Source organism: Streptomyces umbrinus, from assembly GCF_030817415.1.
Taxonomy (GTDB): domain Bacteria; phylum Actinomycetota; class Actinomycetes; order Streptomycetales; family Streptomycetaceae; genus Streptomyces; species Streptomyces umbrinus_A.
In genome coordinates this window covers 11,822,106-11,935,543 of sequence record NZ_JAUSZI010000002.1, presented here as the reverse complement: position 1 = coordinate 11,935,543, position 113,438 = coordinate 11,822,106, and the positions used below count along the sequence as shown (strand labels likewise).

The 113,438-nt window shown below is 68.6% G+C and carries 104 protein-coding genes and 15 pseudogenes (2 of these 119 cut by a window edge); 49 read left to right on the top strand and 70 right to left on the bottom strand.

Annotation, left to right across the window (positions count from 1 at the left end):
* From QF035_RS53280 to QF035_RS53235, 10 genes are all read left to right on the top strand, one after another.
* Nucleotides 1-600: the 3' portion of a helix-turn-helix domain-containing protein gene (locus QF035_RS53280; RefSeq protein ID WP_307530264.1), read on the top strand. 414 nt of this gene lie to the left of the window's left edge; the window shows 600 of its 1,014 coding nt (coding positions 415-1,014); the start codon falls outside the window, past its left edge; the stop codon is at nt 598-600.
* Between the two features lie 44 nt (nt 601-644).
* Complete coding sequence (locus tag QF035_RS53275; RefSeq protein WP_373466899.1) at nt 645-1,514, top strand: helix-turn-helix domain-containing protein; 870 nt, start codon at nt 645-647, stop codon at nt 1,512-1,514.
* Between the two features lie 163 nt (nt 1,515-1,677).
* Nucleotides 1,678-2,655, top strand: a complete 978-nt coding sequence (locus QF035_RS53270; RefSeq protein ID WP_307530261.1) for an alpha/beta hydrolase — start codon at nt 1,678-1,680, stop codon at nt 2,653-2,655.
* Complete coding sequence (locus QF035_RS53265) at nt 2,649-3,056, top strand: SsgA family sporulation/cell division regulator (RefSeq protein ID WP_307530259.1); 408 nt, start codon at nt 2,649-2,651, stop codon at nt 3,054-3,056. The genes QF035_RS53270 and QF035_RS53265 overlap by 7 nt, the downstream gene beginning before the upstream one ends.
* 526 nt (nt 3,057-3,582) lie before the next feature.
* Nucleotides 3,583-4,554 carry an alpha/beta hydrolase gene (locus QF035_RS53260; RefSeq protein WP_307530256.1) on the top strand — a complete coding sequence of 324 codons (972 nt, stop codon included), beginning with the start codon at nt 3,583-3,585 and terminating at the stop codon, nt 4,552-4,554.
* Nucleotides 4,555-4,646: 92 nt separating this feature from the next.
* Complete coding sequence (locus tag QF035_RS53255) at nt 4,647-5,114, top strand: cupin domain-containing protein (protein WP_307530254.1); 468 nt, start codon at nt 4,647-4,649, stop codon at nt 5,112-5,114.
* A gap of 125 nt (nt 5,115-5,239) precedes the next feature.
* Nucleotides 5,240-6,118, top strand: a complete 879-nt coding sequence (locus tag QF035_RS53250) for an LLM class flavin-dependent oxidoreductase (protein ID WP_307530251.1) — start codon at nt 5,240-5,242, stop codon at nt 6,116-6,118.
* Nucleotides 6,119-6,511: 393 nt separating this feature from the next.
* Nucleotides 6,512-6,991 (top strand): MarR family winged helix-turn-helix transcriptional regulator, encoded by a 480-nt coding sequence (locus tag QF035_RS53245; RefSeq protein ID WP_307530249.1) that lies wholly within the window; start codon nt 6,512-6,514, stop codon nt 6,989-6,991.
* A gap of 69 nt (nt 6,992-7,060) precedes the next feature.
* A complete protein-coding gene (locus QF035_RS53240) occupies nt 7,061-7,639 on the top strand; it encodes a hypothetical protein (protein ID WP_307530247.1) in 579 nt (192 codons plus the stop codon).
* An 81-nt stretch (nt 7,640-7,720) separates the two neighbouring features.
* The gene (locus tag QF035_RS53235) at nt 7,721-8,446 is read left to right on the top strand and encodes a DUF4145 domain-containing protein (protein ID WP_307530245.1); all 726 of its coding nucleotides are present in this window, start codon (nt 7,721-7,723) and stop codon (nt 8,444-8,446) included.
* A 304-nt stretch (nt 8,447-8,750) separates the two neighbouring features.
* On the opposite strand, the gene QF035_RS53230 is transcribed toward QF035_RS53235, so the two are convergent.
* From QF035_RS53230 to QF035_RS53220, 3 genes are all read right to left on the bottom strand, one after another.
* Nucleotides 8,751-9,467, bottom strand: coding sequence for a hypothetical protein (locus tag QF035_RS53230; protein WP_307530244.1), 717 nt, complete (start codon nt 9,465-9,467; stop codon nt 8,751-8,753).
* A 475-nt stretch (nt 9,468-9,942) separates the two neighbouring features.
* Nucleotides 9,943-10,425, bottom strand: a complete 483-nt coding sequence (locus tag QF035_RS53225; protein WP_307530242.1) for a hypothetical protein — start codon at nt 10,423-10,425, stop codon at nt 9,943-9,945.
* Between the two features lie 101 nt (nt 10,426-10,526).
* Nucleotides 10,527-11,156, bottom strand: a complete 630-nt coding sequence (locus QF035_RS53220; protein ID WP_307530240.1) for a NucA/NucB deoxyribonuclease domain-containing protein — start codon at nt 11,154-11,156, stop codon at nt 10,527-10,529.
* Between the two features lie 23 nt (nt 11,157-11,179).
* Here QF035_RS53220 and QF035_RS53215 point away from each other — a divergent pair, with 23 nt between their 5' ends.
* The 3 genes from QF035_RS53215 to QF035_RS53205 all read left to right on the top strand — a co-directional run bounded on the left by QF035_RS53215 (nt 11,180) and on the right by QF035_RS53205 (nt 12,380).
* The gene (locus tag QF035_RS53215) at nt 11,180-11,467 is read left to right on the top strand and encodes a transposase (protein ID WP_123471932.1); all 288 of its coding nucleotides are present in this window, start codon (nt 11,180-11,182) and stop codon (nt 11,465-11,467) included.
* A gap of 95 nt (nt 11,468-11,562) precedes the next feature.
* On the top strand, nt 11,563-11,733 hold the full coding sequence (locus QF035_RS53210) for a hypothetical protein (protein ID WP_307530238.1): 171 nt from the start codon (nt 11,563-11,565) through the stop codon (nt 11,731-11,733).
* Nucleotides 11,730-12,380, top strand: a complete 651-nt coding sequence (locus QF035_RS53205) for an IS3 family transposase (protein WP_307530236.1) — start codon at nt 11,730-11,732, stop codon at nt 12,378-12,380. Before QF035_RS53210 ends, QF035_RS53205 begins: the two co-directional genes overlap by 4 nt.
* On the opposite strand, the gene QF035_RS53200 is transcribed toward QF035_RS53205, so the two are convergent.
* Nucleotides 12,352-13,650: an AAA family ATPase gene (locus tag QF035_RS53200; protein ID WP_307530234.1), complete on the bottom strand. Its 1,299-nt coding sequence runs from the start codon at nt 13,648-13,650 to the stop codon at nt 12,352-12,354. The genes QF035_RS53205 and QF035_RS53200 overlap by 29 nt on opposite strands.
* Nucleotides 13,650-14,747, bottom strand: coding sequence for an exonuclease SbcCD subunit D (locus QF035_RS53195; RefSeq protein WP_307532009.1), 1,098 nt, complete (start codon nt 14,745-14,747; stop codon nt 13,650-13,652). The genes QF035_RS53200 and QF035_RS53195 overlap by 1 nt, the downstream gene beginning before the upstream one ends.
* A 211-nt stretch (nt 14,748-14,958) precedes the next feature.
* Between QF035_RS53195 and QF035_RS53190 the strand changes: the two genes are divergently transcribed.
* Nucleotides 14,959-15,120, top strand: a complete 162-nt coding sequence (locus QF035_RS53190; protein WP_307530233.1) for a hypothetical protein — start codon at nt 14,959-14,961, stop codon at nt 15,118-15,120.
* A 232-nt stretch (nt 15,121-15,352) separates the two neighbouring features.
* Here QF035_RS53190 and QF035_RS53185 read toward each other — a convergent pair whose 3' ends face one another.
* From QF035_RS53185 to QF035_RS53140, 10 genes are all read right to left on the bottom strand, one after another.
* Complete coding sequence (locus tag QF035_RS53185) at nt 15,353-16,456, bottom strand: hypothetical protein (protein WP_307530231.1); 1,104 nt, start codon at nt 16,454-16,456, stop codon at nt 15,353-15,355.
* Entirely contained in the window at nt 16,453-17,037 is a 585-nt protein-coding gene (locus QF035_RS53180; protein ID WP_307530229.1) for an RNA polymerase sigma factor, read from the bottom strand. Before QF035_RS53180 ends, QF035_RS53185 begins: the two co-directional genes overlap by 4 nt.
* On the bottom strand, nt 17,034-17,285 hold the full coding sequence (locus QF035_RS53175; RefSeq protein WP_307530227.1) for a hypothetical protein: 252 nt from the start codon (nt 17,283-17,285) through the stop codon (nt 17,034-17,036). Before QF035_RS53175 ends, QF035_RS53180 begins: the two co-directional genes overlap by 4 nt.
* A 69-nt stretch (nt 17,286-17,354) precedes the next feature.
* Nucleotides 17,355-18,026, bottom strand: coding sequence for an AAA family ATPase (locus QF035_RS53170; protein WP_373466898.1), 672 nt, complete (start codon nt 18,024-18,026; stop codon nt 17,355-17,357).
* Nucleotides 18,027-18,051: 25 nt separating this feature from the next.
* Nucleotides 18,052-18,687, bottom strand: coding sequence for a DUF6461 domain-containing protein (locus QF035_RS53165; protein WP_307530225.1), 636 nt, complete (start codon nt 18,685-18,687; stop codon nt 18,052-18,054).
* Between the two features lie 81 nt (nt 18,688-18,768).
* Nucleotides 18,769-19,584: a hypothetical protein gene (locus tag QF035_RS53160; RefSeq protein WP_307530224.1), complete on the bottom strand. Its 816-nt coding sequence runs from the start codon at nt 19,582-19,584 to the stop codon at nt 18,769-18,771.
* An 827-nt stretch (nt 19,585-20,411) separates the two neighbouring features.
* Nucleotides 20,412-21,947 (bottom strand): UvrD-helicase domain-containing protein, encoded by a 1,536-nt coding sequence (locus QF035_RS53155; RefSeq protein ID WP_307530222.1) that lies wholly within the window; start codon nt 21,945-21,947, stop codon nt 20,412-20,414.
* A complete protein-coding gene (locus tag QF035_RS53150) occupies nt 21,944-22,426 on the bottom strand; it encodes a hypothetical protein (protein WP_307530221.1) in 483 nt (160 codons plus the stop codon). The genes QF035_RS53155 and QF035_RS53150 overlap by 4 nt, the downstream gene beginning before the upstream one ends.
* Nucleotides 22,423-23,280, bottom strand: a complete 858-nt coding sequence (locus QF035_RS53145; protein ID WP_307530220.1) for a DUF6083 domain-containing protein — start codon at nt 23,278-23,280, stop codon at nt 22,423-22,425. Before QF035_RS53145 ends, QF035_RS53150 begins: the two co-directional genes overlap by 4 nt.
* Nucleotides 23,281-23,448: 168 nt before the next feature.
* The gene (locus tag QF035_RS53140) at nt 23,449-23,712 is read right to left on the bottom strand and encodes a helix-turn-helix transcriptional regulator (RefSeq protein ID WP_307530219.1); all 264 of its coding nucleotides are present in this window, start codon (nt 23,710-23,712) and stop codon (nt 23,449-23,451) included.
* Between the two features lie 178 nt (nt 23,713-23,890).
* On the opposite strand from QF035_RS53140, the gene QF035_RS53135 reads away from it, so the two are divergent.
* Nucleotides 23,891-24,919 carry a hypothetical protein gene (locus QF035_RS53135; protein WP_307530217.1) on the top strand — a complete coding sequence of 343 codons (1,029 nt, stop codon included), beginning with the start codon at nt 23,891-23,893 and terminating at the stop codon, nt 24,917-24,919.
* Nucleotides 24,920-25,141: 222 nt separating this feature from the next.
* On the top strand, nt 25,142-25,795 hold the full coding sequence (locus QF035_RS53130; protein ID WP_307530215.1) for a hypothetical protein: 654 nt from the start codon (nt 25,142-25,144) through the stop codon (nt 25,793-25,795).
* Nucleotides 25,796-26,300: 505 nt separating this feature from the next.
* Here the strand turns inward: QF035_RS53130 and QF035_RS53125 are convergent.
* Nucleotides 26,301-26,474: a tetratricopeptide repeat protein gene (locus QF035_RS53125; RefSeq protein ID WP_307530212.1), complete on the bottom strand. Its 174-nt coding sequence runs from the start codon at nt 26,472-26,474 to the stop codon at nt 26,301-26,303.
* Between the two features lie 227 nt (nt 26,475-26,701).
* On the opposite strand from QF035_RS53125, the gene QF035_RS53120 reads away from it, so the two are divergent.
* The 3 genes from QF035_RS53120 (at nt 26,702) to QF035_RS53110 (ending at nt 29,645) form a co-directional block, all read left to right on the top strand.
* On the top strand, nt 26,702-27,577 hold the full coding sequence (locus QF035_RS53120) for a hypothetical protein (RefSeq protein ID WP_307530210.1): 876 nt from the start codon (nt 26,702-26,704) through the stop codon (nt 27,575-27,577).
* A 346-nt stretch (nt 27,578-27,923) separates the two neighbouring features.
* A complete protein-coding gene (locus QF035_RS53115; protein WP_307530208.1) occupies nt 27,924-28,685 on the top strand; it encodes an SDR family NAD(P)-dependent oxidoreductase in 762 nt (253 codons plus the stop codon).
* Between the two features lie 129 nt (nt 28,686-28,814).
* Entirely contained in the window at nt 28,815-29,645 is an 831-nt protein-coding gene (locus QF035_RS53110; protein WP_307530206.1) for a helix-turn-helix transcriptional regulator, read from the top strand.
* 173 nt (nt 29,646-29,818) lie between these two features.
* On the opposite strand, the gene QF035_RS53105 is transcribed toward QF035_RS53110, so the two are convergent.
* Entirely contained in the window at nt 29,819-30,445 is a 627-nt protein-coding gene (locus QF035_RS53105) for a TetR/AcrR family transcriptional regulator (protein WP_307530204.1), read from the bottom strand.
* A gap of 184 nt (nt 30,446-30,629) precedes the next feature.
* Between QF035_RS53105 and QF035_RS53100 the strand changes: the two genes are divergently transcribed.
* From QF035_RS53100 to QF035_RS53085, 4 genes and pseudogenes are all read left to right on the top strand, one after another.
* On the top strand, nt 30,630-31,394 hold the full coding sequence (locus tag QF035_RS53100) for an SDR family NAD(P)-dependent oxidoreductase (protein ID WP_307530202.1): 765 nt from the start codon (nt 30,630-30,632) through the stop codon (nt 31,392-31,394).
* An 18-nt stretch (nt 31,395-31,412) separates the two neighbouring features.
* Nucleotides 31,413-32,522 (top strand): NAD(P)-dependent alcohol dehydrogenase, encoded by a 1,110-nt coding sequence (locus QF035_RS53095; protein ID WP_307530200.1) that lies wholly within the window; start codon nt 31,413-31,415, stop codon nt 32,520-32,522.
* Between the two features lie 84 nt (nt 32,523-32,606).
* Nucleotides 32,607-33,176, top strand: a complete 570-nt coding sequence (locus QF035_RS53090) for an alcohol dehydrogenase catalytic domain-containing protein (protein WP_307530198.1) — start codon at nt 32,607-32,609, stop codon at nt 33,174-33,176.
* A 31-nt stretch (nt 33,177-33,207) separates the two neighbouring features.
* Nucleotides 33,208-34,186, top strand: a pseudogene (locus QF035_RS53085) (transposase family protein).
* Between the two features lie 88 nt (nt 34,187-34,274).
* On the opposite strand, the pseudogene QF035_RS53080 reads toward QF035_RS53085, so the two are convergent.
* A pseudogene (locus QF035_RS53080) lies at nt 34,275-34,980 on the bottom strand (AAA family ATPase); the annotation flags it as partial.
* Between the two features lie 181 nt (nt 34,981-35,161).
* On the opposite strand from QF035_RS53080, the gene QF035_RS53075 reads away from it, so the two are divergent.
* Nucleotides 35,162-36,610 (top strand): sensor histidine kinase, encoded by a 1,449-nt coding sequence (locus tag QF035_RS53075; RefSeq protein WP_307532008.1) that lies wholly within the window; start codon nt 35,162-35,164, stop codon nt 36,608-36,610.
* A gap of 7 nt (nt 36,611-36,617) precedes the next feature.
* Nucleotides 36,618-37,295: a response regulator gene (locus QF035_RS53070; RefSeq protein ID WP_307530196.1), complete on the top strand. Its 678-nt coding sequence runs from the start codon at nt 36,618-36,620 to the stop codon at nt 37,293-37,295.
* Here QF035_RS53070 and QF035_RS56340 read toward each other — a convergent pair.
* From QF035_RS56340 to QF035_RS53055, 3 genes and pseudogenes are all read right to left on the bottom strand, one after another.
* A pseudogene (locus QF035_RS56340) lies at nt 37,221-37,976 on the bottom strand (phosphatase PAP2 family protein); the annotation flags it as partial. The gene QF035_RS53070 and the pseudogene QF035_RS56340 overlap by 75 nt on opposite strands.
* A 247-nt stretch (nt 37,977-38,223) precedes the next feature.
* Nucleotides 38,224-38,349 (bottom strand): annotated as a pseudogene (locus QF035_RS53060) (ATP-binding protein); the annotation flags it as partial.
* A 742-nt stretch (nt 38,350-39,091) separates the two neighbouring features.
* A complete protein-coding gene (locus tag QF035_RS53055; RefSeq protein ID WP_307530194.1) occupies nt 39,092-39,442 on the bottom strand; it encodes a Pycsar system effector family protein in 351 nt (116 codons plus the stop codon).
* A 237-nt stretch (nt 39,443-39,679) separates the two neighbouring features.
* Here QF035_RS53055 and QF035_RS53050 point away from each other — a divergent pair.
* The 3 genes and pseudogenes from QF035_RS53050 to QF035_RS53040 all read left to right on the top strand — a co-directional run.
* Nucleotides 39,680-40,236: pseudogene (locus QF035_RS53050) on the top strand (GNAT family N-acetyltransferase).
* 38 nt (nt 40,237-40,274) lie between these two features.
* Complete coding sequence (locus QF035_RS53045) at nt 40,275-41,414, top strand: IS110 family transposase (protein WP_307530191.1); 1,140 nt, start codon at nt 40,275-40,277, stop codon at nt 41,412-41,414.
* Nucleotides 41,415-41,796: 382 nt separating this feature from the next.
* Nucleotides 41,797-42,464: pseudogene (locus tag QF035_RS53040) on the top strand (helix-turn-helix domain-containing protein); the annotation flags it as partial.
* An 18-nt stretch (nt 42,465-42,482) separates the two neighbouring features.
* On the opposite strand, the gene QF035_RS53035 reads toward QF035_RS53040, so the two are convergent.
* The 5 genes and pseudogenes from QF035_RS53035 to QF035_RS53020 all read right to left on the bottom strand — a co-directional run bounded on the left by QF035_RS53035 (nt 42,483) and on the right by QF035_RS53020 (nt 46,003).
* Nucleotides 42,483-42,659 carry a hypothetical protein gene (locus tag QF035_RS53035; protein ID WP_307519953.1) on the bottom strand — a complete coding sequence of 59 codons (177 nt, stop codon included), beginning with the start codon at nt 42,657-42,659 and terminating at the stop codon, nt 42,483-42,485.
* Between the two features lie 9 nt (nt 42,660-42,668).
* Nucleotides 42,669-42,926 (bottom strand): annotated as a pseudogene (locus tag QF035_RS56125) (transposase); the annotation flags it as partial.
* A gap of 12 nt (nt 42,927-42,938) precedes the next feature.
* Entirely contained in the window at nt 42,939-44,471 is a 1,533-nt protein-coding gene (locus tag QF035_RS53030; RefSeq protein WP_307517527.1) for an ISKra4 family transposase, read from the bottom strand.
* Nucleotides 44,472-44,516: 45 nt separating this feature from the next.
* Nucleotides 44,517-45,071 (bottom strand): hypothetical protein, encoded by a 555-nt coding sequence (locus tag QF035_RS53025; protein WP_307517526.1) that lies wholly within the window; start codon nt 45,069-45,071, stop codon nt 44,517-44,519.
* Between the two features lie 56 nt (nt 45,072-45,127).
* Nucleotides 45,128-46,003: an IS110 family transposase gene (locus QF035_RS53020; protein ID WP_307530189.1), complete on the bottom strand. Its 876-nt coding sequence runs from the start codon at nt 46,001-46,003 to the stop codon at nt 45,128-45,130.
* Between the two features lie 507 nt (nt 46,004-46,510).
* Here QF035_RS53020 and QF035_RS53015 point away from each other — a divergent pair.
* A pseudogene (locus QF035_RS53015) lies at nt 46,511-46,963 on the top strand (transposase); the annotation flags it as partial.
* 189 nt (nt 46,964-47,152) lie between these two features.
* Nucleotides 47,153-48,382 (top strand): GNAT family N-acetyltransferase, encoded by a 1,230-nt coding sequence (locus tag QF035_RS53010; protein ID WP_307530188.1) that lies wholly within the window; start codon nt 47,153-47,155, stop codon nt 48,380-48,382.
* A gap of 170 nt (nt 48,383-48,552) precedes the next feature.
* On the opposite strand, the gene QF035_RS53005 is transcribed toward QF035_RS53010, so the two are convergent.
* Nucleotides 48,553-49,773, bottom strand: coding sequence for an IS110 family transposase (locus QF035_RS53005; protein WP_307532006.1), 1,221 nt, complete (start codon nt 49,771-49,773; stop codon nt 48,553-48,555).
* Here QF035_RS53005 and QF035_RS56120 point away from each other — a divergent pair.
* The 7 genes and pseudogenes from QF035_RS56120 to QF035_RS52975 form a co-directional block, all read left to right on the top strand.
* Nucleotides 49,714-50,526 (top strand): annotated as a pseudogene (locus tag QF035_RS56120) (FAD-dependent monooxygenase); the annotation flags it as partial. The gene QF035_RS53005 and the pseudogene QF035_RS56120 sit on opposite strands and share 60 nt — an antisense overlap.
* A gap of 214 nt (nt 50,527-50,740) precedes the next feature.
* The gene (locus QF035_RS53000; RefSeq protein WP_307530186.1) at nt 50,741-50,935 is read left to right on the top strand and encodes an FAD-dependent monooxygenase; all 195 of its coding nucleotides are present in this window, start codon (nt 50,741-50,743) and stop codon (nt 50,933-50,935) included.
* 96 nt (nt 50,936-51,031) lie between these two features.
* Nucleotides 51,032-51,481, top strand: a complete 450-nt coding sequence (locus QF035_RS52995) for an aromatic-ring hydroxylase C-terminal domain-containing protein (RefSeq protein ID WP_307530184.1) — start codon at nt 51,032-51,034, stop codon at nt 51,479-51,481.
* An 86-nt stretch (nt 51,482-51,567) separates the two neighbouring features.
* The gene (locus tag QF035_RS52990) at nt 51,568-52,794 is read left to right on the top strand and encodes a monooxygenase (RefSeq protein ID WP_307530182.1); all 1,227 of its coding nucleotides are present in this window, start codon (nt 51,568-51,570) and stop codon (nt 52,792-52,794) included.
* Between the two features lie 219 nt (nt 52,795-53,013).
* A complete protein-coding gene (locus tag QF035_RS52985; protein WP_307530181.1) occupies nt 53,014-53,298 on the top strand; it encodes a Rieske (2Fe-2S) protein in 285 nt (94 codons plus the stop codon).
* Between the two features lie 46 nt (nt 53,299-53,344).
* Nucleotides 53,345-53,815: pseudogene (locus QF035_RS52980) on the top strand (hypothetical protein); the annotation flags it as partial.
* Between the two features lie 403 nt (nt 53,816-54,218).
* Nucleotides 54,219-54,473, top strand: coding sequence for an integrase core domain-containing protein (locus QF035_RS52975; RefSeq protein ID WP_307530179.1), 255 nt, complete (start codon nt 54,219-54,221; stop codon nt 54,471-54,473).
* 6 nt (nt 54,474-54,479) lie between these two features.
* Here the strand turns inward: QF035_RS52975 and QF035_RS52970 are convergent, their stop codons facing one another.
* The 4 genes from QF035_RS52970 to QF035_RS52955 all read right to left on the bottom strand — a co-directional run bounded on the left by QF035_RS52970 (nt 54,480) and on the right by QF035_RS52955 (nt 58,381).
* Nucleotides 54,480-54,758 (bottom strand): integrase, encoded by a 279-nt coding sequence (locus QF035_RS52970; protein WP_307530177.1) that lies wholly within the window; start codon nt 54,756-54,758, stop codon nt 54,480-54,482.
* Nucleotides 54,759-54,829: 71 nt separating this feature from the next.
* The gene (locus QF035_RS52965; RefSeq protein ID WP_307530175.1) at nt 54,830-55,150 is read right to left on the bottom strand and encodes a hypothetical protein; all 321 of its coding nucleotides are present in this window, start codon (nt 55,148-55,150) and stop codon (nt 54,830-54,832) included.
* A 633-nt stretch (nt 55,151-55,783) separates the two neighbouring features.
* A complete protein-coding gene (locus QF035_RS52960; protein WP_307530173.1) occupies nt 55,784-56,881 on the bottom strand; it encodes an integrase core domain-containing protein in 1,098 nt (365 codons plus the stop codon).
* 183 nt (nt 56,882-57,064) lie between these two features.
* Nucleotides 57,065-58,381, bottom strand: a complete 1,317-nt coding sequence (locus QF035_RS52955) for a ferredoxin reductase family protein (RefSeq protein WP_307532004.1) — start codon at nt 58,379-58,381, stop codon at nt 57,065-57,067.
* A gap of 313 nt (nt 58,382-58,694) precedes the next feature.
* Here QF035_RS52955 and QF035_RS56115 point away from each other — a divergent pair, with 313 nt between their 5' ends.
* Complete coding sequence (locus tag QF035_RS56115) at nt 58,695-58,985, top strand: LacI family DNA-binding transcriptional regulator (protein WP_373466897.1); 291 nt, start codon at nt 58,695-58,697, stop codon at nt 58,983-58,985.
* On the opposite strand, the gene tnpB is transcribed toward QF035_RS56115, so the two are convergent.
* Both tnpB and QF035_RS52940 read right to left on the bottom strand, forming a co-directional pair.
* A complete protein-coding gene (tnpB, locus tag QF035_RS52945) occupies nt 58,958-60,412 on the bottom strand; it encodes an IS607 family element RNA-guided endonuclease TnpB (protein WP_307530171.1) in 1,455 nt (484 codons plus the stop codon). The genes QF035_RS56115 and tnpB overlap by 28 nt on opposite strands.
* Nucleotides 60,409-60,984 carry an IS607 family transposase gene (locus QF035_RS52940; RefSeq protein ID WP_307530169.1) on the bottom strand — a complete coding sequence of 192 codons (576 nt, stop codon included), beginning with the start codon at nt 60,982-60,984 and terminating at the stop codon, nt 60,409-60,411. Before QF035_RS52940 ends, tnpB begins: the two co-directional genes overlap by 4 nt.
* 130 nt (nt 60,985-61,114) lie before the next feature.
* On the opposite strand from QF035_RS52940, the gene QF035_RS52935 reads away from it, so the two are divergent.
* Entirely contained in the window at nt 61,115-61,948 is an 834-nt protein-coding gene (locus QF035_RS52935) for a LacI family DNA-binding transcriptional regulator (RefSeq protein ID WP_307530167.1), read from the top strand.
* A 36-nt stretch (nt 61,949-61,984) separates the two neighbouring features.
* Here the strand turns inward: QF035_RS52935 and QF035_RS52930 are convergent, their stop codons facing one another.
* The 15 genes from QF035_RS52930 to QF035_RS52860 form a co-directional block, all read right to left on the bottom strand.
* On the bottom strand, nt 61,985-63,418 hold the full coding sequence (locus QF035_RS52930) for a glycoside hydrolase family 43 protein (protein ID WP_307530165.1): 1,434 nt from the start codon (nt 63,416-63,418) through the stop codon (nt 61,985-61,987).
* 443 nt (nt 63,419-63,861) lie between these two features.
* Nucleotides 63,862-64,758 (bottom strand): nuclear transport factor 2 family protein, encoded by an 897-nt coding sequence (locus QF035_RS52925; protein WP_307530163.1) that lies wholly within the window; start codon nt 64,756-64,758, stop codon nt 63,862-63,864.
* Nucleotides 64,759-64,788: 30 nt separating this feature from the next.
* A complete protein-coding gene (locus QF035_RS52920) occupies nt 64,789-65,757 on the bottom strand; it encodes a protein-arginine deiminase family protein (RefSeq protein ID WP_307532002.1) in 969 nt (322 codons plus the stop codon).
* 98 nt (nt 65,758-65,855) lie between these two features.
* The gene (locus QF035_RS52915) at nt 65,856-66,542 is read right to left on the bottom strand and encodes an IS3 family transposase (protein ID WP_307532000.1); all 687 of its coding nucleotides are present in this window, start codon (nt 66,540-66,542) and stop codon (nt 65,856-65,858) included.
* A gap of 229 nt (nt 66,543-66,771) precedes the next feature.
* A complete protein-coding gene (locus QF035_RS52910; protein ID WP_373467038.1) occupies nt 66,772-67,026 on the bottom strand; it encodes a transposase in 255 nt (84 codons plus the stop codon).
* Between the two features lie 163 nt (nt 67,027-67,189).
* Complete coding sequence (locus QF035_RS52905; RefSeq protein WP_307530159.1) at nt 67,190-69,226, bottom strand: PQQ-dependent sugar dehydrogenase; 2,037 nt, start codon at nt 69,224-69,226, stop codon at nt 67,190-67,192.
* A 14-nt stretch (nt 69,227-69,240) separates the two neighbouring features.
* Nucleotides 69,241-70,251 carry a chitinase gene (locus tag QF035_RS52900; RefSeq protein WP_307530158.1) on the bottom strand — a complete coding sequence of 337 codons (1,011 nt, stop codon included), beginning with the start codon at nt 70,249-70,251 and terminating at the stop codon, nt 69,241-69,243.
* A gap of 109 nt (nt 70,252-70,360) precedes the next feature.
* A complete protein-coding gene (locus QF035_RS52895; RefSeq protein WP_307530156.1) occupies nt 70,361-71,710 on the bottom strand; it encodes a glycoside hydrolase family 27 protein in 1,350 nt (449 codons plus the stop codon).
* Nucleotides 71,707-74,955, bottom strand: coding sequence for a glycosyl hydrolase family 28 protein (locus QF035_RS52890; RefSeq protein WP_307530154.1), 3,249 nt, complete (start codon nt 74,953-74,955; stop codon nt 71,707-71,709). Before QF035_RS52890 ends, QF035_RS52895 begins: the two co-directional genes overlap by 4 nt.
* Before the next feature lie 11 nt (nt 74,956-74,966).
* On the bottom strand, nt 74,967-75,758 hold the full coding sequence (locus QF035_RS52885; RefSeq protein ID WP_307530151.1) for a heparin lyase I family protein: 792 nt from the start codon (nt 75,756-75,758) through the stop codon (nt 74,967-74,969).
* Nucleotides 75,755-76,975 (bottom strand): glycoside hydrolase family 88/105 protein, encoded by a 1,221-nt coding sequence (locus QF035_RS52880; protein ID WP_307530149.1) that lies wholly within the window; start codon nt 76,973-76,975, stop codon nt 75,755-75,757. Before QF035_RS52880 ends, QF035_RS52885 begins: the two co-directional genes overlap by 4 nt.
* A 109-nt stretch (nt 76,976-77,084) precedes the next feature.
* Nucleotides 77,085-78,101: a pyrroloquinoline quinone biosynthesis protein PqqE gene (gene pqqE / locus QF035_RS52875; protein ID WP_307530148.1), complete on the bottom strand. Its 1,017-nt coding sequence runs from the start codon at nt 78,099-78,101 to the stop codon at nt 77,085-77,087.
* On the bottom strand, nt 78,098-78,352 hold the full coding sequence (gene pqqD, locus QF035_RS52870) for a pyrroloquinoline quinone biosynthesis peptide chaperone PqqD (RefSeq protein ID WP_307530146.1): 255 nt from the start codon (nt 78,350-78,352) through the stop codon (nt 78,098-78,100). Before pqqD ends, pqqE begins: the two co-directional genes overlap by 4 nt.
* Nucleotides 78,349-78,729, bottom strand: coding sequence for a hypothetical protein (locus QF035_RS52865; protein WP_373466896.1), 381 nt, complete (start codon nt 78,727-78,729; stop codon nt 78,349-78,351). The genes pqqD and QF035_RS52865 overlap by 4 nt, the downstream gene beginning before the upstream one ends.
* Nucleotides 78,730-78,734: 5 nt before the next feature.
* Nucleotides 78,735-78,953 carry a hypothetical protein gene (locus QF035_RS52860; RefSeq protein ID WP_307532073.1) on the bottom strand — a complete coding sequence of 73 codons (219 nt, stop codon included), beginning with the start codon at nt 78,951-78,953 and terminating at the stop codon, nt 78,735-78,737.
* 310 nt (nt 78,954-79,263) lie between these two features.
* On the opposite strand from QF035_RS52860, the pseudogene QF035_RS52855 reads away from it, so the two are divergent.
* Both QF035_RS52855 and QF035_RS56110 read left to right on the top strand, forming a co-directional pair.
* Nucleotides 79,264-79,350: pseudogene (locus QF035_RS52855) on the top strand (aldo/keto reductase); the annotation flags it as partial.
* A gap of 692 nt (nt 79,351-80,042) precedes the next feature.
* Nucleotides 80,043-80,351: a cold-shock protein gene (locus QF035_RS56110; RefSeq protein WP_373466895.1), complete on the top strand. Its 309-nt coding sequence runs from the start codon at nt 80,043-80,045 to the stop codon at nt 80,349-80,351.
* Nucleotides 80,352-80,720: 369 nt separating this feature from the next.
* On the opposite strand, the gene QF035_RS52845 is transcribed toward QF035_RS56110, so the two are convergent.
* Nucleotides 80,721-81,041, bottom strand: a complete 321-nt coding sequence (locus QF035_RS52845) for a hypothetical protein (protein WP_307530144.1) — start codon at nt 81,039-81,041, stop codon at nt 80,721-80,723.
* 139 nt (nt 81,042-81,180) lie between these two features.
* Between QF035_RS52845 and QF035_RS52840 the strand changes: the two genes are divergently transcribed.
* On the top strand, nt 81,181-81,387 hold the full coding sequence (locus QF035_RS52840) for a helicase associated domain-containing protein (RefSeq protein WP_307530142.1): 207 nt from the start codon (nt 81,181-81,183) through the stop codon (nt 81,385-81,387).
* Nucleotides 81,388-81,451: 64 nt separating this feature from the next.
* Here the strand turns inward: QF035_RS52840 and QF035_RS52835 are convergent, their stop codons facing one another.
* From QF035_RS52835 to QF035_RS52800, 8 genes and pseudogenes are all read right to left on the bottom strand, one after another.
* Nucleotides 81,452-82,423: a pentapeptide repeat-containing protein gene (locus QF035_RS52835; RefSeq protein ID WP_307530140.1), complete on the bottom strand. Its 972-nt coding sequence runs from the start codon at nt 82,421-82,423 to the stop codon at nt 81,452-81,454.
* A 597-nt stretch (nt 82,424-83,020) separates the two neighbouring features.
* On the bottom strand, nt 83,021-84,394 hold the full coding sequence (locus QF035_RS52830) for a DUF2399 domain-containing protein (protein ID WP_307530138.1): 1,374 nt from the start codon (nt 84,392-84,394) through the stop codon (nt 83,021-83,023).
* Entirely contained in the window at nt 84,384-88,490 is a 4,107-nt protein-coding gene (locus QF035_RS52825) for a TIGR02680 family protein (protein ID WP_307530136.1), read from the bottom strand. The genes QF035_RS52830 and QF035_RS52825 overlap by 11 nt, the downstream gene beginning before the upstream one ends.
* Complete coding sequence (locus QF035_RS52820; RefSeq protein ID WP_307530134.1) at nt 88,487-89,914, bottom strand: TIGR02678 family protein; 1,428 nt, start codon at nt 89,912-89,914, stop codon at nt 88,487-88,489. Before QF035_RS52820 ends, QF035_RS52825 begins: the two co-directional genes overlap by 4 nt.
* A 22-nt stretch (nt 89,915-89,936) precedes the next feature.
* Entirely contained in the window at nt 89,937-91,475 is a 1,539-nt protein-coding gene (locus QF035_RS52815; protein ID WP_307530132.1) for a TIGR02677 family protein, read from the bottom strand.
* Between the two features lie 1,015 nt (nt 91,476-92,490).
* Complete coding sequence (locus QF035_RS52810; protein ID WP_373466894.1) at nt 92,491-93,921, bottom strand: DUF1996 domain-containing protein; 1,431 nt, start codon at nt 93,919-93,921, stop codon at nt 92,491-92,493.
* 61 nt (nt 93,922-93,982) lie between these two features.
* A pseudogene (locus tag QF035_RS52805) lies at nt 93,983-94,948 on the bottom strand (IS5 family transposase).
* Between the two features lie 110 nt (nt 94,949-95,058).
* Nucleotides 95,059-95,907, bottom strand: a complete 849-nt coding sequence (locus QF035_RS52800) for a helix-turn-helix transcriptional regulator (RefSeq protein ID WP_307530129.1) — start codon at nt 95,905-95,907, stop codon at nt 95,059-95,061.
* Between the two features lie 139 nt (nt 95,908-96,046).
* Here QF035_RS52800 and QF035_RS52795 point away from each other — a divergent pair.
* A pseudogene (locus QF035_RS52795) lies at nt 96,047-96,827 on the top strand (NAD(P)H-dependent oxidoreductase).
* A gap of 110 nt (nt 96,828-96,937) precedes the next feature.
* Here the strand turns inward: QF035_RS52795 and QF035_RS52790 are convergent.
* Nucleotides 96,938-97,267, bottom strand: a complete 330-nt coding sequence (locus QF035_RS52790; protein ID WP_307530127.1) for a LysR substrate-binding domain-containing protein — start codon at nt 97,265-97,267, stop codon at nt 96,938-96,940.
* Between the two features lie 98 nt (nt 97,268-97,365).
* Between QF035_RS52790 and QF035_RS52785 the strand changes: the two genes are divergently transcribed.
* Nucleotides 97,366-97,704 carry a hypothetical protein gene (locus tag QF035_RS52785; RefSeq protein WP_307530125.1) on the top strand — a complete coding sequence of 113 codons (339 nt, stop codon included), beginning with the start codon at nt 97,366-97,368 and terminating at the stop codon, nt 97,702-97,704.
* Nucleotides 97,705-97,770: 66 nt separating this feature from the next.
* Here QF035_RS52785 and QF035_RS52780 read toward each other — a convergent pair whose 3' ends face one another.
* From QF035_RS52780 to QF035_RS52745, 8 genes are all read right to left on the bottom strand, one after another.
* Nucleotides 97,771-98,394, bottom strand: coding sequence for a DedA family protein (locus QF035_RS52780; RefSeq protein WP_307530123.1), 624 nt, complete (start codon nt 98,392-98,394; stop codon nt 97,771-97,773).
* A gap of 107 nt (nt 98,395-98,501) precedes the next feature.
* Nucleotides 98,502-99,410 (bottom strand): PDR/VanB family oxidoreductase, encoded by a 909-nt coding sequence (locus QF035_RS52775; RefSeq protein WP_307531998.1) that lies wholly within the window; start codon nt 99,408-99,410, stop codon nt 98,502-98,504.
* 13 nt (nt 99,411-99,423) lie between these two features.
* The gene (locus QF035_RS52770) at nt 99,424-100,065 is read right to left on the bottom strand and encodes an MSMEG_1061 family FMN-dependent PPOX-type flavoprotein (protein ID WP_307530121.1); all 642 of its coding nucleotides are present in this window, start codon (nt 100,063-100,065) and stop codon (nt 99,424-99,426) included.
* Between the two features lie 114 nt (nt 100,066-100,179).
* The gene (locus QF035_RS52765; protein ID WP_307530119.1) at nt 100,180-101,097 is read right to left on the bottom strand and encodes an acetamidase/formamidase family protein; all 918 of its coding nucleotides are present in this window, start codon (nt 101,095-101,097) and stop codon (nt 100,180-100,182) included.
* A gap of 117 nt (nt 101,098-101,214) precedes the next feature.
* Nucleotides 101,215-101,529: a hypothetical protein gene (locus QF035_RS52760; protein ID WP_307530117.1), complete on the bottom strand. Its 315-nt coding sequence runs from the start codon at nt 101,527-101,529 to the stop codon at nt 101,215-101,217.
* A 61-nt stretch (nt 101,530-101,590) separates the two neighbouring features.
* Entirely contained in the window at nt 101,591-102,076 is a 486-nt protein-coding gene (locus tag QF035_RS52755) for a nuclear transport factor 2 family protein (protein WP_307530115.1), read from the bottom strand.
* Nucleotides 102,073-103,857 carry a CocE/NonD family hydrolase gene (locus tag QF035_RS52750; RefSeq protein WP_307530114.1) on the bottom strand — a complete coding sequence of 595 codons (1,785 nt, stop codon included), beginning with the start codon at nt 103,855-103,857 and terminating at the stop codon, nt 102,073-102,075. Before QF035_RS52750 ends, QF035_RS52755 begins: the two co-directional genes overlap by 4 nt.
* Nucleotides 103,854-104,978, bottom strand: a complete 1,125-nt coding sequence (locus tag QF035_RS52745) for an FAD-dependent oxidoreductase (RefSeq protein ID WP_307530112.1) — start codon at nt 104,976-104,978, stop codon at nt 103,854-103,856. The genes QF035_RS52750 and QF035_RS52745 overlap by 4 nt, the downstream gene beginning before the upstream one ends.
* A gap of 197 nt (nt 104,979-105,175) precedes the next feature.
* Here QF035_RS52745 and QF035_RS52740 point away from each other — a divergent pair, with 197 nt between their 5' ends.
* Nucleotides 105,176-106,096 (top strand): LysR family transcriptional regulator, encoded by a 921-nt coding sequence (locus QF035_RS52740; protein WP_307530110.1) that lies wholly within the window; start codon nt 105,176-105,178, stop codon nt 106,094-106,096.
* Nucleotides 106,097-106,689: 593 nt separating this feature from the next.
* Here QF035_RS52740 and QF035_RS56105 read toward each other — a convergent pair.
* Nucleotides 106,690-107,478: a S1 family peptidase gene (locus QF035_RS56105; RefSeq protein ID WP_373466893.1), complete on the bottom strand. Its 789-nt coding sequence runs from the start codon at nt 107,476-107,478 to the stop codon at nt 106,690-106,692.
* Between the two features lie 196 nt (nt 107,479-107,674).
* On the opposite strand from QF035_RS56105, the gene QF035_RS52735 reads away from it, so the two are divergent.
* On the top strand, nt 107,675-109,288 hold the full coding sequence (locus tag QF035_RS52735; RefSeq protein ID WP_307530107.1) for an IS1380 family transposase: 1,614 nt from the start codon (nt 107,675-107,677) through the stop codon (nt 109,286-109,288).
* A 363-nt stretch (nt 109,289-109,651) separates the two neighbouring features.
* Here QF035_RS52735 and QF035_RS52730 read toward each other — a convergent pair.
* Nucleotides 109,652-110,401: pseudogene (locus QF035_RS52730) on the bottom strand (IS110 family transposase); the annotation flags it as partial.
* Between the two features lie 642 nt (nt 110,402-111,043).
* On the opposite strand from QF035_RS52730, the gene QF035_RS52725 reads away from it, so the two are divergent.
* Together QF035_RS52725 and QF035_RS52720 are read left to right on the top strand one after the other, a co-directional pair.
* A complete protein-coding gene (locus tag QF035_RS52725) occupies nt 111,044-111,583 on the top strand; it encodes a SigE family RNA polymerase sigma factor (RefSeq protein WP_307530105.1) in 540 nt (179 codons plus the stop codon).
* Entirely contained in the window at nt 111,583-112,407 is an 825-nt protein-coding gene (locus QF035_RS52720; protein ID WP_307530103.1) for a hypothetical protein, read from the top strand. The genes QF035_RS52725 and QF035_RS52720 overlap by 1 nt, the downstream gene beginning before the upstream one ends.
* A 32-nt stretch (nt 112,408-112,439) precedes the next feature.
* Here QF035_RS52720 and QF035_RS52715 read toward each other — a convergent pair.
* Nucleotides 112,440-112,586, bottom strand: a pseudogene (locus QF035_RS52715) (LuxR C-terminal-related transcriptional regulator); the annotation flags it as partial.
* A gap of 73 nt (nt 112,587-112,659) precedes the next feature.
* On the opposite strand from QF035_RS52715, the gene QF035_RS52710 reads away from it, so the two are divergent.
* Nucleotides 112,660-112,923: an integrase core domain-containing protein gene (locus QF035_RS52710; protein WP_307530101.1), complete on the top strand. Its 264-nt coding sequence runs from the start codon at nt 112,660-112,662 to the stop codon at nt 112,921-112,923.
* A gap of 49 nt (nt 112,924-112,972) precedes the next feature.
* Here QF035_RS52710 and QF035_RS52705 read toward each other — a convergent pair whose 3' ends face one another.
* A protein-coding gene (locus QF035_RS52705; protein ID WP_307530098.1) for a hypothetical protein crosses the window boundary here: on the bottom strand, nt 112,973-113,438 show its 3' portion. 53 nt of this gene lie beyond the right edge of the window; only the last 466 of its 519 coding nucleotides appear in the window; its start codon lies off the right edge, out of view; the stop codon is at nt 112,973-112,975.

Sequence of the window (113,438 nt, the reverse complement as noted above, 5' to 3'; positions counted from 1 at the left end):
GTGCCGGATTCCGATCTGCACGGCCTCACCGGAAGGGTCATCCGCGGTGACGAAGGACTAGCACGGCTCCTGTCTCCGTTCCTGTCACGCCTCGCCGACACCGCCGCATCGCACACCCAAGAGGTCGGCGAACAACTCGCGCGCAACGTGACAGACCTGCTCGCCACGCTGTGTGCGGAACAACTCGGTCACGACAGGCTCGACGCCGAGACGGCACAGCGCACCCTGCTTTTGCGGATCCGGTTCTTCATCAACCGCAACCTGGCCCACCCCGGCCTGTCGCCCGAGTCGATTGCCCGGGCGCACGGCATCTCCACGCGCTATCTGCACAAGCTCTTCGAAGACGAAGGCATGACCGTGAGCCGGTGGATCCTGCGGCGCAGGCTCGAGGAGTGCCGCCGCGAGCTGGACCGCCGCGGCCCCCGCACCCCCACGGTGAGCTCGGTCGCACGGGGCTGGGGCTTCACCCGCCTGCCCCACTTCAGCCGGGTGTTCCGCGCGGCCTACGGGATGTCGCCGCGCGAGTGGCAGGCACGCAGCGGTCTTCCTGTCCCGGGACGGCCGCTACCTGACATGCCGGAGCGAGGCACCGCGACGTAGAGGGCGGCACACGTGCCGTCGGTGATCCAGCACAGGAACGAACTATGGATGTCTTGACCAGTGTCCCCGGCAGCGGCGCGACCACCGGCCACCTCGCTTATGTGGAAGTCTTCACGGTGGACAACGCGGCGGATCAGGCGGTCGGAGGGCCGAGATCGACGGCGGGTGGCGCGGAGGAACGCCTGGCCATCGCCCTTCAGTGCGGCGGGCAGGGAACGCTCACCCAGGACCGAAGGGAAGCGGTCCTCCAGGCGGGAGACTTCACGATCTTCGAGGCCGCCCGTCCGTACGAGCTGCGGTCCGAAGGACGAACCATGTGCTTTGTCGTCCCGCGCCATGCCGTGGGGCTGAGCAGCGCCGAACTGAGACGGATCACCTCTAGGACCGTCCGCGGAGATCAGGGGCTGGGCGCACTGGTCTCCTGCTTCCTTTCCGGGCTCGCCACTCAAGCGGCGGACTGCGGACCCGAGGTGGGCGAGCGGCTCGCGGGCCACGCCATGAACCTCCTCGCGAGTCTGTTCGCCGAGCAACTCGGCCATGACGGGGACGGGAGTGCCGAACCCGATGCTTCCCATGCGCTGCTCCTGCGGATCAAAACGTTCATCGACGAGCACCTCGCCGACCCCGACCTGACACCGGGGGCGATCGCGAGCGCCCACCACGTCTCCGTGCGCTACCTGCACAAACTGTTCCAAGGCGAAGCCACGACCGTGAGCCGCTGGATCAAGCAGTGTCGCCTGGAGAAATGCTGCGAGGAACTCCATCGCGGCGGGCGATCCGCTCCCAGTGTGTCGGCGATCGCACAGCGTTGGGGATTCCCCCATCCCGCCCATTTCACCCGGGCGTTCCGGGCCGCCTACGGCATGTCCCCGAGCCAGTGGCAGGCGGCGCACACCACCGCCCCTGCTCGCTGATCAGCGACACGTGCCATTCGCTGAAAAACAAGCAGCGGTGCGCTCGCCGTCAATCACCGCCCAGGCAGTGGTCTTAGCGTGACGATCAACACTCACCGGGGCCCGGCGCATGATCCGTGTCATGTCGCCTGAAGGGCCGGTGTACCAACCCCAGGAGATTGACATGTCCGATGCCGTCAAGCCGGTTCAGCCGGTCCTGGAGCCTGCTGCGGCTGCCTTCGCGGAGGCGACCGCCAATCCGCCGTACCTCTTCGACCTGCCGCCAGCCGAGGGCCGCAAGGCGGTCGACGAGGTGCAGTCCGGCGAGATCGCAAAGCCCGCGATCGACGAGGAGTGGATCACTGTCCCGGGCGGTCCGACGGGCAGTGTCCAGGCCCGCGTCGTCAGGCCCGTCGGCGTCAAGGGCACGCTGCCGGTGATCCTCTACATCCACGGTGCGGGCTGGGTGTTCGGCAACGCCCACACGCACGACCGCCTGGTGCGCGAACTCGCCGTCGGCGCGAACGCCGCGGTCGTCTTTCCCGAGTACGACCTCTCCCCCGAGGCCCGTTACCCGGTCGCCATCGAGCAGAACTACGCGGTCGCGCGGTGGGTCGTGCAGCAGGGCGCGTCCAAGAACCTGGACGGTTCCCGCCTGGCCGTGGCCGGAGACTCCGTCGGCGGCAACATGGCCGCCGCGCTGACCCTGATGGCCAAGGAGCGCGGCGACGTCCCACTGACCCAGCAGGTGCTGTTCTACCCGGTCACCGACGCCGCCTTCGACACCGGCTCCTACCACCGGTTCGCCACCGGCTACTTCCTGCGCCGCGACGGCATGCAGTGGTTCTGGGACCAGTACACGACGGATGAGGCCGAGCGCGCCCAGATCACCGCGTCCCCGCTGCGCGCCACCACCGAGCAGCTCACCGGTCTGCCGCCGGCCCTGGTCATCACCGGCGAGGCCGACGTGCTGCGCGACGAGGGCGAGGCATACGCCAACAAGCTGCGCGAGGCCGGTGTCCAGGTCACCGCCGTCCGCTTCCAGGGCATCATCCACGACTTCGTCATGCTCAACGCCCTTCACGAGACCCACGCCGCCGAGGCGGCCATCACGATGGCCGCCGGTGCCCTGCACGCCGCGCTCCACAGCCAAACATGGTAGCCCCCCTGTCACTGCGGATCTTCCAGATCGTTTGGGACTCCTACAGGATTCCGCTCCGGGTGGAGTTCCGTTTCGACCGCGATGATCCCCTCGTCGTCTCGGTCACCTTCCAACCGGAAGGTGGGCCTCCCGTCACCTGGTGGATCGGCCGTGACCTTCTCCATGACGGCCTGCTGGCGCCGACGGGGATCGGTGACGTGCGGGTCTGGTCGACGATCAGCAAAGATCGGCCAGTGCTGCGCCTGCGCCTGGAGCGCTGCGGCAGGCGGGTGCTGTTCGAACTGGACCTGCACCGGGTGGAGGACTGGCTTTTCGAGACATACGACCTGGTCCCGCCCGGCGAGGAACTCACGGGTCTCGACTGGGACGAACTGGTGGCCAACCCGCTCGAGGACCACTGACCACACGTCGACGGCTCTTCGCGCTCTCCTCGCCGAGACGATAGGACGAAAAGAGCCGGCCGGAGCCGGCCACAGGAGACGTTCTGGTGCACACGCACCCCCGAGCCGGGAGTGTCGGGGGTGTGGTCGATCAAGCTGAGCCGGTGCAGGGCGCGCAGGGCCTGGCGTCCGGACGGCAGGCGGGTCAGACCTGACCGCCGGCGCACTCGGTCGCTCGCTCGGGAGGACGGTGGCCGGAGAGCGCAGACGCGCTGTTTTCCTCGTGTCCTGTGTCGTCCGAGTGCGCTCCGCCGAAGCCGGCTCCGGCTGGAGAGCAGGCGGAGCCTGTCGGAAGTCTTCGCGCACGCGGCTGCTCCCCCGGGCCTGCGGCTGTACGGATCGTCCTCTTCCACCTGCGTCGCGTACGTGTGAGAGGCCCTCCGTGGACGGCTGCATCGAGATTATGTTGCCAGCCACGCTTTTCTGCGCTACATTTATGTGGTCGGCCACAGAAGTGGTCGACGGAACCGCGAACACGGAGAGCGCCATGAGTGCTTCGACAGACACCCGGACCCAGGCCCGTCCGCCGTACGACCCCGAGCTGGGGGCCCTGCTGGATGCCAGCCCGCTGCCGACGACGATCACCGCTGAGATGATCGACACCCTGCGAGCCGTACCGTTCACAGCCCCCATCGAGGAGATCCTGGCCACCCGGGCCCTGGACCACCAGGTCCGTACCGTCCCGGTGGAGGGCGGAGAGGTGACCGCATCGGTGTTCACCCCGCGCCACGGTGCCGCGACCAAGGCTGGGATCTACTTCCTGCATGGCGGCGGAATGATCATCGGCGACCGGTACACCGGAATCGTCAACATCCTGGACTGGGCCCTGGAACACGACGCCGTCGTGGTGTCCCTGGACTACCGCCTGGCCCCCGAGCACCCCGACCCGACGCCGGTGGAGGACGCGTACGCCGGCTTCGTCTGGACCGCCGACCGCGCCGCCGAACTGGGCATCGATCCAGAGAGGATCCTCCTGGCCGGGACCTCCGCTGGCGGCGGACTGGCGGCGGGCGTATCCCTGCTGGCCCGTGACCGTCAGGGGCCTGTCGCGATGGCGCAGCTGCTGATGAGCCCGATGCTCGACGACCGCGACCGGAGCGTGTCCAGCAGCCAGTACTCCGGTACCGGTTCCTGGAGCCGGGAGAGCAACGTCACCGGCTGGACCGCCCTCCTGGGCGAGCGCCGCACCACCGATGCGGTCAGCGCCTACGCGGCTCCCGCCCGCGCCACGGATCTGTCGGGCCTCCCGCCGGCATTCATCGACGTCGGCTCCGCAGAGGTCTTCCGGGACGAGGACGTCGCTTACGCGTCCCGCCTGTGGGCCGCAGGCGTGCAGGCTGAACTGCATGTATGGGCCGGCGGCTTCCACATATTCGATGGCGCGGCTCCCGCGGCGGCCCTGTCTACCGCCGCACTTGCCGCCCGCAGCGCCTGGGTCCGCCGCACCCTTGGGGCCTGACCGCTGGGAGACCGGGACCGTTCCAGGTTCTTGTCGCGGCTGCGGAAGGCACCAGGTGCACCGGCAGGACAGAGCAGAAAGGAAGAGGACGTATGTCCATGGCTTACCTCGCCCAACCCGAACAGCAGCAGAAACTTGAGTGGATCGACGGGGGCACCTTCTCCGTCCTGCTTGACCAGGAGGCCACCGAAGGGAAGCTGACGGTGGGCCGGTTCGCCGTGGCCAAGGGGGAGGCGCCTCCCTTCCACCTCCACACCCGGGAAGACGAGGTCTTCATGCTGATCAAGGGCACCGTCCTGGTGTGGTCGGGGGAGGAGGAGCACGAGCTGCGTGAAGGGGGAATCGTCTACCTGCCCCGCAACGTCCCCCACTCCTACCGCATCACTTCCGACCGCGCGGACCTCCTGATGATCACCACCCCCGGCGGCATCGAGGGCATGTTCCGCCACGCCGGACGCGACCTCGCCGCACCGAGACCCGACGGCTTCGAGATTCCCAGGTCCCTGCTGGCCGAAGCCTCGGCACTGTACGGCGGGGTCATCCTCGGACCACCCCGCTGAGCACGATGCCCCCGGGCCGCACCGGCCGGGCCCCTGCACCATCGAAGGACGATCCATGCCTGCGTCGGACGCGAGTGCAGCCCGCACCTCGGCTCCCTCAGGCTCCTGGCCATCGAGAGGCTGTCATGCCCCTTCCCGTTCTGTTCGGCGCGAACGTTGACCCGCTCGTTTCGCCCGTCGGGCGTTCCGGCGACCACGCACTGCTCATCGACGAGCTCGGCCTGGACCTTCTGACTATCCAGGACCACCCCTACCAGGAATCGTTCGACGACACCTGGACGCTGCTCAGTTTCCTGGCCGCCCGGACCCGCAACGTCACCCTGGTTCCGACGGTCGCCTCACTCCCCCTGCGGCCCCCGGCCGTGCTGGCCAAGTCCGCCGCGACACTGGACAGACTGTCCGGGGGCCGGGTGCGGCTCGGCCTGGGGGCCGGAGCCTTCTGGGAGGCGATCGAAGCCATGGGAGGGGCGCGAAGGGAACCGCGGGAGGCCGTCGACGCCCTGGACGAGGCGATCGATGTCATCCGCGCGATGTGGAGTGGGCAGCGCAGCGTCCGGGTCCGTGGCGAGCACTACTCGCTCGCCGGCGTCCGTCCCGGCCCGGCCCCTGGTCCCGGCATGGGTCTGTGGCTCGGCTCTTACGGTCCGCGCATGCTCGCGTTGACCGGCGCCCGTGCCGACGGCTGGTTGCCGTCCCACGCCTACCTCGGACTCGATGCCCTGCCGGTGGCCGTAGGGCGCATCGACGACGCCGCGACCGCTGCGGGCCGTGACCCGTCGGCGATCCGCAAGGTCTACAACATCTCCGGAACCATCCAGTCCGCCGCAGACGGCCCGTTCAGGGGGCCGGTTGCCCAGTGGAGCGAGACCATCGCCGAACTGGTGACGACGGTCGGCATGAACGGCTTCGTCATCTGGCCCGAGCATGATCACGCGGAGCAGATCCGTGCCTTCTCCGCCGAAGTCGTCCCCGCCGTCCGCGAGACCCTGGGGCAGCTGGACTGATTCCGCCTGTGGGAGGCTACGGAACCCCCGCCGAGACTACCGGCCTCGTCGGGTACCCGCCCGGCCCTGAGGCCGCAGTCGTCACCGGAGCCCCTCTCACCGCAGAACGAGGGTGGAACGTCCACCGATACGCGCCCGAAGCGCGCAGATCACCCCGCCGTGCGAGCCGCGCGGCCTGCCGCGCGCGTCTCTGGTTGGTCAGAGGCCGGCGACCCGCCCGTACTGGGCTGGCGCGTGCCGGCCGAGTCGACGGCCTCCGCGGCGACCCCGGCCGAAGTCCTCTCCGAATGCTCCGGCGTGCGCTCCTGGCGGGTCCCTGGACGCTGACTCGGGGGCGGCGAAGCGTGCTGAGACAATTGCCGCTCCCCTGATCGGCGTGCGAGGAGAACAGAGATGACCGAGTCCACAGACGATTTTCCCAGTACGGTGCGGGAGGGCCGCTTGAGCTACGCGGTGTTCCAGTTGGCTCGAGCCCACCGAGGCTACGCGGCCGCCATGCTGCGCGAAATGAATCTACACCCGGGGCAGGAACTGTTGCTGATGCAGTTGTACGAAAGGGACGGGCAGACCCAGTCCGAGCTCCTCACGAGCGTCGGCCTTGACCACTCGACCGTTTCCAAGTCCCTGCGCCGGATGCAGGAAGCCGGGTTGCTGACTCGCGAGCCGGCCGCACACGACCGGCGCGTGATGGTCGTCCGGCTCACGGACAAGGGCCACGCCATGAGGAAGCCGATCGCTGCAATGTGGACCGTCCTGGAGGAGACCTCTGTTCGAGACCTGGCTCCGGGGGAGGCCGAATCCTTCATCGCCATCGCCGGCACCATCGAACGGGCGATCAACGATCGCCACCGCGTGGCTCCCCCGGCGGAGTGAGTTCCGGCAGTCGTCGTCGTTGCCCGGAGACCGGCGACGGCGTCGCTTAAGAACGAGCAGTATTGCCTGGTGTACGACCAGCCGCTGGAAGACCGCGGGCTGAGCTGGCAGAACTTGGTCACCTGGTGGGTTCGCCAGCATCCCGAGCACTCAGGCGACCCGACACAGGCGCGGATCTCTCTGCGGGAGCGGTTGCGGCGCTCCCTGGGCGACAACGGTGCCGAACTGCTGGTGTTCGACACCTACCTCAAGCTCGGCTTCAACCTGCCTGCGCTCATTCCACAGGTCTGCCTCCACTACGACCCTTACACCATCAGCGAGTTGGGCGGGGCCAGCCGCCTTGCCCGACAGAGGATGGACTTCCTGCTGCTGATGAACCATCGGGCCCGCGCAGTCATCGAGGTCGACGGCATCCAGCACTACGCCCGCCCTGCCGGCCGCGCTGCGGTGCAGGAGCCCGGAGTCGGCTGGCTTCCTGATCCTGCGCGCTACGCCTCGCTGGTGGCGGAGGACCGCGAGCTCACGCTCCAGGGCTATGAGGTCTACCGCATCGGTGGCCGCGAGCTGTGCGATGACGCGGCTGCCGAGATGCTCACCGGCTTCTTCGTACGTCTCCTACGCCGCCACGGCCATGCCGACTCGAGCTGACTACCGCTGACGTATCCCGGCCTCTCCGCTTGCACAACAAAGCCGGTGTATCTGAAATGCCCATTTCACTACAGTGTTGTGATGACTGAGCAGGAAAAGCTGGTTTCCCTTCAGCAGCGTAGAGCCGTATGCCCCTACCCGGACTGCGCCACTGGCACCGTGATGGACATGGTCGATCAGCGCATGATCGCTCCGGAGAGCCGCGAGTACGCGTTTGGCGGCTTCGGCGACGAGGGGTCCTTGCCTGTCCACCCCCACTCCTCGTGGACCCAGCAGGAATGCTGGGTGTGTCAGCTGTGCGGTCGCTCGGTCCTGGAAGTCATCGAGTGCAAGCAGACAGGCTGGGGCAAAGACGCCCGCATCGAAGAGCTAACGCGGCTGGTGCTGTGGCCCTCTCCCCCACCCCGCGTGCTGCCCCCGGACGTACCGGAGCGGATCCGCAGCGCGTACGAGGAAGCCTCACGGGCAGAAAACGCCGGCGCGGCCCGGCTCGCCGGCGTGGGATACCGGTCGGCGGTGGAAGAGCTGTGCAAGGACCAGGGCGCCACGCATCACACCCTGCACGGAAAGATCCAGGAGCTCGCGGCCAAAGGCCTGCCTGCCGACGTCATCACGGCGCTAGACGAGACGCGAGTCGTCGGGAACGACAGTGTGCATCACGGCGTCGCGTACTCCGCCGAAGAACTCGCTGACATCGCCGAGTTGGTCGCCGAAGCCGCGGTTCTCCTCTACGTCCAGCCCGCGCAGCGACGACGCATGGCGGAATCGCGCAGAAGGCGTCACGAAGCAGCTCAGCAGAACCCGTGATGCACGCTTGTTGAGTCGACTCAGCGTCTTGGGCTCAGACGGCGGTTGACGCCTACATGGTCTGCCTATGCCTCTGAGTCGTCTTCGGCATCCTCGGCCATGGAGATCGCTGTGCTCATGTCGAGTCCCAGACGCTGTGTGGGGAGGGACACGCCTGAAGATCGCCACCTGGATCACCGGGTTCTACAACTCCCGACGCAGGCACAGCGCGGCCGACGGGCTACCGCCGGAAGAGTTCGAACGGTTCATCATCGAAGCACGCGAGCGGCACAGTCAGGAAAATCGGGCCGCATAACCAAAGCCTCTACGTTTCCAGGGGATTGACACCCTGCTTCCTCGGGCGTGCGGTGTCGAGCTGCTTCATCAGGTCTTCGCGCAGAGAATCCAGGATGTGGTTGCGCCTGTCCGCCAGGGGAGGCAGCAGGGCGACGGTGCCGGTCACCGGGGCGACGCCGACGTTCACACGCTTGGCTGCCCGGCGTGCCCGCTCTGTGAGGACGTCGATCTCAGCTGCGCGGGCAGGCATGGTCTTGCCGGCATACCGGTGGAAGACCGTGCCTGGGTAGAAGTTCTGGTGCTCCTTGCGCAGGGAGTGGATGGGATCACCCCAGCGTGGAGGGAAGACATCGACGAGCATGACGTGCCGCGTTCCCTCGCCGTTGTCGAAAGGGACGTAGGTGAACTGGTAGCGGTCGAAGTCGCCGATGTAGCGCCCCAGCCAGGCGTCGACCTTCTCGATGTCATGTGTGGCGACCCCATGCAGCGCCTCTTCCTCAACCCCGACCAGGAGGTAGGCGTGACCTCCGGCCCACTGCGCGGCTACGTCGGGCATCCGGTTGGCGAACCCGAGGATCGCCTTCGAGACGGTGAAGGCTCCTTCGGCCTTCGAGACGTCCAGACGGGACTTCCACTCCAGCCAGCGCGTTTCGTCCGCGCTGCCCGCGTCGAGGACGGCTTCGATCAGCGCTCGCTGTCTCTTCAGCCCGACTACCGGTTGGTCTGCGTCGAAGTTCAGAGTCATGGTCGTCCCGCGGTCCTTCGTCTCAGTGGGACCTCCAGCATGCTCGTCGCCAGTGAGGAACGGCACAGCAGCAGCAAGGAGTTCGGCCTCCACACTGGCCAGATCCGGAGGTCCGGCGGGGATGGCACCCACCACCGACGCAGCGGAGGCGGAGGGGCCGGGGGCGGGGGGGCGGTGGGGCGGTGGGGGGGTAGGGGTGACGCGGCGGGCCGCGGTGAACGCCGCCAGAGCCGTACCGAGGCGCTCACCCCCGGGTGTGGGCGGCAGCGGCGGGCGGCGGGCGGCCAGGTCGGCCACCGCCTGGCGCAGCCCGGCAAACCCGGTGAAGCAACATGAGGTGAGCCAACAGCGGGGATCGCAGGGAGCGACCGGGTGATTCCCGAGCGATGTCGTTCCGTTTTGTTGACCCTTCGGGTACCGATCTGCTGCCACTGCATGTTCGACCAGGAGGGTTCCATGAACAGTCGCATACGTCTCACTCCGGACAATCCACTTCATCGAGTGGCCACAGCTGCAGCAACCACTCTTCAACACCCTCGTAGTACAGCTCGTCACCGATGAGGGCTTCAGCCTCGGCACGGCCCCGGCAGTGAGCCTTCAGTCGGTAGGAGCCGGAGTGCTCGACCGGCAGCGGGTCGCCAACAAGGCCGCCGTCCCATTCACGCAGAAGTAGGCTTCCACTGTCAGACCGAAGATCAACCTCTTCCACGACCTCCCACAGCGAGGGGTCTTGAGGGTCCGGTTGCGCCGACCAGACTTCAACCCTCACCAGCGGGTAGAAGTCGTTCCCGCCTGTTCGAAGGATGGCGCCATGCCCCGCAGCCACCACCATCTGGGGCGATCGCGCCCATCCGTCCGGGGCTTCCACACGGGCCCCGTCGTCAACTAGCTGGAAATGCCGGTACTCGATGCGTGGCATCGCATCCTCCACGACAGCGAGCAGTTGACGATCAGTCATGAGCGGTCCTTCCCGGGCGAACGTCCCTTCGGCCTGGCATGGCTGGTCTGGCCGAAGGGACGGTTATGGCTGAGGCGCGGTCACCCTACCGGGGGAATGCGCTACTGGATCACGATGACGTAGAAGGGGTCAGCGTCGAGCACGCGCTGCCGGTCGTAGAACTGCCCCAGGCTCCGTCCAGCGGCTTGATTGTCAGAGGAGATCAGCGCACGTGCCGAGTACCGGTTGTCCTGGGCGGCTGCGCCCTGCGTAGTGGACTGGAAAGGGTATTCGTCGCAGTCCAGGCCGCGTGAGGCGTAGTCGGCGCCGAAGAACTCCTTGCACGTGCGCACGGCCTGTGCATGATTGTTGTCGCGCAATCTGGTGTCGTGGAAGACGCGGTTCAGTGGCTGGCCGCTGGTGACCGATCCCGGCACAGTTTTGCCCGACCACGTGGGGAACGTGGTCTCGGGTTGCTCCTGGGCGTCGACGATGTGCTGGGCCGTCTCGTTCACATCAGGATTGGCGACCGACAAGTCGTACCAGAGTTCCTGTGTCAGGTCGAAGACACAGCCCTGCTTCTGAGCGGGATAGCTGGCGGAGTCGCAGCGAAACCCGTTTTGCCCCGTGGTGACGGGGGTTTGCCCGGAGATTGAAGCCGTGCCGTTGAAGTCGTACCAGCTCAGCTGAGGTTCCCCCTGCCGGTCGGACAGCTTGATACTGGGACGGATGGTCCCGGAGGAAGCAGTCACAGGTAGTGAGCCAGAAGAGCAACATGAGTAAGCGGTACACGGCCGAGTTCAAGCGGGACGCGGTCGCCTTGGCGTTGTCCTCGGAGAAGACGGTCACCGAGGTGGCGAGGGATCTGGGCGTGAGTCCGGAAGGGCTGCGCGGGTGGGTGAAGCAGGCGAAGATCGACCGCGGTGAGGGGCCCGCCGGGGCTTTGACCACTGCGGAGCGTGAGGAGCTGGTCCGGCTGCGGCGGAAGGTCCGCGAGCAGGAGGCCACGATCGAGGTTCTGGGAAAAGCGACCGCCTTCTTCGCTCAGGACAAGATGAGGTAGGCACCGCGGCACGGTGTCACCTCATCGATGCGGAGAAGGCATCGGAGGGGAATCTCGCAGGTCACAGCGTTGCGTTTCTGTGCCGTGTGCTGGGGGTGTCCCGTTCCACCTACTACGCGCACAGGGCGGCAGGGCCGGCCCGGGCGGTGCGGGAGCGGGCCGAGGAGGTGCTGGTGGGCGAGATCCGGGTGCTTCACGCCGGATCTCGCGGTGCCTACGGGCCCCGCGGATCCACGCCGCCCTGCGGCGGGCCGGGCGGGCGGTGAACTCCAAGAAGGTCGAGCGGCTGATGCGCAAACACCGGATCGCCGGGATCACCCGCCGCCGGCGTCGGGGCCTGACCCGGCAGGCGAAGCGGGCGGTGTTCGCGCTCGACCTGATCGGCCGGGACTTCACCGCACCCCGGCCCGGGATGCGCTTGGTCGGAGACATGACCGAACTTGTCACGCTGGAAGGCAAGTTGTATCTGGCGACCTGCATCGATCTCGCGACGCGGGAGGTGGTCGGCTGGGCGATGGCCGACCACCACCGCGCCGAGCTGCCGGTCGCTGCCCTGCGGATGGCGGCCGGGCGTGGCGGCCTGGAGTACCGCTGCATCATGCACACGGATCGCGGCAGTGAATACACGAGTGACGAATTCCGCACCGAAATAGGCAAGTTGCGCATGAGGCAGTCGATGGGACGCGTCGGCTCTTGTTACGATAACGCCGCCGCGGAAAGCTGGTTCGCCATCCTGAAAGCGGAGATCGGGACGACCGTGTGGGAGACCCGCGAGGCGGCCCGGGCCGACGTTTTCCGCTACATCGAGGTCGAGTACAACCGCAGCCGACTCCGTCGGCACCCCGACTACGGGTACGTCACCCCGCTCGAAACGAGATCCCTGCTCAGGCAGAACCTCGCCCCGGCAGCGTAAACACCCGCTGTCCAGTTCGCGGGGGGAACTTCAGTTCTTCCTTCTCGTTCAACTCGCACAGCTGGACACCGAGTTGCGTGTGGCGTTCTTCGTCGGGCAGCAGGCCTTGGAGGCGGCCCCGCTCGGCGTGATGCTGTTCGAGGGCCAGCTGCAGCTGGGGGATCTCGGCGCGGGTGTGGGCGGCCGGCAGCAGCGTGCGGGCGGTTTCCTCCGCGGTTTGGGCCGTGCGGAGTACGAGAGCGCTGCGCTCAAGGCCGTCCAACAGGGGGCGCAGGGGTTCGGCGCGTTGGCCCGTCTCCAGTTGCTCGCGCAGGTGCGGGTGGCCGGCGGCCCTCTGGTCCAGGGCGGCGCGCTGCGCGAGGGCTTGGCTGTGCCGGCGTTGGTGGGTGTCGAGGGCGACGGCGCGCTGACGGTCCTGTTTGGCCCTTTCGTGGGCTTGGTCGCTGAGTTCCTCGGCTGCCAGAGCGGCGGTTTGTGCAGCGTGGGCGCGGGCGAGCAGGTCCTGGGCCCAAGTGAGGGCGGCGGCGGGGTGCTCGGGGCCGGGGCGGACGGGCTGGTCCGAGGTGGTGTCGGCCTCCTGGAGGGAGGGGCCGGCTTCCTGGTCGATGCGTTCGCTGAGCTGCTGTACTGCGGTCGCGACTTCCTCGAGGTCGCTTTTGGTGGTCTTGCTGCGCGTGGTGAGCCAGTTCTGCAGTTCTTGGAAGCGTCCGGTGTCGAAGAGCCTGCGCAGCAGCGAGGCGCGGTCTTTGGCGTCGGCCCGCAGGAATTTCGCGAAGTCTCCCTGCGGCAGGAGAACGACCTGGCAGAACTGTTCCTTGGACAGTCCCAGCGCCGCCTCGATCTCCCGGGAGGCGTCTTCGTGTCTGGCGCTGACCGGCTCCCAGGCGGTGGAGTCGTCCGCGGTGGCGGTCCGTTCGTGGAGCTGGACGGTGGCTTCGGCGGTAGCGGTGCCGCTTTTGGCGCGCGAGCTGGGATAGGTCTGCTTGGGCATCCGGGTGATCCGCAGGCGGCGGCCGGCCGCGGTGAACTCGAGGACGACCCTGGTGCGGGTGTCGTTCGGGGCGTGGTCGCTGCGCAGGCGGTGGGTGGGGCGGATGCCGGGCACGGTGCCGTAGAGCGCGAAGCAGACCGCGTCCAGGATGCTGGTCTTCCCTGCACCGGTATCGCCGCGCAGGAGGAACAGGCCTGCGCTGGTCAGGGCATCGAAGTCGACGTCTTCGGTGCGGGCGAACGGGCCGAATGCCTGGACGGTCAAATGGTGGAGATACATCAGCTGGCCTCTCGCGCGGCGGCTTGGGTGCGGACGCTTTCCAGTCCCTCGTGCAGCAGGTCCTGCTCCGCGCGGGTGGCCGGGATGCCGGTGACGTGGTGGAGGAAGCCCAGGCCGATCCCGTGGTCGGTGCGGCCCTGGACGCGGGACCGGTAGGACTCGCTCCCGTTGTGGCGCTCATGAGAGAAGCTCAGCTTCAAGGCGTGGGGGAAGCGTTGCTGCAGGCGTTCCATGGCCATGTGCGGCCGGTCCGGGTCGGTGAGAGTGATGTGCAGCCAGCATGGCTCGTACTCGGTGTACTCGGGGCTGGTCAGCAGGTCCTGCAGGGTGCCGGACATCTGGCGCAGGCGGCGCGGGACGGGGCACAGGAGCTTGCGTGCCGTGATGGCGGTGTCGGCTGCCAGGTCGACCAGCCACATGGCCTTGGGGTGATCGGCTTCGGAGAAGGAGTAGGCCAGCGGGGATCCGCTGTAGCGGATGCGTTCGCTGATCTTCTGGCAGCGGTGCAGGTGCCCCAGCGCCACGTAGTCCGCCCCGGTGAAACCTGAGGCGGGCACGGAGGGAACGCCGCCTGCGGTGATGTCGCGCTCGCTGTCACTGGTGTCCGCGCCCGTGACGAACGCGTGGGCGAGGACCACCGAACGGATACCGGAAGGCCTGGCTGCCAGGTCTGCCCGGACCTGGTCCATGGCCGCACTGAGTACCGCATGATGACTGGCACGTTCCGCGCCGAAGTGGGCGTGAACGAGGCCGGGTTCGAGGTAGGGAAGGCCGTAAAAGGCCACCGGTCCGTGCTGGTCCTGCAAGATGACCGGACGGGCACAGTCCTCCACGCCGGTCCGCAGATGGATCCCTGCGCGCTCGATCAGACGGGCGTTGACCCCCAGTCGGCGCGGTGAGTCATGGTTTCCGCTGATCATGACAAGCGGGACCTGAAGGGCGGCGAGTTCTTCGAGGACCCACTTGAACAGGTCTACCGCGTCCAGCGGCGGGATGGCGCGGTCGAAGACGTCGCCAGCGACGGCGACGTCCTCAACCTCTTCTCGCTGCACCGTCTCCAACAGGTGCTCCAGGAAGGCGCGCTGCTCGGCCAGCAGGGGATGTCGGTGTAGCTGGCGGCCGAGGTGTCAGTCCGAGGTGTGCAGGATCCTCATGAGCACAGAACGTAACCACAGCGACAGCCGTTGCAGGAGGTTTTCCCGATAAACAGACCCCTTTAAGGGGATACAGCAATAGAAAAGTCATCCTGGTTCACCGTCCGCGTCAACGCGAGTGATGGATCCTCAGAACCCGCTCGCAGTCCTCGGTATGCGGCTCTTGATCATCGGAACCGCCGGTCCCCAAGCTGGCGACCCTGCGCCCGGCAGCCGCTCTGCCGATGTCCTCACCCGCGTCCAGCCCACCCGGGCCCAGGCCTACGTCTGCAAGTTCCTTCACCGCGCCCGCACCCAACTCGTCATCGTCGCCTGACCAGTTTCGAGAAAGAACTTGCCGCGGGCAACCTGCCTGACTTCCAACGTCTGCGGCTCATGTGACGACGGCAACTGCGGCACCACTCGGTGCACCGATGACCACCCTGTGTGGAATCGCCGACCGACTCGACATCTTCAGCACCCGCTGGGGCCCTGCCATCGCCGCCGCACTGACGACGGCACGGGCGCGTACACGGTCGCATCGATGACGGCGAAGTTCCAGGATCAGCCTATGCATCGACGGATTCGCGGATCGTGGCTGTCCCGGAGCGAACGGTGAAGATCCCACTTCCCGGAGGGATTTCCTCTGAACGGGCCTTGAGATCTTCAACGTCCATGGCTTCCGGCCATCGGGTCGTGGCCGTCGACCAGCGCACGCCGGCCAGGTCGATGTCAGCCAGGACAGCGGTGCGGAGGTCTGCTGCGGTGAAGTCGTCCAGGAACGTCCTCACCTCCGCGAACTCAAGTGTCGGGAAGTTCTGAAGTCCGGACCTCCGGGTGAGGACCTTGCGCATGTGTTCGGGGCCTTCGGCGGAGAGATGCCGTACAGCCCAGTCTCCGCGCTGTACGAGATCACCCAAGTCGTCCACTAGACGGCGTGCGCGGTTTACGGCTTCGCTGAGATGCTCTGCAGCTTCACGGGCGGCCCGACGCGCCTGAGCCCGCCGGATCCCGGAGCCGCCGTCGGCCCCACGCCGCGAGGCGAGTTCACCGGCTAGGGCGCTTGCATCAGCAAGCTTCCGAGAGATGTGCCGGATCTCCAGAAGAACCTCGTCCAGCGACTCGACAAAACCGTGGCGTAGAAAACCCTTCACCTCCTCCAGCACATGGCAAAGCCGTGCTGCGGCGCGATCGAGCTTGCCTGAGAAGTGCCGTGCGGCCTCGTAGTCGGCCTCTCGACCGGACAACGCGTCATCGAGCAGGCGTACGTACGGCTGGATATCCCGCCAGCCGGGGGCCGCCGTCTCAAGTGTTTCAAGGGCCTCGCACCCCGCCACCACGTCCGGGTGCACCCGCAGGGCGATTCGGACCCGAGGGCTCACCCTCGACAGGAGTTGCTCCATCGTGGGCGCCTGGGGCAAGGAAACGGCCGGCTCAGGCCCCTCTTCGGTGGGACCTGTTCCCGGCAGGACCGCGGCGAGTCCAGCTTCGACATCAAGCACTGCGTCCAGGCGATTCACCATGGTGTCGTGGCTGGACTGAAGCAGAACCTCGCGCAGGCCGGCCTCGACATCCAGGACGTCCCCGAGTTCGTCTAGAAGAAGACTCTGCTGCCCGTCGAGCCAGGGGCCCAGAACACCATCGTTGCCGTACACAGCGTCGTGATCGGTCACTGTCCCACCTCCCGCCTGCGGAATTGCTCCGTGGCTGTCCGGCGGGCTTTCTTCAGGCTCGCCCGCACCGCTTCCGGGGATATCTGGAGCTGCTCGGCGATCTCGGACGGCGTGAAACCGCTGAACGTCCAGGCCAGCACCTGCCGCTGCCGGGCTGGAAGCCCCTCCAGCACCCGCAGAGCCTCCTGCCGGCACTCCCACTCACCCACTTCATCCGGCCGGGGTAGCAAAGATGTTAGTTCGGGGACCTCTTCGACCAGGTCCTCTCGTACGTCGGAGATCTTCCGGACCAGAGCGCGGGACGCGACCGTATAGACCCACGGCCGTGGGTGCTGAATCTCATCCCACCGCTGGTAGGCCTTGACCATCGTGGCCTGGGCGATGTCGGCGGCATCGGCCACGTTGGCCCCGTGGTTCACCAGAAAGGCCACCAACATGCGCACCGTGCTGCGGTAGAAGGCCGAGAATTCCTGGTCGACTGTCCACTGCCTGCGGCCCTGTTGATAAAGAGCTCCCCATCGAGCGGTGGACGGCGACGCGGCCGGTAAATCCCCGCCACCCGTCACTTCATCCTCACTCATATGCCGCCCCGCCCCTCAGCGGCCGGTGCGGGCAGAAGCCGCATCCGAAGCCGGTGCCCGTCAGCGCCTGAGGTCTCGAACTCCAGCCGCCCACCGGCTGCAGCCGCCCCAAGCGCACCCGCCAGGCACCGCTGCCGGGCCAGTTCCTGCTGCGCCCGCCACCGCAGGCGCAGCCACAACGCCAGCAGTCCACACCCCTTCGCGGTGCCGATCGACACGATGGTGACAACAACCATTGCCGAGTCCACGCAGGTCTCCCTCCCTGTCGGGACGGACCCACAGCAGGCCCGTCATGAGCTAAGAGCCCACGGGCACCTTCAGCGTGAACTCCCCGAGAAACAAAAGAAATTGAGGCAGGTCACATCGCCCAGGACGACACGGCCCGGTCGGACAGCTTGTCTGTCCGGCGTTGACGTCGCCCATGACGCCTGCGGCTGGTGGCGCCACCCCGTGGGCCTGCACCGTGCCCGCCCCGATCTCTCCCCTGCCGACGTTCCCCGCCCGACGTCGCCGCCGCGCTGACGGCGGCCGGGCGCGGCGGTCCCGCCGACCCGCAACTGCTCCTCGCGCCATGGCCGTTCGGCCACTGCGGGGCTCGATAATCCGGGCAACGCCATTGGGACCGTCGGGCGTACGGACCGCGTGGACGCGGCCGTGCTCGGCGAGCATCGACAGCGCGGTACGGCGGCCGCCGTCCAGCCACGCCTCCAGCGCGGCCCGTTCCGCGTGTCCTTCTGGCGCCGGTTCTCGCTCAGCTCCAGGCCGTCGACGATCTCGTGGGCCCGCTTGAAGCCGCCGTCGACGCCGATCGCCTTCAGCTGTGCCCAGTCGCCGATCTCGACGACCTTCACGCCGTACTCGGCGGCCGTCGTGAGCAGGTCTGCGACGTCGCGGTCATCCACCATCGCGGCCTCTTCGGAGGACCAGGGCCTATCCGCGCGAGCAGTCGATCTTCGTCGGCCGCCGCGCTCCGCGCCGGGACCGCCCACTGATCACAGTCGCCACGTCGGGCCGTCAATACCCTCCGGCAATACGGACAGCAAGTAGGCGCCCGGCATCCGCTTCTTGGGGAACGGCGCACTGTAGTTCCTGTTGAATCTTCCGAACTGCGTTTTCGTACGCTTCTGAGCGGTCCCCGCTGTCGATGGCCTCTCGGAATCCGGTGAGTTCCTCGAGGGTTGCGGGGCGCTTTCCGTAGTCGTGCTGGGGGAAGAGCGGGTCGAAGGAGGAGAGGATCTCGCTGTTCTCCGCGTACGAGATCCATGTGGATCCTGTCTCGCTCAGTCTTGCAGACAGGGCGACCGTGTCACGGGAAGCGGCGGCGAGGATTTCGTCACTCGCAAGGTAGGGTCCTTCGGACTCGATAACGAAGGACCAGTTGTTGTGGGTTCCGGCACGCAGCAGCGGACCACTGTTGTCGAGCATGCCGCTGCTGTGCAACTCATCCACGTTCAGCTCGGGGACGTCGTCTTCGTCAATGTCTTCCCCGAGCGCTTTGACGGCATCTGCTTCGAGGCGGGTCACGAGGACCGGCTGAATCTCTCCTCCTGACACCCTGGTCAGAAGCTCGGTGGGGGAAACCCCTCTCACGAAGAGGGCGCAGTACCCGGTTCGGTAGAGTTGCGAGTTCGGAAAGATGCTGGTGCTCACGGTGCTACCTCGTTTTATTAACCAACCACTGCGCGGCCCGGACCGCTGAACAGCGTCCGGACCGCGTATTCCGCGCGGGTATTAATTTACCGGCTGGCCGGCGTCCACCCAGTAGGCGTCGCCCTCAAGGAGACGCCACTCCACTGTCCTCCTGCCGAGGTCGCCGCCCACGCCCTCATTCTGGTTCTTCGGCATGCTGGCGCGGGCGCACTTTGCGTCTGCGGCAGGCATCTTGCCCTGGTTGAGTCCGGGCCAGGTGAGGGACAGGTACTGCTTGCCCTCGATGGTCTGGGAGGTGACCATGTACTGCTGGCAGGACGCTCCAGAGGTGACCCCCAGCTGTCTGCCGCTCTCCTTCGTCCTGGCGAACGGGAACTCGTCGCACTGAACTGGCGGCGGGGTACTCGTGTGGGGCTTGAACGTGCTGTCGCAGACGACGGCGCGGTTCTTGCTCACGACGCTCTCGTCCGACTCGCGGTGCAGAGGCTGCCCGCGGCCCTCCCAGCCCGGGTGAGTGGCCATGCTCGCCTGGACCATGCCGATGAACTGACGGGCCTGGCTGTACTTCTGGTCCACCACGAAGGTGGGGGTGAACGCCGGCACGATGCAGCCCTTGGTGGAACCGTTGATCTCCTTGTCGCAGCGCACCATGTACTGGCCGGCGCTCGGCTCCCCGGCGTCTCCCCACCTGGCCGTACCGTACGTCCCTCCGATGTTGACGGTCAGCGCATAGCTGATGAGGAAGGACTTGTTCCCCGCGTTCTCGGTCCACAGGCGGGTGATGCCGCCGTCGATGGACCCACCGACCGTGATCGGTCGAGGAGCGTTCCACGGGTCTGCGTTCTGCTTACAGCTGGCGTTGAGCGAGCAGACCGCGTCCACCTTCACTGTCATCACACTCGACGTGATGTCAGCCGATGTGAGGTCGAACTTCATGTACTCGAAGAACTCGGGGTTCGAGTTCTGGGTGTCGATCTCCTACTCAAGGGTGCCGTAGGCCTTGCCGAAGATCATGCCTGTGACCGTGTCCATCAGGACAATGACAACGCCACGCCGCGAGCAAATGGAATCACGTGTCACATAGACCTGATTCTCTGCCTTCTCTCCACACCACACCACGCTCGCCGCAGACGAGGCTGACGAACCCTGTGTCTTTGCAAGCTCCTGCGGGGTCTGCCATTCGAAGCAAACGGCCCGCTTCTGGCCGGACTCCCTGAGAGCCTTCAAGTTGCGCTTTGTCTCAGCACAGTTGGACTTCGGTGAAGCCTGCCCTGTTGCAGGGAGAGCTTGGAAATCCGATGGCTGATCGCCTACCTTCTGAGCGGCCAATCCGGTGCCGGTCCGTCCGTCATCCGCCGTTGCGGATACCGGTCGAGCCGAAGACGTTGTATCGGCACTGGCCGTGATGGGCACAAGTAACGCGAGGACTGACGCTGCGACCACTGCCAGAGATCTTCTCGTTCTGGTGCGCAAAATTTCCCCCAGGTCGTCGTACGGACGCGCCTGCGTCCGTCTCGACGGATCAGGCAATCACGGCATGATCACTCCGTCAACGATCACTTTTGGACAGCAAACGACAGCGACAACAGCAACGAATACCGGCCATCGGCGTCACCATGAGCATCTCCAATTCTGGAGCGCCGGGTCAGCAGCCACACTCTTCTGGTCCGGCCCTTTCCGGATGCAGGAACACTTCTGACATCGCATCCGCCGCCGGCAGTCGACTACAAACCGACGCCCACGGGAAGTACTCCGCCCTCTGAACCCGTCGGCTTCCGCAGCTCGTTGTGCGGAACCGGCAAAGGGCATCCATCAGGATGCTCGTCAATCCAGGACAAGCCACCCATGTCGAGACGACGGCGAGTGCGCGTGACCGCGACGTAGGCGAGACGGGCCTCGGCGTCGTCGATCGGGCCGGGCAGAGCACGGCCCGCGTCGTCACGCTGATCGCTGTCTTTGGGCGGGGTGAAGTCGTCAGCGACTTTCACGCAGGCCCATTCACGCCCTTTGGCCTTGTGAGCGGTGGAGACGGTCACCTCGGCCTGCGCCTCGAGGGCGAGTTGCGCAACAGCGGCGAGAATGGCGCCAGGGCCATGGGTGTCGACAAGGTCGACCAGCGGCAGCAGATCCCGTCCGGCCGGATCGTGGGCAGCGTAGTCCTGCAGTTCACCCCAAGAAGGGAACAAGAGCAGTTCGGGATGAGTGGTGCGGCGGCCTTCCTTGAGGTCACGGGCCGCCAGGGCCAGAGCGCGCAGGCTGTCCCCTCCCCCGGCCAGGGCTACCCGGTAACCGTCGGCCATCAGGTCCATGACCTGGATCATGGCGCCGACGTTGGTGCGGCACAGCATCGCGTCGGGCCGGGTGACGGGGCCGAGTTCGGTGGGAACCGTGGTGGTGCCGGTGAGGCGGATCGGGGCATCTGCGATGGCCAGCCAGCGGTTGGCCTCATCGGCGAGCCGAGGACCGAAGCGGAACGACTGCGACAGGGCGAGCTGGATGCCGTCGAACCCGGTCATGACGTCTTTGGCCCCGCGCCACTGGTAGATCGCCTGAGCGGAGTCGCCGACCATCACCAACTGGGCATGGCTGCGCTGGCTGAGGAAGATCTGCTCCACGACCGGGTTCGTGTCCTGGGCCTCGTCCAGCAGGAGGAAGTCGGTACCGATCTTCGGCTGGGTGAGGGCCCAGATCTTCAGGTAGTGGTCGTGGTCGAAACGAACGGCGCCGTCGTCGGGGTGTTGAAGGTCGGCCCAGGCCTTGCGGGCGAACGGGACGATGTGTGCGGCGAGTTCGGCGTGCAGGTCGCGGTCTTCGAGGCCGCGCAGGTGCGGGACGTGGTGACGGGTGAGGGCAGGGTCGGCGGTGTGGCAGAAGCGGGCCACAGTGCGCAGGGTGGCATACGAGAGTGCCTTCGGGGACAGGTCGCGTTCGCCGACGCGGATCCCTTTGGTGATGCCGAGGGCCTGTCCGGTCTGCCAAGCGGGGCGGCGGGGAGCGTTCAGACGTTGGATGTAGCGGTGGCCGGTGGCTGCGTAGGCCAGGGCGTGGGCGGTCTTGCAGGTGACGGTGGAGGGGAAGCGGGCGCGGGCGTCCTGGGCGATGGCCCGGTTGTAGGCGAGGTAGCGGCCGCGGCGCTTGGTGGTGCGGGCGAGGAGCTCCAGGGTGGTGGTCTTGCCGGTGCCCGCTCCGGCCTGCAGCGCCAGGTGGCCGCCGGAGTGGAAGGCCTCGGCCGCGGCGGTCTGTTCGTCGGTCGGGTTCACGGCTGAGGTACTCCCGTGGTCTGGGTGAGAGCGCGTCCGACGGCCGCCAGGAGGTGCGCGGCGGTGGTGTGGGCGAGGAGGTGCCTCACCTCCTGGTCGAGGCGGTCGGCCTCGTCGCTGGCGTGCTGGGCCAGGGCACGGTGCAGGGCCAGCTGTACGAAACGCTCGGGGCTGTGGCCGGCGCGGTCGGCGGCGGCCTTCAGGGCGATGCGGGTGGCGGGCGGGAGGGCGATGTTGAGCAGGACCTGCCCGCTCTTGTCCGGGTAGTGGGTGGTGATCACGTCGATGGGCAGCTGTGTGTCGAGGAGCCGGCGCAGGCGGTGCGCGGACCTGCCGGGGGTTTTGGCGGGCAAGAGGGCCATGAGGCGGGTGGTGTCGTGGTTTGCCGCGAGCGGCATCACGCGGGTGGCGTGGCGGAGTTCGGCGGGGGCGAGGGGCCGGGTCAGGGTGATTTCCAGGGCGTGGTGCGGCATCGTCACGCCTCCCTGCGGCGGCTTGGGGGGTGTGGGAGGCGGGTGTGGAGGTGCGCCGCGTGTAGCAGGGGGTCGAAGACCTGCCATCCGGCCAAGGTGAGGTCGGCGGCTCCGGGGGTGGCAGCGTGGGCGGGGCAGCGCTGGGTGCGCCAGCGCAGCTGCTCGGTGTAGGGCAGGCGGCTGAGGTCGTAGACGGCCATCAGGGCATCAGGCAGGGCGAGTTGGCCGTGCTGCGGGCCGACGGGCAGGAGCGTCCAGATGCCGGCCGGGGTGCGGGGGTCGAGGACGGGGTGGGGGCAGCGGCGGCGCTGGCGTGTCTGGGCGACGCAGCGGATGCCGTCGATGGGGCCCTCGGCGAGGTAGCGGCCGAGCAGGAGCTGTACGACAGCCCGGTCCGGACAGCCGCTGTCGGCGGGGGTCTCGCAGGGGGTGGGCGGGGCCTGGGTGATGGCGCCGGTGTCGATGAGGCGGCGGGTACGGACGGCGAGTTGGCGGCGCATGGCCTCGATGTGCGGGCTCATCCGGATGGTTGCGGTGCGGCCGGGGCAGAGCACGGCGTGCGGGATACGGCACCAGGGGCTGCCGTCGCCGTGCGGGTGGGCGATGCCGCTGCTCAGGTGCCAGCGGCAGGAGGCCGGTACGTCAGTGGTGGCCAGTTCGGCAGGGTGCAGGGCGATGGGCCGCTGGTCGGTTCGCTGGTAGAGGTCGATGCGGTGACCGCACTGACGGCAGCTACTGCTCTGGCCGGCGCGCAACAGGCGGCTGGGGCTGGCGGCGGCCACGCGCAGCGGGCGGCGCGGGTGCATGGTGCGGGGGCTGCCGTCCCGGTGGCGGCTGGTGGAGGCGGTGTTGGGGCACATGGCCCGGACCGTGCCAGGTGCCACGCCATGGTGGTGGGGGCGACGAGGGCCGTGTCCCACGGACAGCCCAGCGGCGTCGAACGCAAGTCCGCGCAGGCGAGCGTGCGTTCTGCCTCTGCTCGCCGGTTCGGGTGATTCATGTGGCCCGCCAGGGCGGGTGCGGCCGGGTCAGGAGCCCGTGGATCCGGGCGGGGTGTGGTTGTCGCAGAGCGGGCTCAGCAGGTGCTCGATGGGGACATCGAAGGTGTGGGCGAGGGCGTGCCAGGTGGTGATGCTGCCGGTGGTACGTCCGTGTTCGAGGTCGATGAGGGTGCGCCGGGCCAGGCCGCTGCGGTCGGCGAGTTCATCGAAGGTCCAGCCGCGTTCGCCCCGCAACCGTGGGAGCGTCACGCGCAGCGCGGTGAGGTCGGGGTCGGGCGGCAAGATCGTCACCCCACCATCCGACGGTGCAGACCCCTGCCCCGTCAGTGCAGACCTCTGCACTATTTGTTAGGGAAGGGGTGACATTCGTGGTGCAGGATCAGCACCGCAGCGTGCCTGGCTCCCGTTTCCAGACGTCTGGGACACGGAAGCTCAGCGGCACGGACCAGATCGGAGGACGACGAGCCGGATGAGGCTCTCCACGCATGACACGATGCCGCGCATCTGGACCGTACGGCTGCACTCGCAGCCGGGAGGACCGCTGTTGAGCTGCCCTCACTGCACGCTTCACGGCTACCGGCCGCCGGCCTCCTCCGCACGGTCGGCCGCGCTGACCCATCTGGCCCGCCATGCCCAACACGACGCGCTGCCGGGGCATCTGCGGACTTGCCAGTGCCGGGCGCGGGGCTGCTCATGGCACCCGCGCCGCCGCGGCTGCGCCGGCCCGGTGCTGCTGGCGGCGACCTGTGACCGCAGCGGACGGATGTGGCGCCTTGCGGATGCCTGTGCCGCCTGCGCGGCCGCCACCAGTTACACCGCCGTCGTACCCGACACGTTGCCCGGTCCGGCGCCCGCAGTGGCGACGAGTCGGACAGCCCGGCGCAGCAATCCCCTTCACGGGCCGGGCGAGCGGCTGTGCGTACGGGAAATGCTCACCTACCTTGCGGTGGCCCTGCCCCGATACTCCTCCCCCGCCGCCCGCCTGCTGGCCCTGCAGTGCGCGCTGCGCGCCGACCATCAGGGGCATGTCCGGCTCCCCAACGGCTTCCTGCGCGGCATGCGGCTGCGGGGCCGTACCGAACTGTGGAGTGAACTCGAACACGCCGGATGGCTGATCTGCCCCGCTCGGCCACACTCCCCCATGGAAACCCGTCTGCTCGATGCGGCCATGCAGAGTCAGGCCTCCGGCCGCAGCGCCCGTGCTCGCGCGGCCCACTGGGCTCTGCACCCCACTCCCCTGGCCGCGCCGCGCGGGATGGCCCCCTCGGTGCAGCTCACCGCCCTGACACTCGCCGCCCACACCTGCGACAGCACCGGAAGCGCGGAACTCGACGTGCTCACCCGCCTGTGCGGCCAGTCCCCGCAACAGCTGGAGGACCTCCTCGACCAACTCGTCCGCTCCCGCCTCCTGACCGGCTGGCGGCACATCAGCCACGAGGAGATCTCCTGGCGCCTGTCACCTCAAGTCGAGGTGGGCCGGGCGGCGGTTCAACGATGACGGCACGACTGCCAATTTCTGGGTGTGGCGCACCCCGTATCCGCTGACTGTCTTGCTTTCACGGGAGAGTGATGTGTCACTCAGCAGGAACATCTGGTTCCGCTCGCGCGTACTATCTCTAAATTCCGGCAGGCTGCCGCAGTGGTGTCCTGCGGGCCATCCGGTCACCACAGACGGAATACCTCCATCCCCTGGCACACACGGTTCCTACTCTTCACCACCGTGCTCGCGCACTGCAGAAAGGCCCATGTCATGTCTCAAAGCCAGGCCAGCAGTACCGAATTGACGTCGCAGTACATCACCCAGATCACAGGTGATCTGGAGCTCAACACCAAGGAGCAGGAACGCATCGGGGCGGAAGTGGAGGCCCTGCAGGAGCAGCTGCGCACTCTGCAGCATGACCACACCGTGTTGGTGAACATGCAGCAGGCACTCGGCGGGGCGAGCCCCGCCAGCGAGGCGGCCACCAAGGCCGTTGCGTCCGTGCCCCGCCAAACTGCCGCCGAGCCCAAGCGCAGCAGGCCGAAAAAGACCGCCACCGCTGATGCAGGCAAGGCGGCACCCAAGAAGCCCGCCGCTAAGGCCTCGTCCGCAAAGGCGTCCAAGGCAGCCGGCAAGCCATCCCTCGTCGATCTGATCCGCAACCACCTCAAGCAGCAGAACGAGCCGCGGTCGGCCGCCGAGATCTCCTCCGCACTCACCCAGGCCCACCCCGACCGCACCATCAAAACCACCGTCGTGCGCACCACGGTCGAAGGGCTGGTCGCCAAAAGCCACGCCCACCGCACCAAGCAGGGCTCATCCGTCTTCTACACCACCGCCACCGCCCCGCAGTCCGCTGAGCCCCAGCCTCAGTCGGAGGCAGCAGCCAGCTGAGCAGCCGCCGGAGCACCCACCGCACAACCAGCAGGCCCGGTACCGGTGTCGCCAGGCTGGAACGTCAGCGCACAGGGGCCAGGCGGCGGGCTGCGGTCCGGGACTGCGTAGCGGATTTTGTCCCACGGCCTCGGGATCTGCGGCACATCGCCTCTGGCACGGGCAGCAGGGCCGAACAGGCGCTGCCCCTGGCCAGCGAACTCGCCGCCCATGTCTCTCCGTGCTGTGACCACGACGTCAACGGCCATATCCCTGGTGTGGTTCACCGCCCGCACGGGTGAGCGCACGACGCGCGGCCGATGGCAGCACGACAGAGGTCCACTACTACGGAAATCACGAGCTACATACGCGGGTGCTGGCGGCGTCCGCTGCTGGACTGCGCGCCGGCCAGGTTCAAGTACGCCGTTTCGGTGGTCGACGTGTGGGGGCCACTTCCTGGGCTCGTACTGGATGGCGATCCACCGAGCAATACGTCGGCTTCGAGCGGCGGGGAGAACACGCCGGGTCAGTTCAGCTCCTCCAGCTGCCGCCGTACCTCGGCCGTCAGCGGGTCGTCCGGGCGCAGCGCCCGCTCGCACCGCTCGAGCGTGTCCCGAAGCAGGTCCACCGCCTCACCCCTGCGCCTGTGGGACGACGCGAGAAGCTGGGCCAGATTGCACAGCGCCGCCAGTGTGTCCAAGGCGTCAGGACCGTGTGCGCGTTCCCGGGCCCGCGCCGCTGCCCGAACGTCGTCCGGCTTGCCGCGGTACTCCGCCAACTCGCAGGCCCTGATCAGCTCCTCCCGTACGTGACCGGTGTCCGGGTGCTCAGCGCCGAGCGCCCGCTCGGACCGGTCCAGCGTCTCTTGCCGAGCGGGACGTGCGCGCGCTCGCGACGTTGGAGCCGAACGTATCCCTGCATCGGGTCGTGTTCTTCCTACACGAGCGCGGACTGCTCACACCCGACCACGACCGAACGACGCCCACCAGCCCCTCACTGGCCCGCCTGGACACCGCCCGCACAGACGCCTGGCACCGCCAGGCCATCGAAGCCAAGCTCCAACAACTCCCCGGCGCCATGGCCGACCAGATGCGGACGTGGGCCGCCGTCCGCCGCGGAGAGGGGCGCCGACCCCACCCACCCGCCGATTACACGCGCATCCGTCGCGACCTGCACGTCGTTCTCCCCGTCCTAACTCTCTGGAGCCAGGACGGACTGGACCTGCGGGAGATCACCACCGCGCACGTGACCTCCGCCCTCGGTGACCGGCAGGGACACCAGGCCCGCGGTGTCCACCATGTCCTGCTCAGTGTCTTCCGCGCCCTCAAACAGGAACGTACCGTCTTCACCAACCCACTCGCCGGGCTCTCCCTCACCACCCCCGTACGGCTTCCCGAACCACTGCCCATGACCGCCCTCGACCTTGCCCGAGGGACCCTCACAGTCCACCTACGCGGCCAGCCGCACACGGTCTACCTCGACACGCTGACCCGCCGCCTCCTGGACGAGTGGCTCCAGGAACGGCATGACCAGTGGCCCGCATCCCCCAACCCGCGTTTGCTGGTGACGACGCACTCGGCGCACCACCCCGCCCTTCCGCCGGTCAGTTACTGCGCACTGCGCCGCGCGTTCGACCGCACCGGAATCACCCCGCGCCAGATGTGGAGCGACCGCGTACTGGACGAGGCCCGGCAGACCGCCGACCCGGTACATCTGGTGCACCTGTTCGGCATCCATCCTGGAACCGCCGTCCGCTACGTCCACGCCGCCCACCCTGACAAGGCACTGCCCCACACCCGCTGACCTCGGTTGATCAGAACGGAGGCAAGCAGCGCGGGTGAGCACAAGCCCGCCAGGAGCCCGCTGCCACAGGCAAGCCCGGTCACCCCGGATGCGTGGTCCTGACCTACAGGGCACCCGCCAGTGCGTACGTGGGGCCAGGCGGGCGGGTCGAGCAAGGAGGCCTACCCAGCGCGGGGTCGACACGTCAGGCAAGGCGGCGCCAGGGGAAAGGGGGGATCTTTTGTCCCTGGATCGATTGTGCCTTCACACGCTGCAGCCTCAAGAGAAGGATCAGCAGCAGATTCCCGTAAACGGCTCCCCCACTATCGGGAGCGATTCTGTGGCAGGACAAGAGGAGAGACCATCCATGAGTAGCAGTGCCATCGGTCTGATCACCGGAGGAAGCCGTGGCCTGGGAAGAGCTACGGCGCTCAAGCTCGCCGAGGCCGGGGTCGATGTGATCATCACGTACCGGTCGGGCAAAGACGAGGCCGCGTCCCTTGTGGCGGCTGTCGAGGCTCTCGGCTGCAGGGCAGTCGCGTTCCATCTGGACACGACCGACTTCGGGGCGTTTGCTGCGTTTGTTAAGTCCGTCCGCCAGGAACTTGACGCGCGATGGGGGCGGGACACATTCGATTTCCTGGTCAACAACGCCGGCAGCGCCGCCCGCACGCCGCTCGGCGAGACCAGCGAAGAAGCGTTCGACCTCATGGTGAACGTGCATCTGAAAGGCGTCGTCTTCCTGACCCAAGCGCTGTTGCCGTTGCTTACAGATGGGGGCCGGATCGTCAACGTGTCCACTGCGCTGACTCGAACCGTCAATGAGACGATGTCGGTCTACGCCGCCGTCAAGAGCGCAGTCGACACGTACAGCCTCTACTTGGCGAAGGAACTGGGATCGCGCCGCATCAGTGTCAACACCATTGCGCCAGGACCGGTGGGCACCGACTTCGGTGGCGGGGCGATCCGCGATGACGTGCAGTTTCGTGAGGTGATTGCAGGCCAGGCAGCGCTCGGGCGGGTCGGCGAGCCCGACGATATCGCGGGCGCGATCGCGGCACTGCTGGAACCCGGAACCGGCTGGATCACGGCCCAGCGCATCGAAGTCTCCGGCGGCATGCGCCTCTGATGAAACATCAGGGACGATTCCGGACAGTCCGTCGGGCGGCAGTCCCCCTGCCGCCCGGCGGACCCGAAGACAGCTCAGGCTCTCGGCCTTCGAGGGCCGGCGGGACGGGTCTGGTGGACACTTGAGCGTGTGGATCGAAAGCAATTCGCCGATTTCCTGCGCAGCCGCCGCGAAGCCCTCCAGCCCGGGGACGTAGGCCTGCTCCACGGCGGGCCTCGTCGACGAACCCCGGGGCTGCGCCGCGAAGAGGTCGCCGCGCTCAGCCAGATGTCGACCGACTACTACGCCCGTCTCGAACAGGGCCGTGGCCCGGCGCCGTCCGAGGCGGTGCTTGGCGCGATCTCCCGTGGCCTGCGGCTGTCGCCGCGAGAGCGTGATCACCTCTTCCTGCTGGCGGGCCGGCAGGCGCCCGCCCGTGAACCGGTGAAGAGGGCCCGCTCGGTTGGTCTGTCGCGGCTTTTGGACCTGCTTCGGGGCAGCCCCGCCCAGATCGTCACGCCGGCTGGCGAAACCCTGGCGCAGACACCGCTCTCCCTCGCTCTCTTCGGTGACGAGAGCGTGCACGAGGGCCTGGAGCGCAGCCTGATGTACCGCTGGTTCACTCGTCCCGAGACCCGCCGGATCTACCCCGAGTCCGACCATGCCCGGCACAGCAGGTCGTTCACGTCCCAGCTGCGCACGGCCTGCATCCAGCAGGGCGCGGGATCTTTCCCGGAGCGGATCGTCACCGCCCTGCTCGGACAGAGCCAGGAGTTCGCCACGCTGTGGAGCATGCACGAGATCGATGCGCACCACGAGGGCTACGAGAAGCGGGTGAGGCATCCAGAGGTGGGACTTGTCGACCTCGACTGCCAGCTCCTGTTCAGCGCGGGCCAGGCGCACGGCCTGCTGGTCTTCACTGCGGCCGGGACCGACGGGCAGCACCAGTTGCGAGAGCTGTCCGATGCCGTCGGCGCCTAGACGGTGACCCGTGCTCCAGTCCGGCCGCGACACGTCCAAAGGGCCGCGGCCGGACGGCCCGCTCCCTGCGTGTCTGCAACCACCCGGACATACGGCTGAGTGAGCGATGGCCACAACGGGCGTGGGCACTCGCCAGGAAGGCGTGGTCTTCCGCCCTTACGCGTGCCTGTCGGTCAGTTCTGCGGGGCTTGCTGTGCCTCGCGGGCCAGGCTTCTGGCGATGACCGCCGCGTTGGAGGCAATGTCATCCAGCGTCGGGTGGCGGCGGCTGAGGAAGCCGCTGCGCAGGAGCGCCGCGTAGCCGTGGGCGCCCGCGATCTGCCGCTCCAGCAGGTCCAGGGCGCTGCGCGCGTCTCCGCCCGTTACGGCTAGGGCCGGTGGGAGCAACGCGTCCATGACGGTGCGTCCGGCCTGGAGCAGGTCCTCGTCGCCTGCGTCCTGCAGGTCGGGGGCGAAGATCAGGTCGAGCCCGGAGCCGTTCTCGGCGGCGAAGCGCGCGTAGGCGGCCGCGGACGCCGCCATGGCCTCGACCGGGTCCGTCCCCTGCTCGTCACGCGGCAGTTCCTCCTGGGCCTGGAGCATCCGCTCGGCGAGTGCGCCCGCCGCAGCGACGGCGCAGGCGATCAGCAGGGCCTGCTTGCTCGCGAAGTGGCGGTAGGGAGCCGCCGTACTGACGCCCGCGCGACGGGCCACCTCTGCCACAGACAGTGCGGCGATGCCCTGCTCGGCGATCAGCTGCAAGGCCGTCGAGACCAGTTCGGTCTTCAGGTCGCCGTGGTGGTAGGCGCTGCGTTTCGGCACGTCTTCCTCCCTTCCATCACTAAATGTAAGTGAGATCTTACATGAAGATGCACGGCTCTCGCGCGCCCCATCCTTCACCGGTCTGGTGGTTTGACTTCCTGCTAGAGGGCTCTTACATTGGGCTAAGTAAGAGCCCTCACACATTGGGTTTGAGCAGCGACTATGCCTTCAGGAGGGCAGACACATGACCAGCAGGCTGCAGTCCACAGTGGCGCTCATCACCGGCGCCAGCAGCGGCATCGGCCGGGCAACGGCCCTGAGGCTCGCCGAGGAAGGCGCGACCGTTGCGCTCGTCGGACGCCGCAAGGACCGGGTGGAGGAACTGGCGAAGACGGTCACCGACCAGGGCGGCCAGGCGCTGGCGATCCCCGCCGACGTCACCGACGCGGACGCCGCCGCCGCGACGGTGCGCACGATCGTCGAACGCCTGGGCCGCCTGGACATCGTGGTGAACGCCGCGGGCGCCATGCTCAACGGCGACTCGATCCGGGCGCGCATCGACGAGTGGGACCAGATGGTCGACGTCAACGTCAAGGGCGTGATGTACGTCGTCAAGGCCGCCCTGCCGCACCTTCTCGATGCGGCGAAGAGCGCGGACCGGCAGGTCGCGGACGTGATCAACATCAGCTCCGTGGCCGGACGCGTCGCTACGGCCGGCGTCGCGATCTACAACGCCAGCAAGTTCGGCGTGACCGCGGCCACCGAGGCCTGGCGCCAGGAGTTCGGGGACCGGAACCTGCGTTTCTCGGTCATCGAACCGGGCGCGGTGGACACCGAACTGTTCGGCCACCAGCAGGGACACGCCAAGGAAGCCGAGAGCCAGCGCTTCGAAGGCGTCGAGAAGCTCCACCCCGAGGACATCGCCGACGCCATCGCCTACATCGCGACCAGCCCGCGCCGCCGGGCCATCAACGAGATCGTGATCCGGCCCACCGACCAGAACTTCTGACCCGCGAGGAGACGAGCCATGTCACTACGGACCCAAGCCGCCGTCATCCGGGGCGGGGGCGTCATCGAACTGGAGGACATCCTCGTCGAGGAGCCCCGCCCGGACGAGATCCTCGTCCGGGTGGAGTCCTCCGGGATCTGCCGCACCGACCTCGAAATCCTCGAGGGCACCCTGGAGTTCCCGCTGCCCTTCGTGGCCGGCCACGAAGGGGCCGGCACGGTGGCGGCGGTCGGATCCGGCGTTACGACCGTCGAACCAGGGGACACGGTCGCCTTGGGCGCGGCCGCGTGCGGCACCTGCGCGCACTGCCGCACGGGGGCCTACCCCTACTGCGACCAGCACACGGCCATGAACTTCACCGGCACCCGTCTGGACGGCGGTACGGGTCTGCGAAGCCTCGACGGCGAGACCGTCTTCGGGCATTTCATGCGCCAGTCCTCGTGGGCGGGCCTTTCGCTGGCCCACGCCAGCAACACGGTCAAGCTGCCTTCGGATGTCGATCGCAGCGTGCTGGGGCCGTTCGGCTGCGGCATCCAGACCGGAGCCGGGGCTGTGTGGAACACCCTGGCCGTCGAGCCGGGCAGCACCGTCGCCGTCTTCGGGCTCGGCGCGGTCGGGCAAGCGGCTGTCATGGCGGCCAAGGCCGCCGGCGCCACCACGATCATCGCCGTCGGCAACCGGCAGCCGAAACTCGACCTCGCACTGGAGCTGGGGGCGACGCACGCCTTCAGCGCACGCGACGGCGACGTCGCCGACCTCGTCCGCGACGCGACCGGCGGCGGCGTGCAATACACGGTCGAGGCAGCTGGCAGAACAGACGTCATGACCACCGCCGTGGAGGTCCTCGCCGAGACGGGCCATGCTGCGATCACCGGCGTGGCGGCCGGCGAGAGCTTCCCCGTCGATGCCTGGAAGGTGATCCGCGGCCGCAGCGTGCACGGCACGACCCTCGGCGATGCCGCACCGTCGGTGATCCTTCCCCGCCTCGTCGACCTCTACCGGCAAGGGGTCTTCCCCGTGGACCGGCTCATGACCCACTACCCCCTCCAGGACATCCACCAGGCCATCGCCGACGTCGACAACGGCACCGCGATCAAGGCCGTCCTGCACCCCGAAACCGCGGGCTGACCCACCTGTCGGCCCCGCGAACCCCCGGCGTCGCCTCTTTCCCGATCTCCCTCTATTCCTTGAAGCACTTCGAAGGTGTGTGTCATGTCCACTACCACTGCGGCCTATGCCGCCCCGTCCACCGGCGTCAAACTGGAGCCCCTGACGATCTCCCGCCGTGATCTGCGCGGCGCCGATGTCCGCATCGACATCCAGTACACCGGCGTATGCCACACCGATCTCCTGCAGACCTCCGACGGCTGGGGCCCCGGCCTCTACCCCATGGTCCCCGGACACGAGATCACCGGCGTGGTCACCGAGACCGGCCCGGAGGTGACGAAGTTCGCCGTCGGCGACCGTGTCGGCGTCGGCACCTACATCGACTCCTGCGGCGAGTGCGAGCCGTGCCGAGCCGGGCTCGAGGTGTACTGCGAGAAGGGCTGCACGCCCACCTACAACGCCAAGGACCGGCACGGGGAAATCACCCAGGGCGGCTACTCGAAGCAGATCGTCGTCGATGAGCGCTACGTACTCCGCATCCCCGACAGCCTGCCCCTCGACGCGACCGCCCCCTGCGACAGGGAGGGCAGGCGGGACTACTCGACGGCGAAGAGCGCTCTGGTGGAGGAACTGGTCGCGAAGTCCTACGCGGCCCGGGTCGCTGGCCAGCCATGACGTGAGTAGGACCGCACGGGTTGGTGATGTTGTGACGCATTACCGGGCCCGTGCGGCCTTGTCCCATCCTGCCTTCTGCGGCCTTGATCGTGCACATCTCGGCGTTTTGATCGAGGAGTTGGCCGGCTCGTGGCTGGCACGGTGCGAGTCCCAGCTGCGCAAGCGACGGGGGCGGGAAGCGCCAACGGGCCGCCGGAGCCGGGCCGGTCCACAAGCTGGTCTTCACCGACCGGGTCCTGGTCACCCTGGTCCACCTGCGCCTGCAGCTGCCGCACGCGGCACTGGCCGAGCTGTACAGCGTGACCCGCCCCACCGTCACCCGCGCCCTCCACGAGATCCGCCCGCTGCTCGCCGCCCGCGGCTTCGCCGTCCCCGACCGGCCCGGCCTGCGCCTGCGCACCCTGGCCGACGTCTTCGCCTACGCCCAGGCCGAAGACGTCGAGCTGCGCATCGACGGCACCGAGACCCAGGTCCGCCGCCCCAAGGCTGGTTGCCCCGGACGCAAGGCGTTCGTCTCCGGCAAGAAGAAGCAGAACACCGCCAAGACCACCACCATCAGCGACGGCTCGGGGCGCCTGCTGTGGTCCGGGGCCGACCGGCCCGGCCGGATGCACGACCAGACCGCGATGCGCACCGAAGGCATCGCCGAACAGCTGCGGCTACACCCGGACGTCAGGGCGAAGGTCGACGAGGGCTACCGGGCCTTGCCAACGACTTCCCCCCAGCAGGTCCAGGCGCCGCCGCGCAAGCCGAAGGGCGAGGCGCCACTGGGCGAGAGGTACGCCTGGCGCGAGGAGCGCCGTCGTCAGTCCTCGGCACGGATCTGCGTGGAGCACACCATCGGCGAGGAGAAGAAGTGGCGGCCGCTCCAGCGCTACCTCGGCCGCCGAGAGTCCTACGCCGAAACGCACGCCGCCATCGCCGGACTGGTCTCCGACCGCGCGGCCCGCAGGCCCGCCCGGCGGCGCACGAGCTCCGAGCTCGTACTCGCCCGGCAGACCGCCTACTGATCACCCAGCAGCCGAACCGCCAGGCCAGCACGCCCCAACCTCAATCGCGTACCAAGTCGTTAGCCGATGCTGCGCCGCCCCGGGGCCCTTAGATGGTCATCGGTTCGCGGGATTCCTCCAGGGCGTGGTCGTCGGCCTCCTCGTCGACGTCGTCGAATGCGCCGTGGACGGTGCAGACGATGTCCTCGTGACCGTCCAGTTCGCCGTTCAGCGCCCGGAACAGGCAGGTGACGCTGTAGGCGGGCGCCCACGCGTAGCCGGTGCATTCGTCGTCGTGCGGGCACGGCAGCATCACGTCGAACCCGAGATCCCCTTCGCCGTCAACGTCGGTACGCAGGGCCAGGGTGAGGTACATCTGACCGAGGCGGATCTCCGCGACGCGGTCGCCGCCGGCGGCCTTCGAGCCGGGATTCCACCGCCACAGCGGCACGATCTCCGGTCCGAAAGTGCGGCGCACAAGCAGCAGATCGCCCAGACCGTTGCCGCCGTCCAGCCCAAGGTCGGCGGTTCGGACGCCGCTCAGCCGCTCCAGGAACGGCAGCAGCCGCAGAAGGCTGTCCGCGAAGACAACCGCGTTGAAGCCCTCCGCCCGGAGCGCGGGGTGAGAGTGGACCATCGCCTTGTGCTGCGCGAGGACCCTGTCGTCCGGCACAGTCCGGTTGGCCGGCCGCGGGCCCTGGCGCTCCACACACGGAAGCCGGGGTGGACACCATGACCGCGATGGCGGGCATGCCGTGCCGTTTGGCGGCGGCGACCAGAGGGGCCCGGGCAGAGCGTTCGACGTTCGTCGCGTTCCCCGTCAAGTTCTTCTGTTCAGTCTCCGTGCGCGAGTAAGACTCGCCTCGCGTCCGGGACTTGGCCGTGTCTGGCCAGCCTGCCCCTCAAGCTGCTGTGCTCGCCGGTTACTGGCGCAGATTGGACTTTCGGCAGTGTCGGACGACTCCCGATGTCCGTACCGTCGCTTCTGTGGAAAGCATGGTGATCAATAGTGGGACTCCGACCAGGACGGATGTTTCCCCGCGGACTCTTGCGCCGGGGAGCCTTCTGACAGCGGCCGCGGTGACGGCCGCCAGCCTGAGCATGGTGGACCTGTGGTGGACTGTCCCGACTGCCATCGCCGCGTTCCTGGCCGGACGGTGGCCTGGACGGATGGCGCCCACTGTGCTCGCTCTGGTTGGGCTTCTCGCGGCCGGCGTCGTGGCATTGTCCGTCGTGCCTGCCTGGCTGCCGTTGGCCAGCCGGTTTGTCACAGTGGTGGTCGTCGCCACGATGCTGCCCTGGTTCGCGGGCCGTTTCTGGTGCCAGTATCAGCAGCTTGTCCGGGCCGGTTGGGAGCGTGCAGAACAACTGCAACGCGAACAGGAGCTGGTCGCTGAGCAGGCCCGACTGCGCGAGCGAGCGCGTATCGCGCAGGACATGCATGACGTACTGGGCCATGACCTCAGCCTCCTCGCCCTATCGGCGGGTGCCCTGAAGCTCGCGCCGGGCCTTGAAGAGCACCATCGAAGGGCCGCAGGTGACATCAGGGCCAAGGCGGCAGGCGCAGTGGAGCGTCTCGGCGAGGTGATCGGTGTCCTGCGCGAAGAGACCAGTGACGCGCCGACGGACCCTAACGGCTCCAGTCTCACAGGCCTGATCGAAGAGGCCTCCGCGGCCGGCCTCGCGGTGAAGTTGTACACCGACGGCACGGCAGACGACCTGCCACCGGTAGCGGAGCGGGCGGTTCATCGGGTCGTGCAGGAAGCGCTGACCAACGTTGCCAAGCACGCGCCCGGCGCGACGGCGACCGTCCAAGTGACGCATACGGCAACGGAATCAAGAGTCGCCGTAGAGAACGGCCCGCCATCATCCGCGACCAACCTGCAGCCCCGGCCTCGAAGTGGGGGGCGCGGCCTCATCGGTCTCGAAGAACGTGTGCGCTTGGCCGGCGGTTCGTTCGACCATGGTCCGCGCGACGGGGGCTTTGCAGTCGCCGCGTGGATCCCGCACGCACCTGCGACACAGCCGCCACGGCTCCGCGCGCCCGCGGCCTCCCGGACCGGCGGCCAGTTACCGCAGGAACATCGCCGTGCTCGGCGCCGCGTCAGCCAGGCCCTGGTCGCTGCAGTCATGGTGCCCCTGGTGACAGGAGCGGCGCTGAGCGGAGCACTCATGGGGTGGGAGATGCTGTCGGGGTCTCGGTCGGTCTTGGAACCTGGTGACTATTCTCGCCTACGCGTGGGGCAAGATCGTTCTGAGGTGGAGCGTTTCCTGCCGGACCGGCAAACGAACTACCGACCGCTGACTGCCGAGCCGACAGGAGATGGCATAACGTGCGAGTACTACGCGATGACGGCCGACCGGTTCGACGACAGGTCCGGCGACGCTTACCGGCTCTGCTTCCGAGACGGCATCCTGATGTCCCTGGACGCGCTCACCCCATGAGTGCCCGATGATCCGGGTGCTGATCGCCGACGACGAGCCGATGATCCGGGCGGGAGTACGCGCCGTTCTTGCCTCGGATCCGGACATGGAGATCATCGCCGAGGCCAGCGACGGACACGAGGCCGTGGAACTGGTTCGACGTCACCGCCCTGCGGTAGCCGTGCTCGACATCCGTATGCCGGGGCTGAACGGCATCGACGCGGCGGCGGAGATCCGCAGCTCCGCGCCCAGCACAGGCGTCGTCATGCTGACGACGTTCGGTGAGGACGACTACATCCTGCGAGCACTCGGTGGTGGCGCGACCGGCTTCCTGATCAAATCGGGCGAGCCCGAGGAACTGATCACTGGGGTCCGGGCGGTGGCCGACGGCGCCGCCTATCTGTCACCGAAGGTCGCGGCCCGGGTCGTCGCGCACCTCGCCGCGACGGGCGCGGGCGCCCTGGCTGACCGGCGCTCCGCCGCCCGTGCCCGAGTCGACTCCCTGACCGCCCGGGAACGGGAGGTACTGGCCTTCCTCGGCAGTGGGCTGTCCAACGGGCAGATCGCCCGGCGGTTGCATGTGGTGGAGGGAACCGTCAAAGCCCATGTGAGTTCCATCCTGGCGAGGCTGGGCGTGGACAACCGCGCTGCTGCCGCGGTCGTTGCCCACGAGGCCGGGATCGTTCCCGCGCCATCCCAGACGTGATGCCGCCCGCTGAGCCAGCGGCAGCACCGTGAGCAGTACGGCCACCACCACAGTGGCGCCGAGGATCGAGCCGGCGAGTACATCGTGCGGATAGTGGACGCCCACCAAGACACGCAGCAGCGCAGCGGCTCCGGCCAGCGGCAGCGTGGCTGCTGCAAGGCGCGGCCGAAGCACGGCCATGCCGACGGCCATCCCGGCGGCCAGGGTGGCGTGGTTGCTCGGGAAAGACCAGTCTCCCGCGCCAGGGCATTCCGCGATGACGCCGACCCCCGTGCGCAGCGCGCGGCAAGGTCGCTCCTCGTCCACCACCAGCTTCACTGCTTCGCTCACCGCGTAGGCCGCGACGGTGCCAAAACCAGTCAACACCGATCCGGCGGCCCCTCGTAGATCTTTGCGGCGGACTGCTGTCCACCACGTCCAGGCCAGCAACATTCCGAGAAGCACCAGAGTGCCCTCTGTGGCTAATTCCAGGAGCGGGCCCAGCCACGACGGCGCATCTGCCACCGTCCGAGTCACCGACCGGTACGTGGACGCCGATGCTCCTCCAGTGACCTGGACGGCACCGGCTTCCCCCAACCCACCTGGGGAAAGCCAGACAACCGCTCCCGCCCCCACACTCAGGACGCCCAAAGCACCAAGCAGCCGACCAGCTCTGATCTTCTCTCGTGGTTCTTGTTCCATGGAGTCTGAACGTAGAAGCGGGGACAGCCAGGAACCCGAGCCGAACGGCAACAGCGACCCCTGCCGATCGTCAGGGTTGACGGGTACGGAATCTCTCGACCACAGCACCGGACGGCCATCCTGAACGAGGCCGCGAAGTCCGCTAACACTCGGTGTGCTGAAGGCGTGTCACGCCCTCGTCAACCCCCCGGAGATCCTCGCCGTCCCAGCCTGAGCCACTACACCGATCGGGTGGATGGCCCAGGGCGGCGCAGAGCGAGAGGACCTGGGAGGCGGGCCAGGTGTCGGCCAGCGTGCTCTTCCCGGCACCGGAGGCGCCGATGAGCACCACGAGGGGGTTCTCCGGCAGCTCGGGGTAGGTCAGCGAGGTCATGCGTGATTCCTTTCGCATCGTGCAACAGGCATGGAAAGAGGCGCACCCTGGGCTGTCCGCGCTGTGGGTGCGCCTCGTGCGGTACGTGCTGTGAGCAGGTGTTCTACCCCGGCTCGGGTGATCAGCGGTGGCCGCCCAACGGCGGAACCGACTGAACGCCGCGGCAGTCCGGCGTGCGGTCGTGGTGCAGGGACAGGCCGTGGGTGGGCCGGAGCTCCGCGAGGAGTTCCATGAGGACGTCTTCCGTGTCGAGGACGAGGTCGGTGTAGCCGCGGCCACGGTGCACGGCACGATCAGCGTCAGCACGTCGCTCGCCCCGTCGGCCTCCGTGATGCGCAGCGTGTGGTGCAGCCACAGGCCGCCACCCAGGAACGCCACCGCGGTTGCCTCGAAGCGGCGGGCTCCGTGCTCGCGCACGGCGGGGTAGCCCTGCCAGGTCTCGGGGTCGACGGCCAGGGCGAGCGAGTAGGTGTAGGCGCGGTAGACCAGGTGCGCTGCAGTCGTCTCGGCTGCGTCGCGCTCTTCTTCCTCGGAGCCCTCGTCGACGGCCGCGGCGGCGAGCTCCATCAAGTACGCCAGCGGGGAGTGCGGATCGTACGGGCGGGCCGGGGTGTGCAGGGGTGTCGGCCATGGCTCTCCTGTCCGGGTGGGGTGGTGCGCGGGCCGGGCTGTCCGGTCCTGCGCCCGGCCCCGCACCGGCCGCCGCGATCGGCGGCGGGGTGCGGGGCGGGACGCAGGACCGTCAGGCCAGGGCGCCGATCGCGGCCACCAGGAGCAGGGCGAGGGCGGTCAGGATCAGGTCGACCGCACGCCGCAGGTGCGTGAACTTCCGCAGGGCGATCACGGACAGGACCTGGATGCGGGCGGGCCGGGCGTCGCCGTCTATGCACGCGCGGACCCCGTCTTCGTCCAGGCGGGCCCAGTACGGGAAGGACGCCCGGTCGCTGCCGCCTAAGCGGGGCCGCACGACCAGGAGCAGCAGCACGGAAGCGGCCGCCAAGGCGAGGACGCCGAAGACCCGGGTGACACCTGGCAGCTGCTGGTCGGCGAGGGAGGTGAGCCCGGCGAGCACAGCTCCGGTGAAGGCGAGCAACAGACTCGATTTCCCGTCGGTGCGGGCTGAAACGCGTGGGTTCCCGGATTCCTGTGGGTCGGACCTGCGGAACTCGGACGAAAGTCCCGCTTCTTGGGAGTCAGGTAGATGGGTTCCTCGATACTGGTGTGCAGATCGGTTGCCCCGACACCGACCCAGGACTCGGCGAGAGTGGGACTCCGGGCTGGGTCTTCTTCTTTCGGATCACCCTCACGGGGGTGCGATAGGTTGCCCGCCATGACTCAGCTCGGACCCGTCGCCTGGCCACCTGCTCCGATAAGGACCGAACGGCTCGTGCTCCGCGAGTCCGAGGCTCGGGACCGTGCGGCGTTCATCGAACTGTTCGCCTCGCCAGAGGTGCGCACCACCTCGGTGGCCCCTCGCCCGCGTGATGAGCTCGAGCGCGCGATGCCCGGGCGGCGCCCTGGCCTTTCGTGGTCGCTCTCAACGGGGCCATGATCGGCACGATCGCCCTTCTCGATCGGCGCGACGCGGAGCGTCCGGGACACGTCCGTCCGGAGGGCGGGGAGGCCGAGCTCGGCTATATGTTCTTGCCGGAAGCGTGGGGATGCGGGTCCGCCGCCGAGGCGTGCGCAGCGGCACTCGACTGGTTCGCCGACGCGCTCCCCGGCGAGCTGGTGGTGCTCTTCACCCAGACCGCCAACAACCGCTCGATGAGTCTCGCAGCGAAGCTGGGCTTCACCGAGTTGGAGCGGTTCGAGGAGTGGGGCACCGAGCAGTGGTTCGGCGTGCGGTGCCGGTCACACCGTTCGGTTGAGCTAGACGGTATGTAGGTGCCGGTCGTGAGCCCGGGCCTCGCTCGCAAGTTGTCGTGGGTTGCCGGCCGGGCGCAGCCTGGCCGGTAGTGCCTACATTTGCGGGAGGCCCGGTGTTTTCTGAGCGTACGAGCGTCGGGTTGGATGTGCATGCCCGCAGCGTGGTGGCGTGCGCGATCGACACGGTGACCGGGGAGTTGATCCGCTGTCGGCTCACGCCGCAGCATGCTGACGTCCTGGGGTGGATCAGTTGCCTGCCCGGTCCAGCGGCGGTGGCCTACGAAGCCGGGCCGACCGGGTTCGGCCTGGCCCGGGCTCTTTCGGCAGCGGGGATACGCTGCGAGGTACTGGCGCCCTCGAGACTGCAGCGTCCGGCCGGTGAGCGGGTGAAAACCGATGCACGCGACGCTGTGCACCTGGCGAAGCTGCTGCGCCTGGACGAGTTCACCGCGGTGCGGGTGCCCTCGCCGGCCGAAGAAGCCGCCCGGGATCTGGTGCGGGCGCGCGAGGATGTGCGCGGGGATCTGATGGGTGCCCGCCATCGGGTGAGCAAACTGCTGCTGCGCCAAGGACTCGTGTGGAGCGGCGGAGTCACGTGGAGGCCGGCGCACCACGCGTGGCTCGACGCGCAACGCTTCGACGACCTGGCGCTGCAGGCCGCCTACGACAGCGCGTACGAGGCGGTGGTCCTGGCCGAGGCACGCCGGGCCCGACTCGATAAAGCAATCACCGCGATGGCCACCGACTCACCATGGTCTGCAATGGTCACCCGGCTCGGCTGCCTGCGCGGAATCGACACTCTCACCGCCTTCGCCCTGGCCGTGGAACTCGGCGACTGGGAGCGGTTCACCGGAGCGAGCATCGGCGCCTACCTCGGGCTGGTACCGAGTGAGTCCTCCAGCGGCCAGTGCCGTTCGCAAGGACCGATCACCAAGACCGGCAACTCCCATGCTCGCAGGCTGTTGGTCGAAGCCGCCTGGCACCACCGCAAGCGCTACCGGGCCGGGGCCAGCATCCAAGCCCGCTGGCAACGCGCACCGGCCGCAGCGCGCGCCCGCGGACACCTGGGCAACCAGCGGCTCAACCAGCGCTGGAAGACCTTCACCGCCCACCACAAGCGGCCGGTGGTCGCGAACGTGGCCATCGCCCGCGAGCTGGCCGGCTGGTGCTGGTCGCTGGCCACCCTGCCCGACTGAGACGGGCCCACAAACCGGCCGGCCGGCGACCTGGTGGCGGCAGCGTGAGGAGCGACCCGCGATAGCACTATGAGCAGCGGTGACAGCCGCCACGCTCGATCTCTAGACCCGCGGAAGCGCTCCCGCCGAACAGCCCGTCCTGCGGTAACCAACCCGCGTGTATCAGCATGGACCACGCGTCGAGACCGACACGCGCGCCACCAGGCACCGACCGGCCCCATGCACACAAGCGGCGCCCGAGACCCGTATCCCGGACGCCGCTGAAGGCTGCCCCTTGACAGATCGACCCCACATATCAGTGCTGTGACCGCATAGGTTCGCCGGGTCGGTGGTCGTGGCGGTTGGATGTGCGGTGACGTCCGTTCCGACCGCTGGAGGCGCGGTGGCTGAGCCTGTCCGTGTGAGCAGACTGACCGACCAAGAGGGGCAGCGTCCGCAGCAGATCGTGCGGCGGGGCAGCACCATTTCGGTGCGCTACCGGCGGGCGATGATGCTGCTGGCCTCGGCCGGCGGGAACCGGGTGCTGGTGATCGCCCAGCTGGTCCAGGCCGACGAGGGCACGGTGCGCGATGTGATCCACCGGTTCAACGAGATCGGGCTGGCCTGCCTGGACCCTCAGTGGGCGGGAGGCCGTCCCCGCCTGCTCAGCCCTGACGACGAAGAATTCGTCGTGGCGACGGCCACCACCCGTCCGGCCAGGCTCGGCCAGCCCTTCACCCGCTGGTCGTTACGCAAACTCGTCGCCTACCTGCGCAAAGTCCACGGCCGGGTGATCCGGATCGGCCGCGAGGCCCTGCGGCGCCTGCTCGCCCGCCGCGGCGTGACCTTCCAGCGGACCAAGACCTGGAAGGAGTCCACCGATCCCGAGCGCGACGCCAAGCTCGACCGGATCGAGTACCTCCTGGAGAACTTCCCCGACCGCATGTTCGCTTTTGACGAGTTCGGCCCGCTGGGCATCGTCCCACCGGGGGAACCTGCTGGGCCCGGCAGGGCCGCACCGACCGGGTCCCGGCGACCTACCACCGCACCCACGGCGTCACCTACTTCCACGACTCTTAATGGGTTTAGTCAAGCCGCCTGAGCCTCGTCGGCCGCCTTCTCGCGGGGGTTGTACTCCCTCTCGTAGAGCCGGCCGTCCCGGAGCATGGCCCACAGGATGGAGACTCGTTGGCGGGCGACAGCGATGACGGCCTTCTTATGGCGGCCCCTGTCGTGCGTGTAGCCCTGGTACTTGCGCAGGTACATCTCCCTCTCCCACGTCCCCGCGGTCAGGCACGCGGACTGGCTGGACAGGAAGAAGGCCCGTTGTAGGGGCCGACTGTACTGGGTAGGGCGCTGGCGGTTCCCCGTGTTCGAGCCGGAGTCCCTGGAGACGGGGGCCATTCCTGATGCGACAGCGAGCCGTCCAGCACTCGGGAATCTGGAAATATCACCGATCGCTGCGAGAAGCTCAGCCGCAAGGAGCTCGCCGAAGCCGGGCATGGAAAGGACAAGGGTGTGGCTCTCCTTCAGGGACGTTCCTGATCAGGCCGTGAGGTCGTAGTTGTGCTGGTCGGGGGTGGGGTAGAGGCGTTCGTGTTCGCGGGCGAGGTGGTGTCGCCAGTAGGCGGCAAAGTCGCCGTTGTCGATGAGGGCTCGGAGCGTGAGGACGGCTTCGGCTCCGTCGAGTCCCCAGCGGCTGCCGGTGATGTCGAGGCGGTCGCCGATCAGGTGGCGGCAGGCGCCTTCGATCGGGCCGGTGGCGATCGGCCAGCCGGCTGCGAGGGCGGTGTCGTAGCGAAGCTGGTCGAGGTGTCCGGTGAGGTAGCGGACGCAGGCGTCGGCGCTTTCGCGCCTCGTTCCGTGCAGGTGGGCCCGGTCGGCCTCTGCCGTGATCTCGGCGGCGGCTCGGTCTGCCTGCCCGTGGAGGACCGTGGTGAGGTGAGCGGCGACCCAGACTTCGGCGTCGGGAGTGCCGGGCTTGTGGAAGCAGTGGGCCGCTGCCCAGACGTACTCGGCCACGTGCACGAAGTCGAGCAGGACGTGCACCTTGATATGGCGTCGGTCGGCTTCGGCTCGGATCAACTCCAGTTGGTGGCGGGCGCCGTCGACCAGGACAATCCAGTCGCGCAGATGGTCCCGGTCGCGGGCTTCGGCCTGGTCAAATGCGGCGGCGATCACGTGCTCGGGCGGGTGGACCAGGGAGGCGGTGAGCCACTTGCGCTGTGCTCTTGGCCCCGGGCGAGGCGTCCGTGTGGTGCTGCGGCCCTCGGGCGGGGCGATCACGTCATGGGGCCGACGCGGGGCCGGGTCGGTATCGAAGACGCAGGCCAGGGTGGCCATCCGCTTGCGGTGCGGTTTCTCGCCCGGAGCCAGCCGGGTGCGCAGAGCCCGCCGGCCGTTCAGGTGTGCTTTCAGTGTCGCGGGCCGCAGAGCCTCGGGCCGCATGACGACGCCCTTGCCGTCGACCTGCATCACGAGCGCGGTCGCGGCGGTCGACGGGTGCGGAATCGTGCACCGGTAGAAGTCATCGACGTCCACCGCTGCGGCGACGACCAGCAGTTCGGCCTGCCGTTTGCCCAGAACTCTCCCGCAGCTGCGGTCAATTGCCTCCTTGGCCTGGTCGTAGGAGCCGCGAACGGCTTCGAGGACGGCGAGCCGACGCAGGCCGTGGGAGTGCAGGTGGGCGGGCAGTGAGAGTTCCGCGTCGGCCGGGTGCACGCTGCTCTGGCCCTTGCCCCGCCAAGCGCACCGCGTGATGGTGACCGTGCCGAACACGCAGGCCAGCAGGCGGGAATGTCCCGTCTCATGGTGCGGGCGTACGTGTCCGTCCGCACCACGGACCACCTGGTCTTTCGTCTGCAGCAGTTGTTCCCGCTCCCGCTTCTCCCGCAGATCGAGATGCGCTTGGAACAGCAGCCGCAACAGTTCACGGCCTTGAAGCCCGACAAGGTCCTCGAGTTCGTGATGGGACAGCGCGGCCGACTCCGGCCCGGCCAACGCGCCTTTCAGGCAGTCGAAGGCCCTTGTCGCGGCAGTGAATGGATCGATGGCATCGAAGGCGTCGTAGGGTTCCACCGGCTCTTCTTTCAGCGACTTCGGTTTGGTGTGGTACCTCCGAAGTTAGAGAGAAGAGCCTTTATCGTTCCGCGAGTTCGCCGATTCCCCGCCCGACCCCGGATGTGCGGGGGCGAACCGTCCGGGCTGGTCCTCGATCAGCCAGCCCCGTTCCACCAGCCGCTTCAGCTTCCCCCGCGTCCCCTCGATCTTCGCGGTCACCGCGGGCAGCCCGATCCGGGGCACGATCTGCTTGGCCTGCATCGGCCCCGACGCGTCCGCGATCACCTCCACGATGTCCCGGTACACATCCGGCAGCACGACCGTCGTGAGACCTTCCCGCCAGTGCGGCACCATGACCGCCCCCACCACCCGCACCTCGGGCTCCACCGGTGCCTTCGCCGCCACCGGCTCCCGCAACGGCGCAGTCCCGGCCACGTCCTGCCCGGACAGCTCAGCGAGCACCTGGGCCACCGTCTCGCGCGTCACCCGCAGCCGCGACCACACCTCACGCTCACCCACCAGCCGTGAGGTCAACTCGGCTATCTCCGCCTCGAGTTCCTCCACCCGGACACGGGCAGCCGCCTCCCGCGCCTCCAACTCCTCGATCAACGACACCATCGACGCCCCCCTACTTCACCCGCCACAGTAGAAGGACGCCTACCCCGCCCACACCATCAACCAGCGTTCTCCCAGCTCAGGGCTTCCCTGGAGGAGAGCCACACCCAAAGGACAATGGGCGCCTGGGGGTGCTGGGAGAGAATTTCCTTGATCTTGCTTTCCAGTTCCTTCAGGCGGACGTTCATCTGCGTGATCTTCTGGGCGAGTTCGGCTACCAGCTCGGCCGCCAGGTCCTCTCCGCTAATAGCTGAGTCCTGTGCCTTAGCGGCCGTCACTGCCTTCTCTGCGATGGTTGCCGCTTTCCTCACGCCGCGCTTGGCGAGCCAGGCTGTGAGCCTGCTCTCGCCCATCCGCCGAATGGCTGCTGGTGTCTGGTATCCGGAAAGCAAGACCAGCGGGCCGTCGGATCGGGCGAAATCGAAGGACCGCTCCAGCTCGGGGAAGATGCTGGTGAGCATGGCCCTCATGCGGTTGATGGTTCTGGTGCGTTCGACTGAGAGGCCATTGCGGTGGGAGAGGATCAGAGTGAGTTCCTTGGTGATCCTCGGAGGTGCTGGCACCGGGACTGTCTGCCGCCGGAGACAGCGGGCGAACTCGGCGATGACGTAGGAGTCTTTCAAGTCGGACTTGCCCTGGCCGCTGAAGCTCTTCTTGAACGCTGCGAACTTTGAGCCTGTGACGTACCGGGGACTCTGACCGTGGTTGGCCAGGGTCCCCAGCAGCAACGCTGCTGGCCCTTCAACGAGGTCAAGTGCCCACGTCACGTGGTCTGCTGTATCCATAACCTCACCGAATACGGTCAGGATGTCGGGCTCGGAGTTGATCACCTTGCGGTTCCACAGTGGGTCGCCATCGGCATCGACCACGGTGATCCAGTGATGTCCTTTCCCCACGTCGATCCCGGCCCATACCTGTGGCGGCCGTTGCGTCATCTCGCCTCTCCAGATCGAACACGAACAGGAAGTGCCAGGCCACCTCTGAAGCAAGTCCGTACGAGCGATCGAGGTCGCAGCTCTTAATCAGTTATGGCAGGTGACCAGAAGACTGGCCGACGGAGTCGACATGAGCCCCATGACGGGCAGGAGTACGAGAGCCGCATCCAGCCCTCCTGGCTATAGATGCAACGATCATCAGACAGTCGGGACACCCGCTGGCAAGTCCGTACGAGCGATCGAGTCGCCACTCTTAATCAGCAGTTACGGGGCGTCCCGGAAGGCCGGCCGACGGAGTCGTGAAGAGCCCTTTGATGGGCAGGCTGCTACGAGTCGCATCCGGCCTTCCTGGCCGGACGCGGAGTTTACAGCCCGATCGGGTGCCCACCTGCACGCCCGTACTGTAGCGATCCTGATCGCAGCTCTTAATTAGCAGCGAGGGCGAGCAGCAGCACCGGTGTCCCGGGGATGCCGCCCATGCCCGATCGAGCCTGATTGAAGGGTACGGGCTGCTACTCGATCGGCGACGACACCTTGTGGGGCGTCAACCGCCGTCGCAAGGGAGCGGCCAACAGCCTGGCCGCGCTCAAGTCCGTCCGGGCCGCCCGCCCGGACGGCGCCCCGATCTACGTGATCCTGGACAACCTCTCCGCACACAAGGGCACGAAGATCCGCCGGTGGGCGCAGAAGAACAAGGTCGAGCTGTGCTTCACCCCGACCTATGCCTCCTGGGCCAACCCGATCGAGGCGCACTTCGGGCCGCTGCGGCAGTTCACGCTCGCCAACTCGAACCGTCCCGACCACTGCGTCCAGACCCGCGAGTTGCACCGCTATCTGCGGTGGCGTAATCAGAACGCTCGGCACCCCGATGTCCTGGCCGCCCAGCGACGCGAACGCGCCCGCGTCCGCAGCGAGAAGGGCATCCGCTGGGGCGGACGCCCACTGCCCGTCACGGCCTGACGCCTGGCTCACCACCGCCGCCGAGCCCTACCACCGCGACTCACCCCTGGGGCCGAGCTTGGACCGGGCTGTGCCGTGTCCGGCTTCGGCCCCGGCCGTAATTCGCTTGCCCTGGCTACGGGTTAACGCTGCACTGTGGCCAGACACCATGAGTCGTGGTGCCGGCATCCCGAGGAGGCAGCGGCAACAATGGAGATCCGTCCCACGACCGACAAGGATCTCGACGACTTCGTCGACACAGTCCATGCCGCGTTCGGGCTCTTCCCGGAACCCCCGGTCGAGGGCGGCGGGCTCTGGTGGTCGGCGCTCGAAATGGACCGCTGTCTGCTCGCTCTGACGGCGGACGGGCGGCCTGTCGGCACCGCCGCCGCGCACTCCTTCGAGCTCACCCTGCCCGGTGAGACCCTCGTCTCGGCCGCCGGGGTGACCGCCGTCGGCGTCCTGCCCTCGCACCGGCGCCAGGGCGTGCTCAGCGCGATGATGCGGCATCAGCTCGCTGAGTTGCGGGCCGGCGGGGAGTTCCTTTCCGTGCTGCTGGCCTCTGAGGCTCCGATCTACGGCAGGTTCGGCTACGGACCGGCGACCTACACGGCGCAGCTGACGGTGCCGCGCCACAAGGGCGCCCTCGCCGTTCCCCGGGCACGCGGAGTGGCCGACGCACCAGCGACCGGCTCGGACAACGGCTCGGTCGAGGTGCTGCGTCGGGTCGAGTGCGGCGAGATTCTGGAAGAGGTCTACGACCGGTACCGCCGCGCCCAGCCCGGCGCGCTGTCCCGTCCGCACCGCTGGTGGGCCTTGCGCGCGGGGCAGCCCCCGATCTCGCCGGCGCCGCGCTACGTCGCCGTCCACCGGGACGCCGACGGCGTCCCGGACGGGTACGCCAGCTACTCGGTCGAGTCCGGCACCCTGACGGTCGACGAGACCATCGCCACCGACGACGCCGTCTTCACGGCCCTGGCCCGGTTCGTACTCGGACACGATCTGGTCTCTCAGGTCGTGTTCAAGCACGTCCCGCCCGGGCACCCGCTGCGCTGGCAGTTCGCGGATTTCCGCGCCGGCGAGGTGAGCGGCGACATGGACTGGCTCTGGGCGCGGCTGCTGGACGTCCCGCGTGCTCTGACCGCGCGCGGCTGGTTCACGGACGGCGAACTCGTCCTCGACATCGACGACCCGTTCTTCGGCGAACACGGCCGCTACCTGCTGACCGTCCGGGACGGCAAGGCTGACTGCGTCCCCACGGACCGGAAGCCCGACCTGTCCATGGACGTGCGCGACCTGGGCTCCGTCTACCTCGGCGGCACCGCCCCGAGCACGCTCGTACGTGCCGGACACATCCAAGCCCACCGCCAAGGCGCGGCCACCCTCGCTGACTCCCTCTTCCGCGCCGACCGTCCCCCGCACTGCCTGCACTGGTTCTGACCGCGCGCTCGCCGACCCTGCACAAGTCTCGTCGGCCCATAGTCACCCGTCGGGGCGGATGCTGCCGACGGGCGAAGTGGCGAGTGAGTCCAGCCAGGAGCGGGGGGGTGCCTCTATGTCTTTCGTCAACCCTGTCGTGCCGGGTTTGGGGTGATTCGTTGGTATGGGGTTCATGCGGCGGCGGGGGTGGCGGTGTCGGGCTCGCGGGGTTCGTAGAAGGTGCCGTCGCGGAGCATGGCGAACAGGACGCTGATGCGTTGGCGCGCGAGGCGGAGGAGGGCTTGGGTGTGGGTCTTTCCGCGGCCTCGCTGGCGGTCGTAGTAGGTGCGGGAGGCGGGGTCGGCGTTCATGCAGGCGAAGGCGGAGAGGAACATGGCGCGTTTGAGCTGCCGGTTTCCGCCCCGTGGGGCGTGTTCGCCGTGGATCGAGGTGCCCGACGACTTCGTGGTCGGGGCCAGGCCGGCGTAGGAGGCGAGGTGGGCGGCGGTGGGAAAGCTGGTGCCGTCGCCGACGGTGACCAGCAGGACGGCGGCGGTCCTGACGCCGACGCCGGGCATCGACGTCAGGACCGGGGAAAGAGGGTGCGCCTCCAGCAGAGCGTTGATCTGGGCTTCCAGAGCCCGGCGCTGGGTGTGGACGGCGGCGAGCGAGGCGGCCAGGGAGGGCACGACGATGTCGAGGGTGCCGGTGCCGGGCACGACGACGGTCTGTTCGTCGAGCGCGTCGAAGACGTCGTCGATCAGCCGCTGGGCCATGCGTGGGGCCTTGGGCCGGATGAGCTCGACGAGTCTGCGGCGGCCGGCTTTTCGCAGGGCGGCCGGGGATCCGTAACGCTCCAGGAGCCAGGTGACGGCCTGGTGGTCGAGGCGGGGGCCGAGGACGCGTTCGAGGCTGGGGTGGAACTGGGTGAGCAGGCCGCGTATCCGGTTGCTGGTGCGGGTGGCCTCGGCGGCGAGGTCCTGGTCGAAGCCGACGAGCACGGTCAGCTCGGCGGTGATCTCGTCGGTCAGTTCCAGCGATCGCAGGGTGTGCGGCATGGTGCGGGCCGCGTCCGCGATCACCGCGGCATCCTTGGCGTCGGTCTTGGCCTCACCCGGGTAGAGGTCGGCGATCCGGCGCATGGCCAGGCCGGGCAGGTAGGCGACCTGGCAGCCCGAGTCCCGGGCCACGGTCAGGGGGAGAGCACCGATGGAGGCGGGCTGGTCCACGATCACCAGCACGGTGCCGAACTTCGCGATCAGCCTGTCGAACACCGCCCGCAGTTTCGGCTCGCTGTTGGGCATGGCCTTGTCGAAGACCTTCTTGCCGGCTGGGGTCAGTCCGTGCCCGTGATGGGCGCTCTTGCCGACGTCCATGCCGAGGAAGACGCCCACACTGCTGGTATCGAACATCGCACCCTTCCAAAGGAGTTGAACGGTGCCGGCCTCGGCAGTGGTGTCGTACGCGCGCATCCACGTTATGCAGACCTGCCGCCCGCGGATTGTCCGGCATTGCGCCGGACCGGGCGGTGGCCGGACCTCTCATCAGCGTCTCCGACGGCACCTCCCGGGCCCGGTGACACCACCCCCCAGGTCATCCGTTCGACAGGGGGACACAGTCATGCCGGGCCCGGAGGCCAGCGGTCCTCTTGCAGGACCGCGAAGAACATAACGGGGAGGGCGGCCGGGCTGGAGCGGGCACACCGTCACGAACGGCCGGACAACCTCGCCTCCCCTGCGGCGGCTCGGCGAGGAACTGACCCACCACCGCTGCCTCGTCCACGGGCGGGCGGCCCGGGAATGGATCGCCTACTGGGCACGCTGCCACGCCATGCCGGTGAACCTATGTGGTCACAGCACTATGGCGCCGAAAGAGCACTTCGCCGGGCTGGAGAAGCTCGACCCGACCCGGCGCACCGATCCGGACCGGCGACGGGTCCGGATCGAGCAGCCCGACCTGGAGGCGATCCTGCACCGGCACGCCACCGGGCTCGCGTCGAGGTGCGCCGCGAGCAGGAGGTGGTCGGGATCCGGCAGGACGACCACGCGGTCACCGTCGAGGTCCGGACCACCGGCGGCGTGCGGGAACCCGGCGCACGGTACGTCGTCGGCTGCGACGGCGCGGGCAGCAACGCCGCGGGCTCGCCGGCTTTGACTCTGCCGGCACCGACGCGACCGTCACCGGTCGGATGGCGGTGGTCGACCTGGTGGACCAGGAGAAGCCGCGGCCAGGATTTCACTACACGCCGCACGGCGTGTACGTGCACGGGCTCGGGGGTGAGCCGGATGTCCACAGTGGAGTTCGACGGCCCGCCGCGGCAGGTCGAGCCGCTCACCGTCGAGGAATTGCAGGACAGCATCCGGCGGGTGAGCGGCACCGATGTCACGATCACCACGATGTCGTCCGGCACCCGCTGGATCGACACCGCGCGGCAGGCGACCAACGTACCGGACCGGCCGGGTCCTGCTGGCCGGGGACGCGGCCCACGTGTACGCGCCGGTCGGCGGCCAGGGCCTCAACGTCGGTTTCGTCGACGCGGCGAACCTCGGCTGGAAGCTCGCGGCCGTGGTATGAGGCTGGGTCGGCGAGGACATCCTCGACACGTACACCGCCGAACGGCATCCGTTCGCGGCGCGCCTGCTGCAGAACACCCGGGCCCAGATCGCCCTGATGCGCCCCGACCCGCAGACGAGGGCGCTGTGGGAGATGTTCTCCGACCTGATGGACCTCGACGACGACCACCGGTACGTCGCCGGCATGGACGTCCGGTACGACCGGGGCGACGACCACCGGCTCGTCAGCACCCTGTGCCCGGACATGAAGCTGAACCTGGAGCGGCCCGACCCGGACGTCGTCACCGTGGTGACCCGGTCGGCGGACCTGCTGCGTGAGGGTCGTGGGCTCCTGCTGGACCTCGTCGACCGCGCGGAGGTCCGCGACGCTGCGGCCGCGTGGACCGGACGGGTCGACACCGTCACCGCCCGCACGGACCGGGTGGACGTCGACGCCTTGCTGATCCGGCCCGACGGCTGTGTCGCCCGGGCCTTGCCCACCGGGCAGGACCTCGACGCCACCACGCCGGTGCGTGCGCCGGGCACATGGTCCGGCCAACCGGCCTGAGCACCGCATTAACAGTCGTCTCAGGTTCGCTCGCTAAGAAGTAGGCATCCAGATAAGCGATGCAACCCGTATGTAGGAGGCTAGTGATGGCAGTCAACGCAGCGCCGTCAGGGAAAGCGCCGCCCGGGCGGTTGAGGCTCGCGGCGGCCACCATCGCGCTGGCGATGGCGTTCGCTGTCGCCGCCTGCGGGTCGGACGCCGACAACAGTGCGGCGCCCGCCGCGACCGGCTCGCACAGCGCGCACGCAGGCGGGTCATCGGCTTCACCGCAGCCGCTGCGCGCCGGCGAGCGGTTCGTCGACCGGAAGATGGCCAAGGCCTACACGCCCGCGCCGCCGAAGGGCGGCACGGACGAGTACCGGTGCCAGGTGATCGATCCGGGCCTGACCAAGACGACGTTCCTGACCGGGACCCAGTTCACGCCGGAGAACGTCGCCATCGCACACCACGCCATCGTGTACGCGGTGCCGCCGGGCGGCGCTGCCGCGGTGCGCGAGCAGGACGCGAAGACCCCCGGCCTCGGCTGGCAGTGCTTCGGCGGGACCGGCGTGGCCGGCGCCGAGGTGGAAGAGGGGGACGCGTCGTGGGTGGACACCTGGGCGCCGGGCGCCACGGAGACGCTGATCGACCAGGACGCCGGCTACAAACTGGAGCCGGGCAGCCTGCTCGTCCTCCAGATCCACTACAACCTGCTCGCGACCGACGGCAAGTCGACCGGGTCGGACCGCTCGGCGGTGCGGCTGCGGCTGACGGACGGCACGCCGCAGACCCGGGAACTCGAGACGTGGTCGCTCGACGCGCCGACCGACCTGCCTTGCACCGCCGACGAGTCGGGTCCGCTCTGTGACCGGGCGGCCTCGATCGCGGACGTGACGAAGCGGTTCGGGGCGGATGTCGGCGGGATGGCGGATGAACAGGTGGAGGAGTGCAACCAGGGCGGGGCGCCGAAGCCCGGTGACACCCAGTCCTGCGACCACAAGGTGGAGGCGCCGATGACGCTGTTCGCCGGTTTCGGCCACATGCACATGCTCGGGCGGGCCATAAAGGTCGAACTCAACCCGGGCACGCCGAAGGCCAAGGTCGTGCTGGACGTGCCGAAGTTCAACTTCGACAACCAGCGGCTGATGGCGCTGCCGTCGCCGGTGGAGGTCGGCCCGGGGGACACGCTGCGGGTGACGTGTACGCACGACGCGGGGCTGCGCAAACTGCTGCCGCAGCTGAAGAAGCTGCCGCCGCGCTACGTGGTGTGGGGCGACGGCACCAGCGACGAGATGTGCACGGGCATCATGTCGGTCTCCCCCCGCAAGTCCTGACGATGCGTCGAACGTGTGTGAGTTCACTGAGGTCAACAAGCCGAAAAACACCACTGTTTGCGCTCAGGAGGCATTGTCTTGCCAGCTCCAACACGCCGCACGGTTGTCTGCGGCCTGCTAGCCGGTCTGGTCGCACCGGTTTCCCTAGCCGCCTGCTCGTCCGAGACACCCGCCGCCAACCGGCCCGCCGGAGGATCCTCTGGCTCCGGTGGCACGCCGTTGGCCAAGCTGGCCGACGTCCCGGTCGGCAGCGGGGCGATCGTGGATGGACCGTCAGGCAAAGTCCTGATCGTCCGGCCGTCGGAGAACGAGGTCAAAGGGCTCAACCCGCTCTGCCCGCACGCGGGCGTCACCGTTTCCCAACCGGCGGGCGGCACCATCACGTGCCCCGGCCACGGCAGCGTCTTCGACGCCGCGACCGGCGACATGAAGAAAGGGCCGGCGACCACCGGCCTGATCCCGATCCCGGTGAAGATCAGCGGCGACTCAGTCGTGACCGCCTAGAAAGGTGTCGGCGGCCCTGTAGGGTTCCAGAAGTGACGTACAGTATCTGACCAGGCACTTTGCGACTCCCGGGCGATCACGGCAAGCTCGGACCCCATGGCACTGCGCATGCTCTACCTGGTCTTCCTCCGACTCCTCGGACTGCTTCTGCTGCTCTCCCGCTCGCAGCAGACCAAGGACGCCGAGCTGCTCGCGCTGCGCCACGAGAACGCGGTGCTGCGCCGCCAGCTCGGCGTCCGGCCACACCTCACCTGGCCGGACCGCGCAGTGCTCGCCGCCCTCGCCCGGCACCTACCCTCCCGGCTGCGCCGACACCGCCTGTTCACACCCGGCACCCTGCTCACCTGGCACCGGCGACTACTGCGCTGGAAGTGGAAGCAGAAACCCGCCCCGACCGGCCGCCCGCCCGCCGATCTCCGAGGAACTCACCGCCCTGATCCTGCGCCTGGCCCACGAGAACCCGACCTGGGGCTCAACCCGTATCCAGGGCGAGCTGCGGCGCCTGGGCCACCGCGTCGGCGCCTCCACCATCCGACGCATCCTGCGCAGCGCCGGCCTCGGACCCGCACCCCGACGAAGCCGCGGCGCCCCGACCTGGCGCGAGTTCGTACGCGCCCAGGCCTCCGGCCTGTTCGCCGCCGACTTCTTCCACGTGGACACCGCCGCGCTGACCAGGCTGTACGCCTTCGTGGTCATGGAGGTCGGCACCCGCACCGTGCACATCCTCGGCGTCACCGCCCACCCGACCGCAGCCTGGGCCACCCAGCTCTCGAGGAACTTCCTCGCCAACCTCGCAGACCGCGCCGCAGGCTACCTGCTACCTGCTACGCGACCGCGACAGCCGCTACACCCAGGCGTTCGATGCCGTCTTCACCGCCGACGGCATCGAGATCCTGAAGAGCGCGCCACAGACACCGCGGATGAACGCCCACGTGGAGAGGTTCATCCGCAGCGTGCGGGCCGAGTGCACCGACCGGATGCTGATCTACAACGAGCAACACGCACGGCGTGTCCTCGCCGAATACGCCGAGCACTACAACTCCGGAAGGCCGCACCGGGCCCTGCACCTTCGAGCACCAGCCGACGATCCGGACGTCATCCCCTTCCCCGCCCAACACATCCAGCGCCACGACGTCCTCAGCGGACTCATCCACAAGTACCGCGACACAGCCTGACGAAGATCACGACAGTCTGGCGAACGCCCAGCTCAACGCATGTGCGGGACTTTTGGCACCCAACAGGAGTCGGCGCAGCCGGGAGGGTAGGTGCCGGGCGAGGGCGGCGAGCACTGCGCGGTCCGGCCAGGTGAGGTGTGGCCGGACGCCGAGCTGGCGGCGCAGCACCGCGTTCTCGTGGCGCAGCGCGAGCAGCTCGGCGTCCTTGGTCTGCTGCGAGCGGGAGAGCAGCAGAAGCAGTCCGAGGAGTCGGAGGAAGACCAGGTAGAGCATGCGCAGTGCCATGGGGTCCGAGCTTGCCGTGATCGCCCGGGAGTCGCAAAGTGCCTGGTCAGATGTACGTCACTTCTGGAACCCTACAGGGCCGCCGCGTGCCGGTCGGCCCTGGCCACCACTTGGTCCCACAACCACAGCTCGTCGGCGGCCTGGTGCCACAGGTAGCCCTCCCGCGCGGACGTGTCCGACTCCTGGACCGTGGTGAGGGACCGTACGATCTGGGCGCGTTCGGCGGGCGGCTGGCCGAGGCCGCGGTGTAAGGCGACCTGCAGCAGGATCGAGGTGAAGCGGCGGGCGAGGTGCATGGGCCGGGGGCAGCCGTCCTTCGTGGTGCACGTCTTCGCGCGCGGAGCCGCGCACGTGGGGCATGTCCAGTCCAGTGCGTCCCAGTCGGCCGCCACGCATCGGTCCTCTCGTCGGCGATAAGGTCAACCACCCCTGCGATGGGGATGGTTGCAGTCTGACAGCGGGAACTGACACGGGAGCGCGAATATATGCCGCGCTCGGCCATTCGTGACTGGTAGAGGTGGATGACACCGGCGCCTCGTCGGCACGGCCGTCGGGATGCCAGGCGTCCCAGGGCATCGGGGAGTTGGGAAGTAGGCCGCCCCGGAGCGGCCGTCCGGAGCTGGCGGCCCTGGGGCGGCCGCGGTGAGGGACTGGACGGGCTTGCCTGACTCCGCCGTCGGACGGTGCCGACAGATGCCCCTGCGGGATGGGCGAACCCTGCACATCGTTCAGGCTTGAATGACCGAGCGGCGTACGTGTTGCGAGCCGTGTCGGTGTCAACACCCCGCGCAGTGGCCAGACTCGGGCCATGGAGTGGATGACCTTGGTCAGCGCCGGTGTGGGTGCCGTCATCGCCACCGCGTCCGCGGCCGTTCTGGAGCGTGGCCGCTGGCGCCGTGAAAGCCGGGAGCGCGAGACAGCCGTACGGAGAGTTCTCTACGGGGACTATCTGGCGTGTATATCCGAGGCACGCAACGGATTCCGCAGCCTGGCCCTGCCCTTGCCGGAAACCTCATCCGGTCTGGTCACGGAGCATGCTGGTACTCGTGAAGGAGGCCGCCGAGTCGGTCGGTTCGATGTATGTCGAGGCGGGCGATTTCGTCCGGATCGGTGATCGGTTCGGGGAGCGGGTGCAGCGGGCGGGCGTTCGCGATGCCCTGGTGCGGCCGGTGCGCGTTGTAGAACTGCTCGAACTCCCGCAGTGCGTGGAGGAGATGCCGCTGGTTCCAGATCAGGGTGCGGTCCAGCAGCTCACGGCGGCAGGTCTGCACCCATCTCGCCATGATGGAGTTCATGCGGGGGATCCGGATGCCGCTGAGCACGACCTCGATCCCCGCGTCGGCGAGGATCGTGTCGAACAGTTCGGGGAACTTCCCGTCCCGGTCCCGGATCAGGTAGCGGGCCTGGCAGCCGGCGTCCTGGAGGTCCATGACGAGATTCCTCGCCGCCTGCACGACCCAGGAGGTGGTCGGGTGCGCGCTCACACCCAGGATCCGGATGCGCCGGCCGGTGTGCTCGATGAGCGCGAACACGTGCAGCCGCGCCCCGGACAGGGTGACGGTTTCGAAGAAGTCGCACGCGAGGAGCGCGTCCGCCTGGGAGCGCAGGAAGTCCGCCCAGGTACTGGACGTCCGCTCGGGTGCCGGCGGGATCCCGGCGTCCTTGAGGATCTCCCAGACCGTGGACGCCGCCACTTTCACGCCGAGGACGAGCAGTTCACCGTGCAGGCACCGGTAGCCCCAGCCGGGATTCTCCCGCGCCAGACGCAGCACGAGCACGCGGACGGAGCGCACCGTGCGCGGCCGCCCCGGGCGCTTGGGGTGGGAACGGGCCGCGTGGCGGCGCGAGACCAGGTCGCGGTGCCAACGCAGCACCGTGTCGGGCCGCACCAGCAGCCGCATCCGACGCAGCACCTCGGGCGGCAGACCCTGGAGCAGCGCCGCCAGGAACGCCCGGTCGCCCGCATCGAACCGCACCCGCTGCCCGTTCAGCTGCCGCTCCAGCACCGCGATCTGATGGCGCAGAGCCAGGACCTCCACGTCCATGTCCCGATCGCTCATCGGCAGCAGCCGCAGCATCGCGAAGGCGCTCGCCATGCCCAGGTACACCAGTCGCAGCAGCATGGTCGGTCATCATGCCTGGGTGATCGCCAGTCGTGCCAGAGTGGTCGACGTCGGCGACGCGGCCGACATCCCACGAACCGTCGCGCACTGGCTCCAACCAGCGCGGATGACGCTATCGGCAGCGTCAGGGACAAAGCCCGTGGATTGCGCCGAGGCTTCGATCGCGCCCGTCGCCCCCACGCGTCAGGCCAGGCCGAACCGCTCGGCGTGCACCTGCCGTTGGGGAACCTGCAGCCTGCGCAGGGCGCTGAGCACGGTCGAGGTCATCCCGGGCGGACCACAGACGTAGACGTCGCGTTCGGTTATGTCGGGAACCAGGGCGACGAGGCTGTCGGGCTCGAACGGCGGGCTCGTCTCCCCTGTGCGGCCGGTGAGCAGGTGCAGCCGCCCGCCGCGGTCCGCGAGCAGGGCTCGTACCTCGTCGACCAGCACGGCGTCATCCTCGCTGCGCACCCGGTAGAGCACGACGACGTCTCCGGCCGGTTCCTCCTCCAGCAGGGCTCGAACCGGCGTGATCCCCACTCCTCCGGCGATCAGCAGTGCGCCGGGCCGCGTTCGATGCAACGCGGTGAACGCCCCGTACGGCCCCTCGACGAACGCGCGGCTCCCGACCCGGACGTTCCGCAGGCCTGCGCTGGCGCCGCCGACCGCCTTGGCGGTCAGGCGCAACGTGCGGCCGTCGGGTGCAGCCGACAGCGAGAACGGATTGGCCAGCCACCAGTGGTTGTGCCCGGGGAACCGCCAGATGCAGAACTGGCCGGCCCGGGCCGGCAGCCTGTCGAGGTGACGGCCGGTGACGTGCACCGACACGACGTCGTCCGACTCCGGCACCACCTCCGCGACCTCGAACCGGTGATAGGCGTTGCGCCACACAGGCATGACGATCCGGCCCGTGACCAGGGCACCGAACGCGAACAGCCACATGGCCCACCAGTAGATCATCGCGGGCGCGGAGGAGCTGAAGGTCGTGGTCTCCTGCAACTGGTGGACGAATGCCAGCCCCAACGCCACGTACAGCAGCAGATGCAGGCCGTGCCAGGTCTCATACCGAAGCCGCCGTCTGACATTCCGGGCGGACACCGCGGCGACCACGACGATGATCGCCGCGGCCCCCATCCCCAGCAGCGAAGCGGTCACTCCGGCCAGTGCGAAGAACGTCTTCGTCATAGACGCGTCATCGAGCCGCGCGTAGCCCAGCACCACCAGCACAGCGTGGGTGAGGAGGGTCCACAGCAGGGTGAAGCCGACCCACCTGTGCCACACCGTCAACCGGTCCATGCCGATACGGCGGTCGAGCCACGGCAGCCGGGCCACCAGCAGCAGTTGGAACAACATCAGTACGGCGGCGTGCAGGCCGAAGAACTTGGCGACCGTGAGCACCCCGTTCTTGCCGGTCCCTGCGGTGAGGAACAAGGCCTCGACGATCACCAAGTTGACGATGACAAACGTCCACAGCGCCCAGCGCGCCGCAACGACTGGAGGTACGGTGCCTGGCCGCACCTGTGTATTCGTCGCCTCCACCGCGTCCCCTTACCTATGTCCATGTGACGCGTTCGCGCCCGCCACCCGCGAGGGCGCGAGGACTCGAACGTCCTGATCCGATACGGCCCCGGCCGGGGCAGGAAATGGGAACTTGACGTAACCAGGGCCCTATTGGGCCTCGGCCGTTCTTGTTCCGCAATCGGCACGCTGGTCGAGCGGACCATACCGTGCCTTACAGGCTTGTACTGCGAACATCTGGCATCTGATAACTCCGGACCCGGCCGCTGTCGCCGCGTACGCTGAGTGATTAAGGTGTTAACCACAAGCCGTCATGGGGCTGTTGGGAACAACAGGCACTGTTGGGGAACACATGAGAAGCTCGCATGTCTGGCAACGCCCCACACTCGGTGCCGTGGCCGCACGGGCGGGGGTTTCCACGGCCACGGTGTCGAACGCCCTCAACGGCACCGGCCGGCTGTCCGAGCCGACCAGGCAGCGCATGCTCTCCGCGACACGCGAACTCGGTTACGCCGTTGCCGGGACCGTAGTCAGGTCTCAGCATTCCGGATGTTTCCGCCCGGAAGGTCCGTCTCGTCACCAGAGCGTGAGGGCTTCGGCTTGAGTACGGTCTCTCGCTTCCGTCTGCCGCTGGTGCGGCAGGGTTGCGCCACCTGCCCGCGACGCCTCCGCCTTGCGGCGGGGGCGGGTGGTGCGGGTCTTCTGGTCGGCTCCACGAGGCTTCGACACCGCTTGGGCGTCCTGGTCTCCGGCCACTCCGGTACCAGTTGTTGCGGCTGCCGCGAGCGCGGCGAGGTTGAGTGCGGCGTTGTCGTCCCGGTCGATGACCAGACCGCAGGCGTCGCACTGGTAGGTCCTCACGTGCAGCGGCAGTTTGGCTTTCACCGCGCCGCACCCGGAACAGGTCTTCGAGGAGGGGTACCAGCGGTCCGCCGCGATAGTGCGGGTGGCGTGGCGCTGGCGGGTCTTGTAGGTGAGCTGGCGGCGGATCTCCCCGAACCCGGCGTCGGCGATCCTTCGCGCGAGACGCCGGTTGCGGAGCATCCCGGCGACGTTGAGGTCTTCGACCACGACCGTGCCGTACTCGGCCGCCACGGCGGTGGTGAGCTTGTGCAGGGCGTCCGCGCGGAGGTTGGCCACCCGGTGATGCACCTTGTTGCGGGCGGCGTTGGCCTTCTCCCGCCGCTTCGACGGCTTCTGCCCGGTCCGCCGGTCGGGGCCCTGCCGTCGGGAGACGACGCGGGAGGCGCGGCGCAGCTGCTTGCGTGCTCGGTCGTAGTGCCCGGGATTCGCGATGGTGCGGATCTCGCCGGTGCTGTCGGCCATGACCGCGAGGGTCTTCACCCCCAGGTCGATCCCGACCGCCACGTCCGGCCGCGCCACGCGTTCGAGGTCCCGCTTGACCTCGGCCTGGAACGAGACGAACCAGCGTCCGCGCTCGTGCCGCACGGTCGCGGACAGGATCCGGGCCGTCCCGGCCTGGACGCGGGCGAGGAGCTTCACCGTGGGCTCGTGGGTGCGGATTGTGCCCAGCCGGGGCAGGGTGACGTGACGGCCGTCAGCGTCCACGCGGATCACGCCGGTGGTGAACCGGCAGGCAAGGCGCGCCTTGCGCTTCGACTTGAACCGCGGCGCACCCATCCGCTTGCCGCACCGCTTGCCGTTCTTGGACTTCGCGTAGTTGTCGAACGCGGCCGACGCGTTCGCCAGGCCGGTGGAGTACGCCTCCTTGGAGTTCTCCTCCCACCAGGCGGCGAACCTCGGATCGGTGTGCTTGGCCTCGTTGAACGCCTTCCGCAGCGCGGGCAGCGACCACGGCCGCCACTGCGTCAGCCCGGCCTCGCCGATGCCGTAGGACTCCTCTGCGCGGCGCTGCCACCAGGAGGCGGTCACCGAGCCGACGGCCCAGTTGTAGGCGGCACGCGCCGCGCCGCAGTGCGAGCGCAGGGCATGCTCCTGGGTGACGTTCGGGTCCAGTGCGAAGCGGTACGCCTGCACCACGAACCCGGGCTGCGGCTGGAACTTCTTCACTCGGCGGCCTCGCCGGTCGCCACGGCCACCGCGCGGGCGGCCCGGTTCTTCGCTGCCCGCCGCCCGTACAGGCGGGCGCACATGGAGGTGAGCACCTCGGTGATGTCGCGTACCAGGTCATCGGCGGTCTCGGTGGGGTCGAGGACGACCAGGCGCCGCCCGGACGCCGACAGCGCGGCCTCCAGGTGCTCGACGCCGAACCGGGCCAGCCGGTCACGGTGCTCGACCACGATCACCGCCGCCTGCGGGTCGGACAGCAGCCGGTGCAGCTTGCGGCGCCGCCCGTCCAACCCGGATCCCACCTCGGTGACGACCTCAGCGACGGCCAGGCCCAGCCCGTTCGCGCCGGACACCACCCGGGCGGCCTGCCGCTCAAGATCGGCTTTCTGGTCAACGGACGACACGCGGCAGTACGCCACCACACGCCCGGACGGCCGGACGGCGACCTCGTCGACCAACCACGTCCCGGACGGCGCCTGGCGAACGGGGACGGGCATCTTCCCGTCCTTCACCCACCGCCAGGCGGTCTGGTAGCTCACGCCCTGCTGACGGGCCCACTCCGAAAGCTTCACGAGACCAAGTTACCTGAGACACACGGCTAAGGATGACTATGAATGACTAGAAAATCTGTAGCAGCTTTCACCCCCCGCCAGCACGGCCCGTGCCCTGGCTCGCGGCGGCACCGGAGTGCTCGGTCTGACCATGACGGCATACGGCGACCTTCCCGTCCCGTACACCGAGATCCCGTACTACGCACAGCTGGCGCTGGGCGCCATCTCCGCAGCGCATGAGCGCGGTTACCTGCTCATGGTGATGCCGAGTTTGTTGTCACCGTGGATGTGGCTCAACACACCGATGGACGGCGTCATCCACGTCGATCCGCGCGCCGACGACCCGGTGCGTTCCCTCCTGCGGGAGCGTGGCGTCCCCATGGTCTGCGACGGCCGGCCGCCCCAGCCGCACTGGGGCGACGTGTGGGTAGACATCGACTACGACGCGGGCCTGCGTCTCCTGCTCGACCACCTCACGGAGGCCGGCGCCCGGCGGATCGCGCTCTCCCAGCCGCTGCACGACAACGAGTACCCGCACCTGATCGGACGCGCCTACGCCTCCTGGTGCGCCGAGCACGACTTGCCCACACTCGTCGAGGAGTACGCCTCGCTGCCCGACTACTTCACTGCTGAACGGGACGCGGTCAGCCGGCTACTCAACCGCGATCCACGACCGGACGCCGTCATCGGCATCTACTCCGACTCCGGTCACAACATCCTCGCCGCCGCCCGGCACCACGGGCTTCGAGTGCCGCAGGATCTACTGGTGGCGTGCATCAGTGAGGATCCGGATTACGCGGCGACCACCCCGCCCGTCACCACGCTCAGCCTCCGCCCGGACCGGGTGAGCGACGAAGCGGTCGACCTGCTGATCGCTCTCATCAACGCCCGCACCTGTGTGGACCGGCATCGGCTCGTGCAGCCGGTCCTGGCCCCTCGCCGGTCCACACGAGGCCCCGTACGGCGAGGGAACGGCACACTCTGACCGCACGGGGCCACGGACCGCATCGCCGGCGTGGGGTCAGTTCGTCACGCGGAAGGTGGCGTCGCCGCGCCCTGTCGCCGTGGTGATCGGGTCGAGACGGAGCTGGTACCCGTAGTGGCGCATGTACCGGTCGGGGTGGTTGTACGACTGGAACGACGACCAGCTTGCGTCGGCGAGCCCGGCGACCTTGCGGAAGGTGGCGTCCGCGGCGAACTGGGTGGTGCCGTCGTTGTAGGCGAGCTGGAAGTCGTATCCGGCGTGCCGCAGGAAGTAGCCGGGAAAGTTCACCGACTCGAAGGAGACGGTACCGGAGCCCGCCAGACCGGTTCTCAGCCGGAACTGGGAGTCGGCGGCGGGGCTGACGTTGGGGTCGATGCGCACGTCCATGTTGGCGTGCCGGACGTACCGGTCCTGGAAGTTGTACGACTGGAGCCGGTTGACCGTGGTGTTGGGCCAGCGGGCCTGTACGCGGCTCTCCTCGGCGGCCGTCAGGTTCAGGATCGAGCCGTGGCGCTTCTTGGTGCCGCCCAGGTTGTAGCTGCCCGACGCCGGGAGCTTGTAGGTGCCGGAGGCGGACGGGTTGGTCGTCGTGACCGGCATGTAACCGCGTCCCGAGGCGTACTGGTCGAGGTAGAGGGTCCACTCGTTGCGGTCTCTGAACTTCATCCACATCGGACCCTCGACCTGGGAGCCGGTCAGGCCGATGCCGGAGAGGTTGCCGAGGTTGGTCCAAGTGCCGAGGATCGAGTTGCTGCCTTCGAGGGTGATCTGGCCGTCACCGGAGGCCCGTACGTAGCGGTAGTCGCCGACGCCACTCGGCATCTCGACGATCTGGGTGTCGATGATTTCCTGGGTGCCGGGGCGCTCGATGTAGACCTGCGGGGTGGTGATGGAGCGGAAGTCGCTGGTGCGGGCGTAGTAAATGCGGTGCTTCGTTGCGCCGTTGAGGGGCTTGTTCGTCGCCCAGTACAGGATGTAGTCGTTGGTGGCCGGGTTCCAGATCGCCTCCGGCGCCCACGCGTTGCGCCCGTCGGGAATCGCTCCGGCGACGTTGAGCAGCCGCGGCTGCGACCAGTTGACCAGGTCCGTCGACTCCCACACCACGAGGTTGCGGCTGCCGTCGTTGATGGACTGACTCCACGTCTGCCCGCAGTCGATGCACAGATCGGTCGCGATGATCCAGTACTTGCTGCCGTCGGGAGAGCGGACCAGTGCGGGGTCGCGCACTCCACGCGTGCCCACCGTGGAACGCAGGGCCATCCCGCCGCCGTTGAGGTCACTCCAGTGCAGGCCGTCCGCGCTGTGCGAGAAGTAGATCTGCTGACCGGTCGCCCCTTCCCCGATGAAGTGCGCCATCAGATAGCCCGGATCGGCGGCGGCAGCCCGCTGCGGTGTGGTCAGGGCTTGGCCTGTGAAGAGCAGGCACACGGCGAGCAATATCGCCGACAGCCGGGCGCGGAGCGCGGACATGTCCATCTCCTATCGTTCTGCGAATGCCACCATCGGGCGAAAAGGGGCGAAGCAGGGTCAACCGGGGGGCTCAGTCCCAGCGTTGGCGGGACAGGGTCGACTACCGCACGACGCGGAAGCGGGGTCGGATCCGCGCAACGGCATGTCTCTCGCCGGCACGGTTGGTCAATCCAAGAGCGGGTGAGGGCGGAAGTTGTCCGGTGGATCGAACGACGTTCGCGATGTCGGGCAGACGTTAAATGTGAGCAGCGGGATGCGTCAATACCTTCGACATCCGTAGTCCGTGGGACCTGAAAAGACTGGTCACGGGCGGCTGCGGGTGCGGGGTGACAAGGCGTACACCACCGGGGTGAACTCCTCTGCCCTACGCGGACGTTGGACCCGGGAACGCTGAAATCCGCCGGACCTCCGAAGAGGTCCGGCGGTCAGTCCTTCCGGCCGGGCTACTGCCCGTCGGCGGCGACGTCCCAGTGCTCGATGATCTTTCCGTCGACCACCCGGAAGAGGTCCACGACGACGTAGTCGGAGCTGAAGACCCACACCAGGTCCCCGTCGGCGAGGGTGTTGCCGAACCCGGTCCCGCCGCCTCCGGTACTGCTGGGTGAGGGGGCGCCCTGCGTGTTCTGCTCGAAGAACTGCTTCAGCGGACCCGTTCCGTTCGCGGCCGCCGGGTTGTGCTGGTAGTACCGCGGATCCCAGCTCTTGTCGATCACGGTCGCGTCACCGTCGGAGAGCTTGCGGTACGCGTCGACCGCGAACTTCCGGTTCTTCTCCTCCTGCTCCTCGGACAGGGTCGGTGCCCCGTTCGGGTACCGGTACACGTCGCTGAACAGCGAGTTCCCGTTGGCCGTCTTCTTCGGCACGGTCTGCGTGATGCCCCAGTGCTCGACCAGCTTGCCGTTGTCGACCCGGAACAGGTCGGCCTTGGCCTGGCCGGTCGCCTCGTTCTTCGGGGTGGCCGACGCGTGCCAGTGCACGGCCACCAGGTCACCGTCGGCGGCCACGTGCTTGACGGTCGCCACCGCGCCGGGAATCTTCGCCTTGACGTCCTTGAACTGCTTGACCTGCCCGTCGGCCCCGCCGGGCACCCCCTTGTCGTGCTGCACGTAGTCGGTCGCGACGAGCTCCTTCACCACGTCGGTCTTGTCCTTGTTGAACGCCTCCGAGTACAGGCGCAGAACAAGCGCCTTGTTCTTCTCCTCTGAGGCCGACGACGAGCGGGCAGCGGCGGACGTCGACGACGGGGCGGCCGGGTCGGTGTTGGTGTTGGACGTGCTGCTGCAAGCGGTCGCGAGGCAGGCCACGGCAGCGAGCAAGGGCAGAGTCTTGCGGCATCTCACTTGGGTCTCCTGTGTACGGTCGGTCCGGTCCTACTTGGGGGAGCTCCACCAGGCCGTGCCGGCCGCGCGGATCGTGTTGGTGCCGCAGTGCACCTCGCCAGCGGAGACGTGGTGGGTACGCCAGTCGTCCAGGTAGCGCACCCGCATGCCGACCTTGGCGTACGCCCGGGTCACCGCCTCGGCGAGGATGTCCTTGCCGCCCACGACCGGGCCCCACTGCCTGGGGGCGGCATACGTGGTGGGGCTCAGCACAACGCCATTGACGGCACCGGGATAGTAGGCGACGACCGGACGGTCCTGCGTTCCGGGGGAGCCACCGAAGCCACCCTCGAACATCGCCGGGATCTTCACGACCTCGCCGTCCATGACGCCGGTCTCCCGCTTCAGCAGCGCCAGGTTCTCCTTGATCTTCCGGGCCGCGAAGGCGTTGTCCTTCAGCAACTGCCGGTCGGACAAGGCCTGGTCGATCGTGGGAATACGGCCCTGGCCGTAGGAGCGCGGAATGGAGAACACCTTGGCGTGGCCGTGCCCGTCCCGCTGCGCCTTGCGCAGCAGGGCCAGCGCACCCTCCGGGTCGGCGATGCCGATCTTCCAGCCGCGCGGGGTGTCCGCGGGCAGGAACTGCACGAACTCATCCACATGGCCGACGCCGAGCCATCCCGTGTCGAGCACCAGCGGGTCCTGCGCCTGCTGGGCCCTGAGGAAGGCCGTGTGCGCGGGCAGCCGGGTGCCGTGCCGGCCGGTGATGATCCGGCCCGCCGGGTAGGACCTGCCGTTGTAGGTGTACGGCGGAATGGTCTCCAGGTTGCCCGTGGAGTTGATCTGGTCGGCCTGGTCGTTGAACGAACCCTTGTTGATCTGTACGGCGCCGACACCGGGCCCGCGCATCTCGAAGACCTGCTTGCCCGCGTCGCGGTCCATCTGCGCCGAGCGGATCATCATCCGCAGGACGCGCGGCTTGCCGCCCGGGCCGGGCATACTGACATAACCGGGCTCGATGAAGTCCTACGCCCAGATGTCCGAGCCGTCCTTGAACATGTACGTCGGCTTGGCGATACCGGCCCTGAAGTTCCCCCCGCGAACTGGACAGCGGGTGTTTACGCTGCCGGGACGAGGCTCTGCCTGAGCAAGGATCTCGTTTCGAGCGGGGTGCCGTACCCGTAGTCGAGGTGCCGGCGGAGCCGGCTGCGGTTGTACTCGACCTCGACGTAGCGGAAAACGTCGGCCCGGGCGGCCTCGCGGGTCTCCCACACGGTCGTCCCGATCTCCGCTTTCAGGAGGGCGAACCAGCTTTCCGCGGCGGCATTATCGTAACAAGAGCCGACGCGCCCCATCGACTGCCTCATACGCAACTTGCGTATTTCTGTGCGGAATTCGTCACTCGCGTACTCGCTGCCGCGATCCGTATGCATGATGCAACCGTGTTCCAGGCCGCCACGCCCGGCCGCCATCCGCAGGGCATTGACCGGCAGCTCGGCGCGGTGATGGTCGGCCACCGCCCAGCCGACCACCTCCCGCGTCGCGAGATCGATACAGGTCGCCAGATACAACTTCCCTTCCAGCGTGCTGAGTTCAGTCATGTCGCCGACGAGCCGCATCCCGGGCCGGGGCGCGGTGAAGTTCCGGCCGATCAGGTCGAGCGCGAACACCGCCCGCTTCGCCTGCCGGGTCAGGCCCCGCCGCCGCCGGCGGCGGGTGATCCCGACGATCCGGTGCCTGCGCATCAGCCGCTCGACCTTCTTGGAATTCACCACCCGCCCGGCCCGCCGCAGGGCGGCGTGGATCCGCGGGGCCCGTAGGCACCGCGAGATCCGGCGTGAAGCACCCGGATCTCGCCCACCAGCACCTCCCCGGCCCGCTCCCGCACCGTCCGGGCCGGCCGTGACGCCCTGTGCGCGTAGTAGGCGGAACGGGGCACTCCCAGCACACGGCGCAGAAACGCAATGCTGTGACCTGCAGGATTACCCTCCGATGCCTTCTCCGCATCGATGAAACGACACCGTGCCGCGGTATCTACCTCATCTTGTCCTGAGCGAAGAAGGCGGTCGCTTTTCCCAGAACCTCGATCGTGGCCTCCTGCTCGCGAACCTGCCGCCGCAGCCGGACCAACTCCTCACGCTCCGCAGTGGTCAAAGCCCCGGCGGGCCCCTCACCGCGGTCGATCTTCGCCTGCTTCACCCACCCGCGCAGCCCTTCCGGACTCACGCCCAGATCCCTCGCCCCGTTGTTTTCGCCCCCGCGGGGCGCCCCGCGCGACCACCGGCGCATCGCGCTGCGCAGCCTGGCGCGGATCGGTGACGGCAGGGTCACCGGGACAGACCTGGTCGGCGAACTCCACGCACTCCAACTCCCGGGAAGACCGGCCACATCGCGACCGCCGAGGTACACGCCGACCCGAGGGTCAGGGACGCGTACCTCGGCGTCACGCCCGCTAGCTGATGCTCACCCGGAAGATCTTGTCCGAGCCGTCCGCCTCGCCTCCGTTGTTGTCGCAGTTCGTCGTCGAGAGCCAGAGCTGGTCGGCGCCCGGCACCTTGGTGACCGTACGAAGGCGTCCGTACGTGCCCACGTAGTACGCCGTCGCGGTACCGACGTTCTCCGTGTCACCGGTGATCGGGATCCGCCACAGCCGCTCCCCCCGCAGGGACGCCATGTAGATGACGTTGCGGACGATGGCGATACCGCTCGGAGAGGCCTCGGAGACGTTCCACGTCTTCTTCGGGTTGGTCATGCCGGACACATCACAGGTGCCTTCGCAGGTCGGCCAGCCGTAGTTGGCGCCCGGCTTGATCAGGTTCAGCTCGTCCTTGGAACTGTTGCCGAACTCCGCTTCCCACAGGCGCCCGTTGCGGTCGAAGGCGAGGCCCTGCGGATTGCGGTGGCCGTAGCTGTAGACGTAGTTGTTGAACGGATTGCCGGGGGCGGCCTTTCCGTCCGTGGTCATGCGCAGGATCTTGCCGTTGAGCGAGTTCTTGTCCTGCGCGAGGTCGGGCGTCTGGGCCTCGCCGGTCGAGACGTACAGATAACCGTCGGGGCCGAAGACGAGCCGGCCGCCGTTGTGGTAACGGTTCTTCTTGATGCCCTGGAGGAGAACCGTGTAGCCGGTCAGCGAGCTGCCGTTGTACGTCATGCGGACGACCCGGTTGCCCTCGGACGCCGTGTGCATGAAGTACACGTAGTGGTTGGTCTCCCACTTGGGGTCGACCGCCACGCCGAGCAGGCCGCCCTCGCCGTTGGTCGTGACGGCGTTCGGCACGGTACCGACCTGCGTCTTGGTGCCGTCCTTGGTCACCTTCCAGACCCGGAAGTCGTCCCGCTCGGTGACCAACGCAGTCTGGCCGTCGGGCATCCAGTACGTGCCCCAGGGGATGGTCCAGCCGCTGGAGACGGTGGCGATCGACGACGGGACACCGCCGTCCGTCACACACGCCTTCGTGGTGAAGCTGACGGTGTTGCTCTGCTCGGACACATTGCCCGCCGCATCGCGCGCCACCACGTTCAACCCGTACGGGCTGTCGCAAGCGAGCCCGGTCAGTGAGGTCGAGGTACCCGTGACGGTCTTGTAGACGGTGGTGCCGCTGCGTACGTCATAGCCGACGACCGCCCTGTCGTCCGTCGCGGCGCCCCAGCTCAACTCGGCACTGTTGGCGGTCACATTGGCGACCGACAGCGTGCCGGGCCTGCTCGGCGCGGTGGTGTCGGTGCTCTTCGAGGTCGTGCAGTCCACGACCGGGCTGGCGGCCGAGGCGTTGCCCGCCGCGTCCCTGGCGATGACCGTCAGGTTGTAGGTGGTGTTCGGGCTCAGCCCGGTCAGCGCCTTGGAGGTCGCACTGCCCGCGGCCTCGCTGATCTTGTTGCCGTGCTCGTAGATGTCGTACGCGGCCACGCCCACGTTGTCGGTCGAGGCACCCCAGGACAGGGTCAGCCGGTCCTCGGTGATCGCCGAGCAACTGGGCTGCCCCGGGCGGCTCGGGACCTGCGCGTCGGTGGAGGAGAGTTCGAAGTCGAGATAGTCGGTGTTGGCCAGGCCGCCCGAGTCGGTCGCGGTGAGCCGGATCTTGTTGCTGCCCGCGTTGACCGGGACGGAGACCGTCGTCGTGGTCCAGGCGGACCAGGTGCTGGTGGACGGGAACGAGTAGCCGGACTTGACCACGGTGCCGTTGACCGCGATGTCGGCCGGGCGGTCCGCCGTCGTGCCGTTGGCGTACCGCAGGGCAAGCTTCGCGTTGCCCGCGCCGGCCGCGTTGACGGTGAACTCGACGTAACTGCCCGCCGAGTTGGGGGTGTTCACGAATCCGGTACCGGAGTAACCGGCGTAGTTGTCGTCCACGGTGGAGCCCGAGACGTATGCCGCGTTCTCCGCCTCGTAGCGGGTGGGGGCCGCCGCGGCGGCCTGTGGTACGGCCTGGACGAGTCCGGCACCGAGCAGCACGGCCGTGCTCGCGGCGATCCGACGGAAGATCTTCATGGTTGTCCCTCCTTTCAGCCCGTGTACTGGGCGAAGACCTTGAGGTAGTCGTACGGCTGCTGCGAGACGCCGCTGCACGCGTCACCGGCGGAGCCGGAGCCGCAGGCCCGGTCGCGGTTGACGGACCAGTACGTGAGGCGGGCGATGCGGTGCTGCTGGGCGTAGGCGAGCATGGTCTTGAAGTCCGCGACACGGACGAGTTCGCCCGAGACGTCGGTCTTGCCGTTCATCGACGACAGCCCGATGTGTGCGTACGCCGCCGAGTCGGTGTAGCCGTACGCGGACTTGACTCGCGCCTTGAGGCCCTCCATGGCCTGGGTGGTCAGCGTGCCCATGTTGCTGGAGCCGCCCCCGAAGTCGAACGGCATGATGCACCAGATGTCGTTCGCCAGACCGGAATTGGCTCCGCGCTTGATCATGTCGACGCCGGTGGAGTCCGGGCCGCTGGTCGTCGTGCCGAAGGTGATGATGGTCTTCAGACCGGAGTTGTTCGCCTTCACGATCTTCAGCGCGTCAATCACCCGCTGCCGGACCGTCGCGTTGGACCACTCGGTGTTCTCGATGTCGATGTCGATGACCTTGAGACCGTACGCGTTGATGATCTTCTGGTACGCGCCGGCCAGCGCCGAGGCGCTGGAGCACTTCTCGCCGAGTTTCGCCCCGCTCCAGCCGCCGACGGAGACGATGACGTCACCGCCGGCCGCCCGGATGGCGTTGATTGTCGACTGGTCGTTGCCGCCGGTCAGCGGGCGCGAGCCGTCCCATTTCGGGTTGCAGGAGCCGTCGGAGAGGATGAAGGCGAGCGTGAACCACTTGACGCCGGTCGCGGACATCACCGAGGTCGGGTTCTGCGGGCTGCCCCAGCCGAGGTACTCGTACGGCGCGACGGCCATGCCCGGGGAGGCAAGAGGTCTCGCCGTGGCCGCTTGCGACGCCGGCGGCACGGCGAACAGCAGGGACAGCAAGAGTCCCAGCAGGGCGGCGAGGGCCACGCGGGGACTGCGTGGGGGTACGGCGGTATGCATGTGGATCGTCCTCCTGGAGTGGGGGGTGGAGTGTGGGCGTTAGGAAAGCTTCCTAACGGTCAGAGGGCACAGGTCTCCCGAAGCCGGAAGACCTTGCCGCTCCTGCCGTTCAGCCCTGGGGTGTCACCCGGATCAGGCGGGTCTCGCCGGGCCGGAGGGTCGCGCTGTACGAGTCAGCGATCGTGCCCTTGTCGGAGCCCGACCACAGGTCCGTGACGTCGCCGGAACCGGTGAACCCGACCTGCGACCAGTTCACACTGACCGTGGAGTTGCCGGAGGTGCCGGTGTTGAAGAGCGCCACGACATAGTCGCCGCTGTTTTCCTTCTTGCTCCAGACCTGCTTGACACCGCTGTTGACAATGCGTTTGGCCGCGACGCCGTCCTGGTCGACGCCGATGAGCCGGTCGTTCGTCAGCATCGCCTTGTCGACGGAGTCGAGCTTCGTCAGGTCGGTGCCGAGCAGCAGCGGTGAGCCCGCCATCGCCCACAGCGTGAAGTGCGAGCGGCGCTGGTCGGCGGTGAGGCCGACCTGGTCGCCGTTGCCGATCTCCAGCGAGTCGAGGTCGTTCCAGCCGCCGGGGCCCGCGTACTGCTGCCAGTTGGCGGCCGAGGTGAAGCGGGCGGTGACGTGCGCCCAATCGGTGAGGGGATAGCCGCTGCCGTTCGAGCCCGGACCGCAGTAGCACTCCACATCACCCTGCGTGCGCCAACTGTTGGCCAGCCGCCGCCAAGTGGAGGCGTTGTCGATCGGAAGGTTGTTGGAGAGCGCATAGTTGATCGGCCGTCCGGTCGCCCGCAGCGCCTTGTCCCAGGCCTGGACGTCCGGGATGTCCTGGCTGCCCACCCCGTCGATCTTCAGGTAGTCGACGCCCCAGGAAGCGAACTGCTTCGCCCACGAGTTGACGAACTCCTGCGCGCCCGGCTTCCCGTAGTCGATGTAGTACATGTTCTTGCAGTTGTAGTTCTTCTCGGTCTTCGAGGTGTCCGCGATGTCCTTCGCGCGGTACGACGTCCCCTCGATCGGCGTATTCTTGGTGACGGCGTTCTTGGCGATGCCCGGCGTCACATAGAAGCCGAACTTCAGCCCCTTGGAGTGGATGTAGTCGGCGAGCGCCTTGATTCCGGACGGGAACTTGGCCGAGTCGACGGTCCAGCGGCCGTAGGAGTCGACGACGAACCCGTTCGCGTCGCACTTCTGCCAGAAGTCGTCAAGATTCACATACACGAATCCCTGGTTCTTGAGCCCGCTCGATACCAGGGCGTCCGCCTGTGCCTTGATCTTCTCCTCGGTCGGCAGACGGCGCACGAAGCTCCAGCTGCTCCAGCCCATGGCGGGGCGGATGGACTGACCGTTGTCGGAGGCGGCGGCCGGGTGCCCACCGCCAAGCAGCGGAATCGCGGAGGCGATCAGCAGCCCGACCAGGGCGAGGACCAGTGATCTGATGCGGATACGTGTCATGACGATGCCCCCGTCGCATAGGCGGTCCCGATCCAGGCCTCGTCGATCCGCAGCCGCTTGTAGCGGGCGGAGTCGCTGGACGCGGCCCAGGTGGTGTCGATTTCGAGCCGTACGTAACGGGCATTGGCGGCCGTGAGGTCGATTCCCTGGATTCCCCGGCGGCTCGGAAGCTCGCCCGTCTTGGCGGCGCTCCCCCAATTGGTCCCGTCGTTGCTGAGGAACACCTTGTAGCCCTTGATACGGGCGGACTGCTCGGTGTCGGAGCGCGCGTAGGCGACCGAATCCTCGCGCTGGTTGAGCCCGATGTACTGCACCTTCTTCGAACTGCCGAGATCGAAGGTGAGATTGACCGGCAGTGTCTTGTTGCTGTCCCAGTAGGTCAGGTAGTCGCCGTCTCCGGCGGCCGACGCCCCGTGACCGCTCGCCGAGGCGCTCGCGCTCACACCGACCCCCGAGAGGATCCCCTGCCGTCCGGCGGTCGTGACCTTGAAGACGGTGTCGTACGGATCCCAGTTGCCGAGCCCGTTCAGTGTGAGAACTCCGCCGGACTGCGACCACGAAATCGCCGCGCCCGTTCGGAGGTTGGTGACTGAGGCGATGCGGTAGCCGTTGTCGCGGATGCGCAGGGTGCTGGTGGAGGGCGGCGTCAGCACATGCACGTACTGGCGGTTCGGATCGCTCTTGCTGACCGTCGTCACTCCGTGCGCGCCGTCGTTCCAGAACCCGGGCTTGAGGCCGCCGTACATATAGCCACCGCCCTCGGTGCCCTGCAGCGACTCCCAGATGGGGTCGAGGTAGGAGTCGGCGAAGTTGTTGAAGGCGGACTGATTGCTCGGGAACTTGCCGTTGACCTGGGCTGTCTCGGCCATCAGCGCCTTCACGGACGAGCCCGCGTTGGTGATGAGCCGGCCGAGCGTGAGCATCTTGTCGACGGCCGGGTTCGAGCCGTCGTACCACCACGCCCCGCTGGACGGCAGCTTGAAGTCGGCCTCGGTGAGGCGGGGTTGAGCGGTGTAGATCGCCTGCGGGTAGTCGTACGACGGCGACATCCCCGTCTTCTGCTCATTGCTGATCATGTCCATGATCGGCGTGTCTTCGTTGTTGTTGCTGAGCGTGTATGTGGGCCGCTTCTGCTGGATCTGCGCGTAGAGGTCGTGGCTCTCCCAGTACGCGTTGTCGTTGTCGATCCAGAAGCCGCCGAGGTCGGGGTAGCGGTCCATGACCTCGAAGAAGTTGTCGAACGAGAACTGCCCGAAGCCGTCGCGGGTGGTGAGGTCGACCGTCTTGCCCTTGTAGGAGGAGTACGCGGCCGAGTCGAGCCACTCATGACCGCCCTCGTTGTGCCACTGGGGGTCGTCGGTCATGTAGAGGATCACCTTGAGCCCCTTGGCCTTGGCAGCGGTGATCAGCTCGCCGACGAAGTCCCGCTTGGTGGAGCAACTGCCGGGGATCTTCGACGGCCAGGGGCGGGCATAGCCGAGCCGGCTGTGGAAGGTGGCCAGCACCAGGTACTGGGTGTGCAGCTTCTGGGCCTCGTTCACCCAGTATTCGGGAGTCCAGCCGCCGCTGGTGACGTCGTTCTCCCAGCCGGTGCAGCTGGTGTGGGCGGGGGCGGTGCGTTCACCCCAGTGCAGGAAGAGTCCACCGACCGAGCCTCGTAGGAAATCCTGACGGGGGTTCTCCAGGTCGAGCGGCGTCGCGGCCGAGCTGCAATTCTCCGTGGATCCGCCGCTGCTGGAGACTCGCAGCGCGCCGCCCGATGGGTTGTGACTGTCCGTCAGGCAGTAGCCGGTGACGGACTGGAAGCCGACGTCGTGGGGCGAGTCACTGCCGCGCTGAGCCGTGAAGCGGTTGAACCTGACGCCGCTCGCCGAGTTCGCGATGACCGCCGGGCGCCCGTCGTTCGCCGCGAACTTCACCGAGCTGTCCGTGAAGGTGACGTTGTCCGCGTTGTGGAGGTACCAGCCGTACGCAGGCCGGGTGCCGATGCTGTTCGGGTTGTAGTCGGTGGCGGTGTTGTCCGGCACGGCGATGGACATGGTGCCGTTGCCGCCGGGCACGGTGATGTTGACGTTGTTGAAGCTGACGCCGTTGATGCGGTGGCCGCTTTCGCCCCACAGGGTCGGGCTGAACGACGGGCTCGACCCGGAGGCCGTGATGTTGTCGTACGTGATGTCGCTGATGGATCCGATGCCCGGGTCGTTGCCGCATCGCTTGCGGGTGCCGATCTTCTGCATGATCGGCGAGTGCACATTGGTCATGGTGATGTCGCGGTAGTGGACGTCGGAGATCTTGGCGCCGTCCATCGAGACCATGCCGAGCCCCGACTTGTTGGAGCCCTCGATGCGGATCTTCGCGAACTGGTAGTCGGAGAAGTCGCCGCAGGTCTCGGAGCCGAACATGAGGGCGTTGCAGCAGACGGCCGAGAGGTACGAATCGCTCACCCGCACATGGCCGTTGGGGAGCTTGGCGCCGAGTGCGTAGTCGCTCTTGAAGGCGAGCGCGTCGTCGTTGGCCTTGATGTTGGCGTTCGTCACGGTGACGTTCGTCGTGCTGATGATGTTCCAGCCGTCGCGGTCGCTCGCGGTGTCGATGTTCAGTCGGTCCGAGGTGACGTTCGTACAGCCGTTGATGAGGGCCGCGAAGTGGCCGCCCCTGCGGAGGGTGATTCCGTCGCCGAGGCGGAGTCCGTCGCAACGGGTCAGCGAGATGATCTTGTCGGCCTCCCCGGACTTGGGGTTGCCGGTGATGAGGTTGCCGAGGCCGTCGATGACGCCCTCGCCTACGAAGCCGATGTTCGTCAGCCTGTCGCCGTAGATCATCGCGTTGTGGAAGTGACTGTGCCCGTAGTCCTGGTAGTCGTCGTACGGGTTGTCCTCGGGCGCGTCGTAGGTGTCGGCGCTGGAGCCCTGGATGGTGGCGCCCTTGTCGACCTGGAGCGTGACCTCGCTCTTCATGCGGATGGTGTTCTTGGACTTGTACTTGCCGGCCGGGAAGCGGACCGTGCCGCCGCCCGCCGAATTCGCCGCCGTGACAGCCTTGTTGATGGCAGGGGTGTCGTTGGTGGAGCCGTCACCCTTTGCTCCGTAGTCACGTACGTCGAACTCGGCTGCACGGGCCGGAAGTTGGGTGGTGTCCGCGGGCCCCGGGAGTTGGGGGGTGGCCAACGCGGAGGGCTGCGTCAGGCCGAGCACGATGGCGAACGCGAAGAACACGGTCGCCGCCCATCGCTTGCGCTGCTGCATGGGTCGGCTCCTTATACGAGTTGGTAGCCGCGCAGATTGCTGAGCAGGAGGTAGCAGTCCTGCAGAGACCCCGAGGTGTCGCCGAGGGAGCGGTAGATGCCCCACTTCGGGCGGACGCGGTCGGCCAGGAAGGTGTCGACGCCGGTCTTCGACTTGTCGATGACGGTGGTCGAGCCGTTCTTGAGGATCCAGCGGACCGAGCCCGCCGAGCCGTTGCCGACCTTGATCTGGAAGTCGACGTCGATCCATTTGTTGTGCAGCGGCTCCAGGTCGGTACGGCCGACGAGGATGTCGTCCTCGAAGAGCTTGAGCTCGATGGTCTGCACGCCGTTCACCCGACGGAGCGACTGCACGACGATCGGCGAGCTGCCCGCACCGGGCTGCTTCATCTGCATGATGTGGGTGAAGGTGGTGGTCGCCTTCAGGGAGCTGGGGATGTACATCGAGTACGTGACCCGCCAGGTCTGGCCCTCGGTCCACTTGAGGTAGTTGCTGCCACCGCCGTTGCGCAGGCCGGTGACCTCGTGGCGCTGGCGGTCGGTCGAGGTGTCGCGGTCGACGGTGTGCATGTTGAAGCGCCAGTTGTCGCCGGTGGCGAAGATGTGCGGGGAGCCGGCGGGGTGGGAGTCGGCTCGGTCGTCCTCGATGGTCTCGAAGGCACCGAGCTTGTCGCTGCTCGCCGACGGTGCCCACTTCTGCTGCCAGGAGGCGGCGTGTGCGGTGGCGGCAGGCAGGCCGCCGACCGCGGCTCCTGTGGTGGCGCCGAGCGCCATGCCCAGCAGAGTCCTTCGGGATGTGCTCATGGCTGACTCACCTCGTCCTGAGTGGGTTTGTTCCGAGCTTTTGTTCTGAGCTGCTCGTTCATGATCAGAAAGGCGCCGAGGCCGTGGAAGTCGTTGGTCTCCCGGGGCCGGGCCATGTAGAAGGCGTAGTCGCCGACGTTGGTGCCGATGGAGATATCGGTGAGGTTGGTGCGCCCGTCGGAGCCGAGCGAGATCTTGGCGAGGACGCCCTCGTAACCGCGCTGGGCGACGGACTTGTAGTGCGCGTCGAGGTAGCCCTGCTGGGCGCCGCGCGAGAGGGCGTAGGTGAACATGCTGGAGCAGGAGGTCTCGGTCCAGTTGTCGCTCCTGCTGCCCTTGTCGATGACCTGGAACCAGCGGCCGGTCGCCGGGTCCTGGTACTTCTTCAGGCCTTTCGCCAAGTCCCGCAGAATGCCCATGAGTTGAGGTCGGCGTACGTGGTTCACGGCCAGGGCGTCCAGCACGTTGACGATCGCCATCGAGTACCAGCCGACCGCCCTGCACCAGTGCTCGGGGGCGAGTCCGGTTCCCGGATCGGACCAGCTCGCGGTCTTCGACTCGTCGTAGGCGTGCTTCAACAGGCCGCCTGAGACCTGGAGGTGCCTGCCGTACACGTACAACTGCTTGGCGGCCTCGTCATTCGCGTACGCCGAGTCCCCGAACTCCTTGCCGTACTCGACGAGGAACGGGTTCACCATATAGACGCCGTCCGACCAGAGCTGATGGGCGCGGCTGCTGGTGTCGGCGTGCCAGAAGCCTCCGTCGGACGTGCGCGGGAAGGTGTCGAGCCGGTCGCGGATCTTCTTGGCCGCCTTGCGGTAGCGGTCCTCGCCGGTCTCGCGGTGCAGGATCACCAGCAGCCGTCCGGCCTGCATGCTGTCGAGGCTGTTGAAGCCCTGGTCCATCGATCCGTCGCTCTTCACGAAGCGGTCGACATAGCTCGTGAGGTACGAGAGATAGCGCGCGTCGTGCGTGCGCTGATAGGTGAGGTACTGGCCGTAGAGATACAGGCCGACGGGGTACGACCAGCCGCCGATGGTGCTCGGCGTGTAGCGGGCCGTCGTCGAGTCGACCATGGCGACGGACCAGTCGGTGGCGGCGGCCGGTCGCGCGACCGCCGTGTGCTCCAGGGGAGTTGGCGGGGCGGTCGCGGTGACCGTCAGCAGCCCGGCGGTGGCGAACACGCCCGCCGTCAGCGCGGCGCTCAGACGTCTCATGATCCTCCCTCTCACTAGGGTCGACCTCAATCGGGTCGACAGGCTCAATAGGCTCGATAGGTGTAGGCGAGGTCCGTACGCGGCCCGGCGGCTTCATCGACGAGATCGCTTACGAGGTGGTGGTCGGGGGCGAGTGCCGGCAGACCGGGTCGGCGCGGTCGGCTTCGCCGGTCAGCGCGTACGCCTGGCAGTGGCAGCCGCCGAAGTCGGTGGTGCGCAGGGCACAGGTGCGGCAGGGATCCCGCATCCAGTCCTGGCCCCGGTAGGTGCTGAAGGCCTTCGACTCCCTCCAGATCCAGGCGAGTTGGCGCTGTGTGACGTTGGGTGCGTCGAGTCCGGGCAGCGCGCCGGCGGCGGGGCACGGCAGAACCGTGCCGTCGGGGGCGACGGTCAGGGAGAGCGCTCCCCAGCCGCCCATGCACGGTTTCGCGGTGCCGTCGATGTAGTCCGGGGACACCCACACCAACTCCACCGATCCGGCGAGGAGTTCGCGTCGGCGGGTCACCGTTTCGCGGGCCCGCTCCACCTGGGCGCGGGTCGGCAGCAATGCGGCGCGGTTGCGCAGGGCCCAACCGTAGAACTGGGTGTTGGCCAGCTCGACGCGTTCGGCGCCCCGGTCCAGGGCGAGGCTGATCAGCTCGTCGAGGGCGTCGATATTGGCATGGTGCAGCACGACGTTGACCCCGAAGGGGAGTCCGGCCGTGCGGATCAGGCTCGCGGCGCGCTCCTTCGCGGTGAACGACCGTGCCCCGGCGATGTGTTCGGACTTCTTTGGATCCGCGTGCTGGACGGAGAGCTGGACGCTGTGCAGTCCGGCGTCGATCAACTCGTCGAGCCGCCGTTCGTGGAGGCCGACTCCGCTGGTGACCAGCTGGGTGTGGAGGCCCGCGTCGTCCGCCACCGCGACGATCTGGGCGAGGTCGCGTCGCAGGAGGGGCTCGGCGCCGGAGAGGTGGGGCTGGACGACGCCCAGGACAGCGGCCTGGTCCAGCACGTCCTCCCATTGTTCGGCGTTCAACTCTTTTGACCGACTGATCAGTTCGACGGGGTTGGAGCAGTACGCGCACTGCAGCGGACAGCCGTGGGTGAGTTCGGCGAGCAGGGCCCAGGGCGGATCGGCGTTCACCGGAGCCAGCCCTCCTTTCGCAACGCCGTGAGGAATTCCGGGACTTCGTCGGCGACCGGTGCGCCGGGGATCCGTTCCCCGAGCTCGGCGACGATCTCGCGCACCTCGCGACGGCCGTCGCAGAGGCGCAGGACACTGCCGGCGCCGCCGCGCAGCACGACCACCCGCTCGGGCAGGAGCAGCAGGTCGACGTCGCGAACGCGGACGTGACGGAGCATCACTGCGCGGGAAAGCTCAGGACGCCAGGTCACGTGGCGTCCTCCGCGACCGCGCCATCATCCGGTGCTCCACGCTCCACCGCATCCAGCAACGCCCACAGCACATCGCACTTGAAGGCGAGTACCGCTGCCGCGCGTTCCTGCTGTTCGCGGGTGCGCGCCCAAGTCTGCACCAGCGCGAGCGCCTCCTCGCTGTCGCGGCCGCCCTGCCCGATCCGGGTACGGAAGTAGGCGAGGCCGTCGGCGGCGATCCACGGGTAGTGGTGTGGGAAGGCGGCAATGCGGGTGCGCATCAGGCCGGGAGCCGACAACTCGGTGAGCGAGGCGGCGACGGCGCGCAGCCGCTCGGTGAACTCGGGAGTGCGCCAAAGGGCCGCGGCGCCGTCGTCGCGCACGGACGTTGCGGGCACGCTCGTTACCGGTCGCCGAGTGCGTAGGCGGTGACCTCCAGGGCGGTCTCGACGACCAGATACCCGAGTGTCCCCCGGACCGTGCCCTCCGATGTCTCCTGAATGATCCGTTCCGTGTGCTGGGTGTCGTACGCCGTCTCGTTCATGTGCGCGTACCCGCTTTCCCGAGAGGTGGGGGTGTGGGGCCCGAAGAGGCCCAGACAGGAGCTGGTGTTCACATGCATGCACTGAGTTCAGCAGCGTGCAATAGAGTCCCGGTACGAAAGGACGCGGTCAATGGTCCGGACCGATAAGATCGGATCAATTTCTGGCCAATCTCCGGCTCGCACCCAACAATCCACAGCGAATCCACCGGTCAGGAATGCACAGCGGTCGTGATCGTCGACGATGGCAGTACCGCCCGACGACTGAAGAATCGAGAGCTCGTGAGCAAGGACGGCCGCGTGCGTGCCATCGGCTCTCCAACTTCTTTCCGGAGCGCCTGAAGACGCCGATCGCCGGGGCCTCCGTCATCCCGGCGGTCAACGAAGTCTCGACTTCTCGCTGGACGCGGAGGACATCGCCGCGATCAGCGCGCTGGACGAGAACCGCCGCTTGGGCTCGAACCCGGCGACGTTCGAGATGGGCCGACCCACCCTCCGAAACGCCGCCGAAGGCCCGGCCGCGCACATCTGCGGCGGGGCCTTCCGCATCACTTGGCCGTACGACCCCCTCGCCCTGCTGTGACGTAGGCGCTCACCTGTCGCCCGCCTCCATCGACCTGTCCGGTACCGACGCCGGCCATGGGCGAGACTCCAACGCGGGCCGCAGGGAGGACAGTTGGCGGCGAGGCTCCCGTGAGCGCCGCGCGGACGCCCCTCCGCGCGCGCCGGAGTCTATGTGGACGGGCGGGGCACTGCGCCGCCTCCTCACCACGGTTCGGTCAAGGTTCAGTCGAGTACCCGCGCGCCAACCTGCCATGCGTCCACTGTGAGCTGGCGCTTCTTGGTCCAGACAAATAAACAGGACAAAATGGACTAGGTTGAAGGGTCTTGACGCGGTCACGGGAGCGGGTCCACCTTGTACGGCATCCGGTAAGGAAACTTTCCTAACAGGAGGGTCCCCCACAGTGCGCTCTCGAACACTGACCCTCACCGCAGCCGCCGGCGCCGCACTCCTCGCCACCGCCGCGCTCCCGCAGCGCGCTTGCTGGGGTGGTGAAGCCTGGCCGGGCGCGGGGTGTCTGCCTCACGCGCCAGGACCCGCGCCGGTTGTCGGCGATCATGCGCGGGCGGATGCTGGGGGCTCCCATCCGGTGGCGGCAAGAGCTGGGGGTGCCTGTGCCGAGCGGTGTGGTGAAGTGGTTCGATCCCGAACGGGGTGTGGGTGCCATCGCTCAGGACGGCGCCGGCTGGGAGGCTGTCGCCCACCGGTCGGCGGTGCACGGTGACGCGGACCGCGTGCTGGTCGCGGGCAGCCGGGTGTGCTTCGACGTCACCCAGGACGCCGACGGCGTCCGGGCCGACAACATCCAGCCACCGACTCGGCTGGACTGTTCGCCGGCCGAGCGGCCGCAGAACGGCCAGCTCGTCTGGATGGTGCCGCCTGGACTGCCCCCGCGTCCTGTGCTGGTGGGCGGGTGAGGACATCTGGGCCAGGCAGCTCGGGGCGGGGCGAGGGTTCCGCGAATACGGCTTCCGGGCACAGGCGACGCCGGGCCCCGCGTGGCCGTCTCCGTGCCGGGCGAGGAGCAGAGATGTCTCCTGACTCCATAGTTGCGTGTCGCTCAGGAAGGACTTAAAAGCCTTCTGGCCTGCACAAAAGTGGCAGTCAGGGGCTACCAGCCCAGCCGGAAGACGAATCGCCGCTGAGATCGGAACCCCAGTTGACGCGGGCGCCAACGCTCACAGCGGCGTCCTGGTTGCCGCTGGTCCGACCGGGCCGGGACAGTGATCGGGCCGATCACAACCCGATGCAGCGCGTCGCACACGGTCGCGGGTCCCTCCCCGGGTTCACAGGGTGTGGTGCAGCCAGCGCTGGAGGACGGTGTTGACGTCCGCCGGCAGTGCGCTGAGCTGGTCGATGACCGCACGGTCTTCCGGCATCGGGGGGATACCGGCGGCGGTGAGGGCCACGTTCAGGGCAAGGCGCCGCTCATTGCGCGGGGCGAGGACGCGGCCGAGGCGTTCGGCCGGGTTGGGCGGCGGCAGGAAATAGTCCAGGTCATCACCGGCTTGGACGGGCGTCGGCCAGGTGTCGTCATGGGGGTCCGGAGCGGCGTAGGGGTCGGTGTAGGCGCGGGAACTGAGGTTCTCGTTGCTCCAGGGGGTCATCTTTTGTCTCCCAACCGGGTGTTTTGCGGACTACCGGTCCAGACCTCCGGGAGGGCCGCTCCGGTTGCGGCTGCGGCCGTACATCACGCTGACGGCTCCATCGGCGGCTGATCACCTCGTGTGACCAGCAGACGGCCGCATGTCGCAGAGCTGTCTGAGAGGCGTCAGGAGGCTCTGGGGGCTTCTGGTCCCCCGCAAGCACATCGAGATGATCATCGTGGGCGGTGATGGGGGCCGGGAAAAAGTCGTGAAGCTCGGAGCCTGGGTGGACAACACCCGTCGCCGCGCCTCGCAGTTGGGCGACCAGCGCCGCGCAGACCTCGACGCTCTCGGCATGCGCTGGTAGCCCGCCTGGTTGAAGTCTTCGCGTGTACGCGCGAACGCCAGACACACCGGAAGCGCATGCGACGTTAGGGATCTGTCGGTTCCCAGGACGCCGCCAGGATGAACCCGTCTGGGAGAGGAGAGCCTGCTGTCGGAGTCAAGCCAAGCGGAGCGGCCCCGTTCTCCCCGCTGAAGTCGACCGTGCCGCCGGAGGACACCGCCCGATTGAAGTCGACCACGCCACCGGAGAACGTCGCCCCGGTGAAGTTGACCGTGCCGCCAGAGAATGCTGCCTCGCTGAAGCTGACCGTGCTACCGGCGAACACCGCCTCGAACAAGATGACGCTGCCGCCGGAGAACACCGCCCCGCTGAGGTCTCCTCCGTCGAACGTGACGCCTGTGAAGTCGAAGTCGTGGCCTTGCCAGGAGTGGTGATGCTGAAGGGGCAGGCGAAGGTGGTCGCGGATGAGCCGGATAATGGTGTGCCGGACCTCTCGCAGGGCCAGGTAGCTGTGGCGGGCTTCCGAATTGTCCGTCGGTAGCGGATGGCGGCCTCGGCGGCGGTGAGGTTCGGGTTCGGCGGTGTAAGGCAGTCGGAGGTAGGCGCACAGGACGTCTATGCAGGTCTGGCGTAGCTCGCGAGTGGGAGCGTCGTCGGCGAGCCCGGCTAGGGCGTGCACGCCACCGAGGCGGACGGCTGCGGATTCTTCACCAGGTTGGGACACGGCGGTGGTGAAGCGTTCGGTGCGCAAGCGGGTGGCGTCACGCAAAGCGCCGTCCTCGTCGACACGCTGACGGCGGTAGGCCACCACCAGGGCGACCAGGGCGCCCGCACCGGCCACGACACCGAAGGCGAGTTTGACCAGGTCGAACAGTGTCGTGGAGTCGATGCGTCGCTCGGGCTTCAACTCGCGTGCGCCGAGCAGGTCCCAGCCTGCATAGAACACCAAGGCCGCCACCATGACGGCAATGAGGAAGGCCAGGGCGAGGACGATACCGACGGGCCACAGGCGCAGACCGCGCCGTTCAGCCTGGCGCAGGGACAGACGTGAGCTCATGACCGACAGAACTGGCCCAGGTGCACGTCCGGTTGCAGCCGGCCCGCGGGCCGGGCGGCTTGCTCTGCCCGGCGTCGCGCGCGGCCCCGCCGTCGCGCGAGCAGCACCGGCGGCGCCCGACCCTCTCGCCCGCTGCCCGGGGCCTGTCCCACCCACCCACCCACTTCTCCTTCTTCCTGCTGTGGGGCGGGGCTCGGGGGCGTAGAGGGGATGTCGGCCTCCCGACCACGCCCGGGCGGGCATGGTGACCTGCTGGTTTGCCGTTTCCGGCCGGGGGTGGGTGGGGACAGTTGTCGGCCCGGTCACCAGGTCGGTTGTGGGCCTGGTCGGGGGCGGGGTTATCGGATCGTGTCCGTGGTCGGGCCTTGGTGGTCGGTGGTCTGGTCGGGGGCGGCTGCTGCCCTGACTCGTACGCGTGGCACCGGAAGGGGTGCCACGGTGTACGGAGCACCGGGCCGCGTGGTCGATCTCCGGTCCGGCGGAGTGCGTCGTGACGTCGGCGGAGTGTGCCGCGTAGGCGTTGTACGTACGTCCTTCTTGGCTGGGAGGGCGACCCGCTCCCGGCGGACGGATCAAGTCGGCCACCGGACTCGCGGGTCAGGTGCGGGTGAGGTCGGACAGAAGCGCGGGCAGAAGGCGCTCTTCCATGACCGTGCTGCCCGACTCCGCCATGGCACAGGCCAGTTCGGGGTCCCAGGGGCTGGCGGCGGGCGATCCCGCGAGCGGTGTGGACTCGCCCTCGCTGAGGGCCGCCGTGTAGTCGGCGGCGGTCATCCGCCAGGGGCGGGCGCCGTGGCGGGCCACGGCGCCCGCAGTGATACGCAGGCCCGCCCAGTCGAAGTCGGCGCGCCAGTGCAGCCGGGCTCCCGCGCGTACAGCGTCGCCGAGCAGTTTGTGGCAGGCGGCGGACGGAACGCCCTCGGTACAGACGAGGGCGGCACCGGTGTCCTCAAATTCGCCGGCCGCGGCACGCAGCACGGCCGGATTCTCGCAGACGAAGATGGTACGGGCGGCGGGGACGACAGGGGCGGTGGCGAGCTGGTGGAGGGTGAGCCGGAAGGGGATGCCGAAGTCGGCGGCATCCCGCAACCAGTCGCAGACCACGGAGCTGCCCTGGGCTCCGATGTTGAGGACCAGCACCTGGCTGGCAAGGTCGTCGGCGATGGCTCCGGCGCTCTCCCACAGGGCGCGCCGCCCGGCCCGATCGCGCGGTACGACCGAAACGACCGAACTGCTGCCGCCGCGCTGGGCGAGGGCGCGCAGGACGAGTTGTTCGAGCGGGGCGCCGGGAACGAGGGCCTTGGTGTCGCCGGTGGCCCACTCCGCGAGGACCGGAAGCGGCAGGACACCGGCCGCGGGCCCAGGTGCCCGGCCCTGATCACCGGGCCCCCTGGCCGGGTTCCGGCGGTCCAGGTCGCCGGGAAGCCGGTCCAGAATGCCGGGGAGCCTTTCCAGGACGCGTACCGCCGCGTCGAGGAGGGGTGCGTCCCCGCGGCGGACGAGACGGGTGAGGGTGCCGTCGGCGGCGATCCGCTCCAGCCAGGCGGCGAACCACGCCTGCCCGGCGAGCAGGCTGGAGCGGGCGGATGTCAGGGCTTGTTCGCGGCGCGCGTCCTCGTCGGCCCGTTCGGCTGGCCGGTCGCGCAGCGGGCCGTTCAGCCGGCCGAGGGTCGTCAGGAGGCCGGTGCCGTAGCGGTCGTGCAGATACGCGTCCAGGTCGCGCAGGGGGACGGCGAGGCGCTGGGCGGTCTCGGGCCGGTAGCGGCCGGTGATGCCGATGACGGTACGGCGTTCGGCCTCGCCGGGCCGAGCGAGTCCGATGTCTCCGTCGAGCGTGCCGCCGGTGCGCTCCAGCCTGCGGCGGGCGGCGGCGAGCAGCCGGGCCCATCCCTCGCCCCGCAACTCGTTGTACTCGTCCCACAACTCGTCGTAAGCGCGGCGCTCACCGTGCTCAGGCGGCTCAACCGGCAACCGGGGCCTCCTCGGGCGTAGGGACGCGCCGGGTGCCGGGCGAGCCGAGGGCGGTGGTGAGATCGCCGGTGTCGTCGGCGAGGAGCCGGTCGCCGTCCCAGACGAGCAGCAGCGCGGAGACGGTGTGGTCGACTGCGGTGTGGGCGAGGTCGTAGTGAGCGGCGGCGGACACGGAGGCGTGGGCGGCCCACAGGTCGTAGCCGGTCATGAACAGGTCGAGGTCGAACTGGGCGGCCAGCGACATGAGTTCACCGCGCCCGGTGTCGTCCACGCCCGCGAAGGCCTCGTCGAGGGCGAGCAGGCGCGGGGCGTGCGGGTCGGCGGAGTTGAGCATGGCGTGCGCGGCGGCGAACAGCGGCAGGTGGAGCGACACGGACTGCTCGCCGCCCGACAGGCGGCTGTGCCGGGCGCGGGTGAGCCGCTCCTCCGTCCTGCCGGACTCGCCGGGACGGACCAGTTGGAACGCGAACTGCCGCCAGTGCCGGTAGTCGAGGACCTCGGCGAGCAACTCCCGGTAGGGCTGGTCGCGGTGGCGGGCGCGGGCGGTCTTGATCTGCGCGGCGAAGTGGGTGCGCACCCGGGCGAGACCGCCCGGGCCGAGGCGGGCGGCGTCGGCGTCGAGGAGGCCGCAGACACCGCGCTGTTCGTCGTCGAGATGGTCGGCGAGCAGCCAGTTCACGCCGACCGTCGTCCCCGAGGACATCGTGCGTGCCCGCATGTCGGTGTTCATCCGCCGGATCAGGTCGCGGGCGTCGACGGTGCGGTCGTGGATCTGCTGGGCGAGCCGGGTGAGCAGGGCGTCCTCCAGGATGCGCTGCTCGGAGGCGGAGAGCAGTTCAGCCTGGTCACGGCGGTGGGAGGAGATCTTCTGGGCGAAGGCGGCGACGGGCAGCGGGCCCTCCTCGTCGGCCACGCGTACGACGATGACCCCGTCCGAGCCGTCCCATTCGGGCCGGTAGTCCTGCCCGGCGGCGGCGAGCTGCGCCTGCAGGTCGTCCAGAGCCTTGGTGAGACGGGTGACGGACTGTTTGAGGCTGGTCTCGGTGGGGGTGAGATCGCGGGTCGCGGAGAGAATCGCCTCGTGTACGGCGATCACGGCCGGCGGGAGTGCTTCGCCGGTCCAGTCGGCCTCCTGGGCGGGCCAGGCGAGAGAGGGCGGACAGCGCAGGATGTCGAGGAGTTCGCGGGCGGCGTACGGGCGCAGGCCGCGGGCGGTGTCCTTCTCCTCCGCCGCGGCGACCGACCGGGCATCGGCGGCGGCCGTACGGCGGGCGTCGGCGGCGGCGGTCCCCGCGATCGCGGTGTGCTGGGCCGTGCGAACCGCCTCGGCCTCCCGCACCAGGGCGTCGATCCCGTCCTCGGCCTCCTGCACCTGGCGCATCACCTCCTGCGCCTCGGCCCCGACGGCGTCCTGGAGGGCCTTGAGTCCCGCGGCCTCCTCGGTGTGCCGGCGACGCGTCGCCCGCTCGGTGTCAAGCGCGGTCTCCTCGTCCTCGGCGGCGGCGGTGAGCCGGTCGGCGCCCGCCTGGGCGAGCTCGGTCTGGCGTGCGTGTTCGCGGCGGCGTGCGGTGAGTTCGCGTACCGCCGTCTCGAAGGCGCGGGTGGCCCTCTCGACGGCGTCGACGCGTTCGATCTCGATGGCGTGCTCGGCGGCGGTGCGGCGCAGGGCGCGCTCGGCGACCGAGCAGGCGGCCACCGACTCGTCGTACGAGGCCTGGGAGGCGTCGGCGGCGTCACGGGTGGCGCGCAGCCTCGCCGTGGCCTTGTCGAGTTCGCGCAGGGCCTGCGTGATGCCGGTGGTGCGGGGCAGGGCGGCGCGGGCGGCTGCGTATGCCTCCAGGGCGGCTACCGTACGAGCCTGTGTGCGCGCCAACTCATCGAGCTGAGCGACCAGTTCGGCAAGCAGCATCTCGCAGGCGGCGATCCGGGCCGCGCGTCGGCGCGCGCGGGCCGTGACGCCGACGTACTCGGCGTGCTCCTTGGTGTGGGCACCGACCAGGACACCGGCCGCGTACCGGCCGTCCGGACTGATCTGTGGGGTCCCGGTGTCGAGGTCGCCGGTGACCGCGACGGAGCGCAGTACGGCGGTGATCCGCGCGGCCGAGACCGCGGAGGCGCCCTCCAGGTTCTCGGGGGTGTCGGGCCTCAGGAGATCGGAAAGGCTCGGACCGTTCACCGGGGCTCCGGCACGGAGGTAGCCCTCGCTGTGACCGGCCGGCATAGGGGTGTCCTCGGCGGTGACGAGGGCGTCGAGGAGGCCCGAGGCTTCCAAGGCCGCTTCCAGGTGGGCGCACTGGCGGTCCGTCAATTCACCGTCGAAGTCGACGAGCCGCCACAGCGGAACGCCGTCACCGGGCGCCCCCTGCATGGTCCGACCCCGGGCCGGGGGCGGGGCGTCGTCGTGTTCGGCGGCGATCCGGTCGCGTTCGGCTTCCGTCTCGGCGCGGCGGCGCTCGACGTCGGTGCGCTGTGCGCGCAGGGAGGCGAGGGTGTCGCGCAGTTCCTGCACGGCTGGGGCGGTGGCCTCTGTGAAGGCGTCGGCGAGCGTGAACGCCTCAGCCTCGCCGGTGAGTTCGAGGGCTTCGGCCAGTCGCTCGGCACCGGCCTCGTCCAGGAGCGTGCCGTGAGCCTCCGTCCACTGACCGAGCGCCGTACGGGCCTGTTCACGGGCGGCTTCGAGGGCCGACTCGGCGCCCGTTTCGGCGGTTTCGGCCGTGGCGACGGCTTCCTGCGCGCGGTCGAGCGAGGCCCGGGCGAGGTCACGGGTCTGCTCGGCACCACGTGCCGCCTGCTGGGCGCCACGTACGGCCCGGACGCCCTCGTGGCGGGCAGCGGCGAGCGCGGCGGAGCGCTCGGCGAGGCGGGCGGGTTCGGCGTCGGCCGGTGTCCAGGGGAGGCCGGCGGTGTGGGCGTGGTCGGCGACGGTGGCGGCGTCCCGGGAGACGGCGGCGTCGAGTTCTGCGGCCAGCTGGGCGGCGTGTTCGGCCTCGGCGCGGGCGCGGCCGGTGGCGGCCGTGCGGCGTTCGCGTTCGGCGCTCGCCTGCCGGGCGGTGTGCTCGCAGGTGCGCACCAGGCGTTCCAGGTCGGCGAGTTGCTCGATGGCCTGGTAGGCGGCGGAGGAGCGCAGCTGGTCGAGACGGGCGCGCTGGGCGGCGAGCGAGGCGTCGGCCGACTCGGCGCGCGTTTCGGCGGCTGTCTGCTGTTCGCGGGCCGCCGCCAGGTCCGCGGTGGCGGTACGCAGGGCGGCGGCGCGCTCAGCTGTTTCGGCGCGGCGGGCGGTGAGCCGGTCCGCGGCGGTGCGGGCGTGGACCCGCAGATAGGTGGAGTAGCTCGCGAGGAAGGCGCGGGTGGCGTCGTCGGCGGCGGCCAGCCCTTCCAGGGTGCGCTGCACGGACTCCATGTCGTCGAAGGAGCGGGCCGCCTCGGCGATCAGGTCGTCGTCGAGGGGGCGCAGGCCCGCAGTGAGGGTGTCGGAGAGCTTGGCCGGGTCGAGGTTCTTGGCGAGCTGCGGGCGGCGCAACGTGAGGATCAGCGTGAGCAGTTGCTCGTACCGCTCCCGGCCGAGACCGAACAGGCGCTGGTCCACGGCGGCGCGGTAGTCGGCCGTGGAGGCGATCAGCTCGCGTCCGAGTTCGGCGGCGAGCTGCTTCCTCGTCATCGGCCGGTCGTCATCGGTCAGCAGCGAGAAGTCCTCGCCGACACGGCCTTCGGCGACGAAGTGCCACCGGGCCGGCGTGTCGCGGTGCCGCTGGGCGTGCAGCCCGATGCCGCAGGTGACGGCCTCGCCCGTCTCCCGGTGGGTGAACTCGATCCAGACGTAGCCGAGGGCGCTGTCCTGCCCGCGGAAGAGCAGGTTGGACTTCATCGTGCGGTCCTCGGCGGCGAACGGGTTGAGCCGCTTGGGGTCGATACGGCCGTCGAGGACGAACGGGAAGAGGACTTCCAGAGCCTTGGTCTTGCCCGATCCGTTGGGACCGCGCAGCACCAGCCAGCCGCCGGCGAAGGAGAACTCCTCGTCCCGGTAGTCCCACAGGTTGATGATCCCGGCGCGGGTGGGGACATAGCGGGGGGCCGGGGTGGGGGCGGGGGCGCTCACGGGGTCGGGTCCTTGGCGGTCTCGGCGGCGAACAGGGCGGTCTGGGAGGGCAGTTGGGCCGACGGCTGGGAGGCGGGTCGGGTCTTCACCCGGGCGGTGACCCCGCGGTAGCGGGCGATCAGGGGAAGGGCGAGGGCTCCGCCGTCGACCCGGGCGATCAACGACATGGCGGCCAGCAGGCTGAGGGCCTGGTCAAGCAGCCGGTCCGGGTCGCCGCGCAGATCGGCGGCGAAGCCCGCACCATACTCCCCGGTGATCTCCTTGAGCCTGCCGCGCAGCCAGGAGTCGGTGACGAAGGGATACCGGGTCTCCCCCGGCTCCTGACCCGCGTCGCCGGACCCCTCGTAAACCGACCCATCGTCTTCTTCGACCAGTTCGGCGACCAGCCCTCTCGACGGCAGCGCGCCGTCGATACGCCGGGCGCGGGCCGCGAGGCGTTCGGCGGCGGTGGGCGCGGGCAGCAGCTCGAGGGCGTGCCGTCCGGAACGCTGCACGGCGGCGCTGATCCGGGCGGCGAGGAGCAGCGCGGCCTGCGCGACAGTGCCGCCGCCGGGGAAGCGGATGTCGGAGAGCCTGCCGGAGGTGTCGATGAGCGCCACACCCTCGGCCCGCCGCTCCACGGTCAGCCCGGTCAGCCGCTCCAGGTCCTCGGCGAGGGCGGGGGCCCGCAGCTGGCCCAGGAGTTCGCTGTCGGCGTCGGCGTAGTACGCGACTGGGTTCTCCAGCACCAGGCGGCGGGCGCGGCGGGCCTGGTCGCGGCGGCGGCCGGCGCGGCCGGCGGACATGCCGAGCGCGCTGCCGGAGTCGAGGAGCGCGGTGACGGAGGTCAGGTGCTGCAGGACGCGGGTCGGGTGGTGAACGGCGAGGAGGATCTCGCGGTCGATGTCGTACAGGGCCTCGGCGCGCTCGGGGTCGCCGGCCCAGGCCGTGGCGGAGCCGTCGGCGAGGGTGAGCGCGCCGCGTTCGGTCAGCCAGGTGACGGCGTCGACGAAGGCGTCCCGGTCGGGCTTGCGCGCGGTGTCGAGCCCGAGTCCGTCGATGCGTACCGCGTCGGCGGCGACCGCGTCGGCCAGTTCACCCAGCGCCACCTGCGCGCCGTGGCGGCCCAAGGCCGCGAGGGTGAGGACGAGGTAGGCGTAGCGGCGGCGGTCGAAGGGGCGGCCCGCACGGGTGAGGGCCGGGCGGGTGGCGTCCAGGCCGTCCTGGGCGCGCTGGAGCCGGGCGGTGTCGGCGGTGGTGACGAGCCGGTGGCCGAGCACCTCCATCAGATCGGTGCGCAGCTGCCCGGCCCAGCGGCGCACGGTCGCCAGCGCCGCCTTGTCCGGATACCCGGGCGTGACCAGCGGATGCCGCAGGACGAGCCGTACCGCCTTCTGGTAGTCGGCGAGTTCGAGCGGGGAGACGCCCTCGGCGACACGGCTCATGCGGTCCTGCCTCGGTGACGGTTCATGCGGTGACCTCCAGGCGCAGCCCGTCGAGATGGAGACGCCCGCGCACCGTGTCGACGGTGGTGGGGCCCTCGGCGGGGGTGAGGGTGAGCCGTACCCCGTGGGCGGATCCGGAGGCGGCGGTGACCAGGCGGCTGGCGGGGACACGGGCGGCGAGCGCCACGTCCAGCAGGGCGAGCAGGGCCCGCGTCTCGGGCTCGTCGAGCGTCCGGCCATAGACGCCGTCCGACGCGAGGGCGTTCGCGGCACCGCGGCGCTCGGCCTGCTCCTTCAGCTGCTCGGCGCGGAGCAGTGCCCGCCGGTCGTCGTTGCGCTCGATGCGGCCGGGCCCGTGCAGGGCGGGGGTGCGGCCGGACTGGACCAGGGTGCGGGCCAGCTCGACCGGCTCGGCCTCCCACCAGGACGTACGCCCCGGGATCTGCTCGGGATCGGCGTACGGGACGGCGATGTGACGGGGTGCGCCGAGCCCGAAGACGGCCTGGAACAGGGCGTGCGCGTCCTCGTCGCTCTCGCAGGAGGTGAACCACTGGGCGAGGTGGCGCAGTTGGCTCTCCCGGCTCACCCCGCCACGGCGCGCCTCCGTGACGCGGCGCAGCAGGGCGAGGACGGAGCGAATCGCTGTGACGGTGGCGTCCTGCAGCCGCTCGGTCTCGCTGTGCTCGCGTTCCGCGAACCAGTGGACGATGCCGTCCCACCGGTGCCGCCAGTCCGCCAGGCGCTCGGCGGGGCTGCGAAAGAGCCGCTCGTCGGCCTCGGCCGCGTACTCGATCATGCGGTCCACACCGGTGGCCGCGGCCTTCTCGACGGCCTCGGCGAGCAGCGGGGCGTAGCGGCCGAGCTCGGCGGTGAACTCCCGCATGTGGGCGAGGAGCGTGTCCTTGTGGGCGAGGAACACCTCGGGCCGGGTGTCGTTGGTGCGCGCCAGGTCGCCCAGCATGAGGTAGAAGCGGGCAGCGCGCTGTGCCATCTCGTTCAGCACGGAATCGAGCCGGCCGAGCTTGCGGTAGACCTCCTCGCCGTCGCCTGCGGCGTTGGCCTCGGCCAGCGCGTGCAGGTCGCCGAGGATGTCTGGGAAGACGAGGCGGGAGAGCTGGGCGTCCTCCAGGCTCGCGCCGAGTACGTCCTCCACCGCCCGGTAGGCCCGGTATCCGGCCTGGGTGAACTGGTACACGTAATGCCGGTTGCGGTACTCGGCGAGGTTCGCGGCGCGCGTCCCGTCGTACGACCGGTCCAGGACCTGCCACTCCGCGAGCGCGTCGAGCAGCGGCTGGACCTCACCGACAGTGCCCGCGACGGGATGCTCGGCGGTGAGCCGCTCCAGCAGTCCCACCGCGTCCGAAGCGTGCAGCAGCACCTGGTAGTTGGCGCGCCCGCGATCGAAGGCACGCAACAGCCAAAGATATTCGTGGCGCTTCTCGGCGGCGGCGAAGTGGAACAGCCGCAGCCGGTCGTCGAGGGAGAACGCGTCGATGCCGAACGCGCCCTCGTCTACGGACTCCGGAACATCGGGGTCCAGGGCGTCGGACTCGTCACTCACGGATCTAGCGGCTTTCCTTGCTGCGACAGAACAGGCCCTCACCCCGGCCGGACAGCCGGGGCTCCGCACCAGTCTGCCGCACTCACGTCGGTGCGGGTAACCCGCTCCCCGGCCCGCGCCACTGTGCTACTTTGCGCGCTTCGCGCGCCGAGCGGGGCGCACCAATCGGGCGGGGTATTCACCGGCGTTCTCCCGCTACGGCCGACACCACGATAAAGATCGACGAAGGTACAGGAGATCGCCTTCGCACGCTGGCCGAAGAGCGCGGACTCATGTACCCCCGCGTACGTGGAACGCGTTCGTACATGTGCGCCCGGCCGCCGCCGGCCACTTGCGCCCGCGCGAGGTGCAGCGAAGGCATGCGGAACAGCCAGCCCGACTGCACGAGTTCGAAGAGGTACTCCGGGGAGGCATCCGGGAACGCGGCGCGGTAGGACTGCTAGGCGTCCGGTGTGGGCCCGAACAGGCCCAGGGCCATGGCCGCCATGGTTCTCATCCACCTGGCCGAGCGGGCCCTCGATCATCAGGAACAGACGGAACTCGTCCCGGTTGTGACCGGCGATCAGCTCCATGTCCCGTGCCGCGCCGCCGGCCAGGGCCTCCCAGGGCGTGGCGGGCAGGACGTCGCCGTCGACCACTGGAAAGAGGGGTGTCGGAGTGGGGGCGACCGCGCCCCATCGGGACACGTACTCGCGCATACGGTCGGTCAGCGCGGCCCCCGCCTCCGGCAGCTTGCGCGGGTCCACGCCGGACAGGTCGGCGACGGACGCGGCACGGCCCGAGCCCGCATGGGGTAACCAACGCCTTGAGGATGGCCAGGTCCCCGCGCACGACTCGCGACATGCGAAATCCGTCACCGGCCGGTGCCAGCGGGCCAGCCTGTCGGCGTGGCACGTCGGCATGGCCGGGCCGGCGGGCGACGGATTTCGTGCTCCCGATGTCGACGCGTCTCGTTTCAGCCGCTGGCGTTGCCGGCGGTCGTCGAGGGTGCGGACAGCGGCTCAGCGCAGTGACATCACTGGCACTGGCGGCCGGTGTTGATGCACTGGACCATCTTGCTCATCAGCTGCTCGTCGAAGACGTTGACGAAGTCACCGTGGTCGGTGATCGGTTTGTGCATCTGCTCCGGGAAGCCGTCCACCGCGTAAAACGGGCTGAACTGGCCGCTGTCGTTGAGGCTGGGTGCGTCCACGTCGTAGACCAGCCGCTGTACAAGCTGGGGAACGGCCTTGAAGCCACTCGGGCAGGCGCCTGTCTTCGGATCGGCGAACGCGACGTGGTCGCGGTGGTTGGCGCTGTCGACGTTCTGGCCGTCCCAGCAGCTCTGGAACTTCGACGTCCTCACCAGGCTGCTGCCCTCGGGACAGATCGGGTACTTGTCCGTCAGCTGGCGGTTCTCGAAGCCGGTGCAGCTCCACGCCGCGTTGGCGTTCGTCGTGCCGTTGGTGAATGCCTTGGCGTCACCGGTGATGATCCGCAGGAACTTGGGCATGGCCACGACCTTGCTGCTCGCGTTGCCCACGTAGTCCAGGGTCACCTGCGATGCGGTGAGGATCTTGCCGGCGTTGCCCTCGGCGCCGCCGCCCTGCTGCTCGGCGTCGAATTCCTCGGTGCCGTCCTGCAACCGGAGGACCGGCCAGTAGTAGGACGACTTGTCCCCCTGGTTCTGGCAGGTCGTGTCTCCGCCCGCGAAGTCGTCGTTGTCGGCGAACGCGTCGTTCGCCTGGTTGCCGACGTAGTCATGCGTGTGATGAGCACCGTTGTCCACACCGGGCGCCACGATGACGTTGTCGCTGTTGTACAGCTTGTTCTCGTTCACACCGCACTGGGTGGCGAAGGAACCCCGGGAGGCCTGCTGCGACCCTCGGGGTGGTGTCACGTTGGGCTTCACCGAGGTGATGTCGACGAAGTCGGCGGCGACAGGCCCGTTGCCTGCCTGTCCGCCATTGACGGGCTGGCCTTGCCCGTTGCCCTGCTCTTGTCCCTGGCCGTTCTCCTGGCCCTGCTCCCGGCCGTTCTGGTTGCCGCCGGTGTCCCTCTGGTTGCCGGAAGCGCGCAGCGTACAGGCGGCCAGTGCCTTGAGTCCCTGCGGCTTGTTCCCCACCCTGCCGATGGCAATGGAGATCCGGTCGATCGTCGCAGCCCGCTTGTCCTTGAGGGGGACAATGATCACGTTTTTTGCGAAGCTGTAGTCCTGCTGTATGGCCCGGGTTGAACTCTGCAGCCTCTGGTAAGCCTCCGAAACCTGGCTGTCCAGTGCGGCAAGTTCCCTGTCGACCTCGGCCCGGGCCTGGTCCGGCACCTGCTGCAGTCGGCTACCGACGTCGGGGCAGTCGATGGTCGAGGCCTCCGAGGCCGCAGCTTGGCCGGTCCCACCTTGAGGCGACTGTTTGACGGTGTTGCCGCCCGATGTCTCGTGGGCAGAGGCGTACACGTTCACGGCCACCAGCCCGCCTGCTCCGAGCATGAGAGCCGCAGCGGCGGCTAGGGCCTGTGTGACGTCGTGATCAATCAGTTGCCTTCAGCAGGTCGCTGATCCAGATCATGGAGGCGCGGAGGTAGAGGCCGGCGAGGTAGCTCTGGGGCGTCTTGTCGTATCGAGTCGCGATGCCCCGCCAGGCTTTCAGCTTGTTGATGAGACGCTCGACGGTGTTCCGCTCCTTGTAGAGACCGGCGTCGTGACCTGTGGGTCGGCCGCCCCGGCTGCCTTTCCTCTTCCGGTTGGCGGCCTGGTCCTTCTTCTCCGGGATGACGGCCTTGATGTTGCGTTTGCGCAGGTAAGAGCGGTTGGCGCGGGATGAGTAGGCCTTGTCGGCGGCGACAGCCCCAGGCCGGGTCCGGGGACGGCCGACAGGCAGACGGACCCGCACCTTCTGCAGCACGGGGACGAACTGCGGGCTGTCGGCTGCCAGTCCCGCGGTCAGGACGAACGACAACGGGCGGCACTTGCGGTCCGCGGCGAGATGAACCTTGCGCGTCAGCCCACCACGGGATCTCCCGAGCAGGGCTTCCTTCAGACGGAGCTTGTGCCGTCGTCTGAGGTGCCGCCGTTTTTCCCGGTCGGGGGCGTCGCTTCCCTCCTGTCCGTTCTGTTCTGGCGGGCCGCCCCCTTTTGCCGGGCCCGTTCCTGGTCGGCGGCGGCTTCCTCCAGGGCGTCCAGGACCTCCTTGCCGATGCACATCCCGGCGGCGTCGTGCTGGGCGCGGGCAGTGGTGGAGTCCACGCTGACCAGGGACAAGTCCGTCTGTCCCCGGCGGGCGGCCTCCACGATCATGCCTTCCAGAAAAGCGGAGAAGACCCCGGCGTCCCGCCAGACGCGAAAGCGCCCGTAGACCGTCGGCCACGGTCCGAACTCGGAGGGCATCTCGCGCCACTGGGCGCTGGACCGGAACCGCCAGATCACCCCCTCGAAACTGCTCCCGCAACCGCCCGGGGTACGGACCGTACTCGCCTATCGGCAGGTACGGCTCGATGAACTCCCATTGCCCGTCGGTGAGTTGCTACGTGTCACACCCAGCGTCCTACCAGGTACCGCCCCTGCACGGGACCAGAACCCGAGATTGATCACGACGTCACACACGCCCTAGCGGCGGATCTGAGCGTTCACTGTGGGATGCGCGTCATCGCTGTCCGCGTCTAGGCCCGCGAGCAGGCGCAGCGCGTCCTCGGCGGGGCTGCCGGGGGCCGCGGACAGCACCAGCAGCTCCATGCCCGATTCATCTGGTAGTGCGAAGTTCTCCTGGTGCAGTTCCAGCAGTCCGATCAGCGGGTGCCGGTACGCCTTGCGTCCATGTGTGCGGGCGCGCACGTCTGCGCGGGCCCAGAGGCGGCGGAAGCGCTCGCTGCCCATCGCCAGTTCGCCGATGAGCGAGGCCAGGCGGGGGTCCTCGGGGTATTTGCCGGCGGCCAGGCGCAGGTGCCCGACCACGTCGAGGGTGCAGTTTTCCCAGTCCGCGTAAAGGCCGCGCTCGGCCTCCTCAAGGAAGATGTGCCGGGCGGTGTTCAGGCCCGGCATCGGCCGGCCGTAGAGGAGCCCGGCGAGGTGGTTCCCGGCGAGCACGTCCAGGCGGTGGTCCATGATCAGCGCGGGTGCGTCGGCGACCAGATCGATAACGCGTAGCAGCTCCGGCCGGACCCGCCCGCCCGGCGCCTTCGCACGGCGGCGGCGCTGCCGGGCGAGCCGGTCGAGGTGCCCGCGTTCGGTCTCGTCGAGGCCGAGGACGCGGGCGAGCGCGTCGAGGACCTGTTCGGAGGGCTGGGTCGCGCGGCCCTGCTCCAATCGTACGTAGTAGTCGACGCTGACTCCGGACAGGTGCGCGACCTCTTCGCGGCGCAGCCCTTCGACCCGGCGGCGGCTGTCGGTGGGGATGCCGACGGCCGCCGGGTCGACCCGGGAACGCCGGGTCCGCAGGAAGCCCGCAAGGTCGTCCATGCCCCTCAGTATGGCCTCGGTGGTGCCCGTGAAGGTGGTCCTGCCGATACCAGGAAGTCCCGTCCGACGGAAGAGGAGCCCCTGAACGCCGGGCGCTGCGGCCCCCAGGATCGAATACACCCGATCCGAAGGAGTTCCCGTGAAGACGCTGATCGTCTACGCCCACCCGGAACCGAAGTCGCTCAACAGCTCGCTGAAGGACCTCGCGGTGTCCACATTGGAGACCGCCGGCAACGAGGTACGGGTGAGCGATCTGTACGCGATGAACTGGAAGGCGGTCGTGGACGCCGCGGACTACGGCCCCGACGCCTCACGTCCGCTGAAGGTCGCCCTGGACTCGGGCCGGGCCTTCGACGCCGGGACACTCACCCCGGACGTCCTCGCCGAGCAGGAGAAGCTGCTGTGGGCCGACACGATCATCTTCCAGTTCCCGCTGTGGTGGTACACGATGCCCGCGATCCTCAAAGGCTGGGTGGACCGGGTGTTCACCTACCACTTCGCGTACGGCGTCGGCGAGCACAGCGACACCAAATACGGCGAGCGCTTCGGCGAAGGCACCCTTGCGGGCAGGAAGGCTCTGCTGTCGGTGACCGCCGGCGGCCCGGAGTCGCACTACGCCGCTCGCGGGATCAACGGCCCCATCGACGATCTGCTGTTCCCGATCCACCACGGCATCCTCTACTACCCGGGCATCGAGGTGCTGCCGCCGTTCGTGCTCTACGTTCACCGACCGGATGACCAGCGTGGAGTACCCGGACGTCGCCAAGGCCTGGGAGCAGCGCCTGCTCACCCTGGAGTCGACCGAGCCGATCGCGTTCCGGCCGCAGAACCTCGGTGACTACGAGATCCCCTCACTGCACCTCAAGGAGGGACGGGAGCCGGCGGGCCGCACGGGTTTCGGGCTGCACGTGCGCGGCTAACGGGATGCCCCGTGACTCATGCTCGCCCGCCCCACGGCCTGCTGAATCACCCACCAGCCGAACCTCCAGGCCAACACACCTCAAGACCAATCGCGGGGCAGCTCGTTAATTCAGAGGGCGGTATGCGGGGCGAGGAGGCTGGTGCCGCACCAGTTCTGCTGATGGAGGTGGTCGAGCACGGCTGCCTCCGCCGAACCTGGGTGGCGGCGTATACCGACGATGACGGGTTCGGTCAGGGAAGGCAGGAACGGGCGGGCTAGCTGTTCGAAGCTTTCGGGCACGGCCGATGCCGGAACCACGGTGACGCCCAAGCCCTGGGCTGCCAGTCGCACGGCGGTGGAGATCTGTGACGCTCGGGCCACCGTGGGCGGGCTGATGCCCACGTCGGCGAGCAGGCGGGCGAGGTATTCGTCGAGCAGGCTGGCGCGGCGGAAGCGCACCCATCCTGTGTCGCAAGGTCTGCCATGCGCAGGGCCCTGTCGCTGGCGAGGAGCGGGTGTCCCTCGCCGGACTCGTGCCCGACGAGGTGCGCCCGTGCATGCCGGAGGGGCAACCGGAAGAGATCGCGCCGCTCGGCCTCATGTCGTACGACCTCACCTTTCGCGACATCTCACTTGACCTGCACACCTACACGTGCGAGGTCTTGCGCCGCCTGTGCGCGGATGGCCGGGCCGCAGCCTGGGTCGGCTTCGAGGGATCGTTCCACTACGACCACCTCCTCACAACAGAGGACATCTCCTCCTCGGTCTACGGCTACTGCGTGAGCGACGCCGACCCCGTGGCCTCATGGGACATGGCTGCCCTGCGCAGCGCCGCCTGGAAGGAAGGCATAGCCGAGACCCGCGCGGCTCTGGAAGAGCTGCTTCCCCGGCCCTGAACCACTCGATCGGTGGGGGGTGATGCCCGGTCGTCACCCCGACCTGACGTTCGGTCACGACCGGGGTCAGTCGACGGCTGTGTCCGCTGCGACGGCGGTCCCGCGGCGGCGGAGGTGACGTACGCCTCCGATGACACCGGTCACCACGACCGCCAGCCCCACACCGACGGCGATGGCCAGCAGCGTGTTCTCCTGGAACACGACGCCGCCGAAATAGCCGGTGAGCGCGGTGTAGGCGCTCCAGGTGGCGGTGGCGAACGCGACGAACAGCAGGTACCTGCCCACCGGGTAGCCGACAAGCCCGGTGGACAAGGTGGCCAGGTAGCGCCCCACCGGGATGAACCGTGTGGTCACCAGGATGAAGCCGCCGCGAGCGTCGAGCTCGCGGGCGAACCAGTCGTGGGCCATCCGACGTTTGGAGCCGGGTGGCAGGCGCTTGAGTATGTGTACGCCCAACAGGCGTCCGACCGCGTAGGGAACGAGATCGCCGAGAAGGGCCCCGAGCGTCGTGGCGGCGATGACGAGCACGATGTCGGTCTCACCGGTCGCGGCGTAGACCCCCGCGACGATCACGACGGGTTCGCTCGGGATCAGCGGGAGGAAGGAGTCGAGGAAGGACACTGCGATGAGCACCGCGTACAACCACGGCGAGGTGATGACCGATTCGGCCAGTTCGATCCAGTCGGTCACAAGCCACCGGCCCTGGTCGTCAGGTGCGGATGGATTGTCATGGGGCATCCCTCCCGGGATGGTCGGCGCTCACGGCGTTCGGCGCATGAGGGGCGGTACGGATCGGGTCACAGGTCGACGGTGAGGCCGGACGACAGCGCCCGTGAGACGCAGCAGTACATACGACCGGGTGGGGCGCCGATGTCGTCGCGGTGCTCCGGCTCTCCCTCGACGAGGGCGATCTCGCAACTGCCGCAGACCCCTTCGCGGCATCCGGACGGTATGCGGAATCCCGCGTGGTTCAACGCGTCCAGCATGGAGTCCTCCGCGCCGACCCGGACGGTCCGTTGTGACCGGGCGCAGTGCACATCGAAGGGCTCGTTGGGCGCGAACTTCTTGGCCGCCGGCCGGAAATGCTCGATGTGCAGCTGCTGCGCGGGGAACGCCGCCTCGGCCGCTTCGAGCATCGGCGCGGGGCCGCAGCAGTACACCAGCGTCCGAGGGCCCAGCGCCGCCGCCTTGGCGGCGAAGTCGGGCCTGCCGTGCCGCTCGGTAGCGTGGATGCGCACCCGGCTGCCGTACGCGGCCCGCAGTTCGTCGACGAACGGCATGGTGGCGAGGGACCCGCCCATGTACACCAGCGTCGCCGAGGCGCCCGCTTCGACCGCTGCCGTCAGCATCGGCACGATGGGGGTGATGCCGATCCCGCCGGCGAGGAACAGGTACTCCGATGCGGGCAGCAGGGGAAAGTTGTTGCGTGGCACCGAGACGTCGAGGGTGTGGCCCTCGTCGAGGAACAGGTGGATGTACTCCGAGCCGCCCCGGCTGAGCCGGTCGTGACGGACTGCGACACGGTAGGTGTCGAGGTCGGCCGGATCCCCGCACAGCGAGTACTGCCGGGTCAGCCAGTTGGGCAGTGCCAGATCGATGTGGGCGCCCGGTTCCCAGGGGGCCAGCGGGCCGTCGGCGCCGCGCAGGAGGAGCGAGACGGCTCCTTCGGCGACCGGTTCGGCCTTCTCAAGAATGGTTCGTTGCATGGCCATGGCCGCCTCAGTACAGGTGTCGGTAGTCGTCTTCGAGCATGTCCGTCAGCGCCCTCGGGTCGGCGGCGAGCCCGAACTGGTCGGCGGCGATCTCGCCTATCGACGGCAGTTCCCCGGCCAGGGCCTGGCTCGCCGGATCCCACAGCCGGGAGCGGATCAGCGCGCGGCCGCAGTGGAAGAAGACCTCCGTCAGTTCCACGACGATCGCCAGCTCGGCCTCCTTTCCCTCGGTGCGCATCCGGGCGAGCACGTCCGGCTCGTCGGTGGGATAGGCACGACCGTTGACACGCAGCACTTCTCGCATTCCGGGGACGACGAACATCAGCCCGATCCCGTCGTTCTCAGCGAGATTGCGAAAGGAGTCGGCCAGTTGGTTGCCCGGCCTGTCGGGAATGGCGAGCGTGCGCTCGTCGAGCACCTTCACGAACCCCGGATAGTCACCGCGTGGTGAGCTGTCAGGGAGTCCCATGGCGTCCGACGTGGCCATCGCCAGGAAAGGAGAATGGGCGATGAAACGACGCGCATGCCGGTCGAGACGGTCGCGCAGCTTGCGTTTGATCATGTCCTCGGGCTCGCCGATCCGGGCGCGCACCTCCGTGTAGGAAATCCGGCGCGGACGGGCCTGAGGGCTCGCATGGGTGATGGTCATCAGTTGGTCATGAGATGTCATTCGGTTTGCTCGTTACTCGCTCTCACACGGTTTACAAGGAAGGTCATGACGTCGGATCAAGGTCGAGTTCAGTAGCTGATCCCGTCGTGGGGGTCACCGGACGGCGTCGTACGGCAGCACGGCGTGCACACCCCACGTGTCGTTGGCCACTTGGGTGATTCGCAGGTCTACGGCCACGCCGGCCAAGGCCAGCGCCGCCGTCCTGTCCAGATCGAAAAGTGGGCGCAGCCAGGCCAGCATGGCGTCCAACGCGTCCCCCGTCGCCGCGTTCAGGTCCGCGTCGAAACCGAAGGTGACGCGTCCTTCGGGCGTCTCGGCGTGGATACCGGGAACCGGGGCCCGCTCCCGGAGGTTGAGTGTCACCTCCGTCGTCATGGGGCATTCGATCGCCGTTCCGGCGACCTCACCGTTCCCCTGTGCCGCGTGGCCGTCTCCCAGGTGGAGCATCGCCCCGGGCACGGTCACCGGCAGGTACAGCGTGGAACCCGCCACCAGTTCGCGGCAGTCGATGTTCCCTCCGCTTTCCGCTCTCGGCGGGATGGTTGAATGCGAGCCCGGCTCCGCCGGAGGGACACCGACCACACCCAGGAAGGGCGCGATGTCCACGGTCTGGCCGCGGTCGTTGGTGGCCGTCCCGTCGCAGATGTTCCACAACAGCCATGACGCGGGTCCGTCGGCGACGCCGAGTCGGCGCGTCAGGGGGGTGTCCTTCACCCCGGCGAGCGTCCAGCCCCAGGTGCCGGCCACGACGGACTCGAAGCGCACCTCAAGGACCATGCCCGGCTCCGCGCCCCGCACCGCGATCGGACCGGTGAGACAGTGGCCGATCCGGTCCTCGAACATCTTCGGCCTCGGGTCACCGGGTGTTCGCATCGGCTCCAGGTGTCCTGCGGCGTCCAGCGAGTCGACCACCACCGAGTCGCCGGCGTCCACGGTGAGAACCGGTGGGGTGTCCCGGCCGAAGACGTTCACCACGGTGTCCCGGGTCGCCGGCAGTTCGTGCCGAGCCATTCGTAACCTCCCTTCGCGTGGTCGATCGATCCAGGTCGTGTACTGCGGCCCCGGTCCGCGGAGCCGGGAGGGGCGTGGTTGCCGGGCGCTGCGGCACGGCCAGGTGCGTGGGCGGGGTCAGCGCAGCGCGGATCGCGGGGCGGGTTCCAGCCGGACCGTGGACGCCGGCCCGCCCGACAGGGCGGAAAGGGTGTCGACGACGGTCGCGCACCGGGGATCCCCATGGATGGCGGCCAGGAAGCGTTCCCGGTCGGCGGCGTCCTCGAAGCGCCGGATCCAGACGAAAGCGTCCTCGTCGTCGGCCATCGTGAACGCTCCCACCACGTGCATCCCCATTTCCTGGTGCAGCGGGACGACGGTCTCGTCCATGTAGCGCGCCAGTTCCGCGCCGTGGCCGGCACGGGCACGTTCCGTCCGTATCTCGTAGAACACGGGTTCCTCACCTCTGGGTCCTGCTCGTTTCTGCGCGACTGAGTGTCCTGCGCGGCTGCCGTCAGGACGGGCGTCCGGTACGGGCGGCGGCGAGCTCGTAGACGGCGGGGGACCCCTCCCATGGGGCGGTGCGCACCACGGCCCAGTGGCCTATCAGCCAGCGTCCGCCGGATCTGCGGAGTCTGAGCTGCCAGAGGCCGCGCATCGTGCAGTGGTCGGTGACACCGGGGTCCGCGGGGACGTGGTGGTAGGCGACCATGTGCGCGCTGCACTCGGCCTCGTCGCCCGACAGCCGTACGACGAGGTCGGTTGCCGCGTGGTGGGTGCAGTCGAAGCCCTCCAGTGTCGTTCGGGCGAGCTCGACCAGCTCGGCGGCCGGCACCGTCGTCGGCGGCCTGCCGTAGTAGTGGATGGAGAGGTCCAGCCGCACCTCGTCGGCGAACAGCCGCCGCAGAGCGGTCCAGTCCCGGTCGTCCTGGGCGTGGGCGAGACCGGCGACGGCATCGGCCACCGCGGCCCGGTCCACCAGGTCCTGAAGCGCGCTCATGTGCCTGTCTTCGTTGTGGGGTGTCCGGGCTCCGGCCGTTCGACCAGCGGCAGAATCAGGCGGCTCGGGTGGGCCGGTCCGTGGTGGACCCGGTTGACCGCGACGGCCAGGTCGTCTTCGCTGTCGGCCGCGATCGTCCCGCCCGTGTTGGTGTTGCGGTCGTAGCGGGGGAAGTTGCTGCTGGAGACTTCGAGCCGGATGCGGTGCCCGGGCAGGAACACGTTCGCGGTGACCCTCAGGTCGACGGTCAACTCGTAAACCGTTCCCGGTTCCAGGGGCTCCGGATCGGTGAGTGACGTGCGGTAGCGGGCCCGCTGGATGCCCTCGCACAACAGGATCGCCCTGCCGTCGGGGTGCAGGTCGACGAGCTTGCCGGTGAAGTCGGTGTCCGGTGCCGAGGAGGAGACGTGCAGGACCAGCGTGACGTGGCCGGTGACCTCGAGGGGGTCTTTGAGGACGGGAGTGGTGAAGCACAGGACGTCCTCGCGCGTTTCGACGGCCGCTTGGTCGGCCGGTCCGGGGAAGGCACCGGAGGCGGCGGCGAGCACGGTGCCACCCAGGCTCGGGACCGGGCGACGCGGGTCGTAGAGGAACGTGTCCGCCGTCTCCATCGACACGGCGTCGCGCGTCAGGACGCCGTCGCCACCAGCGGTGTTGGCTCGGCCGCCCCCGGCGAGGAAGAGGTCGGTGTAACGGGTGTCGGGCAGCGGCCAGTCCACCTCGTCACGCCACCGGTCGACACCCATGACGAAGATCCGGACCCGGTGGGTGTCGTCGGGGGTGTCCGTGAGGCCGCGGACCCAGCGGTCGAAGAACCGCAGGTGCGCGCCGGTGACGTCGGCGGCCTTGATGCTGCTGTGGAGTCCGAACGACCGGTCGGGGAAGGTGCCGAGGTCTGCGCCGTCGGCGTGGCACCAGGGGCCGATGAGTAGCCGTTGACCGTCGCGGGCCGCGGCGCTGCCACCGTGGCGGCGCATCGTCGTGTAGGACCGGACGGTTTCGCCTACGAAAACGTCGTACCAGCCCCCTACATGGAGCGCGGGGACGGTGATGTCGCCGCAGTGGTCGATCGAGGCGACCTCCTGCCAGAACGTATCCCGCTCCGGGTGGTCGAGCACCTGGCCGGCCCAGGGCAGGTGCCGGGTGACCGCGCCGCGGTCGGCGACCGGCAGCGGGTCGTGCAGCAGCCGCGGGTCGGACAGGCCGGACAGAAGTGCGTGAGCGTCGCCCGGGTCGCCGTGTCCGTCGGCGAGGCCGCGGCGGAGGTTGCGCAGGGCCGAGAGCGTGCCCCAGGTCAGGACGGCGTCCTGCGACACCGCTCCGCCCGGGGAGTACCACGGTGCCGCGTACGGGTCGGCGGAGGTCATCACGGGCGCGATCGCGCGCAGTGCCGGTGCGTCGTGCACAGCCGCCTGCCACTGCGCGAATCCCATGTAGGACCCGCCCCACATGCCGACCGCGCCGTCGCACCACGGCTGTCCGGCCAGCCACGTAAGGGTGTCGGCACCGTCACGGCCCTCGTTGGCGTGGGGCACGAACGCTCCGGGCGAACGGGAGGTCCCGCGGACGTCCTGGGCCACCACCGCGTAACCGGCGTCCACGAAGGCGAACACATCCGGAAGCTTCGGGTTGCCGTACGTTCCGGCGTCGTCCTTGCCGTAGGGGGTGCGGACCAGCAGCACGGGGAATGGTCCCGGCCCTTCGGGCCGCCACACGTTGGTGGCGAGCGCGATGCCGTCGCGCATCGGCACCAACACGTCCACTTCGACGACGAACGTCATGCGTCCACCCGGTTCCTGCCGGGAAGCTGCGGTCGCTGGGTGATCATCCAGTGGCTGAACGCGACGTAGTTCTGCGCGAACTCCCGCGGCGTGGGCGCGTGTTCCACCGCCGCGGCCAGTCGCGCGACGTGGGCGTACCGCGGGATCTGGCCGGCCTGGTAGGCGGCCAGCGCGGCGGGCATGTCGCCGGTGGGAGTGAGCAGGCGGCCGAGCAGGGCGGCGTCCTCGATGCCCAGCGTCGCGCCGGCGGTGATGTGCGGAGACATCGCGTGGGCCGCGTCCCCGGCCAGGGCGACCCGCGCGGAGACCCAGTGCGGGAGGGGTGGCACGAGCATGACCTGGTTGCGCAGGATGAGTTCGTCGGGCGTCGCGGCGATCAGCCCGGCCAGGATCCCGTCCCGCCCTTCCGTCTCCAGATGGACGGCCCGTTCCATGACCTGCTGCTTCGGGGTCCCCTTCAGCGGGGGCGAGTCGAATTGGTTCAGCAGCCAGTAGACGCCCCCGTCGTAGGTACGTACGTAGCCGCCCCGGCAGCCGTGGGTGCCCAGGATCAGCCGGTCCTCGGGCACCGTGATGCCGGTGGCCTGGAGGACCGCGCGCCAGGCGTGGTGGCCGGGGTGTTCCCGCGCCGGAGTGCCCGGGACCAACTGCGCGCGCACTGCCGAGTACGCCCCGTCCGCCCCGACGAGCACGTCGGCGTCCTCGCTGCTGCCGTCGGACAGGTGGACCGTGACATGGTCCGTGTGCTCCTCGTACGCAGTGAATCCGGTGGCCAGGCGGATGTTGTCCCGCCCCACGGCGTCGGCGAGCAGGTCGTTCAGCTTGGCCCGGTGCACCAGCAGGTACTGATGGTCCTCGGGAGCGAACCCCGGGGTGTCGAGCAGTCGCCCGGCGGAATCGTGGAAGTACATCTCGGTGGGTGCGCCGATGCAGCGCACCTGCTCGCCGACGGCGAGATCGTCGAAGGCCGCCAGTGCGTTCGCCCAGAGCCCCAGCGAGGCCCCGTCGGCGCGGATCTCCGGCGCGCGCTCACAGATCACCACCTCGATCCCGGCATGGCGCAGCGCGAGCCCGGTTGTCAGGCCCACGATCCCGGCACCGATCACGACCGCGCGCGTCACAGTCCGTCTCCGGTCGCGTCGACACCACGGTCACCGCGGGCGCTCAGGTCACGGGTCCCGCTGTCGCGTGGCGGGCGGATGCGGATGTCCACTGCGACCTCCTTCATGTCGTCGAGTGGGTTCGACGTTAGGAAACGCAGCCGATTCACACCAGTGCAACCTTGGTAGGTAGTCCTTTCGCAAGTGATAATCCGGGGATGGACTACGTCGATCTGAACCTCATCGAGGCGTTGGACGCGCTGCTCACCGAGAACAGCGTGACGAAGGCCGCGGCACGCCTGCACACCTCGGCACCTGCGATGAGCCGCGCCCTGGCCCGATTGCGCCGCGCCTTCGACGACCCGCTCCTCGTGCGGGCCGGACGCGACCTCGTGCCCACACCCCGGGCCCTGGAACTGCGCGGAGAGGTGCACGCGGTCGCCACCCGGGCGCGAGCACTGTTCGCACCGTCGAGCACCGCCGATCCCCGAACCGCTGTGCGCACGTTCGACCTGCAGGTCGACGACATGCTGTCCACGACCTTCATCCCGTCCCTCATCGACGATCTACGGGTCCAGGCGCCCGGCATCTCCCTGCGGTTGCGGCCGGAGAACCTTGAGGACGCCCCGGCCCTGCGCGAAGGACTGGTGGATCTGGAGATCGGGATCGTGCGTCCCGGTGACCCGGAGATCCGCACGGAAACACTTCTGACGGAGACGCTGATCGGCGTTGTGCGGCCGGATCACCCACTGGCGAGGACGAAACCCGTCACCCCGCGGCGGTTCGCCACCACGGACCACATCGTCGTGTCGCGACGCGGCCGGGCCCACGGCCCAATCGACGAGCGGCTCGCCGAACTGGGCCTGAGCCGGCGCGTGGTGGCCGTGGTCCCCGGCGTCGCGACCGCGCTGTTCCTGGCCCGCGAAACCGACGTCGTCAGCGTCGCCCCGGCGGGACTCGGACGACCGATGCTGAACACACTCGGACTGCGTGCGTTCCCGATCCCCCTGGTGCTGCCGCCCCTGACCATCGGCATGGCGTGGCACCCACGCAACCATCACGACCGCACGCATCAACTGCTGCGCGAACGGATCCGCCACATCATGACCACCGCTGTCGACGCAGCCGCGCAGGCGTGACTCGTTCCTCGGTCAGCTCCTCTTTCTCGGCGTCCCACCAGCGTGGTGGGAGGTCCGCGCGGTTGCGTTTGATCGCGTCCGCGAGGACTAGCCTCGGCTATTCACTGGAATTGGGCTACCTGACGGCCTGATAGCAGAAAGGTGCCGCTGAGCTGCGAGGATGCGAGTGCTTAGGTCGTATCCGTTGCGAGGATCAGGGCACCAAACTGGTGAGTGAGCTCAAATGAGCACGCATAACCTCCCGTCGAAGTCCAGAGAGGTCAGCCAAGGGTGGACGCTTTCCGCGAAGCTCGACCATGGCTGCGACTGCTGGCCCTGCACAGAATCGACGGCCTCGCTGCCGCCGGACCGGACACCATGCGGTTCCGCCACCACCTGCTGGCAGCGTCTCATCGACTTACCGGCCGTCGCCTGACGGCCGGACACCACCCCGACGAAAACCAGCAAGGAGGACGATCAGCGCCACTCCGGGCCCGCGGAACCCGGCGCACCGGTGGCATCGCACGACGGCCCACCTCGCACGACCCGAGGACATTTCGGGCGAGCTGGCGAACCGATCGGCGACCGAACCCGGCTGAAGAACCGAGGCTAGGTCAGGTTCCGAGGATGTGAGTGATCCACAGAAAAGGCTTCGAGTTGTTCGAGGCACCCCGGTAGCCGACCTTGGTATACGACTGTGAGTCACCCCGAGTACACGAGGTCTGATCGTGGCCGACGCGGGCTCGGACCACCGCCACCAGACGCGGCCCGCGCGAGGTGCTCACCACCAGTGGGCCCCCGCTGTCGCCGTAACATACCGCCGTTCGTGGACCGGACGCGAACAGTGTGTGATTGTTCGCACGGAAGTCATCGATACTGACGTGAGCCCGCTTCAGGTACCCGCTGGACCTGTCGGCGGTCGCCGCCGACGCCGCCCCATATCCGTACGCCCTGGCCGCAGTCCCCTCGCCCCACTCGCGTAGCACTTGGCTGCCCGCGAGAGCAAGGGTGGGCTGCGCCGATGCCGCGTTGAGTCTCACCAGAGCGACGTCGCACAGCTCCCAACTCTTTGAAGGGCAGTACCTGTTGCTGTGGGGCATCCGTTCGATACGGGCCACGGTACGTTTCTCACCTTGGCTGGAGGCAAGGGTCGCACGGCCGATGACTACGGTGTCTCCGGGAGCGATCGGGCAGTGCGCTGCGGTCATCACCCATCGCGGATTGACCAGTACGCCCGAGCAATATGTGCGTTTCTCAACAGGTGCTCCGCTGTTCTGCTTGATGAAGGCGGCTGCCCAGGGCTGTGACACTTTCTCTCCGCCGACGATTGCCTGCGCAGACGGTCCTGAGGCGCAGGCAAACAGCGCCAAGAAGGCAGCAGCAAACGCGCGTTTGATTCTCATGTCGGGTCCCCCCTGGGGCCAAGCTCGTTAGATGCGGCGCATTAATGACCGCTCAGCGACTTTGGGATTATCGAGCTACTATCTGCGAAAAAGCACCTGATGATCGGCTTTTTGACACCATCGAGTGAATGGCTGTCGGCTTCGATGATTTGACGCCCCGATAGCAAAATGGTGCCGCTGACCTGCGAGGATGCGAGTGTCTCGTCGTATCCGCTGCAAGGATCAGGGCACCAATCTGGTGAGCAAGGCGACAGGGTGGGACCGTCGGCTGTCCGTGGTGGCTGACGGGAAGAGACTCATCGGGTATGCCGGTGCGGTGTTGCTGCGCCGGTGCGCGGACCGCACGGGCCTCACCGGGGCGCTGGGGAAGGTGCTGCCGTCCAGCACAGCAGCTGTCTGGCGGGAACGTGCCGGGGTGCTGGTGCACCTGACGGTCGCGATCGTGCTCGGGGCGACGAACCTGTCGGAGGCCGAGCAACTCCAGTTGCATCACCGGCCGTTGTTCGGGCCGGTGGCCTCGGACTCCACCGCTCGCCGCACGCTGGCCGCGCTCGGCGAGGCCACCCTGGCGAAGATCGCCAAGGTGAGGGCGGGGGTGCGCCGGCACGTGTGGAGTCTGCTGCATCTATGGCCGGGCGGTTTCCCGTGGTTGACAGTGGCGGGCAAGCGGCTGACCGGCTGGATCGTCATCGACCTCGACGCCACCGTTATCACCTCGGCGTCGAAGAAGGCCGGGGCAGCGGTCACCTTCAAAAAGACGTTTGGGTTTCATCCGTTGGCCGCGTGGTGCGCGAACACCACTGAGTCCCTGGCCATGATCCTGCGACCGGGCAATGCAGGGGCGAACACAGTGGCCGACCACATCGCCGTGCTCACCGACGCCCTCGCGCAGGTCCCCGGCTCCTCGGCGGCGAAGATCCTCGTCCGGGTGGACGGGGCCGGGGCCACGCACGGCCTGCTGGAACACCTCGAAGCCCTGAACACCACGCGGCGCACGGTCCGCTACACGGTCGGCTGGAAGATAACGGACGCCGACGAGCAGGCTATCGCCCGGCTGCCCGAGGCCGCGTGGGAGACCTCCCTGACCCAGGACGGCAGCCTTCAGGACGGCTACTTCGTCGCCGAGCTGACCGGGCTGAACACCCGCGAGGACTGGCCGGAGGGCATGCGGCTGATCGTCCGCCGCGTCCGACCGTCCCGGCGGCACCTGAAGAAGCTGACCGCGTTCGAGAAGAAGACCGGCTGGCGGTATGGCATCACCGCGACCAACATCCGCCACATGTGGGGCGTTGTCGGCTCGGGCCACAGCCAGTTCCTGGACGTACTGCACCGCTCGCACGCCGGGGTGGAAGACCGGGTGCGCACCAACAAGGCGATGGGCCTGACCAATTTGCCGTCCGCCTCGTGGGAAATCAACCGCGGCTGGATGCTCACCGCGAACATCGCCGCCGATCTCGACGCCTGGGTGAGGCTGCTGGCCCTGCACGACATCGGCGGCCTGGCCGACGCCGAGCCGGACACCATGCGCTTCCGCCTCTACCACCTGCCCGCCCGCCTCGCCGACCACGCCCGCCGCCGCTGGCTGCGGATCGAAGCCACCTGGCCCTGGGCAGAAGCATTCACCACCTGCTGGCAGCGGCTCACCGCCCTCCCGGCCGCGCACAGGGCGAAGACGAGTGGCAGCCGGGGCGCCGGGGCCCCGCTCAGCTTGGCGAAGGTGATCGCGCCGGCCACGGTGGCGGCGCTGGCGATGGCTGTGGCCGGCCCGATCACACTGGTCGCCGTCACGCCGAGGTCGTCCAGCAGGTAGGCCATGCCTGAGCCGTTCAGGCCATTGAGCCCGACACCGGTCCGTCCCGCCCTCGCGGAAACTGACCGCACGCGGCCTGTCCAACGTGGAGATCGCCGACCGCCTCTACATCAGCGAGGCCATGTCGGTGGTCTGGCGGGCGTAGGCCTCGACGAGGCGACGGGTGACGCTGGGGGCGAAGAGGGCGTCGCCACCGCCGGCTCCATCTCAACTTTCGGGCCCGGAGGGCCGGCGGGGGCGGGACGCTGGGCGAGCTGGAACGCGAGGAGCTTCACGGACGCCACGGGCATCACGGCCACCGCGGTCGCTTCGAAGCACCCGTTCCCCTTCCGGCAGTTGGCCGGGATCTGCGGACTCACCGTGTTCGGCGATCTCCTCGTCGAGGGCCATCACCCCCTTTGCCAGCCGGAGCACCATCGCCGCGGCCAGCGTCTCGCCGGGCAGCGCGGTGTGCTGGGCCTGGGCGGCCTCCACCACAGTCTTCGCGAGAGCAGCGGCACTGTGGACCTTGCGGTTCTTCAGCCAGTTTTCGAGCCGTTTGGCGCCGGCGCGGCGGATGGCGGCCGGGGTCTGGTAGCCGGTGAGCAGGGTGATCGGACCCTTGTTCGTCAGATCCAGAGCCCGCTCCAACGCCGGGAAGATCTCGACTAGTTGTGCGCGGAGCCGGTTGATCTGCCGGGTGCGGTCGAAGACCACGTCGAGGCGGCGGGTGGTGAGGGTGCGCAGGTCGACGGCGATCTCATCGCCGGGCCGGAGCAGACCGAGGTCACGGCGGACGCGGGCCTGGTCGGCGATCACGAAGGCGTCCTTCGCGTCGGTCTTGCCTTCGCCGCGGTAGGTGCCCGAGGCGTGGTGAACGGCCAGACCGGTGAGGTAGGCGACGGGCTGACCGTGGTTTACCAGCAGGCCGATCAGCAGTGCGGCACCGCCGTGGTTGAGGTCGACGGCCCACAGCACGTCACGGGATATCTCCAGGACGTCGCCGATGAGCTGCAGCAGCTCGGCCTCGTCGTTGGAAACCCGGCGGGACAGCAGGCGGGTGCCGTCCGCGTTGATCACCATGCAGTGGTGATGCGTCTTGCCGATGTCCAGTCCAGCCCAGATCTCCGGCACGTATCCTCCGTGAGCTCGTCGTACACGGTTTCCGCAGACGACCTCGCCGACGTTGCCCTACGAAGCGATCGAGTCGCAGTTCCCAATTGGCGGTCGAGTCGTCGCAGGACCCCGGGCGGCCAAGCTCCATAAACCATCCAAGTGGCACAGCGTGATGTCAGCCATACCCCGGGTCCCCGGGTCCGCCGATCTTACGAGTGGCCGGCTCAGACCCGAGAAGAAAGGTAGGGCGTGATGTCTTCAAGCGTGCCATGGCTCTCTGGGTGAAGTGACCGAGAACGAACCGGAGGCGCTGGTCGCCTTCATCGGTCGCCAGAGAGCCGAGCACAACGTGCCCCATCGGATGTCCTGTCGCCTGCTCGGGGTGAGCGAGGCGTGGTTCTACAAATGGCGGCGACGTTCCGCGGAGCCGACGGAACGTGAGGTCAGGCGCGTGAAGCTGGAGGAAGTCTCTACGGAACCAGGGGATTGACAGATCTGCTGTGGCTGCCGCGGAAGGTGCCGGTGCGGCAGGCGTGAGGCCACGGCCGCGCGAGCCTGCCGCACAATCTCCGGGCCCGAGGCTCGAAAAAAAGATCCTCCGCGCGGCGGTGCAACGAAATCCGATCCTCATGGACTCCTTCAACCATCTAGGAGGTGCCCATGTTGGATCGGAAAGAGGCTCGGGACGCGGAGTTCCAGAGCTTCGTCGTCGGCCGCTGGCCACGGTTGCTGCGCACGGCTTTCCTGCTCACGGGGGAGCAGCATGCCGCGGAGGACCTGGTCCAGTCGACGCTCGAACGGGCCTATGTGGCCTGGCGCAGGGTCGGCGCGGCCGACGACCCCGACGCGTACGTACGGCGCGTGATGATCAACGCGCACGCCCGCAGGCACCGCAGACGCCTCAAGGAGTTCCTGGCGCCGAAGGACTACTCGGGCCTCACCCACGAGCTGCCCGACGCCGACGACCGCATCGCCCGGGCGGACGACCGCGGCGCGCTGCTGACGGCGCTCGCCGCACTGCCCGTGCGCCAGCGGGAGGCGGTGGTCCTGCGGTACTGGGAGGACCTGAGCGAGGCGCAGGCGGCGGAGGCCATGGAATGCAGCGTCGGCACGGTGAAGAGCAACACGGCGAGGGGGATCGCGAAGCTCCGCGCCCTGCCGGGACTGGCCGAGGCACTCACGAACGGAGGGCGGAAGTGATGAGCGCGGACAGGGAGACGAACCACGACATGACGTACGACGAGGCGCACACGGACATCACCCTCCTGCTGGCGGACGCGGCGGACGAGGTGGAGGTCGGCGCGGCCCCCTATCAGGCGGTGGTACGGGGAGGGAGGCGCCGCAAGACGCGCCGCTGGGCGGTGGCCGCCGCGGCCGCGGCGGTGATCGCGGGGTCCACGGGGACGACGCTGGCGCTGGCGGGAGGCACGGGCGGCGGGCACGGGGCGGGGCAGGTGGCCGCGCGGCCCTCGGCGGGGACGGCGAAGCAGAGTCCCGAACGGCGGGTGACGACTCTGGCCAGGGGCACGGACCACGGCAGGAAGTGGAAGGTCGACGCCGCCGTCTGGACCGCGCCGAAGACCACGGCGAAGGCACGCGCCCAGCTCGCCGAGATGGCCCTGTACGGGGAGAAGCCGGTCAAGGTGGAGAAGGCCTCGGACCTGGTGGGCGAGAGCTGGCACTTCGTGCACCAGACCGTGGAGGGCAAGCCGTCGACGGTGATCCTGAGAGCATTCAAGAAGGACGACGTGGTCGCGGGCAAGGACCTCGAGGCGTACCCGAGGCCGTTGGACACCGACCGGGTCGGCGCCCCGCAGCGCCTGGTGATCGGCCAGGTCGCCCGGACCGTCCAGGAAGTCACCTGCACCTGGGACGACGGCACGAAGACCCGGGTGGAACGGGCCCCTGCGGGGGCCGGCGACTTCAAGAACCTGATCCGCGAGGTTGACGGCTCCCCGAAGGACTGGTTCGTGTGCCTGGGCCCGGACGGAGTGAACTACAAGAAGGCGGAGGCCACGGGGTGAGGTGAGCGATGCGGGCAGGGCGGCGGCAGGGGTCACAACCCCCGCCGCGGCAGCAGGGTCACACCCCCCTGCTGCCGCGCCTCCCGCATCGCCTCCATCCGGTTGCGGGTGCCTGTCTTGCCGATCGCGGAGGAGAGGTAGTTGCGGACCGTGGACTCCGAGAGGTGGAGCTTGGCCGCGACGATCTTCCACAGCGACCGCGGCGCGGAGTACACGTCCGAGGCGTACAACAAGCTCTGTGACCGCCTGGGCGTGGTGCAGTCCATGGGACGGGTGGGGTCCGCGCTGGACAATGCCGCCGCGGAGAGTTTCAACTCGCTGATCAAGGTCGAGTACATCCACCGCCGACAATTCGCGACCCGGAGCGAGGCCCGCCTGAAGATCGCCACATGGATCACTGGGTTCTACAACCCGCGACGAAGGCACAGCGCGGCCGGCGGCCTACCGCCCCAGGAGTTCGAAAGAATCATCGCCGAAGCGCGCGAGCGACACGGCCAGAAAGATCAGACCGCATAACCAAAGTCTCTACGGAACCAGGGGATTGACAGATGCCCCGGTGGTTGCCTCAGTCGTCGGCGGCGACGATGAGCGTGATACGCCCAGCCGAGCGGTCGATGAGCACGAACTCGTGGAAGTAGTCGTGCACGCGTCCCCAGACATGAATCGCATCGTCACCGAGCTCACTGAGGTAGTAGATGCCATCGGCTGCGAACAGGCGGGCGAACACCTCCTGCTGCAGATCTTCCTCCAGCTCGGTGGGCACGTCCCAGAGCGGATCCATCCACTCCCGCAGAATCTGCTCGGCCTTCTCCTGACTGATGGGCTCGTACAGGTCGGGAGTGATCAATCGCAGCCAGTACGGACCGTGCCGGGGTCCGTCCGGCAGCACTCCACCACCTGCATAGTCGTCCCGGAACTGCTCATGCCCAATCAGTTCGGCAAGCAGCCCTCTATCGTCCACGGACTCCGCAGAGAGGCGGAGCTGCTTGATGTCAACCCATCGAAACCCGTGCTCCTTCGGATCTGGGACG

Excerpts from the sequence above, each read along its gene's own strand:
- QF035_RS52740 (WP_307530110.1), top strand. The coding sequence starts at position 105,176 with ATGGACTACGTCGATCTGAACCTCATCGAGGCGTTGGACGCGCTGCTC.
- QF035_RS53200 (WP_307530234.1), bottom strand. The coding sequence starts at position 13,650 with ATGTATCTCCACCATTTGACCGTCCAGGCATTCGGCCCGTTCGCCCGC.
- QF035_RS53095 (WP_307530200.1), top strand. The coding sequence starts at position 31,413 with ATGTCACTACGGACCCAAGCCGCCGTCATCCGGGGCGGGGGCGTCATC.
- QF035_RS53115 (WP_307530208.1), top strand. The coding sequence starts at position 27,924 with ATGAGTAGCAGTGCCATCGGTCTGATCACCGGAGGAAGCCGTGGCCTG.
- QF035_RS53270 (WP_307530261.1), top strand. The coding sequence starts at position 1,678 with ATGTCCGATGCCGTCAAGCCGGTTCAGCCGGTCCTGGAGCCTGCTGCG.
- QF035_RS53260 (WP_307530256.1), top strand. The coding sequence starts at position 3,583 with ATGAGTGCTTCGACAGACACCCGGACCCAGGCCCGTCCGCCGTACGAC.
- QF035_RS53265 (WP_307530259.1), top strand. The coding sequence starts at position 2,649 with ATGGTAGCCCCCCTGTCACTGCGGATCTTCCAGATCGTTTGGGACTCC.
- QF035_RS53180 (WP_307530229.1), bottom strand. The coding sequence starts at position 17,037 with ATGAGTGAGGATGAAGTGACGGGTGGCGGGGATTTACCGGCCGCGTCG.
- QF035_RS56105 (WP_373466893.1), bottom strand. The coding sequence starts at position 107,478 with ATGAGAATCAAACGCGCGTTTGCTGCTGCCTTCTTGGCGCTGTTTGCC.
- QF035_RS52845 (WP_307530144.1), bottom strand. The coding sequence starts at position 81,041 with ATGACCCCCTGGAGCAACGAGAACCTCAGTTCCCGCGCCTACACCGAC.
- QF035_RS53235 (WP_307530245.1), top strand. The coding sequence starts at position 7,721 with ATGACTGAGCAGGAAAAGCTGGTTTCCCTTCAGCAGCGTAGAGCCGTA.
- QF035_RS53275 (WP_373466899.1), top strand. The coding sequence starts at position 645 with ATGGATGTCTTGACCAGTGTCCCCGGCAGCGGCGCGACCACCGGCCAC.
- QF035_RS52970 (WP_307530177.1), bottom strand. The coding sequence starts at position 54,758 with ATGGCACTGCGCATGCTCTACCTGGTCTTCCTCCGACTCCTCGGACTG.
- QF035_RS52775 (WP_307531998.1), bottom strand. The coding sequence starts at position 99,410 with ATGCAACGAACCATTCTTGAGAAGGCCGAACCGGTCGCCGAAGGAGCC.
- QF035_RS53020 (WP_307530189.1), bottom strand. The coding sequence starts at position 46,003 with ATGACGCAACGGCCGCCACAGGTATGGGCCGGGATCGACGTGGGGAAA.
- QF035_RS53230 (WP_307530244.1), bottom strand. The coding sequence starts at position 9,467 with ATGACTCTGAACTTCGACGCAGACCAACCGGTAGTCGGGCTGAAGAGA.
- QF035_RS53135 (WP_307530217.1), top strand. The coding sequence starts at position 23,891 with ATGAGGCTCTCCACGCATGACACGATGCCGCGCATCTGGACCGTACGG.
- QF035_RS52840 (WP_307530142.1), top strand. The coding sequence starts at position 81,181 with ATGTCGCAGAGCTGTCTGAGAGGCGTCAGGAGGCTCTGGGGGCTTCTG.
- QF035_RS53100 (WP_307530202.1), top strand. The coding sequence starts at position 30,630 with ATGACCAGCAGGCTGCAGTCCACAGTGGCGCTCATCACCGGCGCCAGC.
- QF035_RS52725 (WP_307530105.1), top strand. The coding sequence starts at position 111,044 with ATGTTGGATCGGAAAGAGGCTCGGGACGCGGAGTTCCAGAGCTTCGTC.
- QF035_RS52860 (WP_307532073.1), bottom strand. The coding sequence starts at position 78,953 with ATGCATGTGAACACCAGCTCCTGTCTGGGCCTCTTCGGGCCCCACACC.
- QF035_RS52755 (WP_307530115.1), bottom strand. The coding sequence starts at position 102,076 with ATGAGCGCGCTTCAGGACCTGGTGGACCGGGCCGCGGTGGCCGATGCC.
- QF035_RS52720 (WP_307530103.1), top strand. The coding sequence starts at position 111,583 with ATGAGCGCGGACAGGGAGACGAACCACGACATGACGTACGACGAGGCG.
- QF035_RS53250 (WP_307530251.1), top strand. The coding sequence starts at position 5,240 with ATGCCCCTTCCCGTTCTGTTCGGCGCGAACGTTGACCCGCTCGTTTCG.
- QF035_RS52910 (WP_373467038.1), bottom strand. The coding sequence starts at position 67,026 with ATGCGCCGGTGGTCGCGCGGGGCGCCCCGCGGGGGCGAAAACAACGGG.
- QF035_RS53070 (WP_307530196.1), top strand. The coding sequence starts at position 36,618 with ATGATCCGGGTGCTGATCGCCGACGACGAGCCGATGATCCGGGCGGGA.
- QF035_RS52930 (WP_307530165.1), bottom strand. The coding sequence starts at position 63,418 with ATGTCCGCGCTCCGCGCCCGGCTGTCGGCGATATTGCTCGCCGTGTGC.
- QF035_RS52895 (WP_307530156.1), bottom strand. The coding sequence starts at position 71,710 with ATGACACGTATCCGCATCAGATCACTGGTCCTCGCCCTGGTCGGGCTG.
- QF035_RS52800 (WP_307530129.1), bottom strand. The coding sequence starts at position 95,907 with ATGGACGACCTTGCGGGCTTCCTGCGGACCCGGCGTTCCCGGGTCGAC.
- QF035_RS53190 (WP_307530233.1), top strand. The coding sequence starts at position 14,959 with ATGCGGCTCTTGATCATCGGAACCGCCGGTCCCCAAGCTGGCGACCCT.
- QF035_RS52905 (WP_307530159.1), bottom strand. The coding sequence starts at position 69,226 with ATGAAGATCTTCCGTCGGATCGCCGCGAGCACGGCCGTGCTGCTCGGT.
- QF035_RS52765 (WP_307530119.1), bottom strand. The coding sequence starts at position 101,097 with ATGGCTCGGCACGAACTGCCGGCGACCCGGGACACCGTGGTGAACGTC.
- QF035_RS53000 (WP_307530186.1), top strand. The coding sequence starts at position 50,741 with ATGTCACGATCACCACGATGTCGTCCGGCACCCGCTGGATCGACACCG.
- QF035_RS52890 (WP_307530154.1), bottom strand. The coding sequence starts at position 74,955 with ATGCAGCAGCGCAAGCGATGGGCGGCGACCGTGTTCTTCGCGTTCGCC.
- QF035_RS53005 (WP_307532006.1), bottom strand. The coding sequence starts at position 49,773 with ATGTTCGATACCAGCAGTGTGGGCGTCTTCCTCGGCATGGACGTCGGC.
- QF035_RS53035 (WP_307519953.1), bottom strand. The coding sequence starts at position 42,659 with ATGTACCTGCGCAAGTACCAGGGCTACACGCACGACAGGGGCCGCCAT.
- QF035_RS52820 (WP_307530134.1), bottom strand. The coding sequence starts at position 89,914 with ATGAGCCGTGTCGCCGAGGGCGTCTCCCCGCTCGAACTCGCCGACTAC.
- QF035_RS52885 (WP_307530151.1), bottom strand. The coding sequence starts at position 75,758 with ATGAGCACATCCCGAAGGACTCTGCTGGGCATGGCGCTCGGCGCCACC.
- QF035_RS52770 (WP_307530121.1), bottom strand. The coding sequence starts at position 100,065 with ATGACCATCACCCATGCGAGCCCTCAGGCCCGTCCGCGCCGGATTTCC.
- QF035_RS52880 (WP_307530149.1), bottom strand. The coding sequence starts at position 76,975 with ATGAGACGTCTGAGCGCCGCGCTGACGGCGGGCGTGTTCGCCACCGCC.
- QF035_RS52835 (WP_307530140.1), bottom strand. The coding sequence starts at position 82,423 with ATGAGCTCACGTCTGTCCCTGCGCCAGGCTGAACGGCGCGGTCTGCGC.
- QF035_RS52935 (WP_307530167.1), top strand. The coding sequence starts at position 61,115 with ATGACGGCATACGGCGACCTTCCCGTCCCGTACACCGAGATCCCGTAC.
- QF035_RS52990 (WP_307530182.1), top strand. The coding sequence starts at position 51,568 with ATGGCAGTCAACGCAGCGCCGTCAGGGAAAGCGCCGCCCGGGCGGTTG.
- QF035_RS52975 (WP_307530179.1), top strand. The coding sequence starts at position 54,219 with ATGAACGCCCACGTGGAGAGGTTCATCCGCAGCGTGCGGGCCGAGTGC.
- QF035_RS52960 (WP_307530173.1), bottom strand. The coding sequence starts at position 56,881 with ATGCTGCTGCGACTGGTGTACCTGGGCATGGCGAGCGCCTTCGCGATG.
- QF035_RS53025 (WP_307517526.1), bottom strand. The coding sequence starts at position 45,071 with ATGGTGTCGTTGATCGAGGAGTTGGAGGCGCGGGAGGCGGCTGCCCGT.
- QF035_RS53075 (WP_307532008.1), top strand. The coding sequence starts at position 35,162 with ATGGTGATCAATAGTGGGACTCCGACCAGGACGGATGTTTCCCCGCGG.
- QF035_RS53010 (WP_307530188.1), top strand. The coding sequence starts at position 47,153 with ATGGAGATCCGTCCCACGACCGACAAGGATCTCGACGACTTCGTCGAC.
- QF035_RS53255 (WP_307530254.1), top strand. The coding sequence starts at position 4,647 with ATGTCCATGGCTTACCTCGCCCAACCCGAACAGCAGCAGAAACTTGAG.
- QF035_RS52995 (WP_307530184.1), top strand. The coding sequence starts at position 51,032 with ATGCGCCCCGACCCGCAGACGAGGGCGCTGTGGGAGATGTTCTCCGAC.
- QF035_RS53245 (WP_307530249.1), top strand. The coding sequence starts at position 6,512 with ATGACCGAGTCCACAGACGATTTTCCCAGTACGGTGCGGGAGGGCCGC.
- QF035_RS56115 (WP_373466897.1), top strand. The coding sequence starts at position 58,695 with ATGGGGCTGTTGGGAACAACAGGCACTGTTGGGGAACACATGAGAAGC.
- QF035_RS52785 (WP_307530125.1), top strand. The coding sequence starts at position 97,366 with ATGCCGGAGGGGCAACCGGAAGAGATCGCGCCGCTCGGCCTCATGTCG.
- QF035_RS53145 (WP_307530220.1), bottom strand. The coding sequence starts at position 23,280 with ATGTGCCCCAACACCGCCTCCACCAGCCGCCACCGGGACGGCAGCCCC.
- QF035_RS53215 (WP_123471932.1), top strand. The coding sequence starts at position 11,180 with ATGAGTAAGCGGTACACGGCCGAGTTCAAGCGGGACGCGGTCGCCTTG.
- QF035_RS53225 (WP_307530242.1), bottom strand. The coding sequence starts at position 10,425 with ATGACTGATCGTCAACTGCTCGCTGTCGTGGAGGATGCGATGCCACGC.
- QF035_RS53090 (WP_307530198.1), top strand. The coding sequence starts at position 32,607 with ATGTCCACTACCACTGCGGCCTATGCCGCCCCGTCCACCGGCGTCAAA.
- QF035_RS52900 (WP_307530158.1), bottom strand. The coding sequence starts at position 70,251 with ATGCATACCGCCGTACCCCCACGCAGTCCCCGCGTGGCCCTCGCCGCC.
- QF035_RS52750 (WP_307530114.1), bottom strand. The coding sequence starts at position 103,857 with ATGACGTTCGTCGTCGAAGTGGACGTGTTGGTGCCGATGCGCGACGGC.